General features: G+C 66.1%; 104 protein-coding genes and 1 riboswitch (2 of these 105 cut by a window edge). Of the genes, 62 read left to right on the top strand and 42 right to left on the bottom strand.

The window, feature by feature from the left end; translation table 11 throughout:
* A protein-coding gene (locus AC1DCF_RS03165) for an acyltransferase family protein (protein ID WP_477209832.1) crosses the window boundary here: on the top strand, window positions 1-395 show its 3' end. The gene continues 907 nt to the left of window position 1, outside the view; 395 of the gene's 1,302 nt are visible here — the last part of the coding sequence; its start codon lies beyond the left edge, outside the window; it ends in the stop codon at window positions 393-395.
* Here the strand turns inward: AC1DCF_RS03165 and AC1DCF_RS03160 are convergent.
* Both AC1DCF_RS03160 and AC1DCF_RS03155 read right to left on the bottom strand, forming a co-directional pair.
* On the bottom strand, window positions 328-1,716 hold the full coding sequence (locus AC1DCF_RS03160) for an aspartate aminotransferase family protein (RefSeq protein ID WP_477209741.1): 1,389 nt from the start codon (window positions 1,714-1,716) through the stop codon (window positions 328-330). The genes AC1DCF_RS03165 and AC1DCF_RS03160 overlap by 68 nt on opposite strands.
* A 13-nt stretch (window positions 1,717-1,729) precedes the next feature.
* Complete coding sequence (locus AC1DCF_RS03155; protein WP_477209740.1) at window positions 1,730-2,788, bottom strand: phosphotransferase; 1,059 nt, start codon at window positions 2,786-2,788, stop codon at window positions 1,730-1,732.
* Between the two features lie 440 nt (window positions 2,789-3,228).
* Between AC1DCF_RS03155 and AC1DCF_RS03150 the strand changes: the two genes are divergently transcribed.
* From AC1DCF_RS03150 to AC1DCF_RS03110, 9 genes are all read left to right on the top strand, one after another.
* Complete coding sequence (locus AC1DCF_RS03150; protein ID WP_477209739.1) at window positions 3,229-3,630, top strand: ArsR/SmtB family transcription factor; 402 nt, start codon at window positions 3,229-3,231, stop codon at window positions 3,628-3,630.
* Between the two features lie 39 nt (window positions 3,631-3,669).
* Window positions 3,670-4,155 carry an SRPBCC family protein gene (locus AC1DCF_RS03145; protein ID WP_477209738.1) on the top strand — a complete coding sequence of 162 codons (486 nt, stop codon included), beginning with the start codon at window positions 3,670-3,672 and terminating at the stop codon, window positions 4,153-4,155.
* 112 nt (window positions 4,156-4,267) lie between these two features.
* On the top strand, window positions 4,268-4,882 hold the full coding sequence (locus tag AC1DCF_RS03140) for a hypothetical protein (RefSeq protein WP_477209737.1): 615 nt from the start codon (window positions 4,268-4,270) through the stop codon (window positions 4,880-4,882).
* Window positions 4,883-5,016: 134 nt separating this feature from the next.
* On the top strand, window positions 5,017-5,286 hold the full coding sequence (gene rpsO / locus AC1DCF_RS03135) for a 30S ribosomal protein S15 (RefSeq protein WP_414804947.1): 270 nt from the start codon (window positions 5,017-5,019) through the stop codon (window positions 5,284-5,286).
* Between the two features lie 160 nt (window positions 5,287-5,446).
* Window positions 5,447-6,499, top strand: coding sequence for an LLM class flavin-dependent oxidoreductase (locus AC1DCF_RS03130; protein ID WP_477209736.1), 1,053 nt, complete (start codon window positions 5,447-5,449; stop codon window positions 6,497-6,499).
* 154 nt (window positions 6,500-6,653) lie between these two features.
* A complete protein-coding gene (locus AC1DCF_RS03125) occupies window positions 6,654-7,127 on the top strand; it encodes a VanZ family protein (RefSeq protein ID WP_477209735.1) in 474 nt (157 codons plus the stop codon).
* 117 nt (window positions 7,128-7,244) lie between these two features.
* Entirely contained in the window at window positions 7,245-8,741 is a 1,497-nt protein-coding gene (locus AC1DCF_RS03120; RefSeq protein WP_477209734.1) for an amino acid permease, read from the top strand.
* A gap of 86 nt (window positions 8,742-8,827) precedes the next feature.
* Window positions 8,828-9,985, top strand: coding sequence for an LLM class flavin-dependent oxidoreductase (locus AC1DCF_RS03115; RefSeq protein WP_477209733.1), 1,158 nt, complete (start codon window positions 8,828-8,830; stop codon window positions 9,983-9,985).
* 1 nt (window position 9,986) lies between these two features.
* A complete protein-coding gene (locus tag AC1DCF_RS03110) occupies window positions 9,987-10,613 on the top strand; it encodes an FMN reductase (protein ID WP_477209732.1) in 627 nt (208 codons plus the stop codon).
* Between the two features lie 101 nt (window positions 10,614-10,714).
* Here the strand turns inward: AC1DCF_RS03110 and AC1DCF_RS03105 are convergent, their stop codons facing one another.
* Window positions 10,715-10,984, bottom strand: a complete 270-nt coding sequence (locus tag AC1DCF_RS03105) for a YciI family protein (RefSeq protein WP_477209731.1) — start codon at window positions 10,982-10,984, stop codon at window positions 10,715-10,717.
* A 444-nt stretch (window positions 10,985-11,428) separates the two neighbouring features.
* Between AC1DCF_RS03105 and AC1DCF_RS03100 the strand changes: the two genes are divergently transcribed.
* Window positions 11,429-13,708 carry a polyribonucleotide nucleotidyltransferase gene (locus tag AC1DCF_RS03100; RefSeq protein ID WP_477209730.1) on the top strand — a complete coding sequence of 760 codons (2,280 nt, stop codon included), beginning with the start codon at window positions 11,429-11,431 and terminating at the stop codon, window positions 13,706-13,708.
* Between the two features lie 182 nt (window positions 13,709-13,890).
* Here AC1DCF_RS03100 and AC1DCF_RS03095 read toward each other — a convergent pair whose 3' ends face one another.
* Complete coding sequence (locus tag AC1DCF_RS03095; RefSeq protein ID WP_441791104.1) at window positions 13,891-14,370, bottom strand: Lrp/AsnC family transcriptional regulator; 480 nt, start codon at window positions 14,368-14,370, stop codon at window positions 13,891-13,893.
* A 180-nt stretch (window positions 14,371-14,550) separates the two neighbouring features.
* On the opposite strand from AC1DCF_RS03095, the gene pdhA reads away from it, so the two are divergent.
* From pdhA to AC1DCF_RS03070, 5 genes are all read left to right on the top strand, one after another.
* On the top strand, window positions 14,551-15,741 hold the full coding sequence (gene pdhA / locus AC1DCF_RS03090) for a pyruvate dehydrogenase (acetyl-transferring) E1 component subunit alpha (protein ID WP_477209729.1): 1,191 nt from the start codon (window positions 14,551-14,553) through the stop codon (window positions 15,739-15,741).
* Window positions 15,738-16,715 carry an alpha-ketoacid dehydrogenase subunit beta gene (locus AC1DCF_RS03085; RefSeq protein ID WP_441791102.1) on the top strand — a complete coding sequence of 326 codons (978 nt, stop codon included), beginning with the start codon at window positions 15,738-15,740 and terminating at the stop codon, window positions 16,713-16,715. The genes pdhA and AC1DCF_RS03085 overlap by 4 nt, the downstream gene beginning before the upstream one ends.
* Entirely contained in the window at window positions 16,712-18,070 is a 1,359-nt protein-coding gene (locus tag AC1DCF_RS03080; protein WP_477209728.1) for a dihydrolipoamide acetyltransferase family protein, read from the top strand. The genes AC1DCF_RS03085 and AC1DCF_RS03080 overlap by 4 nt, the downstream gene beginning before the upstream one ends.
* A 73-nt stretch (window positions 18,071-18,143) precedes the next feature.
* Window positions 18,144-18,803 carry a VOC family protein gene (locus AC1DCF_RS03075; protein ID WP_477209727.1) on the top strand — a complete coding sequence of 220 codons (660 nt, stop codon included), beginning with the start codon at window positions 18,144-18,146 and terminating at the stop codon, window positions 18,801-18,803.
* Window positions 18,804-18,809: 6 nt separating this feature from the next.
* Window positions 18,810-19,637 (top strand): MBL fold metallo-hydrolase, encoded by an 828-nt coding sequence (locus AC1DCF_RS03070; RefSeq protein WP_477209726.1) that lies wholly within the window; start codon window positions 18,810-18,812, stop codon window positions 19,635-19,637.
* On the opposite strand, the gene AC1DCF_RS03065 is transcribed toward AC1DCF_RS03070, so the two are convergent.
* Complete coding sequence (locus AC1DCF_RS03065; protein ID WP_477209725.1) at window positions 19,634-20,266, bottom strand: TetR/AcrR family transcriptional regulator; 633 nt, start codon at window positions 20,264-20,266, stop codon at window positions 19,634-19,636. The two genes, AC1DCF_RS03070 and AC1DCF_RS03065, sit on opposite strands and share 4 nt — an antisense overlap.
* A gap of 139 nt (window positions 20,267-20,405) precedes the next feature.
* Between AC1DCF_RS03065 and AC1DCF_RS03060 the strand changes: the two genes are divergently transcribed.
* Genes AC1DCF_RS03060 through AC1DCF_RS03030 form a run of 7 tightly spaced genes read left to right on the top strand, consistent with a single transcriptional unit; the run spans window position 20,406 to window position 28,222 of the window.
* The gene (locus AC1DCF_RS03060) at window positions 20,406-22,013 is read left to right on the top strand and encodes a carboxyl transferase domain-containing protein (RefSeq protein WP_477209724.1); all 1,608 of its coding nucleotides are present in this window, start codon (window positions 20,406-20,408) and stop codon (window positions 22,011-22,013) included.
* 8 nt (window positions 22,014-22,021) lie between these two features.
* Window positions 22,022-24,139 (top strand): acetyl/propionyl/methylcrotonyl-CoA carboxylase subunit alpha, encoded by a 2,118-nt coding sequence (locus tag AC1DCF_RS03055; protein WP_477209723.1) that lies wholly within the window; start codon window positions 22,022-22,024, stop codon window positions 24,137-24,139.
* Complete coding sequence (locus tag AC1DCF_RS03050) at window positions 24,136-25,356, top strand: acyl-CoA dehydrogenase family protein (RefSeq protein WP_477209722.1); 1,221 nt, start codon at window positions 24,136-24,138, stop codon at window positions 25,354-25,356. Before AC1DCF_RS03055 ends, AC1DCF_RS03050 begins: the two co-directional genes overlap by 4 nt.
* A 43-nt stretch (window positions 25,357-25,399) precedes the next feature.
* Window positions 25,400-26,164 carry a CoA transferase subunit A gene (locus tag AC1DCF_RS03045; RefSeq protein WP_477209721.1) on the top strand — a complete coding sequence of 255 codons (765 nt, stop codon included), beginning with the start codon at window positions 25,400-25,402 and terminating at the stop codon, window positions 26,162-26,164.
* Window positions 26,161-26,826, top strand: a complete 666-nt coding sequence (locus AC1DCF_RS03040; protein ID WP_477209720.1) for a CoA transferase subunit B — start codon at window positions 26,161-26,163, stop codon at window positions 26,824-26,826. The genes AC1DCF_RS03045 and AC1DCF_RS03040 overlap by 4 nt, the downstream gene beginning before the upstream one ends.
* Window positions 26,823-27,341, top strand: a complete 519-nt coding sequence (locus tag AC1DCF_RS03035; protein WP_477209719.1) for a MaoC family dehydratase — start codon at window positions 26,823-26,825, stop codon at window positions 27,339-27,341. Before AC1DCF_RS03040 ends, AC1DCF_RS03035 begins: the two co-directional genes overlap by 4 nt.
* A gap of 53 nt (window positions 27,342-27,394) precedes the next feature.
* On the top strand, window positions 27,395-28,222 hold the full coding sequence (locus tag AC1DCF_RS03030) for an HpcH/HpaI aldolase/citrate lyase family protein (RefSeq protein ID WP_477209718.1): 828 nt from the start codon (window positions 27,395-27,397) through the stop codon (window positions 28,220-28,222).
* A gap of 55 nt (window positions 28,223-28,277) precedes the next feature.
* Here AC1DCF_RS03030 and AC1DCF_RS03025 read toward each other — a convergent pair whose 3' ends face one another.
* A complete protein-coding gene (locus AC1DCF_RS03025) occupies window positions 28,278-28,784 on the bottom strand; it encodes a glutathione peroxidase (protein ID WP_477209717.1) in 507 nt (168 codons plus the stop codon).
* Window positions 28,785-28,942: 158 nt separating this feature from the next.
* Between AC1DCF_RS03025 and AC1DCF_RS03020 the strand changes: the two genes are divergently transcribed.
* On the top strand, window positions 28,943-30,109 hold the full coding sequence (locus tag AC1DCF_RS03020) for an aldo/keto reductase (RefSeq protein ID WP_477209716.1): 1,167 nt from the start codon (window positions 28,943-28,945) through the stop codon (window positions 30,107-30,109).
* A 39-nt stretch (window positions 30,110-30,148) separates the two neighbouring features.
* Here AC1DCF_RS03020 and AC1DCF_RS03015 read toward each other — a convergent pair whose 3' ends face one another.
* On the bottom strand, window positions 30,149-30,757 hold the full coding sequence (locus AC1DCF_RS03015) for a TetR/AcrR family transcriptional regulator (protein ID WP_477209715.1): 609 nt from the start codon (window positions 30,755-30,757) through the stop codon (window positions 30,149-30,151).
* Window positions 30,758-31,019: 262 nt separating this feature from the next.
* Here AC1DCF_RS03015 and AC1DCF_RS03010 point away from each other — a divergent pair, with 262 nt between their 5' ends.
* The 4 genes from AC1DCF_RS03010 (at window position 31,020) to AC1DCF_RS02995 (ending at window position 34,364) form a co-directional block, all read left to right on the top strand.
* Window positions 31,020-32,375 carry a M16 family metallopeptidase gene (locus AC1DCF_RS03010; RefSeq protein ID WP_477209714.1) on the top strand — a complete coding sequence of 452 codons (1,356 nt, stop codon included), beginning with the start codon at window positions 31,020-31,022 and terminating at the stop codon, window positions 32,373-32,375.
* Window positions 32,376-32,485: 110 nt separating this feature from the next.
* A complete protein-coding gene (locus AC1DCF_RS03005) occupies window positions 32,486-33,088 on the top strand; it encodes a histidine phosphatase family protein (protein ID WP_477209713.1) in 603 nt (200 codons plus the stop codon).
* A gap of 20 nt (window positions 33,089-33,108) precedes the next feature.
* On the top strand, window positions 33,109-33,915 hold the full coding sequence (gene dapB / locus AC1DCF_RS03000) for a 4-hydroxy-tetrahydrodipicolinate reductase (RefSeq protein WP_477209712.1): 807 nt from the start codon (window positions 33,109-33,111) through the stop codon (window positions 33,913-33,915).
* On the top strand, window positions 33,912-34,364 hold the full coding sequence (locus AC1DCF_RS02995; RefSeq protein WP_477209711.1) for a hypothetical protein: 453 nt from the start codon (window positions 33,912-33,914) through the stop codon (window positions 34,362-34,364). Before dapB ends, AC1DCF_RS02995 begins: the two co-directional genes overlap by 4 nt.
* A 19-nt stretch (window positions 34,365-34,383) precedes the next feature.
* Here the strand turns inward: AC1DCF_RS02995 and AC1DCF_RS02990 are convergent, their stop codons facing one another.
* Together AC1DCF_RS02990 and AC1DCF_RS02985 are read right to left on the bottom strand one after the other, a co-directional pair.
* The gene (locus tag AC1DCF_RS02990) at window positions 34,384-35,274 is read right to left on the bottom strand and encodes a TIGR01777 family oxidoreductase (RefSeq protein ID WP_477209710.1); all 891 of its coding nucleotides are present in this window, start codon (window positions 35,272-35,274) and stop codon (window positions 34,384-34,386) included.
* Between the two features lie 24 nt (window positions 35,275-35,298).
* Window positions 35,299-35,724 carry an OsmC family protein gene (locus AC1DCF_RS02985; protein WP_441791083.1) on the bottom strand — a complete coding sequence of 142 codons (426 nt, stop codon included), beginning with the start codon at window positions 35,722-35,724 and terminating at the stop codon, window positions 35,299-35,301.
* 176 nt (window positions 35,725-35,900) lie between these two features.
* Between AC1DCF_RS02985 and AC1DCF_RS02980 the strand changes: the two genes are divergently transcribed.
* Together AC1DCF_RS02980 and AC1DCF_RS02975 are read left to right on the top strand one after the other, a co-directional pair.
* Entirely contained in the window at window positions 35,901-36,215 is a 315-nt protein-coding gene (locus AC1DCF_RS02980) for a rhodanese-like domain-containing protein (protein WP_477209709.1), read from the top strand.
* Between the two features lie 7 nt (window positions 36,216-36,222).
* Window positions 36,223-36,702 (top strand): nucleoside deaminase, encoded by a 480-nt coding sequence (locus AC1DCF_RS02975; protein ID WP_477209708.1) that lies wholly within the window; start codon window positions 36,223-36,225, stop codon window positions 36,700-36,702.
* Between the two features lie 24 nt (window positions 36,703-36,726).
* On the opposite strand, the gene AC1DCF_RS02970 is transcribed toward AC1DCF_RS02975, so the two are convergent.
* Both AC1DCF_RS02970 and AC1DCF_RS02965 read right to left on the bottom strand, forming a co-directional pair.
* Window positions 36,727-37,545 (bottom strand): hypothetical protein, encoded by an 819-nt coding sequence (locus AC1DCF_RS02970; RefSeq protein ID WP_477209707.1) that lies wholly within the window; start codon window positions 37,543-37,545, stop codon window positions 36,727-36,729.
* A gap of 2 nt (window positions 37,546-37,547) precedes the next feature.
* Window positions 37,548-37,907 (bottom strand): hypothetical protein, encoded by a 360-nt coding sequence (locus AC1DCF_RS02965; protein WP_441791077.1) that lies wholly within the window; start codon window positions 37,905-37,907, stop codon window positions 37,548-37,550.
* Between the two features lie 281 nt (window positions 37,908-38,188).
* On the opposite strand from AC1DCF_RS02965, the gene AC1DCF_RS02960 reads away from it, so the two are divergent.
* Window positions 38,189-38,755, top strand: a complete 567-nt coding sequence (locus AC1DCF_RS02960; RefSeq protein WP_477209706.1) for a dihydrofolate reductase family protein — start codon at window positions 38,189-38,191, stop codon at window positions 38,753-38,755.
* 16 nt (window positions 38,756-38,771) lie between these two features.
* On the opposite strand, the gene AC1DCF_RS02955 is transcribed toward AC1DCF_RS02960, so the two are convergent.
* Together AC1DCF_RS02955 and AC1DCF_RS02950 are read right to left on the bottom strand one after the other, a co-directional pair.
* Window positions 38,772-39,401, bottom strand: a complete 630-nt coding sequence (locus tag AC1DCF_RS02955; protein ID WP_477209705.1) for a hypothetical protein — start codon at window positions 39,399-39,401, stop codon at window positions 38,772-38,774.
* A 120-nt stretch (window positions 39,402-39,521) separates the two neighbouring features.
* Window positions 39,522-40,337: a DUF2510 domain-containing protein gene (locus tag AC1DCF_RS02950; RefSeq protein ID WP_477209704.1), complete on the bottom strand. Its 816-nt coding sequence runs from the start codon at window positions 40,335-40,337 to the stop codon at window positions 39,522-39,524.
* Between the two features lie 132 nt (window positions 40,338-40,469).
* On the opposite strand from AC1DCF_RS02950, the gene AC1DCF_RS02945 reads away from it, so the two are divergent.
* From AC1DCF_RS02945 to AC1DCF_RS02925, 5 genes are all read left to right on the top strand, one after another.
* Window positions 40,470-41,300 carry an SDR family oxidoreductase gene (locus AC1DCF_RS02945; protein WP_441791073.1) on the top strand — a complete coding sequence of 277 codons (831 nt, stop codon included), beginning with the start codon at window positions 40,470-40,472 and terminating at the stop codon, window positions 41,298-41,300.
* Window positions 41,301-41,349: 49 nt separating this feature from the next.
* Entirely contained in the window at window positions 41,350-41,742 is a 393-nt protein-coding gene (locus AC1DCF_RS02940) for a PPOX class F420-dependent oxidoreductase (RefSeq protein ID WP_477209703.1), read from the top strand.
* Window positions 41,743-41,815: 73 nt separating this feature from the next.
* Window positions 41,816-42,973 carry an exonuclease SbcCD subunit D gene (locus AC1DCF_RS02935; RefSeq protein WP_477209702.1) on the top strand — a complete coding sequence of 386 codons (1,158 nt, stop codon included), beginning with the start codon at window positions 41,816-41,818 and terminating at the stop codon, window positions 42,971-42,973.
* The gene (locus tag AC1DCF_RS02930) at window positions 42,970-46,038 is read left to right on the top strand and encodes an AAA family ATPase (RefSeq protein WP_477209701.1); all 3,069 of its coding nucleotides are present in this window, start codon (window positions 42,970-42,972) and stop codon (window positions 46,036-46,038) included. Before AC1DCF_RS02935 ends, AC1DCF_RS02930 begins: the two co-directional genes overlap by 4 nt.
* Before the next feature lie 26 nt (window positions 46,039-46,064).
* The gene (locus tag AC1DCF_RS02925) at window positions 46,065-47,699 is read left to right on the top strand and encodes an APC family permease (RefSeq protein ID WP_477209700.1); all 1,635 of its coding nucleotides are present in this window, start codon (window positions 46,065-46,067) and stop codon (window positions 47,697-47,699) included.
* On the opposite strand, the gene AC1DCF_RS02920 is transcribed toward AC1DCF_RS02925, so the two are convergent.
* Window positions 47,677-49,875, bottom strand: a complete 2,199-nt coding sequence (locus tag AC1DCF_RS02920; RefSeq protein WP_477209699.1) for a DEAD/DEAH box helicase — start codon at window positions 49,873-49,875, stop codon at window positions 47,677-47,679. The two genes, AC1DCF_RS02925 and AC1DCF_RS02920, sit on opposite strands and share 23 nt — an antisense overlap.
* A 34-nt stretch (window positions 49,876-49,909) precedes the next feature.
* Entirely contained in the window at window positions 49,910-50,320 is a 411-nt protein-coding gene (locus AC1DCF_RS02915) for a VOC family protein (protein ID WP_441791067.1), read from the bottom strand.
* A 90-nt stretch (window positions 50,321-50,410) separates the two neighbouring features.
* Between AC1DCF_RS02915 and AC1DCF_RS02910 the strand changes: the two genes are divergently transcribed.
* Both AC1DCF_RS02910 and AC1DCF_RS02905 read left to right on the top strand, forming a co-directional pair.
* Window positions 50,411-51,481, top strand: a complete 1,071-nt coding sequence (locus tag AC1DCF_RS02910; protein ID WP_477209698.1) for a M15 family metallopeptidase — start codon at window positions 50,411-50,413, stop codon at window positions 51,479-51,481.
* Window positions 51,482-51,562: 81 nt separating this feature from the next.
* Window positions 51,563-52,930, top strand: a complete 1,368-nt coding sequence (locus tag AC1DCF_RS02905) for a M18 family aminopeptidase (protein ID WP_477209697.1) — start codon at window positions 51,563-51,565, stop codon at window positions 52,928-52,930.
* A 36-nt stretch (window positions 52,931-52,966) separates the two neighbouring features.
* Here AC1DCF_RS02905 and AC1DCF_RS02900 read toward each other — a convergent pair whose 3' ends face one another.
* Entirely contained in the window at window positions 52,967-54,454 is a 1,488-nt protein-coding gene (locus tag AC1DCF_RS02900) for a SulP family inorganic anion transporter (protein WP_477209696.1), read from the bottom strand.
* A 56-nt stretch (window positions 54,455-54,510) separates the two neighbouring features.
* Window positions 54,511-55,137: a type II toxin-antitoxin system Phd/YefM family antitoxin gene (locus tag AC1DCF_RS02895; protein ID WP_477209695.1), complete on the bottom strand. Its 627-nt coding sequence runs from the start codon at window positions 55,135-55,137 to the stop codon at window positions 54,511-54,513.
* Between the two features lie 232 nt (window positions 55,138-55,369).
* Here AC1DCF_RS02895 and AC1DCF_RS02890 point away from each other — a divergent pair, with 232 nt between their 5' ends.
* From AC1DCF_RS02890 to AC1DCF_RS02845, 10 genes are all read left to right on the top strand, one after another.
* Window positions 55,370-56,431: a LacI family DNA-binding transcriptional regulator gene (locus AC1DCF_RS02890; protein WP_477209694.1), complete on the top strand. Its 1,062-nt coding sequence runs from the start codon at window positions 55,370-55,372 to the stop codon at window positions 56,429-56,431.
* Window positions 56,428-57,399, top strand: coding sequence for a carbohydrate ABC transporter permease (locus tag AC1DCF_RS02885; RefSeq protein ID WP_477209693.1), 972 nt, complete (start codon window positions 56,428-56,430; stop codon window positions 57,397-57,399). Before AC1DCF_RS02890 ends, AC1DCF_RS02885 begins: the two co-directional genes overlap by 4 nt.
* 29 nt (window positions 57,400-57,428) lie before the next feature.
* Window positions 57,429-58,274, top strand: a complete 846-nt coding sequence (locus tag AC1DCF_RS02880) for a carbohydrate ABC transporter permease (protein WP_441791060.1) — start codon at window positions 57,429-57,431, stop codon at window positions 58,272-58,274.
* A gap of 75 nt (window positions 58,275-58,349) precedes the next feature.
* Window positions 58,350-59,645 carry an ABC transporter substrate-binding protein gene (locus AC1DCF_RS02875; protein WP_477209692.1) on the top strand — a complete coding sequence of 432 codons (1,296 nt, stop codon included), beginning with the start codon at window positions 58,350-58,352 and terminating at the stop codon, window positions 59,643-59,645.
* Between the two features lie 165 nt (window positions 59,646-59,810).
* The gene (locus tag AC1DCF_RS02870) at window positions 59,811-60,992 is read left to right on the top strand and encodes an ADP-ribosylglycohydrolase family protein (RefSeq protein ID WP_477209691.1); all 1,182 of its coding nucleotides are present in this window, start codon (window positions 59,811-59,813) and stop codon (window positions 60,990-60,992) included.
* A complete protein-coding gene (locus AC1DCF_RS02865; RefSeq protein WP_477209690.1) occupies window positions 60,992-62,359 on the top strand; it encodes an ADP-ribosylglycohydrolase family protein in 1,368 nt (455 codons plus the stop codon). The genes AC1DCF_RS02870 and AC1DCF_RS02865 overlap by 1 nt, the downstream gene beginning before the upstream one ends.
* Window positions 62,356-64,416 carry an SUMF1/EgtB/PvdO family nonheme iron enzyme gene (locus AC1DCF_RS02860; protein WP_477209689.1) on the top strand — a complete coding sequence of 687 codons (2,061 nt, stop codon included), beginning with the start codon at window positions 62,356-62,358 and terminating at the stop codon, window positions 64,414-64,416. The genes AC1DCF_RS02865 and AC1DCF_RS02860 overlap by 4 nt, the downstream gene beginning before the upstream one ends.
* Window positions 64,409-65,617, top strand: coding sequence for a CaiB/BaiF CoA transferase family protein (locus AC1DCF_RS02855; protein WP_477209688.1), 1,209 nt, complete (start codon window positions 64,409-64,411; stop codon window positions 65,615-65,617). The genes AC1DCF_RS02860 and AC1DCF_RS02855 overlap by 8 nt, the downstream gene beginning before the upstream one ends.
* A complete protein-coding gene (locus AC1DCF_RS02850) occupies window positions 65,614-66,534 on the top strand; it encodes an HpcH/HpaI aldolase/citrate lyase family protein (RefSeq protein WP_477209687.1) in 921 nt (306 codons plus the stop codon). Before AC1DCF_RS02855 ends, AC1DCF_RS02850 begins: the two co-directional genes overlap by 4 nt.
* Window positions 66,535-66,584: 50 nt before the next feature.
* On the top strand, window positions 66,585-68,975 hold the full coding sequence (locus AC1DCF_RS02845; protein ID WP_477209686.1) for an alpha/beta hydrolase-fold protein: 2,391 nt from the start codon (window positions 66,585-66,587) through the stop codon (window positions 68,973-68,975).
* An 88-nt stretch (window positions 68,976-69,063) separates the two neighbouring features.
* On the opposite strand, the gene AC1DCF_RS02840 is transcribed toward AC1DCF_RS02845, so the two are convergent.
* Window positions 69,064-70,296: a low temperature requirement protein A gene (locus AC1DCF_RS02840; protein ID WP_477209685.1), complete on the bottom strand. Its 1,233-nt coding sequence runs from the start codon at window positions 70,294-70,296 to the stop codon at window positions 69,064-69,066.
* A gap of 118 nt (window positions 70,297-70,414) precedes the next feature.
* On the opposite strand from AC1DCF_RS02840, the gene AC1DCF_RS02835 reads away from it, so the two are divergent.
* The 3 genes from AC1DCF_RS02835 to AC1DCF_RS02825 all read left to right on the top strand — a co-directional run bounded on the left by AC1DCF_RS02835 (window position 70,415) and on the right by AC1DCF_RS02825 (window position 72,372).
* A complete protein-coding gene (locus AC1DCF_RS02835; protein WP_477209684.1) occupies window positions 70,415-70,777 on the top strand; it encodes a YidH family protein in 363 nt (120 codons plus the stop codon).
* Complete coding sequence (locus AC1DCF_RS02830; protein WP_477209683.1) at window positions 70,774-71,235, top strand: DUF202 domain-containing protein; 462 nt, start codon at window positions 70,774-70,776, stop codon at window positions 71,233-71,235. Before AC1DCF_RS02835 ends, AC1DCF_RS02830 begins: the two co-directional genes overlap by 4 nt.
* 66 nt (window positions 71,236-71,301) lie before the next feature.
* On the top strand, window positions 71,302-72,372 hold the full coding sequence (locus AC1DCF_RS02825) for a formylglycine-generating enzyme family protein (RefSeq protein WP_477209682.1): 1,071 nt from the start codon (window positions 71,302-71,304) through the stop codon (window positions 72,370-72,372).
* A gap of 2 nt (window positions 72,373-72,374) precedes the next feature.
* Here the strand turns inward: AC1DCF_RS02825 and AC1DCF_RS02820 are convergent, their stop codons facing one another.
* Entirely contained in the window at window positions 72,375-73,103 is a 729-nt protein-coding gene (locus tag AC1DCF_RS02820; protein WP_477209681.1) for an RNase H family protein, read from the bottom strand.
* Window positions 73,104-73,191: 88 nt separating this feature from the next.
* Window positions 73,192-74,376: a MarP family serine protease gene (locus AC1DCF_RS02815; protein WP_477209680.1), complete on the bottom strand. Its 1,185-nt coding sequence runs from the start codon at window positions 74,374-74,376 to the stop codon at window positions 73,192-73,194.
* A gap of 183 nt (window positions 74,377-74,559) precedes the next feature.
* Between AC1DCF_RS02815 and AC1DCF_RS02810 the strand changes: the two genes are divergently transcribed.
* Window positions 74,560-77,082, top strand: a complete 2,523-nt coding sequence (locus AC1DCF_RS02810) for a DEAD/DEAH box helicase (RefSeq protein ID WP_477209679.1) — start codon at window positions 74,560-74,562, stop codon at window positions 77,080-77,082.
* 35 nt (window positions 77,083-77,117) lie between these two features.
* On the opposite strand, the gene AC1DCF_RS02805 is transcribed toward AC1DCF_RS02810, so the two are convergent.
* Window positions 77,118-78,056 carry a DMT family transporter gene (locus AC1DCF_RS02805; protein WP_477209678.1) on the bottom strand — a complete coding sequence of 313 codons (939 nt, stop codon included), beginning with the start codon at window positions 78,054-78,056 and terminating at the stop codon, window positions 77,118-77,120.
* Window positions 78,057-78,101: 45 nt separating this feature from the next.
* Between AC1DCF_RS02805 and AC1DCF_RS02800 the strand changes: the two genes are divergently transcribed.
* Window positions 78,102-78,593 (top strand): MarR family winged helix-turn-helix transcriptional regulator, encoded by a 492-nt coding sequence (locus AC1DCF_RS02800; protein WP_477209677.1) that lies wholly within the window; start codon window positions 78,102-78,104, stop codon window positions 78,591-78,593.
* 19 nt (window positions 78,594-78,612) lie between these two features.
* On the opposite strand, the gene AC1DCF_RS02795 is transcribed toward AC1DCF_RS02800, so the two are convergent.
* Window positions 78,613-79,893: a HAMP domain-containing sensor histidine kinase gene (locus AC1DCF_RS02795; RefSeq protein WP_477209676.1), complete on the bottom strand. Its 1,281-nt coding sequence runs from the start codon at window positions 79,891-79,893 to the stop codon at window positions 78,613-78,615.
* Between the two features lie 152 nt (window positions 79,894-80,045).
* On the opposite strand from AC1DCF_RS02795, the gene AC1DCF_RS02790 reads away from it, so the two are divergent.
* Genes AC1DCF_RS02790 through AC1DCF_RS02775 form a run of 4 tightly spaced genes read left to right on the top strand, consistent with a single transcriptional unit; the run spans window position 80,046 to window position 84,731 of the window.
* On the top strand, window positions 80,046-80,663 hold the full coding sequence (locus AC1DCF_RS02790; protein WP_477209675.1) for a hypothetical protein: 618 nt from the start codon (window positions 80,046-80,048) through the stop codon (window positions 80,661-80,663).
* Entirely contained in the window at window positions 80,651-81,328 is a 678-nt protein-coding gene (locus AC1DCF_RS02785; protein ID WP_477209674.1) for an ABC transporter ATP-binding protein, read from the top strand. Before AC1DCF_RS02790 ends, AC1DCF_RS02785 begins: the two co-directional genes overlap by 13 nt.
* Entirely contained in the window at window positions 81,325-82,050 is a 726-nt protein-coding gene (locus tag AC1DCF_RS02780) for an ABC transporter ATP-binding protein (RefSeq protein WP_477209673.1), read from the top strand. The genes AC1DCF_RS02785 and AC1DCF_RS02780 overlap by 4 nt, the downstream gene beginning before the upstream one ends.
* 5 nt (window positions 82,051-82,055) lie before the next feature.
* Window positions 82,056-84,731 (top strand): FtsX-like permease family protein, encoded by a 2,676-nt coding sequence (locus AC1DCF_RS02775; RefSeq protein WP_477209831.1) that lies wholly within the window; start codon window positions 82,056-82,058, stop codon window positions 84,729-84,731.
* 26 nt (window positions 84,732-84,757) lie between these two features.
* Here AC1DCF_RS02775 and AC1DCF_RS02770 read toward each other — a convergent pair whose 3' ends face one another.
* The 6 genes from AC1DCF_RS02770 to AC1DCF_RS02745 form a co-directional block, all read right to left on the bottom strand.
* Window positions 84,758-85,504: a response regulator transcription factor gene (locus AC1DCF_RS02770; RefSeq protein WP_477209672.1), complete on the bottom strand. Its 747-nt coding sequence runs from the start codon at window positions 85,502-85,504 to the stop codon at window positions 84,758-84,760.
* Window positions 85,505-85,559: 55 nt separating this feature from the next.
* Complete coding sequence (locus AC1DCF_RS02765) at window positions 85,560-86,243, bottom strand: DedA family protein (protein WP_477209671.1); 684 nt, start codon at window positions 86,241-86,243, stop codon at window positions 85,560-85,562.
* Complete coding sequence (locus tag AC1DCF_RS02760) at window positions 86,240-87,043, bottom strand: COG4705 family protein (protein WP_477209670.1); 804 nt, start codon at window positions 87,041-87,043, stop codon at window positions 86,240-86,242. Before AC1DCF_RS02760 ends, AC1DCF_RS02765 begins: the two co-directional genes overlap by 4 nt.
* A 98-nt stretch (window positions 87,044-87,141) precedes the next feature.
* Window positions 87,142-88,179, bottom strand: a complete 1,038-nt coding sequence (locus AC1DCF_RS02755) for a sensor histidine kinase (RefSeq protein ID WP_477209669.1) — start codon at window positions 88,177-88,179, stop codon at window positions 87,142-87,144.
* A complete protein-coding gene (locus AC1DCF_RS02750; RefSeq protein ID WP_477209668.1) occupies window positions 88,176-88,841 on the bottom strand; it encodes a response regulator transcription factor in 666 nt (221 codons plus the stop codon). Before AC1DCF_RS02750 ends, AC1DCF_RS02755 begins: the two co-directional genes overlap by 4 nt.
* A gap of 105 nt (window positions 88,842-88,946) precedes the next feature.
* Window positions 88,947-89,678, bottom strand: coding sequence for a phosphatase PAP2 family protein (locus tag AC1DCF_RS02745; RefSeq protein ID WP_477209667.1), 732 nt, complete (start codon window positions 89,676-89,678; stop codon window positions 88,947-88,949).
* A 440-nt stretch (window positions 89,679-90,118) separates the two neighbouring features.
* Between AC1DCF_RS02745 and AC1DCF_RS02740 the strand changes: the two genes are divergently transcribed.
* Window positions 90,119-91,825 (top strand): HNH endonuclease signature motif containing protein, encoded by a 1,707-nt coding sequence (locus AC1DCF_RS02740; RefSeq protein ID WP_477209666.1) that lies wholly within the window; start codon window positions 90,119-90,121, stop codon window positions 91,823-91,825.
* A gap of 367 nt (window positions 91,826-92,192) precedes the next feature.
* On the opposite strand, the gene AC1DCF_RS02735 is transcribed toward AC1DCF_RS02740, so the two are convergent.
* The 3 genes from AC1DCF_RS02735 to AC1DCF_RS02725 all read right to left on the bottom strand — a co-directional run bounded on the left by AC1DCF_RS02735 (window position 92,193) and on the right by AC1DCF_RS02725 (window position 95,852).
* Window positions 92,193-93,650 (bottom strand): MFS transporter, encoded by a 1,458-nt coding sequence (locus AC1DCF_RS02735; protein WP_477209665.1) that lies wholly within the window; start codon window positions 93,648-93,650, stop codon window positions 92,193-92,195.
* 183 nt (window positions 93,651-93,833) lie between these two features.
* Window positions 93,834-94,211: a LysM peptidoglycan-binding domain-containing protein gene (locus tag AC1DCF_RS02730; RefSeq protein ID WP_477209664.1), complete on the bottom strand. Its 378-nt coding sequence runs from the start codon at window positions 94,209-94,211 to the stop codon at window positions 93,834-93,836.
* 261 nt (window positions 94,212-94,472) lie between these two features.
* Entirely contained in the window at window positions 94,473-95,852 is a 1,380-nt protein-coding gene (locus AC1DCF_RS02725; RefSeq protein WP_477209663.1) for an L-serine ammonia-lyase, read from the bottom strand.
* A 186-nt stretch (window positions 95,853-96,038) separates the two neighbouring features.
* On the opposite strand from AC1DCF_RS02725, the gene AC1DCF_RS02720 reads away from it, so the two are divergent.
* Both AC1DCF_RS02720 and AC1DCF_RS02715 read left to right on the top strand, forming a co-directional pair.
* A complete protein-coding gene (locus tag AC1DCF_RS02720) occupies window positions 96,039-97,070 on the top strand; it encodes an ATP-binding cassette domain-containing protein (protein WP_477209662.1) in 1,032 nt (343 codons plus the stop codon).
* Window positions 97,067-97,927: an ABC transporter permease gene (locus tag AC1DCF_RS02715; RefSeq protein ID WP_441791033.1), complete on the top strand. Its 861-nt coding sequence runs from the start codon at window positions 97,067-97,069 to the stop codon at window positions 97,925-97,927. Before AC1DCF_RS02720 ends, AC1DCF_RS02715 begins: the two co-directional genes overlap by 4 nt.
* A 98-nt stretch (window positions 97,928-98,025) precedes the next feature.
* On the opposite strand, the gene AC1DCF_RS02710 is transcribed toward AC1DCF_RS02715, so the two are convergent.
* The 3 genes from AC1DCF_RS02710 to AC1DCF_RS02700 all read right to left on the bottom strand — a co-directional run bounded on the left by AC1DCF_RS02710 (window position 98,026) and on the right by AC1DCF_RS02700 (window position 103,509).
* A complete protein-coding gene (locus AC1DCF_RS02710) occupies window positions 98,026-101,340 on the bottom strand; it encodes an AfsR/SARP family transcriptional regulator (protein WP_477209661.1) in 3,315 nt (1,104 codons plus the stop codon).
* 226 nt (window positions 101,341-101,566) lie between these two features.
* Window positions 101,567-102,097 carry a CoA-binding protein gene (locus AC1DCF_RS02705; RefSeq protein WP_477209830.1) on the bottom strand — a complete coding sequence of 177 codons (531 nt, stop codon included), beginning with the start codon at window positions 102,095-102,097 and terminating at the stop codon, window positions 101,567-101,569.
* Between the two features lie 116 nt (window positions 102,098-102,213).
* Entirely contained in the window at window positions 102,214-103,509 is a 1,296-nt protein-coding gene (locus AC1DCF_RS02700; protein WP_477209660.1) for an O-acetylhomoserine aminocarboxypropyltransferase/cysteine synthase family protein, read from the bottom strand.
* A gap of 124 nt (window positions 103,510-103,633) precedes the next feature.
* Between AC1DCF_RS02700 and AC1DCF_RS02695 the strand changes: the two genes are divergently transcribed.
* Together AC1DCF_RS02695 and AC1DCF_RS02690 are read left to right on the top strand one after the other, a co-directional pair.
* On the top strand, window positions 103,634-104,785 hold the full coding sequence (locus tag AC1DCF_RS02695; protein ID WP_477209659.1) for an FAD-dependent oxidoreductase: 1,152 nt from the start codon (window positions 103,634-103,636) through the stop codon (window positions 104,783-104,785).
* A 40-nt stretch (window positions 104,786-104,825) separates the two neighbouring features.
* Window positions 104,826-104,890, top strand: a riboswitch (guanidine-III (ykkC-III) riboswitch).
* Window positions 104,891-104,900: 10 nt separating this feature from the next.
* The gene (locus AC1DCF_RS02690) at window positions 104,901-105,224 is read left to right on the top strand and encodes a DMT family transporter (RefSeq protein ID WP_477209658.1); all 324 of its coding nucleotides are present in this window, start codon (window positions 104,901-104,903) and stop codon (window positions 105,222-105,224) included.
* Window position 105,225: 1 nt separating this feature from the next.
* Here the strand turns inward: AC1DCF_RS02690 and AC1DCF_RS02685 are convergent, their stop codons facing one another.
* The 8 genes in view from AC1DCF_RS02685 to AC1DCF_RS02650 are tightly spaced (at most 3 nt apart) and all read right to left on the bottom strand, a layout consistent with a single transcriptional unit that may run on beyond the window.
* Complete coding sequence (locus AC1DCF_RS02685) at window positions 105,226-106,212, bottom strand: NAD(P)/FAD-dependent oxidoreductase (RefSeq protein ID WP_477209657.1); 987 nt, start codon at window positions 106,210-106,212, stop codon at window positions 105,226-105,228.
* A complete protein-coding gene (fdxA, locus tag AC1DCF_RS02680) occupies window positions 106,205-106,534 on the bottom strand; it encodes a ferredoxin (RefSeq protein WP_477209656.1) in 330 nt (109 codons plus the stop codon). Before fdxA ends, AC1DCF_RS02685 begins: the two co-directional genes overlap by 8 nt.
* Window positions 106,531-107,952 (bottom strand): FAD-dependent oxidoreductase, encoded by a 1,422-nt coding sequence (locus tag AC1DCF_RS02675; protein WP_477209655.1) that lies wholly within the window; start codon window positions 107,950-107,952, stop codon window positions 106,531-106,533. The genes fdxA and AC1DCF_RS02675 overlap by 4 nt, the downstream gene beginning before the upstream one ends.
* Window positions 107,949-109,217 carry a uroporphyrinogen-III C-methyltransferase gene (cobA, locus tag AC1DCF_RS02670; protein ID WP_477209654.1) on the bottom strand — a complete coding sequence of 423 codons (1,269 nt, stop codon included), beginning with the start codon at window positions 109,215-109,217 and terminating at the stop codon, window positions 107,949-107,951. Before cobA ends, AC1DCF_RS02675 begins: the two co-directional genes overlap by 4 nt.
* Window positions 109,214-110,140, bottom strand: a complete 927-nt coding sequence (locus AC1DCF_RS02665) for an ABC transporter permease (RefSeq protein WP_477209653.1) — start codon at window positions 110,138-110,140, stop codon at window positions 109,214-109,216. The genes cobA and AC1DCF_RS02665 overlap by 4 nt, the downstream gene beginning before the upstream one ends.
* Window positions 110,130-110,888, bottom strand: coding sequence for an ABC transporter ATP-binding protein (locus tag AC1DCF_RS02660; protein ID WP_477209652.1), 759 nt, complete (start codon window positions 110,886-110,888; stop codon window positions 110,130-110,132). Before AC1DCF_RS02660 ends, AC1DCF_RS02665 begins: the two co-directional genes overlap by 11 nt.
* A gap of 3 nt (window positions 110,889-110,891) precedes the next feature.
* Window positions 110,892-111,974: an ABC transporter substrate-binding protein gene (locus AC1DCF_RS02655; RefSeq protein ID WP_477209651.1), complete on the bottom strand. Its 1,083-nt coding sequence runs from the start codon at window positions 111,972-111,974 to the stop codon at window positions 110,892-110,894.
* Window positions 111,971-112,467, bottom strand: partial view of a sulfate adenylyltransferase subunit 1 gene (locus AC1DCF_RS02650; RefSeq protein ID WP_477209650.1) — the 3' portion only. The gene runs 901 nt beyond the window's last position; 497 of the gene's 1,398 nt are visible here — the last part of the coding sequence; its start codon lies beyond the right edge, outside the window; it ends in the stop codon at window positions 111,971-111,973. The genes AC1DCF_RS02655 and AC1DCF_RS02650 overlap by 4 nt, the downstream gene beginning before the upstream one ends.

The following is a 112,467-nucleotide window of genomic DNA, read 5'->3' as shown; positions in this document are numbered from 1 at the left end:
CCCCGCTGCCGTCACCGGAGCCCGGCACCCCCGCCTGGTGGTTCACCCGGCCGGTGATTCTGCTGATCGCCATCCTTGTGCTGACCGGCATCGCCGTCGCGCTGCGTCGATTCGAACAACCCATTCCGCCGAACGCATTCAGCACGCGGGCGCGCGATTGGAGCGTCAGCCTCTCGGCTTCGCTCGTGATTCTTCCGCCGTTCACCGTCGTGGTGTTCGGTCTCAACTTCGCGATTGCCGTCGTCGGCACCATCCTGCTTGCGATCGCCGTGTTGCTTCAGCTTCCGCCTCGGTTGCCGCGGTCCCGGTCTCGGGCGACACCGACCGTCACCGGCGCAACGTCGTCAACGCCCCGTCGAGTTCGGCGAGAAACCGGTCTGCGTCAGCGAAGCTGAACGGGAGGGGCGGGCGGACCTTGAGGGTGCTGTTCGCGAGTCCGGATGCCCCGATCAGCACGTGCCGTCGCCGCAGCTCGTTGAGCAGTGCGATCGTCAACGCTTCGTCGGGATGCCCGTCGGCGTCGATGAGGTCGACACCGATGAAGAGTCCGGCCCCGCGGATGCCGCCGATCTCGCGGGCTGTGCTCGCCAGGCTGCTCAGCCCCGAGACCAGGTAGGTGCCGACCACTCTGGCGTTCTCGGGCAGGCGCTCATCGCGCACGACGTCGAGCGTGGCCTGTGCTGCGGCGATCGACACCGGATTGCCGCCGAAGGTATTGAAGTAGCGCATCTGGGCCCCGAAGGCTTCGACCAGGTCGCGGCGGGCCAGCATCGCGGCGATCGGCATTCCGTTTCCCATCGGTTTGCCGAGCGTGACGATGTCGGGAATGATCCCGTGCCGGGCGAAGCCCCACAGGCCAGATTCCGGGACCGTCAGGTCGAACGGGGAGCGCGCTCGCCCGCCCGCGCTGTCGGCGCTGTCGGCGCCCGGCCACGAACCGAGTCGACCGAATCCCGGCTGCACCTCGTCTGCGATGAAGAGCCCACCGGCGGCGCGAGTCGCCGCAACGACGGGGGCGAGAAACCCGGGGGAGCCCGGCTCGTTCAGGCCAGGAACGACGCCGTCGCTCGCGAAGACAGTGTCGACGATGACCGCGGCGAGCCCGTGCGCGGACTGCCGGAGGGCATCCGTCGCCGCGGCAACCTGCCGCACGAACTCGCTGCCGTCACCGGTCGGCGCATTGACGATGCGAACCCAGGGCGCGACAGTGCTCTCGCCGCCGAGCGAGGGGGAGATGGCAGCGATCTCGGTGGTGACCCCGTGATAGGCATTGCGGGTGACGATCACTCCCTGGTGCCCGGTGATGCCCTTCGCCAGGCGCAGCGCAAGATCGTTGGCTTCGGAACCGGTGCAGGTGAACATCACGTTGTCGATGCCGGCCGGCATCGTGGCCAGCAGATCGTCGGAGTAGTCGAGGATGCCACGGCCGAGATAGCGGGTGTGCGTATTGAGCGTGCCTGCTTGGCGACTGATCGCCTCGACAACGCGCGGGTGCGAATGGCCGGCAGAGGGCACGTTGTTGTAGACGTCGAGGTACTCGGCGCCCTCGGCGTCGTAGAGCTTGGTGCCCGCACCACGCACGATTTCGATCGGTCGGTCATAGAACAGACGGTAGGCCTTCCCGAGCAGGCGCTCGCGGCGGGCGACAAGGTCGCGCTCGGCACCGGACAGTTCGGTTATGTTCTCGGGGCGAAAATAGCTGCTCGGACCTGCCACTACGGGATTCCCTTCACTGGGTTGAAATGGCCATGCTCGTGAACTGATCAAGAGTGAGCCGAAGATTCTTGGTCGTGTAGTCGGCATTCGCCGGGTGGGTGGCGGCGAGCCAGCTGCCGAGCACGTAGCGCTGCACCAGGCGGCCGACGGCTAGCGGATGCAACAGCTCACATTCGAGCTCGGTCAGGGGAGTGATCTCCGAGTAGCCGTCGCGCAGCGCATCGGCCGCGGCCCAGGGACCGTGATTCTCGCCGCTCGCGCTCGGATAGCCGCCGGCATACGACATGGCGACGGCGAGATCGGCAACCAGGAAGCTGTCGACCGTGTCACCGAAGTCGAGGATGCCGGTGACGAAGGCGGGATCCGTCGGGTCGACGATCACATTTCCGCCATGAAAGTCGTTGTGGATCACTTGCCGTCGCGTCGTCCTCAGACGCGGCAGTGTCTCGCCAACGAGCGCGGTGAGCGCGGTCGCCATCTCTGCACGCACCGCGGGGTCAGCTACCGCTCCGAGTTTCGGCTCGAGTGTGCCGAGCTGCTGGAGATCCCAGGGCAGGGAGCGCCGGGCCGCCGGATGCGTGAAGTCGCGCAGGGCCGCCGCGAGTTTCGCCATCGAGCGTCCGGTCGCCCGCAACTGAGCCCGGCTGCAGGGGGTGTCGTTGAGCAGTGCCCCGGGAAGAAACGTGAGCACACGGACGATGCGCACGTCGCCGTTCTCCAGGGTGATGCGGGGGAGAAGGTCGCCCTCGAGCGAAGGGATGATCTGTTGCAGCGGCAGGCTCGGATCTCGCCGGCTCGAGTGAAGCAACGCGCTCGTCTGCAATTCGATGTCGGCCGGGTCCTCGGCCGGGTTGGCCAGTTTTAGGATGTAACCGGTCGGGTCAGGGCCACCGATTCGGGCGTCTGCCTCCGCACGGACGCCCACCCGGAACGTGTCGTCGTTCTCGGTGTCGAGGCGGCTGAGTGAGCGCGCCTGGATACCCCAGTGCCGGTCGAGAAGCCAAGCGGCGGTGCCGGCATCCGCCCGCGCGAAAGCCGAGCCGATCGTACTGTCCCGCTGTGTCTCGGTCACTCGGTCAGTCAAACATGCGCCCGGCGTGAACCGCCACTGTTTCGCACCGGTGAGCGTTCGGAAGTACGGGTGATGTGGATGTGCACTCTCGTGACGGGGCACAGCACATTCGCAGCCATCTTTATGGGTGCGCGAGTCTAATGAGAGGGGATGCCGACGTTCGGGTCGCCGACATCCCTCTGACTTGCATCATCGCCTGATTTGCATCATCGAGACGTGGTCGCCCTCCGCGCGAACTGCTCCGGCGACTCAGGCTGCTCCGGCGACTCCGGCCGAGTGACGATGTAACTGCGCTGAGAGCCACGCCGGCGCAGGCGACGGGCATCGTCATGCCATCTCGCGCCATTCAATCCACACCTCAATTGCCCCTTGACATCGCCGTAATCGGCTTCTACTCTCGGATTATCAACCAATTGGTTGATCAACAAGAAGGTTGATAAATGCTCCATAGTGACGGCCCGGATGGTCATGACTCGGTCGGTGACGGCCCAGTCAGTGACAGCTCAGCCGACCAGGATGCGCAGCTGGATCGTGCATTTCTGGCTTTGGCGGATCCGGTGCGACGAGCCCTGATCGCCCGGCTCTCGCGTGGGCCCGCAACGGTCAATGAGCTCGCCGAGCCATTCGCCATGACCAAGCAGGGAGTTTCGAAACATATTCAAGTGCTGGAAGCGGCAGGTCTGATCACCCGAACCCGAGAGGGGCAACGTCGGCCCTGTCACCTCGACGCGGCTGCGCTTGAAGCACTCACGGCATGGATCGACACCTACCGGCTCGTCGCCGAGCGGCAGTTCCGCCGCCTCGACGCCGTGCTCGAATCACTGCACAACAACGCAGAGTGAAACACATCGCAAGTTGACCACAAGAAAGCAGGAGAGAAAATGACTACACACAACCCCGTCACCGTCACCGCTTCGCCCGGCGTTCCCTACGTCGACGTCGTGCGGGAATTCGACGCTCCCGTCGCCGACGTCTATCGCGCCTACACCGAGCCGGCCCTCGTTGCAGAGTGGCTCGGACCGCGTGACCTCGCCATGGACGTGTTGGAGTACGACGTGCGCGCCGGAGGAAAGTGGGCATATACCCACACCGACCCTGCTGGCACGCCCTACGGATTCAGCGGCGTCTTTCACAGTGTCGCGCCCGATCGCATCGTACAGACCTTCGAATTCGACGGTTACCCCGGGCACATCAGTCTGGAGTCCGTCACTTTCATCGATCTGGGCGGGCGCACCCGGATTGAGGTGCACTCGGTCTACCAAACGCAGGAGGACCGCGACGGCATGGTGGCCAGCGGCATGGAGCGAGGCCTGACCGAAGGGTTCGAGCGTCTCGATGAGTTGCTGGAGTCGGCATCGGTTCGGTGATGATTCCTGCCATGCGAAGGGAGCCTCCCGGTAGCGGGAGGCTCCGCCGCGATAGGCTGGGAATCGATCGCTGCTGATCCAGTGGCGCCAGAACGAGGGGCTCAAACGAGAGATGTGGTTTCGTCGCAAGTACCGTCGGCCGGCGAAGCCATTCGATTTCTCGGCGCTTCCGGTTCCGGAGCCTGCCGCACTTGAGGACATGGTTTCCGAAGGTGTGATGCTCGCCGAGTTCGCCGCACGCATGGCGTTGAAAAACCAGATCGTCATCGGCGCGCTGGCCGAATCGGTGACCTATCACCCCGACTACTATGCCGAGGCAGCGCGAGCCGTGCTCAATGAGGTGATCCGGGAGTCGGAGGGCTCTGCCCAGTTGGCTGAGCAGAAGCGCGCGGTGGCCGCCGGTCGCGGCGGCGTCGGCCAGCATCAGCATGACTATCGCTCGAGTGACACCGAAAACCTGCGCCGCCGTGAAGACGTGAACCTGGCCGTCGCCGACCGGTTGGCCGCCCTGCGTGACGACGACGACTACGTGGCACGCCTCGTCGAGCGGGCCCGCGACGATGCCTGGGCCGACATCGGGCAGGCGATCACCGCCCGCCTCGATCGTGACTGGCCGACCTTCGCGGTCACCGAAGCCGATGCCGACTACTGGCAGGGCCATGAGAAACGGATGCGTCAACTGCGTCGCGAGGTCGCGCAACTGGCGCGGGAGAGCGGCAAGGCGTGAGTTCCCGACGCGGTGAGCTGGGCCATCCGTAACTCTGCTAAACTCTTCAGGTTGCCGTCTAATCGGCCGCGGATAAAGAGAGCCCAGGCATTCGGCCCCGGGCACCGCGCAGTGAGTGAAAGGGGATCCCCACTATGGCACTTGAAGCTAACGCCAAGAAGGCGATCATCGAAGAGTACGCTACCCACCCAGGTGACACCGGTTCCCCCGAGGTCCAGATTGCAATGCTCACGCAGCGCATCAAGGACCTGACGGAGCACCTCAAAGAGCACAAGCACGACCACCACTCGCGTCGTGGACTGCTGCTGCTGGTTGGTCAGCGTCGTCGTCTGCTCGGCTACCTGTCGGACGTCGACATCGCCCGCTACCGCTCGCTCATCGAGCGTCTCGGACTGCGTCGCTAGTTCTTCCGAACGAGTAGATCTTCGTAGATACCGCGAACTTCTTCGAAACGGGCCGTCACCTTCGGGTGTCGGCCCGTTTTGTGTTTCCGGCGGGGCAGATGCACATCTGTGCACGGTGCCTGCGGGAATACCCGAAGTGCAGCCACCGTTTGCCACAGAGATGACTACAACACTGCGCCTCTCCGTGCTCGACCTCATTCCCGTTCGCCAGAACCAGAGCACAAGCCAGGCGCTGACCGCCTCAATCGCTCTCGCCCAACGCGCCGACGCTCTCGGCTTTGAGCGCTACTGGGTGGCCGAGCACCACAACATGCCGTCGGTGGCATCGACGAACCCGCCGGTTTTGATTGGCATTCTTGCAGCCAACACGCAGCGCATCCGGGTCGGCTCGGGTGGCGTCATGTTGCCGAACCACTCTCCCCTCGTGGTCGCCGAGCAGTTCGGCCTGCTCGAGGCCGCCTTCCCCGGCCGCATCGACCTCGGCCTCGGTCGCGCACCCGGCAGCGACCCCGTCATTACCTCGCTCCTCCGTTCGAGCGGCGCTGTCAGCGACGTCGACGCGTTCCCGCGCAACATCGGCGACATCACCGCGCTGCTGCACCCCGACGGCGCGATGGTGACATTGACCACCGGAAACTACGAACTGCGCGCGACTCCCGCCGCAACCGGGATCCCGATGCTCTGGCTGCTCGGCTCGAGCGAATACTCAGCACACCTCGCCGCGGCACAGGGCCTGCCGTATGTCTTCGCCAACCACTTCTCCGGCGACAGCACCACCCACGCCCTCGACGTGTACCGCCGTGAGTTCACACCGTCAGAGAATCTCGCTGCCCCGCGCACCTTTCTCACCCTCAATGCGTCGGTCGCCGCCACGAAGGAGGAGGCCCGTGCACTCGCCCTCCCGCAGATGCAGCTGATGGCCAGGCTCCGCACCGGTCAACGGCTCGGCCCGGTCGCCACCGTCGAAGAGGCGTCGGCCGCGGTGATGACCCCGGCACAGACCGAGATGATCGAGCGGATGTCAGCCAACTGGATCGTGGACGAGCCCGTTGCCGCGGCCGCGCGCATCCGCGCTCTCGCCGCCGAGTTCGGTGTCGACGAAGTCATGCTTCAGCCGGTCGGATCCGCACGCGCTGACGCAGCCATCGACGCATCGCCCGCGCGACTGCGCACGCTGGAGTTGCTCGCCGAGCAGCTGCTGCCCACGAACTAGCTACGCGCCGCATGCGCGCCGCATGCGCACCCAGCTCACGCTCATGCTCGCTCACTCACTCACTCGGTTCGTGAGGGGTCGCGTATCGACCTTCCTTCGGGATACGAAGGTCGATACGCGACCCCTCACAGTCAGATCACGGCATGATTGAGCAATGCTGCGTTCGCGTTCACTTGTTGTGACTGCCACGGTTCTCTACCTGGCTTTCATTGGCGTGGTGACACTCGGCCCACAACCTGTCGACGGCTCTGATCAAGGCTGGGTTCATTCGCTGGTCACCTGGCTCGCCCAGTCGGATCTGACTGCGTGGATCACATACGAGCGGATCGAGTTCGCGGCAAACATCGGCTTGTTCGTGCCGCTCGGCGCGCTTCTGCTTCAGCTTGTCGGTCGACGTCGCTGGTGGCTGGTTCTGGCGGTCGGTTTCGCATTGAGCTGCGGAATCGAATTCGTACAGCTTTTTCTCCCCACGCGCGTCAGCGATGTGCGGGATATCCTCGCCAACACTCTCGGAACCGGGATCGGCGCCGCTCTCGCGTTCTTCGTTGCCGCGTCGAAAGCACGACGGAGGACGATTCGCCCGGATTTTCCAGAGGATTTTCGACCGGATCGTGCCGCCGCGTCTTAACATGAAGTACCTCGCGCAGAGCTGCGCGCGGCACACCTTAGGCAAACGGGCAAGCTGCACCGCGCGGTGGTGAACGCCACCGCACGGCGTCGACCCAGACCGACGGAAGGCGAAACGATGAGCCTCTGGCGCACCAAAAGCATCGAAGATTCACTGGCCGACTCGCACCTTGAGCACCGCAGCTTGAAACGCTCGCTCGGCACCTTCGACCTCATGATCATGGGGGTGGCCGTCGCGGTGGGCGCCGGAATCTTCTCGGTCGGCGCCAAAGCGGCCGGCAGTTATGCCGGCCCGTCGGTCACGCTCGCGTTCGTGCTGGCGGCCGTCACCTGCGCCCTGGCGATCATGTGTTACGCCGAGTTCGCCTCGACGATTCCGGTCGCCGGCTCGGCATACACCTATACCTACGCCACGCTCGGCGAGTTGCTGGCCTGGATCATCGGCTGGGATCTCATCCTCGAGATGCTCACCGCCGGCGCCGTCATCGCCAAATATTGGGGCATCTACCTCAGCAACGTCTTTGAACTGTGGAACTGGGACGTGCCGGCCACGATCAATGTTCTCGGCCTCACCGTGAGCTGGGGGCCGTTCTTGATCGTCGCGATCTTCACCACCCTGCTCGTGCTCGGCACGAAGCTCTCCAACCGGGTCGGCGCCGTGTTCACCATCATCAAGGTGGCCATCGTGCTCTTCGTGATCGTGGTGGGAGCGTTCTTCATCAACCCGGCCAATTACACCCCGTTCATCCCACCGTCCCAGCCTTCTGCCCCGGGTGAAGGCGACGCCTGGACCCAGTCACTGTTCTCATTCATGACCGGAGCCGCTCCCGCGCAATACGGAGTGTTCGGCCTGCTCGCCGGAGCATCCCTCGTCTTCTTCGCGTTCATCGGTTTCGATGTCGTCGCCACCTCGGCCGAAGAGGTCAAGAACCCGCAGCGCACCCTGCCACGCGGCATCTTCGGCGGCCTCGCCATCGTGAGCGTGCTCTACATCGGTGTGAGTCTGGTGCTCACCGGGATGGTTCCCTACACGGTGCTGGCGGACGCGGCGGAGCCAAGTCTCGCGACGGCCTTCATCGCCGTCGGGGCCGACTGGGCCGCCCAGGTGATCTCAATCGGAATTCTCGCCGGTCTCACCACGGTGATCATGGTGCTGCTGCTCGGCCTGGCCCGCGTGCTGTTCGCGATGAGCCGCGACGGCCTGCTCCCGAGCTGGATGAGCCGCACCTCCGACACGCGGCACACGCCGGCGCACGTGCAGATTCTGGTGGGCGTCGTCGTGGCGCTGCTGGCCGGACTGACGAACGTCGACGTTCTTGAGGAGATGATCAACATCGGCACCCTCTCGGCCTTCGTGTTGGTCAGCATCGGCGTGGTCGTGCTGCGCAAGAAGCGCCCGGACCTGCCGCGCGCATTCAGCGTGCCGTGGTCGCCCGTGCTGCCGATTCTCTCCGCAGCGCTCTGCGTCTGGCTGATGCTCAACCTCACGACGCTGACCTGGGTGCGGTTTCTGGTCTGGCTCGCCATCGGCATGATCGTCTACTTCGGCTATAGCCGGCGCCACTCGGTGCTCGGGCAGAAAGAGAAGGCCCTCGCAGCTGAGCAGGGAAAATAGCCAGGTTCACCTGGCCGGGAATAGGAACGCAGGGTGTACGGTTGGACCCAATATCCATGCAAACGCATTGAAATTGAGAGGGTGACATGCAGTTCGGAATCTTCACCGTCGGCGACTTGACCACCGACCCCACCACCGGCCAGACGCCGACCGAGAACGAGCGCATCAAAGCCATGCTCACGATCGCGCAGAAGGTCGAAGAAGTGGGGATGGATGTCTTTGCGACCGGCGAGCACCACAACCCGCCGTTCGTGCCCTCGAGCCCGACGACCATGCTCGGTTACATCGCCGCCAAGACCGAGAAGATCATCCTCTCGACCGCGACGACGCTGATCACGACCAACGACCCGGTCAAGATCGCTGAAGACTACGCGATGCTGCAGCACGTGGCAGACGGCCGCGTCGACCTGACATTGGGCCGCGGAAACACCGGCCCGGTCTACCCGTGGTTCGGCAAGGACATTCGCCAGGGCATCCCGCTGGCGCTCGAAAACTACGCATTGCTCCGCCGCCTCTGGCGTGAAGAATTCGTCGACTGGCAGGGCGAGTTCCGCACTCCGCTGCAGGGTTTCCAATCGACGCCGCGCCCGCTTGACGACGTGCCGCCCTTCGTCTGGCACGGCTCGATCCGCAGCCCAGAAATTGCCGAGCAGGCCGCCTACTACGGTGACGGCTTCTTCGCCAACAACATCTTCTGGCCCAAAGAGCACTATATGAAGCTCATCAGCTACTACCGTCAGCGCTTCGAGCACTACGGCCATGGCACGGCCGAGCAGGCGATCGTCGGCCTCGGCGGTCAGGTGTTCATGCGCAAGAACTCGCAGGACGCCATCAATGAGTTCCGCCCCTACTTCGACAACGCGCCGGTCTACGGGCACGGCCCGAGTCTCGAAGAGTTCTCGGCACAGACCCCGCTCGCGGTGGGTAGCCCGCAGGAGATCATCGACCGCTACGCCAAGATGCGGGACTACTACGGCGACTACCAGCGTCAGTTGTTCCTGATGGACCACGCCGGGTTGCCGCTGAAGGTCGTGCTGGAGCAGCTCGACATCCTCGGCGAAGAGGTGGTGCCTGTGCTTCGCAAGGAATTCGCCACCAACCGACCCGCGTCGGTGCCGGACGCGCCGACCCACGCCTCGCTGAAGGCCGCGGCAGAGAAGGCGTCCGCCGAAGAATTCGCCCAGGTGAAGTCCGCCCGCGGCGCCGCATTCGGTCTCGGCAGCACGACCACGGCAGGTGCCTAAGATGACGACACGCACACTCGCCGTCGTCTCGGCCGGCCTCAGCCAGCCGTCCTCGACACGGATGCTGGCCGACAAGCTGGCCGCCGCAACCGCAGCCCGGCTGGCCGAAGACGGCATCGAGGTGAAGATCGTCACCGTCGAACTCCGCGATGTGGCCACCGACGTGATGAACAATATGCTGACCGGGTTTCCGAGCCCGCGACTCGACGCCGTGATCGAATCGGTCACCGGTGCCGACGGCCTGATTGCCGTCACGCCCATCTTCACCACGAGCTACAGCGGACTGTTCAAGACTTTCTTCGACGTTCTGGACAACACCTCGCTCACCGACATGCCTGTGCTGATCGGGGCGACGGCCGGCACCGCGCGGCACTCGCTGGCGCTCGACTATGCGATTCGCCCGATGTTCACCTATCTGCACTCTGTCGTCGCGCCGACCTCGGTCTTCGCCGCGTCGGAAGACTGGGGGAGCGGCGCCGACACGGTGAAGACGCTGCCGAACCGCATCGACCGGGCGGCCGGCGAGCTGGCGGCGCTCATGCTGCTCTCCGACCGGTCGAGTCTGGTGCGCGACCCATTCGCACTCGACCCGTCGTTTAATCCGACCGGTGGTTTTCAGGCCAGCTAGGCAGCCGGCCGGTTACCCGCCGACAAGACGGATGCCCGCTTCCTCGACGAGGGAGCGGGCATCCGTGGTGTCTGCGTGTGATTGATTGGCCCGGAGGTGCGTCACATCCCCGGAACCGGCATCGTCTCGAGGACCTCGATCGTTCCCTGCCGCAGGTGCGGGTGGCCGTCGGTGAGTGCGACAGCAGCGTCGACGTTGTCGGCTTCGATGATCGAATAGCCGTTCACTTCGCTGGATGTCGCGGTGGCGCCGCTGCTTGTGACAGCTTTGCCATTGCCCAGGGGGACGCCGAAGTCAATCAGCGCCGGTCCGAGCCGGGCCGACCACGCCATCCAGGCATCCAGTTCGGCCTTCACATCTTCCTCTGACATCTGCATTTGCTCCTCGGCGCTTACCGGGGAGGTGTAAAGAAGAACGTATTTGGGCATTGCTTTTCCCTTCGATCTGTGAGGAATCTGGCTTCGCGGGTCAATCTACGCTTCGGAGCACGAGCACGAGCACGTGCGAAGCAGGGGCTACCAGTGTTTCGAAGGGCCGTGATGTTAGACTGCCCGAGGTCAGTCTGCGGATTGACCGAGCACGGTGTAACTCAACACTGTACGGAGCAGGCTGGCAGGAAGCTGGTCCTCGGTGGTGGTTTCCCAACACGCAGTCGATTCTCACACGATCGCCGGTTGGTGAATTTCTACTGGTGGCCAGCACGAATGCCGGGCGCGATCATGCGCTCGGCGGCTGAGTTTCTGCCTGTTCCTCGCTTCGTTGTTCCACTCGCGCGCCATACGGGCAAACGAGTCTAAACAAAGGAGATAGACCTCTTGGAAGGTCCAGAAATCACGTTCGCCGAAACCGTTATCGATAACGGCAAGTACGGCAAGCGCACCATCCGTTTCGAAACTGGGCGTCTCGCTCAGCAGGCGCAGGGTTCTGCCGCCGCTTACATCGACGAAGAGACCATGCTTCTCTCCGCCACCAGTGCGAGCAAGCAGCCGAAGGACAACTTCGACTTCTTCCCGCTGACCATCGACGTTGAAGAGCGTATGTACGCCGCGGGTCGCATCCCGGGCAGCTTCTTCCGTCGCGAGGGCCGTCCCTCGACCGAAGCCATCCTCACCTGCCGTTTGATCGACCGGCCGCTGCGCCCGTCGTTCGTCGACGGTCTCCGTAACGAGATCCAGGTTGTCGTCACCGTTCTGGCCATCGCGCCCGACGAGCTGTACGACGTGCTCGCGATCAACGCTGCATCCATGTCGACGCAGCTCGCCGGCCTGCCCTTCTCCGGCCCGATCGGTGGCGTTCGCGTCGCCCTCATGCCCGACGAGAACGGCTCCGGCCAGTGGGTTGCCTTCCCGAAGCACTCGCAGCTTGCCGACGCCGTGTTCAGCATGGTCGTTGCAGGTCGCCTGATCGACGACGGCAACGACGTCGCGATCATGATGATCGAAGCTGAAGCTACCGACAACGCGTGGAACCTGATTCAGGCCGGCGCTGTCAAGCCGAACGAAGAGGTCATCGCGCAGGGCATCGAAGCATCGAAGCCCTTCATCAAGCAGCTCATCGAGGCTCAGCAGAAGGTTGCGGCTACCGCAGCCAAGCCGACCGCCGAGTACAAGCTCTTCCCGCCCTACGAGCAGGAGACCTACGACGCTGTCGCAGCTCTTGCCGAGGCTGAGCTCGCCGGCATCTACCAGATCGCCGCCAAGGTCGAGCGTCAGGATGCTGACGACGCACTCAAGGCGCGCGTCAAGGACGCCATCGCTGCTCAGGTCGAGGCCGGAACGCTTCCCGCTTCCGCCCTGAACCAGGTTGGTGCCGCGTACAAGTCGGTCACCAAGAAGGTTGTGCGCACTCGCGTGCTCAACGAAGGCATTCGTATGGACGGACGCGGCCTGGCCGACATCCGCCCGCTCGACGCCGAGGTTGCGGTCATCCCGCGCGTTCACGGCTCCGCGATCTTCCAGCGCGGCGAGACCCAGATCCTGGGTGTCACCACGCTGAACATGCTCAAGCTTGAGCAGACGATCGACTCGCTGAACCCGGTCACCAAGAAGCGTTACATGCACAACTACAACTTCCCGCCCTACTCGACCGGTGAAACCGGCCGTGTGGGAACGCCGAAGCGTCGCGAGATCGGCCACGGAGCGCTCGCTGAGCGTGCCCTGGTTCCCGTGCTGCCGACGCGCGAGGAGTTCCCCTACGCGATCCGTCAGGTGTCTGAGGCCCTCAGCTCCAACGGCTCGACCTCGATGGGTTCCGTGTGCGCTTCGACCCTCGCCCTGCTGAACGCCGGTGTGCCGCTGAAGGCGCCCGTCGCCGGAATCGCCATGGGCCTCATCTCCGACACCGTTGACGGCAAGACCCGCTACGCGGCTCTGACCGACATCCTCGGTGCCGAAGACGCACTCGGCGACATGGACTTCAAGGTTGCCGGCACCAGCGAATTCGTCACCGCGATTCAGCTCGACACCAAGCTCGACGGCATCCCCGCCTCGGTCCTGGCCGGCGCGCTGAACCAGGCGAAGGATGCCCGCACGACGATCCTCGCCGTGCTGAACGCTGCAATCGACCAGCCCGACGAGATGGCACCGACCGCGCCCCGCGTGATCAGTGTGCAGATCCCCGTCGACAAGATTGGCGAGCTGATCGGCCCGAAGGGCAAGACGATCAACGCCATTCAGGACGAGACCGGCGCCGATATCTCGATCGAAGAAGACGGCACCGTGTACATCGGCGCCGTCGACGGACCGTCGGCTGAGGCTGCGCGTGCGCAGGTCAACGCCATCGCGAACCCGACCAACCCTGAGGTTGGCGAGCAGTTCCTCGGAACTGTCGTGAAGATCGCCGCTTTCGGCGCCTTCGTCTCGCTGCTCCCGGGCAAGGACGGCCTGCTGCACATCTCTGAGGTGCGTAAGCTCGCCGGTGGCAAGCGCGTTGAGAACGTCGAAGACGTGCTCGGCGTCGGCCAGAAGGTTCTCGTTGAGATCACCAAGATTGATGACCGTGGCAAGCTGTCGCTCGCCCCGGTGCTCGAAGAGGGCGGTGACACGGAAGGTCGTGGCGCCACCGCTGAGCACGCTGAGGCTCCGGCCGAAGGCTAGTCAGAAAGATCTCCCGGTTCGCCTCTCGCCAGGCTGCCGGTGAGACGGAGGGCCCGTTCTGCTTCGGCAGACGGGCCCTTTCGCTTTAACCTCGCCGAGCTTGTGCGTTCCGGTCGAGTTTGTCCGGCAGAACACGCACACTCGACCGCAAGACTCAAGGTCGGCGGGACCGGCCGGCAGGTTCACCGAGAAGTGGATTCGGTCACTCGCTCGAGGAGTGGCGTGACGCGGTACGGGATCAGCTCGCCCATCGCCAATGAGGTCGCGGTACGCTCCACGCCGTCGACGGCCAGAATTGTGCCGTCGATGCGAAACAGATCGTCGGCATCCGTGCAGACGACCCGCACCAGCAAGTCGGTCTGCCCGCTCATTCCATGCGCCTGCACGATTTCGGGAATCTGGGCGAGTTCGTCAACGATTTGAGCGAGACGCTTCTGCTGCACGTGCACTTCGATGAACGCGGTGAGCGGATATCCCAGGGCGACCGGGTTGATGCAGCGATCGAACGAGACGAACGCGTTGGATTCCTCAAGTCGGGTCATGCGGGCCTGTACCGTGTTGCGCGACAAGCCGAGTCGAGCGGCCAGGGCCACGAAGGTGCTGCGCGGGTCGTGGATGAGAGCCCGCAGCAGTTGCGAGTCGGTGGCGTCAACGGTGTACATGATGCCGAGAATAGCACCCTGATCTCACACAAAACAGAGCATATTGCTCACACAGATGGCGATCGATTGTGCTCTCTGTCGCATCGACGTACGCTCGCTTTAACTTCAGCAATCCACTATCTCGGCACATCTTTTATCTCGGCACACCTTTTATCTCGGCAATGACGCGGGGAGCGACCCATGATCGACACGAATCTCACGATTGACCCGGATTCAGTGAATGCCACGTATGTGGCGAACACCACGGCTCCAGCGGATGCCTCGGGATCGGGGCCCACGGACTCAGATTTCCGGCAGCTGCTCACACCAGAGGGAGTGCGCCGTCCCGACGCGGAACTCGACGCCTGGGTCGCCGACATCGGCACTCACGAGTTGGCCGCATTCTACGAAGACATGGTGGCGGTGCGTCGCATCGACACCGAGGCCACCGCCCTGCAGCGCCAGGGACAGTTGGGTCTCTGGGCTCCGCTCCTCGGCCAGGAAGCGGCCCAGATCGGATCCGCCCGCGCCTTGCGCAGCGACGATTTCGTCTTCTCGAGCTACCGCGAGAACGGGGTCGCGTACTGCCGCGGCGTAGGGCTGACCGACATTCTGCGGGTGTGGCGCGGAAACACTCAATCAGGCTGGAACCCGTTTGAGATTGGGATGGCCACTCCGGCGATCATCATCGGCGCCCAGACACTCCATGCAACGGGTTATGCCCTGGGCTGCACATTCGACGGCGTCGACTCAGTGACCGTTGCCTACTTCGGCGATGGGGCGACGAGTGAAGGCGACGTCAACGAGGCGATGGTCTTCGCGGCCAGTTTCAACGCTCCGGTCATCTTCTTCTGCCAGAACAACCACTGGGCGATCTCCGAACCGGTCGGCGTGCAGACGGTGAGGCACCTCGCCGACCGTGCGCCGGGGTTCGGGATCCCGAGCCTGCGCGTCGACGGCAACGACGTGCTGGCGGTCATGGCGGCGACCCGCATCGCGCTCGATCGGGCGCGCAAGGGCGGCGGTCCGACCTTCATTGAGGCCGTCACCTACCGGATGGGTCCGCACACCACCGCCGATGACCCGACGCGCTATCGCGACGCGGTCGAGCTGGCTGAGTGGGCGGAACGCGACCCGATCCTGCGACTGCGACGGATGCTCGAGGCGGCCGGTGCCTTCACCCCCGAGTTTGAGCAGCACGTGGCGGCCACCGCCGATCAGGTGGCCGCAGAGCTCCGCGCCGGATGCGTGGCGATGCCGGATCCGGAACCGCTCGCGCTGTTCGACAACGTCTATGCAACGCCACACGCCACGCTGCAACGTCAACGCGACGACTACGCGGCCTACCTCGACAGCTTTGATGTGGCATCCGAATCAGGAGAACGCTCATGACCACGATGACCTTGGCGAAAGCGATCAACTCTGGACTCCGTCAGGCGCTGCAGGATGACGACAAGGTCGTCTTGCTCGGCGAAGACATCGGCCTGCTCGGTGGCGTCTTTCGGGTGACCGACGGGTTGCTCGCCGAGTTCGGCCATCGACGGGTGATCGACACCCCGCTTGCGGAGTCCGGCATCATCGGCACCGCGGTCGGGTTGGCGTATCGCGGCTACCGGCCGGTCTGTGAGATTCAGTTCGACGGCTTCATCTATCCGAGTTTCGACCAGATCGTCGCCCAGGTCGCCAAGATGCATTACCGCACCAACGGCCAGGTGCGGATGCCCATCACGATTCGGGTGCCGTTCGGCGGTGGAATCGGCTCGGTCGAGCACCACTCCGAATCGCCGGAGGCCTACTTCGCGCACACGGCCGGGCTGCGGGTGATCGCGGTGTCGAACCCGCAAGATGCCTACGCCCTGCTGCGACAGGCCATCGCCTCTGACGACCCAGTGCTCTACTTCGAGCCCAAACGGCGCTATCACGTCAAGGGGGAGGTGGAGGAGGTGCTCGGCACGCCGATGGAAAGCGCGACGCTGGTCACCGAGGGCAGCGATGTCACCCTTGTCACCTACGGGGGGCTCGTGACGACGGCTCGGGATGCGGCTCTCGCCGCGGCCGATGACGGAGTCTCGGTGGAGGTGATTGACCTGCGTTCACTCGCCCCGGTCGACTACCCGACGATCGAGGCGTCCGTCAGGAAGACCGGGCGTCTGGTGATCACCCATGAGGCGATTCGTTCCGGCGGGTTGGGCGGCGAGATCGTCGCCACGATCACCGAACGCTGCTTCGAGTTTCTGGAGGCCGCGCCGGTGCGGGTGACCGGGTTCGACGTGCCCTATCCGGTGGCGAAACTTGAAAACCATCACCTGCCCGACCTCGACCGGATGCTCGACGGGATCGACCGCGCGATGGGACGCCGCTCATGATCACAGTGTTCGCGTTGCCCGACCTCGGTGAGGGGTTGACCGAGTCGGAGGTTGTGGCCTGGTACGTGGCCCCGGGGGATGTCGTCGCCCTGAATCAGCACATTGCCGACATCGAGACGGCGAAGGCCGTCGTTGAGCTTCCGTCGCCGTTCGCCGGCACCGTGACCGCGCTTCATCAGCAGGCGGGCGTGGTGATGCAGGTCGGGGATCCGTTGCTGTCGTTCGAGGTCGCAGATGAGGGGGGTGCCGGCGAGGGTGGGCCGACCGAGACCGCACCGGCCGCAGCTGAACCAGCGGCGACTGCCGGAGAAGAACGCACCGCGGTGCTCGTCGGCTACGGCGCCGTTGCCGACCGGGCCGGTCGCCCGGTGCGAAAACCGCGAAAGTTGTCGGCGGTCGAGCAGGCTCCGGTGGTCGTGTCTCTCCAGGCCCGACAACCGGCTCGTCCCACCGGTCGCCCGCGCTCCACTCCACCCGTGCGCGCCCTTGCCCGGGAACTCGGCGTAGACCTGCACGCCGTGAGCGGGACCGGCCCCGACGGCCTGATCACCCGCGATGACGTGCAGGCGCAGGCGGCGAGCGAGCGCGGCACAGCGGGAGGCGCTCTGCGGATTCTGCCCGACGCATCCGCGGAGTCGAACGAGGGAGCGCGAGAACGGGAGACCCGCACTCCCATTCGGAGCCTGCGCAAGCTCACGGCCGCGGCGATGGTGCAGAGCGCATTCACCGCGCCGCACGTCACCGAGTTTCTCACTGTCGACGTGACGCCGAGCATGGAACTTCTCGAGACCCTCAACAAACGGAGGACGGATTCGCAGCCTCGCCTCGGAATCCTCGCTGTTGTCGCCAAGGCTCTCTGTCTCGCGGTCAGTCGCCAGCCCGCGGTGAACACACGCTGGGAGGAGGCGGCAGGCGAGATCGTGCAGTTCCACTACGTGAATCTCGGCATCGCCGTTGCCACGCCGCGTGGTCTCGTCGTGCCCGTCATCTCCGACGCCGATCGACTCACCCTGCCGCAACTTGCCGACGAGCTCGCCGCACTTGCCGAGGCGGCACGAGCGGGGTCCACGGCCCCCGCCGACCTTCGCGGCGGAACCATCACCATCACCAACATCGGTGTCTTCGGCGTGGATGCGGGCACACCGATTCTGAATCCGGGGGAGGCGGCGATTCTCGCGATGGGCGCCATCCGTCGCCAGCCCTGGGAGTATCGCGGCGAGATCGCGCTGCGGCAGGTGATGACCCTTGCCCTGTCGTTCGACCATCGGCTCGTCGACGGCGAGCAGGGCGCCCGTTTTCTCAGTGACGTCGGTGCAATTCTCGCAAACCCCGGCATCGTGCTGACCATGGTCTGACGCCGGCCGAGAACGGGGTTCCGAGAGCGAACGCAGGGTTGACCGTGCCTGCGCGGCAGAGCAGAGTGAGGCTATGAACGCCCCCATCTATCTCAGTCAGACCGACACGGCGCCCCTTCTCAGAGGAACCGCGTTCATGCACCTCGATGGCGGGCTCCACGCCAACTATCGCACCAAGGATTTCGCATCGGCGCTGGCATTGGTCAACGCAGTCGGGGTGCTGGCCGAGGAATCGAATCATCATCCGGACGTGGTCTTCGGCTGGGGGGCCGTGACCTTCCACCTGAGCTCCCACGACGTCGGCGGGGTGACCGAGCGCGACGTGCGGCTGGCGCTGCGCATCCAGGAAATCGCGGATGCCACGGGGTCGACCGCCCGGAGACTCGACCCGACCCGGTACGACATTGCGATCGACTGCACCGACGTGGATTCCATCATCCAGTTCTGGAAGGTCGGCCTGGATTACCGTGAAGTCGTCGGCGAAGGCGGGACCGAACTCGTCGACCCGCGTGGCCAAGGACCGCGGGTATGGTTCCAGCACATGGAGATCGCGCGCACTCAACGCAATCGCATCCACCTCGATGTGTACGTGCCGACCGCACACGCCAGGGCGCGGGTGAATGCCGTGATCGAAGCCGGAGGAGTACTGCTCACCGACGAGCATGCCCCGGAGTGGTGGGTGCTGGCGGATGCCGAGGGCAACGAGATGTGCGTCTGCACGACTGACAATTAGGGCGGCATGCGCGTGGCACTCTGGATTTGCATGGCCTGCGGTCTCGAACATGCCGACACCGTCGCACCGCCGCCGGTCTGCGAGATCTGCACGGAAGAACGTCAATTCGTGCCGCTGACGGGGCAGGCCTGGGCGACGTCTGAGCGCCTCGAGTCGAGCGGCCGGGTGCTGCGGGAGCAACCGGTCGAGCCGGGCCTTCGACGGGTGACGGTCACGCCGCGGGTAGGAATCGGCCAGCACGCGCTGCTCGTGCAGACGAGTGAGGGAAACCTGCTCTGGGAGCCACCCGGATTCATCAGCGATGCCGGCGTGGGTCTGCTGCGCGGCCTGGGCGGGGTTGCCGCCGTCACCGGTAGCCACCCACACCTGATGGGCGCGATGGTCAGTTGGAGCCAGGCGTTCGGCGGCGCCCCGATTTACGTCGCGGCCGCCGACCGGGCGTGGACGCGGCGACCGGACCCGGCCATCGTGCACTGGAGCGGCGAAGCGAGCCCGTTGCCGGGCATCCGTCTGGTGCAATGCGGCGGCCACTTTGCGGGAAGCAGCGTGTTGCACTGGGCCGACGGGGCGGAAGGCCGGGGTGTGATCTTCACCGGCGACACCGTCTTCATCGGGCCCGATGGGCGCACGGTGAGCGCGATGCGGTCGTATCCCAACCTGCTGCCGTTGCCCGAAGGCGCAGTGAGCCAGATTCTCGATCGGCTGGAACCGTTGCCCTACGATCGCGCATACGGCTCGTTCGGGCAGGTCATCGAATCCGATGCCCACAACGTGGTGCGCCGTTCACTCGCGCGCTACATCGAGTGGCAGCGTGGCGAGGTCGACGACTTCTAGCGGTGCGGTGCGGGGGAGGGGTTCAGCGCCGCCCAAGCCATTTCTTCCAGGAGTGGCCGCACGAGCGCGACCGAGACGGTTGGCACGCTGTGCGGGGTGGAGTTGATCAGACCGAATGTCGCCTGAGCTCGCACCCGCACGAGCTGAGGCGAAACCTGGGGGTTGAGCCGAGCGAGCACGGCCACCCACAGCTCGACATAGCGGCGCTGCAGCGCGCGCACTCGGTGTCGGCCCGGCTCGGCCAGGGTGTCGAGATCGCGATCTTGCACCCGGATGACGTCGGGGTGGGTGAGTGCAAAATCCACATGAAAGTGCACCAAGGCTCGCAGCGCCGCCTCATCGTCGTCTGCGGCGTCGACGACAGCCTGGCCACCTGACGCCAGACCCTCGCTGACTCCGACGAGCAATGCGGAGAGCACATCTTGTTTGCCGCTGAAGTGCCGGTAGACCGCCGGCCCGCTCACGCCGACCGCCGAGCCCAAGTCTTCCATGGCGACACCGTTGAAGCCCGACCGGGCGAACAACGTGGCCGCAGCGTCGAGCAGGGCAGCACGCCGATCGGCCTTCGCCTGGCTGCGGAGGGTCGGCGTTCCAGCGATCGCCGGAGCGACGGACAGGGGATCTGACACAGGACCGGACACGGTGTCGACCTTTCGAGAATGGACCTCTAGACATCCAGGGCAAGGATGGCTACGCTGAAATTCAGTTAGTCATCATTAACTGAATACTCTCACAGTACGTGATTCCCCGACCAACCGGAAGCCGTCAATGCAGACACTGACTTCACAGCTCGACACCACCGGGCCGGCATTCGCCGAGAACGACGCGGCCCAGCGCGCTCTCGTCACGACGTTGCGCAGTCGGCTGGCCGTCGCCGCCCTCGGCGGGCCCGAAGCGTCACGCCAGCGGCACCAGGCTCGCGGCAAATTGCTTCCCCGCGAACGCATTGACGAACTGCTCGACCCGGGCAGCCCGTTTCTCGAAATCGCGCCGCTCGCCGCGTTCGGGCTCTACAACGACGACAGCCCCGGTGCCGGACTGATCGCCGGTATCGGCCTCGTGCACGGTCGCCCGGTGCTCGTGATCTCGAACGACGCGACGGTCAAGGGCGGCACCTACTACCCGATGACCGTCAAGAAGCATCTGCGTGCGCAAGAGATCGCGCTCGAAAACCGGCTGCCATGCATCTACTTGGTCGACTCGGGCGGCGCCTTTCTTCCGATGCAGGACGAGGTCTTTCCTGACCGCGACCACTTCGGGCGCATCTTCTTCAACCAGGCACGGATGTCCGCTGCAAAGATCGCGCAGATCGCCTCGGTGATGGGATCTTGCACTGCCGGCGGGGCCTATGTGCCGGCGATGAGCGATGAGACGGTCATCGTGCGCGGCCAAGGCACGATCTTTCTCGGTGGCCCGCCCCTCGTGAAGGCGGCGATCGGCGAGATCGTCTCGGCTGAAGAGTTGGGAGGAGGCGAACTGCACTCCCGCACCTCGGGAGTCACCGATCACCTCGCCGAGAACGACAGCCACGCGTTGCAGATTGTCCGCGACATCGTCGCCACCCTGCCGGCCCAGGCCGCCCGGGTCTGGGAGGTGCGCGACAGCGTCGACCCGGCGGTCGCCGAGAGTGAGCTCTACGGGGCGGTGCCGACTGATGTGCACGGCCACTACGACGTACACGAGGTGATCGCCCGCCTCGTCGACGGGAGTGAGTTCCACGAATTCAAGCGTGAGTACGGCACCACGCTGGTCACCGGGTTCGCTCATCTGCACGGGCATCCAGTCGGCATCATCGCCAACAACGGCGTGCTGTTCTCCGAGTCGGCCGAGAAAGGCGCGCACTTCATCGAGCTCTGCGACCAGCGCGGAGTGCCGCTGCTCTTCTTGCAGAACATCTCAGGGTTCATGGTCGGTCGCGACGCCGAAGCCGGCGGCATCGCCAAGAACGGCGCGAAAATGGTCACCGCCGTCGCCACCGCCCGCGTGCCGAAACTCACCGTCGTGATCGGCGGCTCGTTCGGCGCCGGAAACTACTCCATGTGCGGCAGGGCCTATTCGCCCCGCTTTCTCTGGATGTGGCCGGCCAGTCGCATCTCGGTGATGGGCGGAACGCAGGCGTCGTCGGTGCTCGCCACGGTGAAACGCGACCAGATCGAAGGCCGCGGCGACCAGTGGTCGGCCGCCGACGAGGCCGAGTTCACGGCGCCGATCACCGAGCAGTATGAGCGGCAGGGGAGCCCCTACTACTCCACAGCGCGCCTCTGGGACGACGGCATCATCGACCCAGCCGACACCCGCACGGTGCTCGGACTCGCTCTTGACGTCTGTTCACGAACACCTCTTCCCGAGACCGCCTTCGGTCTCTTCCGGATGTGATGCCGCTCATGATCCAGCAGACCGCCGACACCGCGTTGTTCACCACCGTGCTCGTCGCCAACCGCGGCGAGATCGCCTGTCGCGTCATCACGACGCTCCGCCGTCTCGGCATCCGCTCGGTCGCCGTGTTCAGCGATGCCGACCGGAATGCGCGGCATGTCGCTCTCGCCGATATCGCCGTGCGAATCGGCCCGGCCGAGCCGAGGGCGAGCTACCTCAACATCGCAGCGATCCTGAGGGCTGCCGCCGAAACCGGCGCTCAGGCGATTCATCCGGGCTACGGCTTTCTGAGCGAGAACGAAGAGTTCGCGCTGGCGACAGCCGACGCCGGCCTCACCTTCATCGGCCCGAGCGTTCACGCCCTGCGGGTGATGGGTGACAAGATCCGCGCGAAAAATCACGTCGCCGAAAGTGGAGTGCCGACAACTCCGGGCATCGCGGAGCCTGGACTCGACAACGCGCAACTCACCGCTGCCGCGGCTCGCGTCGGATATCCGTTGCTGATCAAGCCGTCGGCCGGCGGTGGCGGCAAGGGCATGTATGTCGTCGACTCGGCCGACGAATTGGCTGCAGCCCTCGATGCCGCACGCCGTGTCGCCGCACGCGCCTTCGGCGACGACACGCTCTTTCTCGAACGACTGATCCCAAGCCCACGCCACATCGAAGTGCAGGTGCTCGCCGACAACCATGGCAACGTCATTCACCTCGGTGAACGCGAATGCTCGCTGCAACGACGCCACCAGAAGGTGATCGAAGAAGCGCCATCGCCGCTGCTCGACGAGCCGACGCGGCAACGCATCGGCGCCGCCGCCTGCGCCGCCGCGCGCAGCGTCGACTACCGAGGGGCGGGCACCGTCGAATTTCTCGTCTCCGATGCCGAACCCGACGCGTTCTATTTCATGGAGATGAACACCCGGCTGCAGGTGGAGCATCCGGTCACCGAACTGATCACCGGACTCGACCTCGTCGAATGGCAGGTGCGCATTGCGGCCGGGGAGCAGCTCACCCTCAGCCAGGATGACGTTCATCTCACCGGGCACGCGATCGAGGCGCGCGTCTACGCCGAGAGCCCGGCCGCCGGTTTTCTGCCGGCCACAGGCAGCGTGCTGGCCCTGGTCGAGGCCCGCGGCGACGGCATTCGAGTCGACAGCTCGCTGGCCCCCGGCCTCGTGCTCGGCGCCGACTATGACCCGATGCTCGCCAAGGTGATCGCCTGGGGAGCAGACAGGGAGCAGGCGCGCAGCCGGCTCGACGTGGCACTTGCCGAGACCGTGCTGCTCGGTGTGCCGACGAACATCGAATACCTCCGGCTGCTGCTGGAGACCCCCGAAGTGCGGGACGGCCGACTCGACACCGAACTCATCGAGCGCACGCTTCCGCGCCTCGCCTTTCGAACCGTCGACGACCACGTGATGGTCGCCGCCGCACTCTATCTGCGGGACCACGACGGGGGAGTGCGGCCCGCGAACCCGGGCCTCTCGAACGCACCCACAACGGCCAACCCGCTGTGGGCAGCGCCCACAGGCTGGCGCGTGGGGCCGCACCGGCCGACCCCGTACACGCTGCAGGCTGGCACGGCGGAACCGGTGACCATTCAGGTTCTAGGCACTCCGGATGCGTCCCTCGTCACGATCGGTGACCGCACGACGCTCGCGGCCCGCATCGCGCCGGTGCCGGGACGAACGCACTCGTACAGCGTCGAGCTCGACGGACAGATCGAGACGTTTGACATCGTGAGAAACGGCACCGACGTGTGGCTCGGTTCGGCCGGCGCTACTTTTCGACTTGTCGAACTGAGCCGGCAAGATCAGCTCGCCGCCCGGCTCGCGGCGGCGGCGCCGTCGGCCGGGATCGTCGACCCGGCGGTGCGCTCGCCCATGCCGGGGACCGTGATTTCGGTGAACGTCGCCGACGGATCATCCGTTGCGACGGGGGACACACTGCTCGTGGTTGAGGCGATGAAAATGGAGCACCGTCTCACCGCAGCGCTCGACGGTCTCGCCACGGTGGCGGTCTCCGTCGGAGATCTTGTCAGTCTTGGCCAGATCGTGGCCACAATCAGGCGGCCAGACCCGGCCGCGCACGAGGGCTCACCCGGCCCGGCAGATTCGGAAGGTAAAGCATGAACGCGCACCAGAGCAGCACCCTGAACCAGACCACCACCTCGAACTACGGGGACTCGGAGCTGAGCGACGCCGAACGCCGGCTGAGCAACGAGGTGAAGGAGTTCGCCGACACCGTCGTAGCGCCCGCCGCCTACGAGTACGACACCAAGCGCGAACTTCCCTACGACATCATCAAGACGATGGGGGAGATGGGCCTGTTCGGGCTGCCATTCCCGGTCGAATACGGCGGACAGGGCAAGGACTACTTCTCGCTCTGCTTGGCCGTCGAACAACTCGGCCGCGTCGACCAGAGCATCGGCGTCACCCTGGAAGCCGGCGTCGGACTCGGTGCGATGCCGATCTTTCGAAGCGGCACCGACGCCCAGAAGCAGGAGTGGCTGCCGATGCTGGCGCGCGGGCAGGCACTGGCCGGATTCGGCCTGACCGAGGCTGACGCCGGCTCGGACGCCGCCGGCACGAAAACGACCGCAGAACTCGTGAACGGCGAGTGGGTGATCAACGGCACCAAACAATTCATCACCAACTCGGGGACCGAGATCACCAAACTCGTGACGATCACCGCGGTCACCGGCGAATCGACGCGGGCAGACGGCTCGATCAAGAAAGAGCTCACCGCGATTCTGGTGCCGAGCCGCACCCCGGGCTTCGTGGTCGAACCGAGCTACGACAAGGTCGGCTGGCACACCTCCGACACGCATCCGCTCACCCTCACCGACGTGCGGGTGCCAGAGGCGAATCTACTGGGCGAGCGCGGACGGGGCTTCGCCAACTTCATTCAGACGCTCGACGAGGGCCGTGTCGCCTTCGCCGCGCTCTGCACGGGGGCCGCACAGGGCTGCCTCGAGGAGTCAATCAGGTACGCCAATAGCCGCAATGTCTTCGGGCGCAACATCGGATCGAACCAGCACATCGCATTCAAGATTGCGCGGATGCAGGCTCGCGTGCATGCCGCCCGGCTCGCCTACTACGACGCAGCGCGCAAACTCGTCGCCGGTCGCCCTTTCAAGATGGAGGCAAGTCTTGCCAAACTGATCGGGAGCGAAGCCGCCATGGACAACGCTCGTGACGCAACGCAGATTTTCGGCGGCTATGGATTCATGAATGAGAACCCGGTCGCCCGGCACTACCGCGACTCAAAGATTCTCGAGATCGGCGAGGGGACGACTGAAGTGCAGCTGATGATCATCTCGCGCGAACTCGGCTTCGACACATTGTGAGGTTGCGGGTTCCGACAGGTTCGACCAGCGAAGGGAACAGATCATGATCGACAAAGTGGTCGGCAGCGCGGCACTGGCCGTCGCCGATATTCCGGATGGCGCGTCGCTCGCGGTCGGCGGGTTCGGGCTCTGCGGGATTCCCACGGCACTGATCCAAGCGCTGCACGACCGTGGCACACGCGAACTTGAGACGATCAGCAACAATTGCGGTGTCGACGACTGGGGACTCGGCATCCTGCTTGCCGACCACCGGATTCGGCGCACGGTCAGCTCCTACGTCGGCGAGAACAAAGAGTTCGCGCGGCAGTTTCTAGCCGGTGAACTCGAAGTCGAACTGACTCCGCAGGGCACCTTGGCCGAGAAACTGCGCGCCGGAGGGGCAGGGATCCCCGCCTTCTACACGCCGGCCGGAGTCGGAACGCAGGTGAGCGAGGGGGGACTGCCGCAACGCTACAACGCCGACGGCAGCGTCGCTATGGCCTCCGAGGCCAAGGAGGTGCGCCGGTTCGATGGTCGCGACTACGTGCTCGAACGCTCGGTCACCCCCGATTTCGCCCTGGTGCACGCTCAGAAAGGTGACCGCTACGGCAACCTGGTCTTTCACGCGGCGGCCGCCAACTTCAACCCGCTCGCCGCGATGGCCGGGCGCATCACCATCGCCCAGGTCGAAGAGCTGGTCGAGCCGGGGGATCTCGACCCCGAACAGATTCACACGCCGGGAATCTACGTGCAACGCGTCGTCGTGGTCGGGCCGGTCGAGAAGCGGATCGAACGACGGACCCTCACCGAACCGGAGGCACGGGCATGAGTCTCACCCGCACCGAACTCGCCGCCCGAGTGGCCGCGGAGCTCGAAAACGGCCAATATGTCAATCTCGGCATCGGAATGCCGACACTCATTCCGAACTACATTTCCGCCGACATCGAGGTGGTTCTGCATTCCGAGAACGGCATATTGGGGGTCGGACCCTACCCGACCGAGGCCCAACTCGATCCTGACCTGATCAATGCCGGCAAGGAAACCGTGACGGTGAACCAGGGTGCGGCGTTCTTCGACTCGGCGACATCCTTCGGCATGGTGCGCGGCGGCCACGTTGACGTGGCCGTGCTCGGGGCGATGGAGGTGGCCGAGAACGGCGACCTGGCCAATTGGATGATTCCAGGCAAGATGGTCAAGGGGATGGGCGGCGCCATGGATCTCGTGTTCGGGGCGCGCCGACTCATCGTGATGATGGAACACACCGACCGCGCCGGGAACCCGAAGCTGGTGAAGCGGTGCTCCCTTCCTTTGACTGGGCGCGGTTGCGTCGACCGGATCATCACCGATCTGGCGGTGATCGATGTCACGCCCGACGGGTTCGTGCTTCGGGAACTGGCTCCGGGCGTCAGTCTCGACGAGGTGATTGCAGCCACCGGCGCCGCACTGCACATCGATGACGCCGTGCAGGCAACGAACGGAGCCGGCACATGAATGACTACGACCGGATGGGTGATGCACGAACCGACCTGGTGCAGCGCGGGCTCTATTTTGAGGAATTCGACCTGTCGGTGCGCTACCTGCACCGCCCGGGCCGCACCGTGACCGAGGCGGACAACGTTCTCTTCACGACCCTGACCATGAACACCCAGTCGTTGCACCTCGACGCGGCGTGGGCAGCGACCCAGCCGTTCGGCGAGCGCCTGGTGAACTCGATGTTCACCCTGTCGACCCTGGTCGGCAGCTCGGTCGCGCAGCTGACCCAAGGCACGATCGTCGCGAACCTCGGTTTCTCCGAGGTGACCTTCCCTCATCCGCTGTATCACGGGGACACGCTCTACTCGGAGTCGATCGTGACCGACAAGCGCTTGTCGGCCTCACGTCCCGGCCAGGGAATCGTCACCCTGGAACACACCGCACGCAACCAGCACGGCGAGGTCGTTGCCACGGCTCGGCGTACGACGTTGGTCTGGTGTCTGGATGCCGCCGAGCGGCCGGTGTCGGAGTGATCGGCTCGCCGTCGAACGGCCGGGAGTCGAGCGGCTCGCCGTCAAACGGCTCGGTGCCCACACCGTTCGCGCTGGGCCCGGCATTGTTGTTCTGTCCGGCCGACCGGCCAGACCGCTACGGGCGCGCGGTGGAACGGGCCGATGCGGTCATCATCGACCTTGAAGACGCGGTCGCTCCGGCGAACCGCGCGGCCGCGCGGGAGGCGTTGATCGCGCATCCGCAGGATCCGGCGCGCACGATTGTGCGGGTGAACGCACTCGGAACGCCTGATCATGGGCTCGATCTGGCGGCGCTGCAATCGACCGACTACCGAACGATCATGGTGCCGAAGGCCGAGAGCGCAGCCGCCCTTGCCGCGCAGCGCGGCTTTCAGATCATTGCCCTGTGCGAGAGCGCGGCCGGTGTGATTGCCGCCGCTGAGATCGCCGCCGTCGACACCGTTGTGGCGCTGATGTGGGGCGCCGAAGACCTCATCGCCTCGCTCGGCGGAACCTCAAGCCGTCGACCCGATGGTTCCTACCGCGATGTGGCGTGGCACGCCAGATCCCAGGTTCTGCTGGCCGCGGGGGCGCACTGCAAAGTGGCAATCGATACGGTGCACCTCGACATCGCCGATCTCGCCGGCGTCGCTCGCGAGGCGGAGGATGCCGCAGCGAGCGGGTTTGGCGCCACGGCCTGCATCCACCCGAGTCAGGTTGAGCCGATCCGGGGCGGCTACCGGCCCACCGAGGCGCAGATCACCGCGGCCACCGACATCCTCCGCGCAGCGCAATCCCAACCAGGAGTCTTTCAACACCATGCGCAGATGGTCGATGCACCGCTTCTGCGGCACGCTGAAGCGGTGTTGCAGCGGGCAGGGATTCCGCTTCCGGGCGACTGAGCTAGGAGGCGGCGTGAGGAGCGAGGCCGCGTAAGTCGCGAAGCGGCGTGAGTCGTTAGGCGGCGCGTTCGGCCGCGAGTGCCGACTCGACCGCGCTGACGATCGCGTCGGATTCCGGTTCGACGGCCGAACTGAAACGGTCGATCACTTCGCCCTGGGAGTTGATCAGAAACTTCTCGAAGTTCCATTTGATCAGGCCGGGGAGCACGCCGTGCTTGAACTGCGTCAGCTCGGCATAGAGCGGATGCTGGTGCTTGCCTCGCACATCGACCTTCGCGGTCAACGGAAACGTCACCCCATAGTTGAGGTCGCAGAACTCGGCGATGTCTTCTTCAGTTCCGGGCTCTTGACCCATGAACTGGTTGCAGGGGAGCCCGAGAATCACGAGGCCGTCGTCGGCGAACTTCGTGTACAGCGATTCCAAGCCCGCATACTGCGGAGTGAATCCGCACTTCGACGCCACGTTGACCACGAGAACCGTCTTTCCGGCGAATTGGCCGAACGTGGTTTCCGTACCGTCGATGAGGGTGAGGGGGATGTCGTACAGCGCGGATTCAGACATTGCACCAGATTAACTCTCTGGTGCAGTTTTTGTCTGCACGTTGACCGAAGATTTGCCGAGGAGTTAGCTGGCGATGAATATTCGGTAACGGTTTACGCGTCATTCACAGCAACGTCGGAGGCCGGGTCTACTGTCAGGTTTGAGAGGGAGGGGAGCGGATGGGCCGCTTGGTTGACACCATCACCGCCGGCATCAGAACCCAGCGTTCTGAATCCGCTGTTTCCTCTCACACTCCGGCCGCAACCTCGGTACCCACAACGACTCCGCCCAGCCCGACCCCCGCATCACACGTCGGCCCCGTCGATGTGAAGCTTCAGACACGCTCGGAGCCGATCGAGGTTCAGCACACCGGACCGATCGTGACAACCGAATCCGGAGCAACCTCCGTTCCGGCGTTCCGGCGGCGGTTGCCCGACACGGAACTCTCCGTGTACCCGTTCGCCTTGGGCTGCAGCGTGTTCGGCTGGACCGCCGATGGTGACACCAGTATGCGCATCCTCGACCGTCACCGTGACCTCGGGGGCAACTTTCTCGACACCGCTGACAGCTATGCGTCAGGGCGCAGCGAGGTGTTGCTCGGCGCTTGGATGCGGAGCAGGCGTGCCAGGGACACGACAGTCGTCGCCACGAAGATCGGGCGCAATCGTGACTTTCCCGGTCTCAGCCCCGACAACATCATCGGCGCGGTGCATGCCTCACTGGAACGGCTCGGCACCGACTCCATCGACCTGCTCTACCTGCACCTGGACGACAAGAAAGTGCCCCTCGAAGAGAGTCTCGGCGCGATTGACGCACTCATGCGCGCCGGGTTGGTGAAGAACCTCGCAGCGTCCAACTACAGCGCGGAACGACTGATGGAGGCTCGGGTGCTCGCGGCAAACGGACTGCCCCGGTTCGTCGCCCTGCAGACCCACTACAACCTGGTGCACCGGGTCGATTTCGAGTCAAACCTGTCGGTGGTCACCCGCGCGCAAGGTCTCGCGGTGATGCCCTATTTCGCTCTGGCCCACGGCTTTCTCACCGGTAAATATCATGCCAAGGCAGATGTCTCTGGCGACGTACGCGGACACCTGATCGCGCCGTACCTCAACCGGTCTTCGCTGCGGGCGCTTGCTGCGCTGCGCCGGGTCGCCGAAGCACGCGGGGTCGCTTCGACCACGATCGCCCTGGCCTGGTTGTCGGCCAAGGGGATGTTCGCGCCGGTTGCCAGCGTCAGCCGGCCGGAACAGCTCGATGCGATCATGGCCGCGGCGGAGATCCGGTTGTTCCGCAGTGAGATGCACGAGCTCGATCGAGCTTCGGAGAAACTGAGCGACCTGCCCTGAACTGTAGAGCTGACCGACCCCGGGACTGCAGTCAGGGGCCTAGCCGGCCTGAGCCGCCTCGGCGGCCGCTTCCTCGATCACTCGCTGAACGGCGCGCATCAGGGCGGCCTGCGCCGCGATCGGGTCGCCGAGGTTGGCGCCGGAGAATGCACCGTCCCTGGCGAGAAAGAAGTCGTCGGCCGCATCGCCGGGACGCGGGTGTCCCATTCCCCGAAACAGGTCCTCGATGCTCGAGATGTACCACTCACGGTGAATGCTCACCGCTTGTCGCACCGGGTGCATCGGATCGGCGAACTGCGCCGCAGCGTTGATGAACGGGCAGCCGTGAAAACTATCGGTGCGCACCTCGGCGGCCAGCGTGTACGCGATGTCGTGAAGGCGGCGAGCCGGTGATTCATGACGTTCGGCGACTGCGTTCAGCTGCTCGCGGGCACGCTTGTCGCGGCCCTCGATGTAGGAGACGATCAGGCCGTCTTTCGAACGGAAGTACTTGTAGAAGGTCGCCTTCGTCACGCGGGACTCACCGATGATGCGGTCGACACCGACCGTGTGTATGCCCTCGCTGTAGAACAGCTCGTCGGCGGTGGCGAGGATGCGCACCTTGGCGTGAGTCGTCGGTCGGACGGCCAAATCGGTCAACTCGGCCATCCGGTCCGACTCCTTTGTGGGAATTGCTTCCCAGCGGTGTTCTGCGAGTGCTAGGGCACCCGGATTCGTAGAAACCGTCGACTGCGACGGTCGAGCCTCGCTGTGCAGGAGACCAGTGAAACCCACGCGAAAACCGACGTTTTGGGGTGGTCGTCGGCGTTCAACATCCAGACAGTAGCACAGTTGGAGACAGACCAGTCTAGGGGGGCATTACCGGTGTGGCGGCCCGCATATCGGAGTGGTGTCGTAAGGTTGTGGGGACATGAACGGTGCAGTTGAATTTCCCCTAGACCTGCCCGAACTCTCTTTTCAGGCGGCGGGTGATTCGCGCGTTCGACGGAGTGTCTTGCCGAGCGGCGTTCGTATCTTGAGCGAGCAGGTTCCGGGCAGCCGCAGCCTGACGATCGGCCTCTGGGTTGCCGTCGGCTCACGCGATGAGACGCCGGGCCACTTCGGCTCGACTCACTTTCTTGAGCACCTTCTCTTCAAGGGAACACGCGAGCGTTCAGCGCTCGACATCGCAGTGGCCTTCGACTCGGTCGGCGGCGAGCACAATGCGATGACCGCCAAGGAATACACCTGCTACTACGCCAAGGTGCAAGACCGCGACCTCAGCATGGCGGTCGAGGTGCTCACCGACATGCTCACCTCTTCGCTGCTCGACCCTGTCGAGTTCGAGAACGAACGCGGGGTCATCCTCGAAGAGCTGGCCATGGCCGACGACGACCCGGCGGATGTCGCCAACGAGCGCTTCTTCGAAGCCGTGCTGGGCAAGCACCCGCTCGGTCGCCCGATCGGCGGTAGCCCCGAAACTATTCTCGCGGCCACCCGCGACGCCGTTCACGAGCACTATCTCGCGAACTATCGGCCGCAAGACCTCGTCGTCACCGTCGCCGGTGCCGTCGACCACGATCTGCTGGTCACCCTTGTCACCGCCGGGCTCCTGCGTGCCGGCTGGGACCTCGACGTCGCGGCGACACCGGTCGGTCGACGCACCGATCATGCGGCCGTCATCAGCCAGGGCGACCCCGTCACCATCGTCCGGCGTCCGCTGGAACAGGCGAACATGCTGATCGGCATGCCCGGCCTGGTCGCCTCCGACAACCGTCGCGTGACGATGAGCGTGCTCAACTCGATCTTCGGCGGCGGCATGTCGTCGCGATTGTTCCAGGAAGTGCGCGAGAAGCGCGGTCTGGCCTACTCGGTGTATTCCTTCGCCCCCGGTTATTCCGACGCCGGACTGTTCGGCATGTATGCGGGCTGCACTCCGGCCAAGGCCGGCCAGGTCGCCGACATCCTGATGAGCGAGCTTCACCGTCTCGCCGAACACGGTGTCACCGCCAACGAGATGAAGCGCGCAGCAGGTCAGCTGGCCGGCGCATCCGCCCTGGCGCTCGAAGATTCCGACACTCGGATGTCGCGTCTCGGCCGCTCAGAGATCACCCTCGGCGAGTTCGCCGACCTTGATGAGGCGTTGCGTCGCCTCGACCGGGTGACCGCGGATGACGTGCAGAGCCTCGCCGCCGAGCTCGTGTCCGGCCCGATTTCGGTCGCCGCCGTCGGTGCGCTCGACGACAACACGTTCGACTCGATCATTCCCGCGGGCGTTCGACCTTAGCCGCCGGCCGGCGCCCCGCCTTGGGTGACTCCGGCGCTTCTTCCTCCTCGGCAGTGCACGCTCGTGCACCGCCTGCCAGCAAGACAAGCGGTACAACGAAATGGACAACGATGACCCACTACATCTACTTGGTGCGCCACGGCGAGCAACAGGATGCAGAGCACGGTCTTCCTGATGGCCCACTCTCGGCGCGGGGGCGTCGTCAAGCACATTTGATCGCTGAGCGTCTCGGCGGGGTTCCGTTCACCGGAGCCTGGCATTCACCGCTGCAGCGAGCTGCCGCAACGGCTGAGATCATCGCCGAACGGTTGCCGTCGCTGGTCTCTGAGCCGTCCCCGCTGCTGTTCGACTGCATCCCCTCCGGTAAAGCGCCGGAAATGCCGTCGGTCTACGCGCCGTTCTTCGGAGCGGTCACCGAGGCGGAGATCGAGGCAGGCCGGGCTCAGATGGAGGATGCGACTGCCGAATTCTTGCAGGCACGACCCGGCGAGCGTCACGACCTGCTGATCACCCACAATTTTGTGATCGCCTGGTTTGTGCGGGAGGTTCTGGGGGCGCCCGATTGGCGCTGGATCAGCATCAATCAAGCCAATTGTGGTCTCACGGTGTTGCAGCAGAAGCCCGGTCGCCCGTGGACGCTGGTCACCCACAACGACCTCGGCCACCTGCCGGTGGAGTTGCGCACGGGGTTGCCTGACCCGCTGATGTTCTAGGCGAACGGTAGATTAGACCCATGACTACACGGGTTGCCGTCATCGGCGCGACAGGAAAAATGGGCCGCCTGGTCTGCCAACTCGTTGAGGATGCCGAGGGCTACGAACTTGTCGCCCAGTTGAACTCCCGCAGCCCGCTCTCCGACATGCTCGGTGCGGATGTGGCGGTCGACATGACGGTTCCGGGCGTCAGCCAGGATGTCGTCGACTTTGCCACCGCCAACGGCTTGCGGGTCTTGGTCGGGACATCCGGTTGGTCGGAAGACCGCATCACTGCGCTCGCCAGCCGCATCGACGGCAACGACGAGACCGGCGTCATCATCATTCCCAACTTCTCAATCGGCTCCGTGCTTGCCAGCGGATTCGCCGCTCAGGCGGCCCGGTTCTTCGACTCCATCGAGATCGTCGAAGCCCATCACGCCGGCAAGGTCGATTCGCCTTCTGGCACCGCGGTGCGCACCGCCGAGCTGATCGGGCGCGCACGAGCGGCGCTTGGGCCGGTCTCGGCGCCGCACACCGATCAGCGCGCGCGCGGCCAGCAGATCGCCAGCGTTCCGGTGCACAGCATCCGGATGGATGGGCTGCTCGCCCGCCAGGAAGTCTTGCTCGGCGGAACCGGTGAAACGCTCACGATCAGCCACAACACGCTCTCGGCCGCGTCGTATGAGCGCGGGATCCTGATCGCCCTGGCGGCGACCCGGTCGGTGCGCGGGGTGACCGTCGGGCTCGATGCGCTGCTCGACCTCGGGCTGGGCCGGGCGGACGAGACAGGTCCCGTGCCGGCGACCGGCGTGCCGGCTCCGGAGTCTTCGGAGATCTCCGCGTGAAGGGTCGGATCGCCGCCCTCGTGATGGCGGCACTTCTCGTTTTCTACATCGTGGTCATCGGCTGGCGAGCGGTGCTGTTTCTGGGCAGCGGTGACAGCGTCGGCATTGTGATCGGCATCGCACTTCTCGTGCTTCCGTTGATCGGGATCTGGGCGCTGGTGCGTGAAATTCAGTTCGGCACGCGGTCGGAACGCCTCGTGAAACTGCTCGAGGAGCAGGGCGCACTTCCGATGGAGCAGCTGCCGGTGCGGGCGAGCGGGCGTCCGGTGCGCGACGCGGCGGATGCCGAGTTCCCGCGCTACCAGGCCGAGGTCGATGCGGCACCGGAAAGCTGGCAGGCCTGGTTCCGGCTGGGACTCGCCTATGACGCGTCGGGGGACCGCCGTCGGGCACGACGGGCGATTCGCATGGCAATCACGCTCGAACGTGCGGAGCACACGACCGCCTGATCGCTTTCGCAACGCTCGACTAGCTCTGTCGCAGCATCCAGTCGATCGCCGCTGTCGGCGTGCGGTGGGTGAACTGAAAACCATCGTCCTGCAGTTTCTGGCTGCTGACCCGTTGATCGGCCAGGAGCAGCTGCCGCGCTGCATCCTGGAGTGCGAGGGTGAGCACTTTCTCGGGCACGGGCAGGAGGAACGGCCGGTGCAGCGCGTGCGCCAGGGCGCGCATCACGTCGTTGGCGCTGGCGGGGTGTGGAGCGACGAGATTGACCGGTCCGGACAGTTCGGAATCGAGCAGGTGAACCAGGGCCGCTGCCTCGTCGAGGAGACTGATCCACGGCCACACCTGGGTGCCGCGACCGAGCGGGCCGGCAAGCCCGAGGTGGGTCACCGGGATCAGCGGCGCCAGTGCGCCATGCCGGGCGAGTACGAGACCGGTGCGAAAGGTCACCACCCGCGTCGACTCAGGGGCGCGGTGCGCTTCGGCTTCCCAGGTGGCGACGACGCCGGCCAGAAAGTTGTCGGCCGGCTCGGCATCCTCGGTCAGAACCTCACCGGGGCGATCGCCGTAGATGCCGGTGGCCGAGGCGTTCAGCAGCAGGCGAGGAGGCCGCGCGGCCCGGTGCATCGCGTCGGTCAGGGTGCGCGTGGCTTGAACGCGGGAGCGCAGAACCTCGGTGCGGTACCTGGGTGTCCAGGGCAGGCGGGCTAATGACGCCCCCGCGAAGTTCACGACGGCGTCGAAGCCGTCGAGCACAGTCGGCTCGATGAAGAGATCCGGGGGATTCCAAGAAATCTCATTGCGTGCGCCGGGCGGCCGACGAACGAGCCGGAACACGGTGTGTCCGGCTGCTGTGGCCGCCCGGGAGAACGCGGTGCCGATCAGGCCGGAGGAACCGCTGACGAGAATTCGCATGTCGGTCTCCGCTGGGCGAGTCGGTTAGGCGAGTTCTGCTTCGAGGGTGATCGGGATGCCGGTCAGAGCCTTCGAAATCGGGCAGTTGACCTTGGCGTCTTCGGCGATGACCTCGAACTCCTCGGCGGTCAGGCCGGGAACACGGGCGTTCACCAGCAGGTGACTGCCGACGACGCCGACGCCGGGCTGGAAGGTGACCGCAGCGGTGGTCTGGATGGATTCGGGCGTGTGGCCCGCCTCAGCGAGAGCGAGGGAGAGCGCCATCGAGAAGCAGGCGGAGTGTGCCGCGCCGAGAAGTTCCTCGGGGTTGGTGGTGTTCGGGGCGCCTTCAGAGCGCGCCTTCCAATTGACGGGGAATTCGGCGGCGTGCGACGAATCGAGTGTGACGTTTCCGGAACCTGTCGCAAGCGGTCCGTTCCAGACCGTCGTTGCTTCGCTGGTGAGTGCCATGATGTTTCCTCCAAGAGTGAGTCTTCAGCCTATCCGTCGGGCTCGCCTGAGTCATCGCGGAACTACAAGCCCACTCGAAGCCCGGGCAGCTAGCATCAGTCGTGGGGACCGGTTCGCTGTCGTTGTCGCGCAGTGACGACCGGCATCCCTCAGCAGCTTCGAGAAAGGGCACGACCATGCAGGAAATCACAGCTTCGGAACTTGCGGCACTCGGGAGCACCGCAGTGGTGCTCGATGTGCGCGAAGACGGCGAGTATGCCGAGGCGCACCTGGCCGGCTCGACACACATTCCGATGAGTGAGTTTGTCAGCCGCTTGGCCGAGGTGCCGCGCGAAGACACGCTGTACGTGCTCTGCCACGCCGGGGGTCGCAGCGCCCAGGTCACGGCCTACCTCGAGCAGCAGGGCTTCGATGCGATCAACGTCGCCGGCGGAATCTCGGCCTGGCAGGCCGAGGGACACCCGGTCGAGACCGGCGCAGCGCTTGTCTGATCCCTCAGTGCAGCCGACTGAACGCGACCTGGCGCGGTTGCGAGACGCGATCGACCTTGCCCGCAGCGCGGTCGCTCACGGCAACCATCCGTTCGGGTCGGTGCTGACGGATGCCGACGGCACCGTCGTGCTGCAGGCCGAGAACTCGGTCACCACCGACGCCGATTGCACGGCGCATGCGGAGACGGCGCTCATTCGATTGGCGTCGCACCGCTACACACCCACCGAACTGCGCGACTTCACGCTCTATACGAGCTGTGAACCCTGCGCGATGTGCTCCGGCGCGATCTACTGGGCCGGCGTCGGCCGCGTCGTCTACGCGCTGGGCGAGCGCGACCTGCTGGCGATCACCGGCTCGAACCCTGAGAACCCGACGATGAGCCTGCCCTGCCGCACGGTCTTCGCCGCAGGACAGAGGGCCACCGTTGTGGTCGGCCCGGCGCTGCGCGAGGAGGCGGCAGCGGTGCACGACGGCTTCTGGGGCTGAGCGCCGCCTGCCGGGCGGGGGACTCTAGGGCATGAAGGCACTGAGGACAGCCGCAATCCAGTAGACGGCTGCCGTCGCTGCAAGAAGTGCCGCGAGACCGATTCCAACCTTCTGCCAGAACGTTGTGCGACGACGGAGGCGGCGTCCGCGCAACCCAACCCGGAAGTGCGTGTCGGCACCGCCGAGGGCGGTGATCTGGGCACGGCGAAATGGGTCGCTGACCGATGCATTGTCGCGTCGGTCGTCCTGGTAGCGGTGTGTCTGTCGGCGCAGTTTGCTCTCAAGGAAACGCACTAACTCTGGCACGACCGAGAGAGCGGCTTTCGTCGCGAACGCGGCGGGTGGTGCGTAGATGAGGACTCGATTGTCGACGAACTCGATGTCGCATCCAGCGGCAGAATCCACCAGGCGAGCCATCAGGTCGGGTGTGAAGATGTAGAGCGCGTCGGTCTCGTATTCGCGAGGGCAATACAGCGTAAACGTTGTATCGAAGTCGCCCTCCAGGGCAAGGCGCTGGCCCTCGTCCAGCGCGACCCCGGCCTTGCTCAGCACGGCTTCACCCGTGCTGAGCAACACCATGTTCGGCACCGGCCTCGGCAACACGATCATCACGAGCTTCGCGTCCCGTACTCGTCCGCCCCTGGCCGAAAGCGTCCCGAACACAAACGGGGTCGCGGTGGCAGTGGCGTCGACGACGTCGCTCATGACGACGTGATTGGTGTTGGCGAACAGGAGGCCAGACACCGGCGGGTTGACCACCTGCGGACGGTAGTCGTAACCGCCCTCGTCAGCAATCGCCTTCGCCACAGAGGCGCGATGGTGAGCGTGGCGACGACTGCGCATGCCTAGGCTTTGCCGACCTGGCCGCCGAGTCGGCGAACGACCTCGAAGAGCGCCTCGTTGTCTTTTTCCTGAATCTCTTTCGCACGGTCGGCTCCGAGGGTGGCGTCGTTTGCCGTGTAGGAGAGGTTCACCTTGTACTTCGTGCCGTTCAATGCGATCTGGATGCTGGGCATCATGGAATAGAGCATCGCCTTCTTGATCTGAACATCCGAGATCGGTGCACTGTCGATGAGGTCTCCGTTGTCGCGCAGGAGACCGAGGTGTCCTTCCTCGATCACGACCTGCCCCTGCTTGGCGAACCACTTCATGCCAGATGTGATGGTGGCACCGAAGCCGCTGGTGAATTCAGGTGTAGTGGTCATGCTTGGATACTCCTCGTTGGTGAGTGCCTGGCTAACTCAGCCTCGAACGACACGGATGACGGGGTGGATTTTGGCCCATTGAATGACGCGATCTGCCCCCCTCGCTGGCCACTCGGGAAAGAATTGATCCCGCGGGCCTGGCAGACGCCGAGCGATAACATATCAGTCGATGAGCCCGGGCAGGTTGCAGTCGTCAACAATCGATTCGATTGACGTGTTGCTCATTCGCGCAGACGGCATCGGCTGTGATGGTGTCTGCGGGCCCCGGTAGCGTGAGAGTCATGACAGCGAACTTTGTGGCAGCCGTTTTCATCGCAACGAGTCTGGACGGCTTCATCGCCGGCGAGAACGGCGAACTTGACTGGCTGACCGACGAGAACGACACACTCGGTGAGACCGGGTACGACGAGTTTTTCGCCTCGGTCGATGCGCTCGTGATCGGACGCAAGACATTCGACACGGTGCTCGGCTTCGGCGAGTGGCCGTATGCCGGAAAACGCGTGCTGGTGCTCAGCCGCACGCTCGGCGCCGATGGCGCTCCGGTCGCACCGGGTACTCCCGCCGCTCCCGACACGACCGTGCACACGGATCTCGATGACGTCGTGGCGACGCTCGAGCGCGAGGGAATGAAACGGGTCTATGTGGATGGTGGGCAGACGATTCAGGCGTTCCTGCGCAGAGGGTTGATCAGCGAGATGACGCTGACGCAGGCGCCCGTCTTGCTCGGGTCCGGAGCGTCATTGTTCGGGCCACTCGACGAGCGGGTCCATCTGAGGCTCACCGCGACGCGCGAACTGGGTGCCGGCTTCACACAGGCCAGCTACGAGGTGCTTTCGGCCGACCTCTAGGTCGAGGGTTGTGCGGCTAGAAGCCGAAGTCGCCGCCGCCACCGAAGTCGCCGCCACCGAAGTCGCCGCCACCGAAGTCGCCGCCGCCGAAGCCGCCATCGTCGAAACCGCCGCCGCCGAAGTCGCCCCCGGAATCGCCACCGCCATCGGCGTTGCCGTCGCCGGACGAATCGCCGTCGGCACCTGCGGCGTCGACTGAGCCACCGGCATCCGGAAGAAAAGCCGATGCGATTGCGGAGCCGATGACGAATCCGGTCACGGTTCCCATGAGCGAGCTTGCGAAAGTGCCGCCGAAGCCCAGGCTGCCGCCCCGCTGGCCTGCAGCGCCGAGCGTGTGCTCCATCGACCCGGGATTACGCAGCTCGGAGCGCGTCGCCGCCTGCGCCAGGCTGGCCGGGTCGTTCGTCGTCGGGCGTTCGCCGGCCGCGGCGTCGGCTTGAAGCTGCTCAAAGAGGAGGTCGCGCTGAGCCGGGGTCAGCTTTGAAAACGCCTCCTGGTGCACCGCTTCGATCGTCTCCGGCGGCGCTGTGCGCAGCAGGTAGCGGTAGCGCTCGATGGCGATGTCATCGTCGGAGCGCGCCGGGCGGTTCGCCGTCGGACGGGAGGGTGTTTCCTCGCGGCCGAAGATTCGATCGAGCCAGCCCATAATTTCGCTCCTTCAGTCGGTGAATTCACCAGCAATGCGCGGCTCAATTTCGTTGCTTGAGCCGGTGGGCTCAAAGATACCGGTACGGCCGGTGCCCAGCCTGGGAGCGGAGGATGACGGTCAGACGACGCGTGCGAGCCCGATCGCCGCCGGCAGACTGCTCAGCTGGGTGCCGTCGAACCCGGAGCCAGAGAGCGACGCGAGAACCGCCGCGAAAACAACGACGATGAACACACCCAGCCCGACCACCAGCAGAAAGTTGGCGATCCACACCCACAGCGGGGCAGAGCCGAGACCGGCAGTGCGTCGAAGCACGACGGTGCGCGCGATGAGGTAGGCGGGAGCGCCGAGAAGCGCCCAGGCCCAGGGGGCGACCGTTCGATGGCCCCAACTGCTGAGCCGCTTCACGTCCCGCTGAGCAGCTGCCAGGGTGATCAGCCAGGGCAGCGAGACGGCGGCGTACTGCAGCCAGAGTTGCGCACCGATTCCCTCCAGCAGAAGCATGACGAAGAACGCGACGACCGACATCCAGGGGGCGAACGCAATCACCCAGACCGACACAGAGCCCCAGCGGCTTGGAATCGCAGTGAACTCCAGGCTGTGTCCGACCGGAAGGGTCCAACGCGGGGCGATCTCAGTCTTGCTTTCCTCGCGCGCCCAGCCGTACGCCGACACCGGAGCGAGCCGGGAGATCGGCGGAGGGGGGAGCGGAACGTTCTCGTCGGCGGCCCCGGCGTGTGCTGACTCGAGGTCCATTGCAGGCACGGGGGACGTGGTGGGGGCGGCCGTTCGGTAGTCGTCGGGGGTCGTCGAGACCTCGGGAATCGGGGCGACGTGCTCCGTCCAGGCGAGGCCGCTCCACCAGCGCAGATGAATCGAAGTCGTCGGATCGACGTACCAGCCGGCTGGCGCGACGAATCCGGGTTGTTCTGTCATGATGTGTTCCCCCGTCGTGCCGTGTCTACTTCGAGCGTGCCCGACTCATTGCGGGGACGCCAACCCCATTGCGGGGGCGGAGAGCACCATCAACTGAGATCGACACGAGCGCGAGATGAAGGAGACGGCAGCATGACACGAATCGCAGTGACCGGAGCGACGGGGCATATCGGGGGACGAGTTGCTTCCGAACTTGCGCACCGGGGGCATTCGCTACGGCTGATCGTGCGGGATGCGGCCCGTGCGCCGCAGCTTCCGGGTGCCGAAATCGCCGTTGCCACGTACGGTGACGGAGACGCAGTGGAGAAGGCACTCGCCGGGGTGGACGTGGCGTTCATGGTGTCTGCCCACGAATCCGCCGAGCGAGTCAGCGAACACCTGAGCTTCGTCGCGGCGGCGACTCGCGCGGGGGTGCGCCACATCGTCTACACCTCGTTCGTCGGCGCCGGTCACGCGGCCGGCTTCACGCTCGCGCGCGATCATGGTGCCACCGAAGACGCCATTCGGGACTCCGGCCTGGGCTACACCTTTCTGCGCGACAACTTCTACCTCGATCTGCTTCCGCACTTCGCCGATGAGAACGGGGTGATCCGGGGTCCGTCCGGAAACGGTGTGACTGCGGCCGTCGCTCGCGCCGATGTCGCGGATGCCGCCGTGGCGGTGCTCGAACACCCCGAGCAGCACCACGACACGATCTATGAGTTGACCGGAGGCGAAGCATTGACCCTCGGCGACATCGCGCGCCGGGCATCCGTGACCACCGGTCGCCGGTTCACGTTCATCAACGAAACACTCGACGAAGCGTATGCGTCGCGAGCTCACTATGGCGCGCCGGACTGGCAGGTGGAGGCCTGGGTGAGCACCTACACGGCAATCGCCGACGGCGAGCTCGCCCACATCACCGACGATGTGCGCCGGCTGACTGGGCACGAACCGCGCACCTTGGAAGACGTGCTCAATTAGTTCGAGAGTCGCGCGGAAGAAATAGCCGAGCGGCTGGTTGTATCTGAGCATGACGACCAAGATCCCCGCTGACCTGCTTGACCTGCTCACCGAGCCGCATTTCGCCAGTCTGGGCACAATCCGGCCGGATGGCGCCGTGCAGGTCAACCCGATGTGGTTCGAGTTCGACGGTGAGACGATCAGATTCACCCACACGTCGAAGCGTGCAAAGTTTCGCAACCTGCAGCTGAACCCGGCGATGACGGTCATGGTCCTGGATCCGGCCAACCCGTTCCGCTACCTGGAGGTGCGTGGCCGTCTGGTTGACGTGATTGCCGACCCGGAGGGGGCCTTTTATGTGCACCTCGGGCAGCGCTACGGCGACGCGCAGTCACCGGCGCCGGCCGACAAAGCCGATCGCGTCATCTTGGTGATGAGTGTGGAGAAGACCACCCGCAAGTAGCGCACCCGCGCAAACGCTGATGGTGGGTCTGTCGGCGACAGTTCTGTCAGAGGTCGACGCTAGCGTGAGAAGCATGAAGATCCTTCACACGTCTGATTGGCACATCGGTCGTACCTTTCACACGCACTCGACCGTCGGTCACCTGCGAATGGTGCTCGATGGGCTTGTTGACGTGGTGCGCACCCGGCAGATCGACGTTGTTGCGGTGGCCGGCGATGTGTTCGATTCCGCGGTGCCGTCGGCCGAGAGCTATACGGTGCTGTCCGGTGCGCTGCGTGCGCTGCGTGACGCCGGTGCGAGTGTCGTGATGACCAGCGGCAACCATGACTCGGCCGCTCGCCTCGGCTTTCAGTCTGAGTGGGCGGGCCTGGCCGGCATCCACGTGGTCACCAGGCACGATCAATATCGCGAGCCGATCATCGTGACGGATGCGCACGGCCCTGTTCGGTTTTACGGCATCCCCTACCTCGAGCCCGCGCTGATTCGGCACCACCATCCCGATGTCGAGCTGCGCACCCACGAGCAGGTTCTCGACTTCGCCATGCAGCAGATCCGGGCCGACATCTCTGCGCATGGGGACCGTTCAGTCGTGCTCTCGCATTGTTTCGCCGCAGGCGTCAGCGCCAGCGATGTGGAACGGGACATCAGCGCGGGCGGCCTCGACCTGGTGCCCGCGAGTGTGTTCGACGGCCCCGATTACGTGGCACTGGGGCACATTCACGGTCGCTCCACGTTGAGCGAACGGGTGCGCTACTCGGGTGCGCCGCTTCACTACTCATTCTCCGAGGCAGGCAAACCCCGCGGCGGCTGGTTGGTCGAGCTCGATGCCGACGGCCTCGCGAGCGTTGACTGGATCGACTTGCCGATCCCGCGCTCCCTGTCGGTGCTCACCGGCGAGCTTGACCAGATTCTCACCGACGAGGCCCATGCCGCTGTCGAACAGAACTGGGTGTCGGCGATTCTGACCGATCAGGTGCGCCCGCTTGACGCCATGCGCAAGCTCCAGACGCGCTTTCCCTACTGCGTCGCCCTCGATCACCGCCCGGCAATCGTCGTCGACGACCGCTCGACGAGCTATTCCGAGCGCATCAAATCTCAGACTGACCCCGACATCGTCGCAAGTTTTCTCGAGCTGGTGCGCAACGGAGTCGGACCGACCGAGTTCGAACGCACTCTTGTCGCCGAGGTTCTCGCCTCCGTGCAGGTGCCGAGCTCAGAGGGTGTCGAATGAAAATCAAGAAACTGCGCATCGCCGGGTTCGGGCCGTACAAAGACGAGCAACTCATCGACTTCGAGCGTTTCGACGACGACGGCATTTTCTTGATCACCGGTAAGACCGGTGCAGGCAAGAGCAGCATCCTCGACGCCGTCTGTTTTGCGCTCTATGCGAGTGTTCCCCGCTACGACGGCACCGAGTCTCAGTTGCGCAGCGACCATTGCGAACCCGATGACCCGACCTTCGTCGAGCTTGAGTTCGCAATGGGCGACACCGACTACCGCATCTACCGCACCCCACGCTTCGATCGGCCGAAGAAGCGAGGCGGCGGAACGACGACCTCGCAGCCCGACGCTCGACTCGACGTACGAGAAGACACCGACCCCGCGTCGAGCAGCGACGCTCTGACGACCGACGCGCCGAGCGGCGACGGATGGCGCGGCGTCGCCGCACGCCCTGTCGATGTCGGCCTCGAACTCAGCCGCATCCTGCCGCTGAAACAAGACCAGTTCTTGCAGGTGATTCTGCTCGCTCAGAACCGGTTCCAAAAGTTTCTACTGGCTAAGACCGACGATCGCCGGGCCGTGCTCCGCACACTGTTCGGTACCGCGCGGTTCGAACGTTTCGAGTCGGAGCTGCTCGCCCGGCGCAAGGTATTGGGCGAGCAGCTCGGCGTTCTCCAGCAGCAGATCGGCGGATTCGCCGCCACGATCGCGCACCAGCTTGAACTGGATGCCCCGCCTGCGTCACCGTCGCGCGAATGGTTCGAGACGGCGCAGGCCGAGCTTGCCGCCGAGTGCGCCGTGGCTGCAGCCACTGCGGCGGCGGCGGATGGCGCCGTGTCGGCGGCGACGGAGGAACTTCAGCGCCAGAGCGCGCTGAGGGGGCGGCAGGAGCGCCGGGACGCCGCGCGGATCACTCGCGATGCCCTCGAAGGTCGCCGGGACGAGATCGATGCCCTGCGCAGAACGGTGGCCGCGGCCGAGCGCGCGGCCCGAGTCGTGCCGCAGATTCGCGCGCTGGCCGACGCCGAGGGCGCCCGCGCTCTGGCTCTCGCCGACGAGGCGGCCGCGCGGGAGTTGTGGTCTGAGCTCGGAGAATCGGCCCTCCGTGTCGAGGCCACGACGCTCCAAGCCACGATCGATGAGATTCTTGGGATCCAAGGCTCGCTGCACGAGATTGTCACGTCCGAACAGCTGGTGCCGGGCCTCGACCGTGACCTCGATGTCGCGGAGACGAGTCTGGCCGAGTCTTCCGAAGCACTGTCCCGAGTGCAGGCCCTCATCTCAGTGCTCCCCGGGCGCATTGACGCTGCAGCGGAACAGCGCGCTGACGCCGCGCTCCGGGCAGCGAGGGAGGTCGAGGCTCGGGCGGAACTTTCGCGACTGGAGCGGGAGGCGGAGGCAATCGATGCGGTGCAGCGCCTCGAACCTGAACTCATCAGAGCGGAACAGCTCGAGAAAACAGCCGCTGCGGCGAACCGTGCCGCGGCGACGTCCTACGATGACCTTCTGGAGCGGCGCCTGGCCGGTCACGCCGCAGAATTGGCCGCAGAATTGGTCGACGGTCAGCCCTGTGCCGTGTGCGGTTCGGCGGAGCACCCGGCTCCGGCGACCCGCACGGCCGTGCCTGTGAACGAGAATGACGTCGAGCTGGCCCGCAGCGCCCAGGCCGCGGCCTACCGGGGCCTCGAAGCCGCCCAGCAGAAGGTTCAATCCGCGGCGTTGGCAGTGGCCGAAGCGCGCACGCGAGCCAACGACAAAAAGCCGGACCAGCTCGAGGCCGAACGGGCCGTCGCTCACTCCACACTCGACCGTGCGCTGGCGGCCCGTGACGACGTCAGTCGGCTGGAGCAGCAGCTGGTCGCGCTGCGTGACGAACTGGCTCTGGCTCACGCCGAGCAGACTGATGCGCAAGCGGCCCGTGACACGGCATCCACTCTCACCACAGAATTGCGCAGCAGGCGCTCGTCGATTTTCGCGCGTGCCGCCGAACACCGCGGCGAGTTCGCCACCGTCACGGATCGAGCGGCACGGCTGCAGAGCGAACTCGAGGCGGCGCGACGCATCGGTGACGCCGCGGCGATCAGCACGCAGCGTCAGGTCTCGCTCGCTCTTGCTGTTGCGGAGGTGCAGACGCAACTACTCGCCGAGGGCTTTGCCGATCAGCAGGCCGCGCTCGCGGCCCGGATCGCCGATGCTGTCATCGCCGCGCACCATGAGGCACTGCGACGCTACGACGACGAATTCGCTGTCGTGCAAGCGCTTTTCGACGAACCGGGAATGGCCGATCTTCCCGCCGAACTCATTGATCTGCACGCGGCGCACGAGGTGACCGACAGGGCTGTCGCAGAGCGCGACCTTGCCCGTTCCATCGAGAGCACCCTCGTCGAACGGGCGCGTCAGATCGGGGCCTTGGTGGCCGACGCGATCCTGCAGTTCGAGGAGTCAGACAGTCTGTTCGTCACCCAAACCCAGGTGCGCGAACTCGCGGCCGTTGTGCATGGCGACGAGCCCAACACCAAACGGATGCGACTTGAAACGTATGTGCTTGCGGCTCAGCTTGAAGAGATCATCGCGGCCGCCAACCAGCGACTCCGCACGATGACCGGCGGACGCTACCTGCTCGAGCATGACGACTCGCTGCAATTTCGAGGTGCCCAGTCGGGGCTCGGCCTGGCCATCCGTGATGCGCATACCGGGCGGGCCAGACCCACGCACTCGTTGTCGGGCGGCGAGACGTTTCTCGCATCGCTGGCGCTCGCGCTCGGACTTGCCGAGGTGGTGTCGGAGCAGGCCGGGGGCATCGCTCTCGATACTCTCTTCGTCGATGAAGGGTTCGGCTCGCTCGATGCAGAAACGTTGGAGACGGCGATGAGCACCCTCGACAGTCTCCGCACGTCTGTGTGTGTGTGTGTGTGTGTGTGTGTGTGTGTGTGTGTGTGTGTGTGTGTGTGTGTGTGTGTGTGTGTGTGTGTGTGTGTGTGTGTGCAGGTGCGCAACACGTCGAACAGGGGTAAACCGGTCACTAGCCAGATCGCTCACCCGAACGACCGTTTTGGCCTCGGTTCCCCGGCCTGAAGAAGCCGCGGCGTTGGGAGATCCCGATGACAACCACTCTTCCCCCTCAGCCTGAGCAAGTCGACAGCAAAGGCCTGAAAGGGGGCGCACTCAGCCTTCTCTCCAGTGTCGTCATCGGCGTGGCCTCCACGGCGCCGGCATACAGCCTGGCCGCAAGCCTCGGATTCATCGTCGCCAGTGGTGGCGCATTACTCGCGGGTGTCAAAGCGCCGGGCATCGTCATTCTCGCCTTCATTCCGATGTATCTGATCGCCGTCGCCTACCAGGAGTTAAACAAGGCCGAACCCGACTGCGGAACCACGTTCACCTGGAGCGCGCGGGCATTCGGCCCGATCACCGGCTGGCTGGGCGGTTGGGGAATCGTCGCCGCGGATGTGATTGTGATGGCGAACCTGGCCCAGGTGGCCGGCTCCTACTCGTTCATTTTCGCCGGTGATCTGGGTCTCAGCGGGGTCGCCGATCTCGCCAACGATCCGTTCTGGTCCACGGTCGCCGGCGTGATCTGGATCGCCGTGATGACCTACATCTGTTACCGCGGCATCGAGTTGTCGGCGCGCATCCAGTATGTGCTGCTCAGCATCGAGATACTCGTGCTGGTGCTTTTCTCGATCTTCGCCCTCGTGCGCGTCTACACCGGCACCGCCGAATCCTATTCACTCATCCCGAGCCTCGACTGGTTCAACCCCTTCACGCTTGATTTCAGCACGGTGATCGCACCGGCCATACTGACGGCCATCTTCATCTACTGGGGCTGGGACACCGCCGTCTCGATCAACGAGGAGACCGAGAACCCCACGAAGACACCGGGGCGTGCCGCAATCATCAGCACATTGTTGCTGCTCGGCACGTACGCCCTCGTCACCGTCGCGGCGGTCGCGTTCGCCGGTGTCGGCACCAGCGGAATCGGACTCGGCAACGAGACCAACGCCGCCGATGTCTTCTCAGCAATTGGGCCGGCGTTGTTCGGGAGCAGCGTGCTCGGCCATGCTGCGGCGCTGCTGCTCGCGGTGTCGATTCTCACCTCGGCTGCGGCATCGACCCAGACCACGATCCTTCCGACGGCGCGGACGACCCTGTCGATGGCCGTCTTCAGAGCGCTCCCCGAGAAGTTCGCACGCATCCACCCGCGCTTTCTCACCCCGACCTGGTCGACCATTGCGATGGGCGCTGTCTCCATCGGCTTCTACGTGCTTTTCACCCTGATCAGCATTCAACTGCTGGGCGCGCTGATCGGGTCGATCGGATTGATGATCGCCTTCTATTACGGTCTGACCGGCTTCGCCTGCGTCTGGTACTACCGCAAAACAATGTGGTCCTCATTTCGCAACGTGATCATGCGCGGTCTCTTCCCGTTGCTCGGCGGGCTGAGCCTCACCGCCGTGTTCATCTACGGGTTGCAGCAATATGCACTCGCCGACTGGCTGGTCGACGAGAACGGTGACAACGTCACGATCTTCGGAATCGGCGCCGTCGCGGTGGTCGGCATCGGGGCATTGCTTCTCGGCGTCGTCATCATGGTCATCTGGTGGGTGGTCAAATCCGACTACTTCCGCGGCCGAACCCTCCCGCGGCACACCGACGGCGATCCGGCACCGGTCGCTCAGATCGCGCCCGCTCAGAACACGCGCGACGACGGGCCTACGAGCGCACTGCCAGAGTGAAAGGCAGCACAGCGGATGCGCCGCTTCGACGAAGCGCTCGCCCGGTGACGGTCAGCGTCCAGCGGCTGTCGGCGATGTCATCGACGAGAAGAATCGGACGACCGGCAGAGGCTTCAAGCGCCGCGGCCAGCTCGGGACCGACAACAAAACGGTCCCAGACGTTGGCGAGCCGGTAGGCGCTATTTCCGCCCGACGCACCGGTCGGCCCGCCGCCTGCGTGGTCGAGCGAACCCAGCCACGGCAACCGCCCGGCGTCGGAGAACGTGCGGGCAACTGACTCGATCAGTTGCGGATGCCTCCGGCTGGGCACCGTGACAATCGCAGCGGGGCGCTCGTCCCAGTTCCAGTCGGCGAGAACGCGGATGCACGCAGCAAGCATCGCCGGACTCGCCGGGGCATCGGCAGGGCTTGGCCCGGCCGTGCCGCCGGCGGTGCCCTGAACGTCGCCGGTCGCCGGCGGGCTGAAGAGACTGCGCAGCGCGCCGCCCCACCCCAGGTCGGTCAGCCGGGCCAGCGCGCGCCCCGGTGCCAGCCGTTCGCCGGGTGGGATGTTGCCGCGCACGTTGACGCCGAGGTTCGCCACTCCGGTCGGCCATTGGGCTCGCGGTTCAATCTGCACGCCGACCCGGTCGAGCGATTGTGCTGCCGCAGCGGCAGCCTCGGCGCTGAGCCCTGCCGGATACCAGGGGGCTTGACAGTTGTCGCAGCGTCCACACGCGACGGCGGTTTCGTCGTCAAGAGCGCGCTGCAAGAACTCCATCCGGCATCCCGAGGTCTGCTCGTAGTCGATCATCGACCGCTGTTCGGCCACCCGGGCCGCGCTGATGCGCTCGTATCGATCGCGGTCGTAGACCCAGGGTGTGCCGGTGGCGACCCAGCCTCCGGTCACGCGTCGCACCGCACCGTCGACGTCGAGCACCTTGAGCAGCAATTCGAGTGGCGTGCGGCGCAGGTCGACCCGCGCCTCGAGTGCGGGCGTCGACAGGGGAGTGTCGCCGTTGGCCAGCAACGCATCGATCACCGCCTCGGCCTTCACCTGGTTCGGCATCGACGCGGTGGCGAAGTACTGCCAGATCGCCTCGTCTTCCGGGCCGGGCAACAACAGCACATCTGCGTTGTCGGTGGCGCGACCGGCGCGTCCCACCTGCTGGTAGTAGGCGACAGGGGAGGAGGGGGCGCCGAGGTGCAGCACGAAGCCGAGGTCCGGCTTGTCGAAACCCATTCCGAGGGCACTCGTGGCGACGAGGGCCTTCACCTCGTTGTTCTTCAACATGCGCTCGGACTCTTCGCGCTCGGCCGTGTCGGTCTGTCCGGTGTACGCACGCACGGCGTGACCGGCGTCACGCAGCAGGCGGGCGGTGTCTTCGGCCGCTGAGACGGTGAGGGTGTAGATGATTCCGCTGCCAGGAAGCTCGTCGAGATGCGTGAGCAGCCAGGCGAGTCGAGCCTTCGCGTCGGGAAGGCGCAGCACGCCCAGGCGCAGCGAAGCCCGGGCGAGCGGACCGCGAATCGTGACAACCTCGGTGCCCGGCTGCTCCGTGTCGCGCGTTGCGCTGCCGTGGGCGGCGCTGTTGAGCTGTTCGGCGACATCCTGCACCACTCGGCTGTTCGCGGTCGCCGTCGTGGCCAACACCGGAACCCCTGCCGGCATCTCGGCGATGAGGTCGCGCAGGCGGCGGTAGTCCGGCCGAAAGTCGTGGCCCCAATCGGAGATGCAATGGGCTTCATCGACGACCAGCAGCCCGACCCGGCTGATCAACGCCGGGAGTTGGTTGTCGCGAAAACTCGGGTTGTTGAGCCGTTCGGGGGAGACCAGCAGCACGTCGACCTCGTCGTTGGCCAGGGCCTGCAGCACCTCGCCCCATTCGTGCGCGTTCGAGGAGTTGATCGACACGGCACGCACGCCGGCGCGGGCGGCGGCCGCGACCTGATCGCGCATCAGGGCGAGCAGCGGCGACACGAGAATCGTGGGCCCGGCGCCGCGCTGACGCAAAAGCAGTGTGGCGACGAAGTAGACCGCCGACTTTCCCCAGCCGGTGCGCTGCACGACGAGGGCCCGGCGGCGCTCATCGACGAGGGTCTCGATGGCCTCGAACTGACCCTCGTGAAAATCGGCATCAGGGCGACCGACCAACGTGCGCAAGACGGCGAGGGCGGATGCGCGTGTGTCGGTCATCCTCTTAGCTTGGCAGGTGCCGGTGACAGTGCGTTCAGCCGGCAGGTGCCGCGCTCAGGTCCATCCACGTCACATCCCAGTGGTGGCCGTCGGGGTCGAGAAAACTGCGGCCGTACATGTAACCGAAGTCCTGCGCGTCGCCAGCCGGGCTCCCGCCGTTCGCCAGCGCGGCATCCGCCATCTCGTCGACTGCGTCGCGACTCTCGGCGCTCAGCGCGATCATCGATTCAATCGATGTTGACGTGTCGACAATCTGACGGTCGGTGAACGTCTGGAAGAACTCGGGGACGAGCAGCATCGCGTAGATGTGATCCTCGTCGATGACGAGGCAGGTCGCATTCTCATCGGTGAACTGGGGGTTGAACGAGAACCCCAGGGCCTTCCAGAAATCGGTCGACCGCTTAAGGCTCTGAACCGGAAGGTTGACGAAGATCATCGTTGGCATGGCTTCATCGTAGGGTCGAATAGCGCGACACCCAAGTGGGTGACCGCCTCAAAGCCGGAATCGGCCCCGCGCGTCGGTAGGCTCGAACCGATGACTTCGCCGACTCGCCCCGAGATTCCTCGCATGGAGATTTCTCGCTTTGAGAACGGCGAGAACTCTGAGCCTGAGACCCTCGAATCTCCGGCGACTGACGCTGTTCGTGCTGAGGGGGAGTCGTCGGAATCTGCGACCGCTGACTCCGAATTCGCTGACTCCACGGTCGCTGATGCTGACTTCGCAGACTCCGAGTTCTCCCGGGCCGAGGCTCTGTTCTCGGAGGCTGAGAAGCCTGACCCAGCGATTCCGGTCCCCGAGGCCGTCATTCGAGCTGAGCCGACACTCTCGGCACGGGTGCGACGCAATCGCATCATCGTCGGGGCGTCGCTCGCTCTGATTGTTGTCGTAGTGCTGGGCGTCGTCATCGGCAATCTCCTCGTCGCCGGCGACGGCTCGACGCCCGCCCCTGGCGCCGGCGCGATTGTCGAACCCACGGCCACGGCGCATCCGGTGAATGGGTTCGACCGCGCCGCCCACTCACTCGACGACCCGGAAAGCCCGTGGATCGTGGTCAACAAGCAGCGCCCCATCGTTCCGGTCGACTTCACTCCGCCTGATCTCGTCGCCGTGAAAGTGCCGCACACCTGGGCGCCCCTGCTGCGGGCCGACGCCGCAACCGCGGTCGAGGCGATGTTCGCTGCGGCGACCAGCGAAGCGGGGCTCAGCCTGGAGTCGAACAGTGCATTCCGGTCGTACGCCTCCCAGGTCGAGGTGTACACCAGCGAGGTCAAATCGGCGGGAGTCGCAGCCGCAGATCTCAGCACGGCACGACCGGGGACGAGCGAACACCAGACCGGCTTGACGATCGACATCGGTGCGGAGAGCGGCGCCTGCCGTTTCAACGTCTGCTTCGCCGACACCGCTGAGGGGCAGTGGTTGGCCGCCAACGCCTGGCGCTTCGGGTATCTGCTGCGTTACCCGGCCGACAAGGTGGCCGTGACGGGGTATGAATTCGAACCGTGGCACTTTCGCTACGTCGGTACCGACCTGAGCACCGAGCTTCACTCCACCGGAGTGTCGACCCTCGAGGAATTCTTCGAACTGCCTTCCGCGCCCACCTACTGAGCACACCGACCGGGTGCACTTACTGGCGGGCGTGAACCCGCGTGCGCACCGCCCTCCGCGCCGAGTGGTTGGATTGAGGGCATGGATGCCTCGACTGACTGCGCTGCCGATCTCACCGACCACTCTGCCGCCACCACAGCTGCGGCGGCCGCTGACCGGGTCGATCAATACATCGACGACCTCGCCGCATTCATCACGGCATCGCCGTCGTCGTATCACGCAGCGGAGGAGGTGGCGCGGCGACTCGATGACGCCGGCTTCACCCGTCTCGATGAATCAGCGGCCTGGCAAGCCGGCGCCGGTCGCCGCTACGTCGTGCGCGACGGCGCAATCATCGCCTGGATTCAGCCGAACGGAAGCACAGCGACGACACCGTTTCGAATCCTGGGTGCACACACCGACTCGCCCGGCTTCAAACTCAAGCCGAAGCCGACGATCGAAAGCCACGGTTGGCTGCAGGCCGGCGTCGAGGTGTACGGCGGGCCCCTGCTGAACTCGTGGCTCGACCGCGAACTCGAGCTCGCCGGGCGTCTCGTCACCCGCGACGGAGAATCGCACCTGGTGCGCACCGGGCCGTATCTGCGCATCCCGCAGTTGGCCATCCACCTGGACCGGGAAGTCAATGACGGTCTGAAACTCGACCGGCAGCGGCACCTGACGCCGGTGTTCGGGGTGGGCGGAGGCACCGCCGCCGATCTCGTCGGACATCTGGCGGCGCTCGCCGGGGTGGCCGCGGAGGATGTCACGGGGTACGACATCCTGACCGCCGACACCGCACGGCCGACACGGTTCGGCCGGGACAACGCGTTGTTCGCCGCCGGGCGTATGGACAATCTGACGAGCGTGCACGCCGGGATGGTGGCGCTGCTGGCCGAGGCCGCGCGCGAGGAAGGCGCCCCCAACGCGCCGGCGGGCGGGCAGATCAGCGTGCTCGCCGCGTTCGACCATGAGGAACTCGGCTCTGAGTCGCGCTCCGGAGCCAGCGGACCGCTGCTGGCCGACATCCTCACCCGCATCAGCGGCGCTCTCGGCGCAACCCCGTCGGAACAGCTGCAGGCGTATGCCTCATCGTGGTGTCTCTCGGCCGATGCCGGGCACTCTGTGCACCCGAACTATTCCGAGCGCCATGACCCGGCCAACCAGCCGGTTGCCGGGGGAGGGCCGCTGCTGAAGATCAACGCGAATCAGCGCTATGCGACGGATGCCGTCGGCTCGGCCCTGTGGACCCGCGCCTGCGAGCAGGCCGGCGTGGCGTCGCAGGAGTTTGTGTCGAACAACACGGTGCCGTGCGGGAGCACGATCGGTCCGCTGACGGCAACCCGTCTCGGTATCCGCACACTGGACGTCGGGGTGCCGCTGCTCTCGATGCACTCGGCACGGGAACTCTGCCACGTCAACGACCCTGTTGCGCTCTCGGCGGCGATCGAAGCCTTCTTCGCCGGGGCGTAGGCGGGCCGCTCGCCGGGCCGTCGCGCCGCGCGCGGCCTAGAGTTTTCCGGTCAACTTGCGGTGAAACGCCGTGCTGCGCTCGTCGAGACCCGTGAACGTGACGGTGGCGCCACGCCCGCGGTAGGTGGTTTCGACCGAGTCCATCACGGCGACGGTCGACGCATCCCAGATCTGTGCCCGGCTCAGATCGACGACGACGGATGCCGGGTCGTCGGCGTAGTCGAACTGCTCGACGAGGTCGTTGCTGCTGCCGAAGAAGAGCGGCCCGGTGACGACGTACGCCACCGAACGCTCGTCGGCGGCAAGGGTGCGCTCCACCGTCACCACATGCGACACGCGTCGGGCGAAGAGCACCATTGCGAGCACCGCGCCCGCCGCCACGCCCAGGGCAAGGTTGTGGCTGGCAACGACCACGGCGACGGTCGTGAGCATGACGATCGTCTCTGACAGCGGCATCCGTTTCAGAGTTGATGGGGCGATGCTGTGCCAGTTGATGGTGGTGAGCGCGACGATCATCATGACCGCGGCCAGGGCTACCATCGGGATCTTTCCCATCACCTCGCTGAGCGCGGTGACCAGCAGCAGGAGGAAGGCTCCGGCGACGAATGTCGACACGCGGGTGCGGGCCCGGCCGAGTTTCACGTTGACGAGTGTTTGGCCGATCATGGCACAGCCGGCGATTCCGCCATACATCCCGGCGAGAATGTTCGCGATACCGAGCGCCCAGGACTCCCGGCTCTTCGGCGAGGTGGTGTTGGTCAGCCCGTCGACGAGTTTTGCGGTGAGCAGGGTTTCGATCAGGCCGACGAAGGCGACGCTCAGGGCTGTCGGCCAGATGATGCCGAGCGTCTCCAAGTTCAGCGGAACCAGCAGCGGCGTGATGCCGGGCAAGCCACCGGAGACATCTCCCTGATCGCTGACTGTCGGCACCGACAGGTGGGCGACCATCGTGATCGCCGTGACGACGACGATGGCGACGAGCGGAGCGGGCACCGCCGTAGTCAGGCGCGGCAGAAAGAGCACGATCACGACGGTCACGACGAAGAGCGGATAGACCAACCAGGGCACGCCGAGCAGATGCGGCACCTGAGCGACGAAGATCAGAATGCCGAGAGCATTGACGAAGCCGATCATCACCGACCGGGGGATGAATCGCATCAGCCGCGCGAGGCCGGTCACCCCGAACAGAATCTGCACCAGACCCGCCAGCACCACGGCGGGCAGGAGGTACTCGACGCCCTGCTCCTTCACCAGCGGCGCGACGACCAGGGCGACCGCACCGGCCGCCGCGGTGATCATGGCGGGCCGGCCGCCGAGAATCGACATTGAGATCGCCAAGACAACGGATGCGATCAGGCTGACCTTGGGGTCGACGCCGGCGATCACCGAGAACGAGATCACCTCGGGAATCAGCGCCAGCGTGGTGACAACTCCGGCGAGAACTTCGACGCTGAGCAGTTTCGGGTTGCGCAGCGTGGCACGAACGGTGGGGGAGGCATGCGATTTGCCGGGGTGTTGGGGCACTGTGCAACTGTAGGTGCTCCACGCGCCCGGGGGCGGTGCTCGCGACGGGTGTGAGGTCAGCCGGTGCTGCTCGGAGTTGATCTCTTCGATGGCCGACGGGGAGGACGCCGCAAGGTTTCACTCGCTTCAGTTTCACGGTCGACACCGTGCCGGCCGTCACGCGGCCCGGGGTCGGGCAGGGCAGGCAGTTGATCGAGATCGTCGAGAACGAGGGCGCGCAATGTGCCGTTGGCATCGACGACGATCTCGCCGACCACGACGGCGCCTTCGGCGATGGCGAGGCTCTCGACGCGGGTGACCGAGGCGATTCTCGGTGCGGAGGCAGGCTTCGACGGGGACGCGCCCGGTTGCAGCAGCGTGTTCCGCCAGGCGAGGTCTTCGGCCAGCGGTGTCGCCGGCCGGCGCGTACGAGAGCCGCGGCGCCGAGGTGGCACCATCCGGGCGATCGCGATCCCGTGCCGCGTCACAACGACCTCCTGGCCTGATTCGGCGCGTGCGATCAGTACCGAGACATGTCGCTTCGCTTCGTCGATCGGAATCACCAACGCAGTGGCTGCGCCGTGCAATCCCGAGTTCACCGGAAAGGGGTCGTACTCGTCGTCGCGATCGACCCCATGTCGCCCGTCGCGCGGGCCGGGGTCCGGAAGTGCCGGAAGTTGGTCTGGATCGTCGAGGTATTGCATGTCGGAACCCCTCTCCATTGACGGATGCCCGTGGCGATGCTTTCTTCGACGCTACGCCTCCACTGCAACGCGCGCTAGATCGGCGCGTTCTCGAGTGACGTTCCGTGGCGAGTTGCACTACGAGTTGCGCTGCGAGTTGCACCGACGCACGTGCGCACCCTATAGTCGCTGTAAACGTTCTCGTAAACGTTTACAGACATGACACCCCCCTTCACCGTTGCATGGGAGCCAGATGGCCGAGACAAGGAAGTCCACGCTCGTACTCGTGGCCGAGCGTGCGGGGGTGTCGATCGCCTCTGTCTCTCGAGTTCTGAACGGGCTGCCTGCATCCGCCGCCGTCACTGACCGTGTGCGGCAGGCTGCCGATGAGCTGGGCTACGTGCCGGATGCGACGGCGCGCTCGCTCAAGGTCGGCAAGACCGAGCAGATCGCGTTGGCTGTCGCTGACGTCGGAAACCCGGTCTATGTGGCGATGATGCACGAAGTCTCCCGGGTGGTCGCCGACGCCGGCTACCGACTCGTCGTGTCATCGACCGGCAGCGATCCCGACGACCAAATCACGCTGCTGACGAGTCTGAACCGCGGGTTCGCTGACGGTCTCATTCTCAGCCCGCTCCGTGTCACCGACGCGCTGATCAGCCACCTGCGTTCGAGCCGCCTGCCCATCGTCGTGATCGGTTCGCTTCCCGACGGCGTCGAACTCGACAGTGTGCGCGCCGACTCGGCAGCCGGCATGGGCCTGGCGATCAAGCATCTGGCCAAGCAGGGTCGCCAGCGCATCGCCTTCATCAACGGCCCCGTCGACACGGTGCCGGGAGCCGCACGACTCAGCGGCTACACCATCGCGATGACGAAGCGGGGCGTCGCGATGCACGGAGACCTCCAGGTCAATGCCGATGACTTCACCTTCAAGGCCGGCCTCGTCGCCACCGAAACACTTCTCGACCAGGCGACCCCCGACGCAATTGTCTGCGCAAATGACCTGCTCGCCGTGGCGGCACTCAAGGTGCTGACGCGTCGGGGATTCTCTGTTCCCGATGACGTGGCGCTTGTCGGCATGGATGACACCGACATCGCGGAACTCACCACCCCATCGATCACGAGTGTCAACCTGGGCTCGGTCAAGCGTGCGCGCACAGCGGCCAAGTTGCTGATCCGACGCCTCACCGAGCCCGACGCCCCGATCAAACAAATCGTCATCGAACCCAAGCTCACCATCCGCGAGTCCTCCGTCGTGGCTTCCGGTACCGCATCACCGACCGGCCCCGGCAGAGAGGGAGGTGTTGACGCATGACGTCGACATTGACTTCGCCGCCGAGACCGGTGGATTCCCGGCCAATCGACCTCACCGAGAAGCCGAAGCGTAAGCGTAAGCGCGCGAGCGGCGCACCGGGCCAGGGTGGTCGTGAAGCGTGGCTGCTCGTGCTTCCCGCAATGATCCCGGTCGTCTTGTTCAGCGTGTACCCGCTGGTGCAGGGCATCCTTCTCGGGTTCACCGATGCCAAAGCCGGCCTCGGCGTCGTCACCTCGTTCAACGGGGTCGACAACTACGTGCGTTTGGCCGGCAACGAACTGTTCTGGAACTCGTTCCGGATCGGGCTGATCTGGGCATTTGGCGTCACCATCTTGCAGTTCCTCGCCTCACTCGGACTCGCGCTGCTGCTCAACCTCGACCTGAAGCTGCGCTGGCTGGCCCGCACCCTGGCGTTGGTTCCGTGGGCGATGCCCCCGGTTGTCATTGCGATCATGTGGCGGCTCATGCTCAACCCGAACTCGGGTCCCATCAACGAAACACTCCGTGCGCTCGGGCTTCCGGGCGACACCAACTGGCTGGGCGACTTCTCGACCGCCCTTCCCGCCGTCATCATCGTCGGTGTCTGGGCCGGAATGCCGCAGACGACGATCACTCTGCTGGCCGGACTGCAAAACGTGCCGGCCGAACTGCATGAAGCAGCGTCGATCGACGGGGCCGGTGTCTGGCAGCGCTTCTGGCATGTCACCCTTCCCGCGCTCCGGCCCATCATCGTGGCGATCACCACGCTCGACCTGATTTGGAACTTCAACTCGTTCGCACTCGTCTTCGTGTTGACCGCGGGCGGTCCCGGTGGGCAAACCATGCTGCCGATGCTGTTCGCCTACAACGAGGCGTTCCGCTACGGCAACTTCGGCTACGCGGCGGCAATGGGCAACGTCATGGTCATCGTGATCGCTGTCTTCCTCTTCGTCTATCTCCGCAGCCAGGCAAGGAGTCGTCTGTCATGACCCAGGCCGTGTCTACGAAACCAACCAGAATGCCCTCCAGCGCGGCAGGCCGTCGCATCGGCCGCCCGCTGCAATACGTGGCCCTCGTCGCCTACATCATCTTCTTGGGCTTCCCGCTGCTCTTCCTGCTTTCGACGGCGTTCAAAACGCCGCAGGAATTGCAGTCCCCGAACCCGACGTTCTTGCCGAACAGTCTCAATTTCGACAACTTCTTCGCGGCCATCGAGAAGGCGAACCTGGTGCAGGCGGCCGGCAACAGTCTCATCGTTGCCGTGACGACCACGATCATCGTCACCATCATCTCGCTGCCGGCGGCCTACGCCCTGGCGCGGTTCCGCACCAAGATGCGGGGGATCGCCACCGGCTGGATTCTGCTCAGTCAGGTCTTCCCCTTCATCCTGATCATCATCCCGTTGTTCCTGGTGCTCAAGCAGATCGGCCTGGTCAACAACCTGCTCGGGCTGATCCTGGTCTACACGGTCTGGTCGTTGCCGTTCGCGCTCTGGATGCTGCAGGGCTATGTGGCCGGAATCCCGGTCGAACTCGAAGAGGCCGGGGCCATGGACGGCGGCTCCCGGCTGCTGATCCTCCGCACGATCGTGCTGCCGCTGCTGGCGCCGGGACTCGTTGCCACCAGCCTGTTCACCTTCATCTCGAGCTGGAACGAATTCTTCTTCGCCCTCGTGCTGATCCAAGACCCGGAGTTGCAGACCTTGCCGCTCACGCTCGCCCGATTCGTCGGGGCAGAGGGGCAGGTTCAGCTCGGCCAGTTGGCGGCAGCAGCATTGCTGGCCACCATCCCCAGTCTTGTCTTCTTCGCCCTCATTCAACGCCGGCTCACCTCCGGCCTGATGAGCGGGGCAGTCAAGGGTTAGCGCACGACACCCTCAAAGCAGTCACACGCAGTGAATACACACAACGCAGTGCATAGACACAAAGGAGTACAGACAATGAAAAGACGGGCTGCACTAGCCACCGGCGCCATCGTGGTCGCCGGAGTCTTGACCGGTTGCGCATTCGGAAGCGGTGGAGGAAGCTCCGCCGGAGGCTCCTCCGAAGGACCGGTGACGATCACCTTCCAGAGCCTGGCCTACCAGGATTCAACCGTTGCCGCGACGAAGGACATCGTCGACGCCTGGAACGCTGACAACCCCGACATCCAGGTCAAACTGACCCAGGGCAGCTGGGACAACGTTCACGACCAGCTGGTCACCCAGTTCCAGGGCGGCACCGCACCCGACGTCATTCATGACGAGTCTTCGGACATCCTCGGGTTCGCCAACCAGGGGTATCTCGCCGACCTGAGCCCGTACCTGAGCGATGACGTCAAGAAGAGTGTCTCTGACGACGTCTGGTCGACCGTGACCACCGACGACGACAAGATCATTGCGGCTCCGACGCTGTTGCAGACCTATGTGGTTTTCGCGAACACCGATGCTTTTGCTGCAGCGGGCGTCGAGGTTCCGACCGGCGACGAACTGACCTGGGACAACCTGGCCGCCGCCGCCAAGGGCCTCACCGCCGACGGCAAGTACGGCGTCGGCTGGGGGCTCAAGCAGCCCACCGCCGCCGTGATGAACACCGCACTCGGCTTCGACGGCACCTTCTTCACCGGCACCGGCGACACCGCGAAGATCACGGTCGGCGCCACTGAGCTCGAGGTGCCCAACCGCATTCACGCGATGGCATACGACGACGGTTCGATGGACCCGGTCACCCTGACGCAGAGCGGGTCGGATGTTCTTCCCGGCTTCCTGGGCGGAAAGTACGCCATGTACATCGGCGGCAACTACCTCGCGCAGCAGATCACCGAATCGGCACCGGACGGCTTCGACTGGACGGTGCTTCCCGCGCTGGCCGGCAGCGCCGGAACCGTGCAGGCCGCCAACCCGCAGACCATGTCGGTCGCCGCGGAGAGCAAGCACGTCGAGCAGTCCGCGAAGTTCATCAACTACTTCATGGGCGCCTCGAACCAGGCCAAGCTCGGCGAAGGTGACTGGTTGATTCCGTCGTCGAGTGAGGCACGTGCCGAGCTCGAAGCCGCCACCGCCGGTCAGACCGGATGGAAAGAGATGCTGGCCACGGGTGAGAACCTCGCCGGCGCTCCCTTCCAGAAGACCACGAACTACCCGCAGTGGAAGGACCAGTACGCGACCCCCGGGCTGCAGCAGTACTTCGCGAACTCCATTTCAAGCGAGGACCTGGCCAAGCAGCTCACCGACGGCTGGACCTCGATCGGCGGATAGCCGGATCAGAACCAGCGAAGCAGGATGTCGAATCGGGCGAGACGAGAGTGTCGCCCGGTTCGGACTCCAGCTTCGAGTGTCACCGCACCATCGCGTGACTGCATCACCGCATCACCGCAACACACTCATCACCACCCGATCATCACAGCATCAAGGAGAAATCTGATGGACCTGCTCGAGGACAAGGCAACCGGAGCACTCGCCGGTGCGGCCATTGGCGATGCGCTCGGAGGTGCGGCGGAAGGCAACACTCCGGAGGCGATCCAGGAACGCTACGACGGATTCATCACGGGAATCGTGCCGCCGTTCCTCTCGGATTGGAAGAATGCTCGCCCGATCTCGCCGTACCACAAGGGCGATGGGCACATCACCGATGACACCCTGATGACCAACGTTCTCGTCGAGGTCTACGACACCGTGCGCGATCACCTCGACGCCTTCGACATCGCCGAACACCTGGTTCCCCTGCTCTCGAGCGAGAAGCGCTGGATCCCGGAGCTCGAGACCGAATCGCTACTGTTGCACCGCATCTTCCTGGCCGAGAAATGGCTGGTCACCCGGCTTCAGTACGGCCACATCGATCCCCGCGAGGCCGGCGTCGGAAACATCGTCAACTGCGGCGCGACGATGTACGTCGCCCCGATCGGAATCGTCAATGCCGGATCGCCGGATGGCGCGTACGCCGAAGCGATCGACGTCGCCGGCGCACATCAATCGAGCTACGGACGCGAAGCGGCCGGGGTTTACGCCGCGGCAGTGGCCGAAGCCCTGCGCGTCGACTCGTCGGTAGACCAGGTCATCGCTGTCGCCCTGCGCCTCGCCAAAGACGGCACACGCGACGCAATCGAAGCAGTCGTCGAGGCCGCCGTGTCCGTCACCGACTGGCGAAGTGGCCTGGCCACCCTGCGCAAGGCCGTCGAACCGTTCGACACGGTCGGCCCCAACTACCGGGCTCCCGCCCGTGACGCGCGGATTCCGAGCCGCACCAAGTCGATCGAAGAACTTCCGATCGCGCTCGGCATGCTCGTCGCCGCTCGCGGAGACTATGCGGAAGCAGTTCTCGGCTCGATCAACTACGGGCGTGACTCCGATTCCATCGCCGTGATGGCGGGTTCGATCGCCGGTGCACTCGGCGGCACGGCCAGCCTTCCGCGCGAATGGGTCGACGGCGTCAACGAGGGAAGCCGGATGGACATCTTCGCGACAGGCCCGACCATGGCCGCCGTGGCCCGCGATGTCTGGGCGGCCGATCAGCGACGATTCGACAGCCGCGCCGGCGCGATGGGCGCGCTGGCCGCATCCGCCGCCGTACCGGCTGGCATCGCAGTCGCAGCGGGCGCCAAGTAGTGCTGCGCCTCAGCTGGACCCAACCCGAAGACCTGCTGCCACACGCGCTCGTCGCCGCCGACCTCGACGGGGTCGAGGTCGGCGAGATCCGCCGGCGCTGGGTCAGCGCCGGAGGAACCGACGTCGCCGCGGTCAACGGCGCGACACCGGTCCCGGCCACCCCGCCGCTCCGGTCCCTGGCCCGCACACTGCTGCGCGAGATTGACGAGCTCGCGGTTCCCCGGGCGTTGAGCGTTCGCGAACCAGAGCAGTTGGCCGAGATTCTGGCCCTGGCGCCGGTGTCGCCCACTTTTCCGGCGGTCTCGGCCGACGAACTGTCCGACCGCGTGCTCGGCGCCTGGCTGGGCCGCGCTTCGGGCTGTCTGCTCGGCAAACCCGTGGAGAAGATCTCGCGAGAGGGCATCCGGGCCATCGCCGAATCGACCGGCAACTGGCCGGTCGCCTCGTATTTCACTGAGATCGGTCTCGACCCGGACGTCGCAGCGGCCTACCCGTGGAATCGTCGCAGCCGCCCGACCAGCCTGGTCGAGAACATCGACGGCATGCCCGAAGATGACGACCTCAACTTTCCACTGATCGCGCTCGATCTGCTCGAACGGCTCGGCACCGAGTTCACCACCGACGATGTCGCCCAATCCTGGCTCGCCAATCTTCCCGGCGGACGCGTCTTCACTGCCGAACGGATCGTCTACCGCAACCTGCTCGACGGCTACGAGCCGGCCGATGCCGGGGCCGTGCAGAACCCGTTCCGGGACTGGATCGGCGCCCAGATTCGCACGGATGTCTACGGCTGGGTCTCGCCGGGCGCCGCCCGGCGCGCCGCGGCGATGGCCTTCACCGACGCCAGACTCAGCCACGCACGGAGCGGCCTCTACGGCGCACTGTTCGCAGCCGCCGCCTGCTCTGCCGCCCTCGTCGCCGGCAGCGTCGGCGAGGTCATCGAAGCGGGATTGAGCGTCGTACCGGCCGAGAGCCGCTATGCCGCAGCCATCCATTTCGGCGTCACCGTCGCCGAGTCGACGCTCGACACCGAGGCCGCGCTCGATGCGATCTACGCCGAATACGGTCGGCTGCACTGGGTGCACGTGCTGAACAACTCGGCACTGCTCGCCTTCGCACTCACCCGCAGCGGTGGCGATTTTGCCACAGCCATCACGCTCGCCGTAACGGGAGGGTGGGACACCGACTCGACCGGTGCAACAGTCGGCTCGATCTGTGGGGCGTTGGCCGGGGCATCCGCTCTGCCGCCGACCTGGATTGACCCCTTGCGCAACACGCTCACCTCGAGCATTCCGGGATTCAACGAGTCACCCTTCGACGAGCTGGCCGAGCGCACCGTCGTCCTCGCCCTGGGGGAGACCCGATGAGCACGCTGCTGCACCACAACGACCCCGACGAGACGAACACCAACGAGATCAACCCGTTGGTGCCCCGGTCGATCGACCTGCCCACCGTTTTGCCGGCCGATGGGCTTCTCGATCCGGCCGTCGGTGACATCGCCAAGATCTTTGCCGCCCCCGCCAACCCGGCCGCCTGGCCCGCCTGGCGTGCAGCGATGCAGGCCTGGCGCGACTCGGCGCGGGAACGCCTCGACTACAGCGGGGCGATCTACGAACTCGATCACTCCCGGTGGACCAGGGCCTGCTACAGCGTCGCACTGACCTGGCTGTTCGACGAGCGTCTTTTCGATCACGCCCGTCAACGATTCACCGTTGACGCCTACCTGGAGTCGACCGGCGATCACGGCGGATTCGACGGCATCGTGCTCTGGCACGCCTACCCGATCATCGGCATCGACGACCGCAACCAGTTCGATTTCTATCGCGATGTGCCCGGCCTCGCCGACCTGATCGCCGAGTTTCAGAACCGCGGCCTCAAAGTCTTCATCGACTACAACCCGTGGGACACCGGCACCCGCCGAGCGGCGCATGACGACCCGGCGGAATTGGCCCTGATCGTGGGTGAACTCGGCGTCGACGGTGTCTTTCTCGACACCATGAAAGAGGGGGACGCGGGTCTCATCGCTGCCCTCATGAACGCCGAGCCCCCGCAGGTGCTTGAGGGAGAGTCGCGGGTTCCCAATCAGCGCATCGAAGACCATCAGCTGAGCTGGGCCCAGTGGTTTGCCGACAGCGACGCACCCGGCGTCATGCGCGCACATTGGTATGAGCGCCGGCACATGATGCACTCCACCCGCCGGTGGAACCACGACCACAGCGCCGAGCTGCAGTCGGCCTGGATGAACGGCACGGGGATGTTGGTCTGGGACGCCGTCTTCGGCGTCTGGGTCGGCTGGAACGCGCGTGACAAGGGCACGTTGCGACGGATGCTGCGCGTGCAGCGGGCGTTGAACCCGGTCTTGGTCGAGGGCGAGTGGACCCCGCTCACCGACGCCAGGCCCGAAGCCCTGGCCGCCGGCGTCTACGCGTCGCGGTTCGAGCTCGGCGACCTGACACTCTGGACGATCGTCAATCGCGAAACAACCGACTACGTCGGGGCGGTGCTGCAGCAGAACGCCATTCATGGCCTCCTCGTCGACGTGACGACGGGGCAGCCGCTGCCCGATGGGGCCACCACGGTTCCCGCCCGAGGCGTCACCGGAATCCTGGCGGTTCGGGGCGAGCGGCCCGACTGGCTGGCCGACCTGCTCGCGGTCGCCGCGGCCGACCTGGCCGACCCTGCCCTGGCCGGCGCCGCGCAGGCGGATACGACGTTCCCCGCCCGGTTTGCACACCGGGTCGACGCCGTGCCGAGCGAGAGCGCGACCCCGCCCGCCGATGCCGTCGGCGTCGCCGCGGGCACCCGCGTGTTGCCCGTCGCCCATCGCCGGCGCGAATCCGGCATGTACCAGGGGGCTCCCTATCAGGAGGAGTGGAAGCCGCTTCCGCCCCGCCTGCACGATGCGCGCCTCGACACGGTCGAGGCCACCCTCGGCGACGTCGCCGTGGCCAGCCACGAAGTGACCGTTGGTCAGTTCATCGCGTTCCTGGTCGACAGCGGCTACACCCCGGTTAGTGCGAACCGGTTCTTCACGGCGGATGCCGCGTCGTCGGTCGACGCGCCGGCGACCCGTGTCAACCTGGCCGATGCCCGCGCCTACGCCGCCTGGGCCGGCGCCCGCCTGCCCACCGAGTTCGAATGGCAGGTCGCTGCGGCCGACCCCGGATTCCACCGTTCGAGTCCGGTCGTGTGGAACCTGACCGAGAGCGAACACAGCGACGGAGTGACCCGGTTCGTCATGCTCAAGGGCGGGAGCGACCACCAGTCGCTCGGCTCCGATTGGTATGTCGATGGCGGGCCGAAATCCGCGGACTTCAGCCTCAAGCTGCTGGTCGCCGGTCTCGGCATCGAACGATCCTCCAACATCGGTTTCCGGCTGGCGTGGGATCTGGCGCCGGCGGGAGCGGAGGCGACCGATGACTGAACCAGTGGCATCGGGCGGCCCGCTGACCGGCATCCGTGTTCTTGACGTTTCGACGCTCTTCGCCGGCCCGTTGGCGGCGACGTTCCTCGGCGATTTCGGTGCCGATGTCATCAAGGTCGAGCACCCGGCCAAACCCGACGCGGCCCGGGGGCACGGCCCCACCAAAGACGGCGTGAACCTGTGGTGGAAGACGTTGGGGCGCAACAAGCGCACCGTCACGATCAACCTCGGTGCGCCGGACGGTGCAGCACTGCTGCTCAAGCTTGTCGCGGATGCCGATGTACTCGTCGAGAACTTTCGGCCCGGCACGCTGGAGCGTTGGGGACTCAGCCCGGCCGCGTTGCACGCGGTGAACCCGCGTCTGGTGATCGCCAGGGTGACCGCGTTCGGTCAGTTCGGCCCGTACTCCGCCCGCCCGGGATTCGGGAGTCTCGCTGAGGCTATGAGCGGATTTGCGGCGCTGACCGGTGAGCCAGACGGCCCGCCCACTCTGCCGCCGTTCGGTCTCGCCGACGGGATCGCGGCGTTGGCCACGAGCTATGCGATCATGGTCGCGCTGCGCGGCGTCGAACAGGGAACGGGCATTGGCCAGGTCGTCGACATGGCCATCATCGAACCCATTCTGATGCTGCTCGGTGGCCAGATCACGGCCTTCGATCAGCTCGGGACGGTGCAGCAACGAACCGGGAACCGGTCGGTTAACAACGCACCGCGCAACGTCTACCTCACCGCCGACGACGAGTGGGTTGCCGTGTCGACCAGCTCCCAGTCGATCGCCGAACGTGTCATGCATCTGGTGGGGCGCCCCGAACTCGTGACCGAACCCTGGTTCGCGTCGGGGCATGAGCGCGCGCTGCACTCCGACATTCTCGACGACGCCGTCTCCTCATGGATTCGGAAGCGCCCGACGACGGAGGTGCTTGAGGCTTTTGAGCAAGCCCAGGCCGCCGTTGCGCCCGTGTACGACGTGCGCGGAATCCTGACCGACCCGCAGTATGCCGCCCTCGGCACTGTGCAGAGTGTGGAGGATGACGAGTTGGGACCGCTGAAAATGCAGAACGTGCTGTTCCGCCTCTCCGGCACGCCGGGAGGTATCCGCTGGGCGGGCCGTCGGCACGGCCAAGACACCGCTGCCGTGCTCGACGAGATCGGCGTGAGTCAGGCCCAGCTTGAGGCGCTCCGTGAACGGGGGATCGTATGACCGAGCAGGGATTCACTGCGGCCGCGACGACCGAACCGAGCGGGCCAGACTGTTCGACGCTCGTGACCGGGCTGTATGTGCCAGGGGACCGGCCCGACCGCTTCGACAAGGCCGTCGCGACGGGCGCCGATCTCGTGATTCTCGATCTTGAGGATGCCGTCGCCCCCGATCAGAAGGCGACCGCCCGTGTCGCCGTGGTGCGGTGGCTGAGTGCGCGCGGCCAGAGTACGACCGGACCGGTGATTCAGGTGCGGATCAACGCACACAACGGCGACGATCACGGTGCCGATTTTCGAGCCGACCTGACCGCGCTTGCCCCGGTGCGGGCTTCGTTCGAACTGCGCGTTTCCAAGGTCGAGACCGCCGAAGACCTCGATGCTGTCGTCGCGCTCGCTCCCGGCCGCCCCCTTGCCGCACTGATCGAGACCGCGCGCGGCGTCGAGAACGCCCAGCTCATCGCGCAGCACAAGGCCGTCGTTCGGTTGGCGCTCGGGGAATCCGATCTGGCGAGTGATCTCGGAACGGCGGACCCTGCGGCCATGGACTACGCCCGGGTTCGGGTCCTGTTTGCGGCGCGGGCCGCAGGGTTGCCCGCCCCGATGCTCTCGGCGTTCACCGACATCCGCAATGTTGAGGCGCTGCGCGCCGACACCGAGCGCGGGCGTGCGCTCGGCTGGGTCGGTCGAACCGCCGTGCACCCGACCCAATTGGCGGTGATCGCCGACGTCTTTCGTCCGGGCAGTGACGCCGTGGCCTGGGCGACGGCGGTCGTGGCTTCGATTCAGGACGGCGGAGTCTCGACCTTGGCCAGCGGGGAGATGGTCGACCCGGCCATGCTCGGCCGGGCCCGCTCGATCCTCGGGCTCGCGACACGGTTCGACGCCTCGCCGAGCCCGAGTTCGCCCACCCTCAACTGACCACCCCACAACCAGCTCGACCTGACGAAACCCCGAGAAAGGGAACCACAATGATGTGGAAAAAGACCATCGGAGTGACACTGTCGCTCGGACTTTTCGCGACCTCAACCGTCATCGGTGCGGCTCCCGCCTACGCTGCTGCCGGCAGTCAGCTGGTTGCCGGCAGCGCGCCGAGCGGTGCCGTCGGCGGCGCCGTCGACTTCACCGTGTATCTCCCTGCCGGCTATGACGCGAACGCGGCGACAACGTATCCGTCGCTCTACCTCCTTCACGGCCGCGGCGACACGCAGGCTGCCTGGCAGCAGGAGGCCGGCGCGCTCGACGAGCTCATCGCATCCGGTGCCATCCCGCCGATGATCGTGGTGATGCCCGACGCCCCGTGGAGCAACGGCGGCAGCTACTACGTTGACTCGGAGTACACGGGCACCGGCTCGGGAACGACGCCGGGGGTGAAAGTCGAGACGGCATTCACCACCGACCTTGTCGGCTACATCGATGCGAACTATCGCACACTCGCCGACCGGGCGGCTCGGGCCGTCGGCGGCTATTCGATGGGTGGCGCAGGGGCGCTCCGCTACGCGACGGTGCATCAGGATCTCTTCTCGGCCGGACTCGTGTTGAGCCCCGCCGTCTACGCCCCATCGACTCCGGTTGACTCGTCGACGCGCGAGTTCGGCGCCTACGGTGTCGGCAGCGCACTCTACGACGAAGCCCGGTATCAGGCGCTCAACTACCCGGCTTCATTCGCTGCGCTGGACCCGGCACTTCCTGTGCACCTGTTCATTGGTGTCGGTGACGACGAATACGCAAACCCGAAGCCGGAAGACGCAATTCACGACCTCGACTACGAAGCGGCAACCCTGTACAACCAGGCCAAGCGGGTGCCCGGGGTGAGCGCCGAGTTGCGCGTCTACGACGGAGGCCACGAGTGGGGAGTCTGGGACGCGGGGTTTCGGGAGGGCATTGTCGACCTCGCCGGATATCTGCAGAGCGAGCCTGCCGCTCCGTTCGCCGGCGCACAGTTCGGTTCGGTCGGCGACGACAGGGCGGGTGGAGTGCTCGGTCTGGCCGACGGCAGCGTCATCCACGCGGTGAACGCCGCTGACTCGCTGCTCGGACAGAACGCCCTGGGCGGCTTCGATGTTGTGGCGCAGAAGCTCGATTCGACAGGGAAACAAGTTTGGGTCACCCCCATCGCGACCGCCCTGAACGAACGCTCCTACGGGGTCGTCGACGGCGGAAACGGGTCGGCAATCATCGCGGGGTTCATGAGACAGAACCACAACGGCGGATCAAATGACGACGCGTTGACCGTCAAGCTCGATGCTGACGGAACTGAACTCTGGCGCACAACGTTCGGTTCTGAATCGGCGGCCGACCGCGTCTACGGTGTCGCCTCCGACACGAAGGGCGGAGCCTTTCTCACCGGATACACATCGGGCACACTCCCGGGCGGCACGAGCGCCGGCGACAAGGATGCGATCGTCGCCCACGTCGATGCGGCGGGGACTGTGCTTTTCGCGAATCAGTTCGGAAGCACCGGTGAAGACAAGGGATTCGCGGTTGCTGCGAGTGCCGACGGCGGCGTGTACGTGGGCGGGGTGGGTGGCGGCGCGATGCCCGGCACGACTGCGGCTGGGGGATCCGACGGTTGGATCGCGAAGTTCACCGCCGATGGCACGCGCGAATGGCTGACCCCGGTCGGCACGGCAGCCAGCGACCAGGTCTCTGCGCTTGTCGCAACGGCATCCGGCGTGGTGGCTACTGGATTCACCGGTGGCACGCTCGGCGCGGCCGCAGCCGGAGAAAATGACGCGTTCATCATCGCGTTGGGCGCCGACGGTTCAACGCAGTGGACGACGCAGACGGGTTCAGCTGGTGATGATCGCGGGGCTGCGATTGCCACGGATGCGGCGGGCCGGATCCTGGTCGGCGGCCACACCAACGGGCGCATCAGCGCCGGTGCCGGTGGCGTCGACGTCTTCACACTGACCATCGACCAGGCGGGAACCGTTACTGATCGTTCGCAGTTCGGCTCTGTCGAGCGTGACGGCGCCGACGAGTACGACGAGGCGAACCTCTACCTCTCAGGCGGAAACGGATCAACCTGGATTCAAGGCCTGACGGCAGGACAGGTCGCAGGCGCCAAGAATTCGGGGGCCGGGGACGTGTTTCTGACCAGCGTCGACTTTGCTGCAGTCAGCGTCGGGGTGCCCGCGGTCGTTCCCCCCGTTGTCACGCCGGGCGTTGACCCTGACGGGTCGGGAACCGGCGGACTTCCGGGAAGCGGGTCGGAGCCGGGGTCGCCCGCGTTGTTCGGATCGGCGCTGACGCTGACCGGCGTCGACGCCGCTCGACTCGCCGCTCTGGCCGCGCTCCTGCTGATGGCGGGCGCGGGCGTTGCCGCCGTGCGTCGCTCAGGCAGGGGTACGGCACACTGACGCTGGGATGCTGCGTGCACGCGATGCGCGCAGCATCCGCTCTGCGCAGCATCCACTCTGAGAAGCATCGCGGTCGAGACTCACCCGATTAGAGCAGCGGCGATGCCGAGCCCCTCCGTCGGGGGTCGCGACCATCGCGAGCCACGAGGCGACGCCACACCCATTCGTCGGCGATCACGACCAGCAGCAAGACCAGGTTGACCAGCCAGGCCAGGGCAAGCGACGGAAGCAGCGGGTAGAGCGCGAAAAGGCCGGCGAGAACGATCGCGCCGACGAGATGCCCGACCAGCCAAGGCCCGCCGACAGCGCGACGGAAGAAGGCATTTCCGAGCAGGTACAGTGCTGCAGCCCCACAGAGCAGGCCGGCGGCCCAGGGATCGGTCGGCTCGTCCGGCTCACGCAGAACCAGGCCGTCGCCGACGGCGGTGAGCACGATGCCGAGCACCATGAGCAGCGGAATGTAGGTATAGGCCACCTGGGCGATCAGCCCGCGTTCCTTCTCCTGGGCGTGGCTGATGAATTCGCTGCCGCCCTGCTGCCCATGATTGAAGTACAGCAACCAGAGCAGCACCGTGCCGACGAACGCTGAGAGGAATGCGAGCAGGTACGGCCCCTCGAGCGGAGCGGCGGCGAAGGTCGACCCGGTGACGATGATTGATTCGCCCAGCACGATAATGAAGAACAGGCTCACCCGTTCCGCCATATGCTCTCCGGTGATGTTCCAGGTGTCGAGGCCAGAGCCGCCGAGTCCCGGCACCCAGAAGCGGGCGCGCGGACCGGCGACATCGATGAGCAAGGCGATGAGCCAGATCCAGAGGCGCGCCTCCTCGGGTGCCAGCGCCCCGCCGATCCAGAGCACGGCAGTCGCTGCCTCCCAAATGCCGATGCGCACGAAGTTCATGGCGTGGGCGGGTCGGGATCGGGCGAAGGCGAGAGCCGTGAACACACTGCGTCCCAGCTGCATCGTGACGAGCGCGATGGCGAAGAGGAGGGCCTTGTCGGTGAACGCCTCCGGGATGGCGCTCGCCATCAGCATCCCGACCAGCATGAGAGTGATCAGCATCCCGCGCACCCAACCGCGCTCGGGATTCAGCCAGTTCGTCGTCCACGTTGTGTTGATCCAGACAAACCAGACCACGGCGGCCATGATGACCGTCTGCACGAGATCGATGGCGCTCTGATGGGTGAGCAAGACATGCGACACCTGGGTGACGGCGAACACGAAAACCAGGTCGAAGAACAGCTCAATGAAGGTGACCCGGTGCGCATCGTTGCCGCGCTGCGGCCGCAGCAGATCAGAAGCGAAACCGAGGGGAGCCATGGCACGAGCGTAGTGGTCGGCGGGCTGCTACCGACCGCAGGCCACCCGACCGCGTAATCTGGGTTCGCGGGCACATACATCCGCGGGCACAGGCGTCCGCGGGCTCGGAGAGGACGAGATGACCCTTCGGCGCTTTCCCCAGGCTGTCTACCGGCACGGAGAGGAACCCGACCCCCGGTTCAGTCTCGCCAATGAGCGCACCTTTCTCGCCTGGATTCGCACCTCACTGGCCCTGATCGCCGCCGGTGTCGCGCTGGAGGCGCTGCAGCTCCCGATCCGGGAGGACTTTCGTCTCTACTCGGCCGGGATCTTCATCCTTCTCGGCCTGGCCGCACCCATCCACGCCTGGTTCAGCTGGATGCGCACCGAACGCGCCATGCGTGAGAGCCGGCCGTTGCCCGCCCCGGCTCTGTCTGGCATCTTGGCCGTCGGCATTGTGGTCGCCGCCCTGCTGATCGCGGTGGGAATGCTTCTCGGATGAGTCCGCCAAGCACAGAGAAAGTGTTCGATCAGGGGCTTCAACCTGAACGCACATTTCTCGCTTGGCAGCGCACCGTGCTCGCTCTCGGTGTCTCCTGCGCGGTAGCCGTTCGGTTCACCGCTCCGCATTTCGGCGCGGTGGCGATCGTCGCCGGCATCGGCGGCATGGGGCTCGCGCTCGCCGCGTACATCGGCGCGCGCTTTCGGTACCGGCGTACGCACCTGGCGCTGACTCAGGCCGCGCCTGCTCCGACGGTCCAGACGCCGCCAGCCCAGACGCCGACAGCCCAGACGCCGACAGCCCAGGAATCGACGACCCAGACGCCGATGGCCCAGAAGCCGACGCCGGCGGATGCGTTGCATTCGGTCAGTGCGTGGCCGATTGCCGCGATGGCAGCTTCGACCCTGTTGCTTGGCGTGATGGCGACGCTCTTTTTGTGGGGCGGCATCCGGCTGTGATCGCACGCACGATCTAGATTGAGATCTAGATCGAATGTGAGCACCTGACGACGGGACCTGGAATCGATGACTGACTCAACCGCCGAAGCACAAGCCACCGTCCCGGCGGGGATGGTCGCGTTACCCGGTGGGCGCTATCAGCGCGGGTCCACCGAGTTCTATCCCGAAGAAGGGCCGGTGATGCAGGTCGAGGTCGGTCCGTTCGAACTGGATCGCGCCCCGGTCACCAATCGTCAGTTCTCCCAATTCGTCACCGACACCGGCTACGTCACTGTCGCCGAACGGATGCCTGACCCCGCCGACTATCCCGGCGCGAACCCGGCCGACCTCGTGCCCGGCGCGCTGGTGTTCGCGGGAACGCCCGGCCCGGTGAACCTGGGGGATTGGCGTCAGTGGTGGGACTGGGTGCCGGGCGCGACCTGGCGGCATCCGTATGGAGGCGCTAGTTCGATCACGGACAAAGACGATCACCCGGTCGTGCAGATCGCCTACGAGGATGCGACGACGTACGCCGCGTGGGCCGGCAAGCGCCTGCCGACCGAGACGGAGTGGGAGTATGCCGCGCGCGGCGGCCTGGAGGGCCGCACCTACAGCTGGGGCGATGAGCCGCAGGACCCGCTGAATCTCCGGGCCAACTCCTGGCAAGGAGACTTTCCGTTCCGCAACATCGGCGCCCGTGGCTGGGTGGGGACCTCGCCGGTCGGAACCTTCGAGCCCAACGGCTTCGGCCTGGTCGATATGTGCGGCAACACCTGGGAATGGACGAGTGACTTCTACACGCCGAGTCACCGGCCGGTGGCACCGGCTGTCACTACTGGCCTGACGGCGCCGGTTGGACTGAATCTGTTGGCCGATTCTTCGGCCAAGCCGGCAACTGAGTCCGAGGGCTCCGGCGACCCGGCCAACGCCGGCGGATGCGGACCCAGCTGCGCCTGCGGGCCATCCGATTCCAGCTCGCGGGCAGCCGCGGAGGCCAGTGCCGAGCCGGGGTCGACCATTCCGCGCCGGGTGTTGAAGGGCGGCTCTCACCTCTGCGCGCCCGAATATTGCCTGCGCTACCGGCCGGCTGCGCGGTCACCGCAGGCCGAAGACACCTCGACCACGCACATCGGCTTTCGCTGCGCGCGCACTGTGTAGACCTAGATCAGGCTACGCAGAAAGTCTTCGCTGGTCAGGCCACGCGCGGCAGCCTTTCGAGTCAATGCGGTGAACTCGTCGGTGTTGAGTTTCAGCGTGAGAGTGTGCTCCGGTGCCTGTGAGTCAGCGGCACCCAGGTCGTCGAAGTCGAACAAGCCGGGATGCGACGCAGCGAGCTGCGACGCGGTGGCCGCCGGCTTCGTCGCCGCCTTCACGGCTGGCCGAGCAGCAGAACCCGACGCGGCGGGGCGTTTCGCCGGCGTTCCGCCCTTGGTCCAACCCGGCCCTTCCGGAATCGGGGCGTTGCGCTGGAACGCCTCCGACACGGCGCGCGCGCGGGAGTCGGCTGCCTCATTGAGCGGGTGGTTCGCGTGCCCCTTGACCCACTCGAAACGGTATTTGCGCCCGACCAAGGCCTCATCGATCTCCTGCAGGAGTTCGAGATTCATGACCGGTTTTCCGTCGGCCTTGCGCCAGCCCTTCTTCTTCCACCCGGGCATCCACTTGGTCACCGAGTTGATCACGTACTGGCTGTCGCAGAGCACCAGGAGGTCGTCGTCGAGGTGGGCGGTTGCGCGAAACAGCTCGAGCACAGCCTTGAGCTCGCCCTGATTGTTCGTGGCGTGCTTCCAGCCGCCCGCAGCCCAGCAGGAATCATCGACGTACCAAGCCCACCCGGCCGGGCCAGGGTTGCCAAGAGCCGAACCGTCGGCGGCAGCGGTGATTGTCATGCGAACCTCTCACTTGTGACCCCGGTGCAGGGTCACCTCAAGTCTGGCAGGTGTCTGCTCCGGCAGTCGTCTGCTTCAGCGGATGCGATCAGCCGCGCACGCAGGCGCCGGTCGACACCGGGGCGCTCAGCCCGGGAGCCCGGTCGACAACCGAGGAGACCTCCTGCATCCCGAGGGCGTAGCCGACGTTGGCGGTGTGCGCCGATTTCGCGAAGACGACCCCGACCACGTGTCCGGTGTCGGAGAGCAGGGGGCCACCCGACTCGCCCTGCTGGATGTCCGAAGCCAGTGTGTAGACCTCACGCGTGCTCAGCGACTGTGCCGTCGTCTCCTGCAACATCAGCGGGCCGCGTGCGATCACGGTGGCCGGGTCGGCGACGAACGGCCCGCCGAAGGGATAGCCGGCGGCCACACCGACCCCGCCCGGCTTCAGGTTGTCGCCCAGCTGCAGCGCGGGGGTGTCGAGGCCAGGCACCGAGATGACGGCCAAGTCGACGGTGGGGTCGAAGTAGACGACGGTTCCCTGCACGACGTCACCGCTCGGCGACTCGACGACCGGCTCGGTGACTCCCGACACGACATGCGCGTTGGTGACGACTCGTCCGGGCGAGGCGACAAATCCGCTGCCCGACTGGTTCTGGCCGCAGTCGAAGGCGTTGCCGGTGATGCGCACCACCGACTGCACAGCCGTTTCGATGGCCGGGTTGTCGATCGCCTGGTCGGGCAGCACGGGCGCCGGGCCGTCGAAGACATCCGTGATCAAAGGCAGGCCCTCGGCCACCGCCACCGACCGCAACTGGGCGAGCCAGGTCTGAACCGGGTCGGGAGTGATCGCGTTGATCGCGCGCACGACGCCGGAGGAGGCGAGTGTTGTCGAGAGGCCGGGGATGCCGAGGGTTCCGAGGCTGAACGCCAGCATCGAGATCGCGAGTGCCGTCGCCACTACGGTGAACGCCGCGCCGAGCAAGCGATCGAGCCAGCCGAGCGCGGTGCGTCGGGCGCGCCCGCCGATGCGGCGGCCGATCGAGAGCCCGAGTGACAAGCCGCCGAACACGAGCAGGATGGCGGCGGCGAGCGTGGCCGCAGCACGCCATTCGACGGCGGGCACCCACAAGCCCACCCAGGGCACGACGAGATAGGCGGCGAAGGCGCCGAGCACGAGGCCGATGAGTCCGCTGATGCTGCGGAGCAGGCCGTTGCGGTAGCCGCTGAAGAACGCTGCGATGAGCACAAGAATCAGCAGGATGTCGATGACGAGGAATCCGTAAATCATCAGGTTCCTCTCGGTAGTTCTGACGTGAGTCCGGCGAGCTGTGAGCCGAGTCGACGCCGAGGTGACTAGGTGCCGGCCAGATTCTGACCGATGCGACGCAGCATACGCGTCGCCTCTGTCAATCGTAACCGACCGGTTTTCGGGGGTCGGCGGGAGAAGCGCAGCCAAATAGGGCAGGATCGAATGATCATGGCAACTCTCGAAGCGCTCCCGCACGTCACCGATCCCGACGTGCTTTTCGAAGCATTCGAGCTGTGGGCCGGTGCCCAAGGCCTGTCGCTCTATCCGGCGCAGGAAGAAGCGCTCATCGAGATCGTGTCCGGCGCCAACCTCATCCTGTCGACGCCGACCGGTACCGGAAAGTCGCTCGTCGCGATCGGTGCTCACTTCGCGGCGCTCTCCGCGGGCAAGCGCAGCTTCTACACGGCGCCGATCAAGGCGCTCGTCAGCGAGAAGTTCTTCGCACTGGTCGAGATCTTCGGCGCCGAGAACGTCGGAATGATGACCGGCGACTCCTCGGTGAACGCCGACGCGCCCATCATCTGCTGCACCGCCGAAATTCTGGCGAACCTCGCCCTCCGCAACGGCGAGGACACCCAGGTCGACCAGGTCGTGATGGACGAGTTCCATTTCTACGCCGACCCCGACCGCGGCTGGGCCTGGCAGGTGCCGCTGCTCACCCTGCCGCGCGTGCAGTTCGTGCTGATGTCGGCGACGCTGGGCGACGTCACCGACCTGGCGGCCGACGTCAGCCGCCGCACAAACCGGCCGACCGCGCTGGTCACCGGTGTCGAGCGCCCGGTTCCGCTTCACTACTTTTACCAAATGACGCCCATCCACGAGACCGTCGAAGAGCTGCTCGGCACCGGCCAGGCTCCCGTCTACGTGGTGCATTTCTCGCAGGCCGCCGCGCTCGAACGCGCACAGGCGCTGGCCAGCGCCAAAGTGGCGAACCGCGAGCAACGGGATGCGATCGCCGAGTTGATCGGAGAGTTTCGGTTCACGACGAGCTTCGGTAAGACCCTGTCGCGCCTGATTCGAATGGGCATCGGCGTGCACCACGCCGGAATGCTGCCGAAGTATCGCCGTCTGGTTGAGCAGCTTGCCCAGCGCGGACTGCTGCGCGTGATCTGCGGCACCGACACGCTCGGCGTCGGCATCAACGTGCCGATCCGCACCGTACTCTTCACCGCGCTGACGAAGTACGACGGCGTCAAGATGCGCCAGCTCAACGCACGCGAGTTCCATCAGATCGCCGGTCGGGCCGGCCGCGCGGGTTACGACACGGCCGGAACCGTCGTCGCGCAGGCTCCGGACCACGAGACCGAGAACCTCAGGGCCATCGAGAAGGCCGGCGACGACCCGAAGAAGAAGCGCAAGCTCATTCGCAAGAAGGCTCCGGAAGGGTTCGTCTCCTGGGGCGAGCCGTCGTTCCGCCGCCTGATTGAGGCCGAGCCCGAGACCCTGACCTCGAGCATGCAGATGACCAGCGCCATGCTGATCAACGTGATCGCCCGCGGCGGCGACGCCTTCGCAAACGTGTACGCGCTGGTCTTCGACAACCACGAGCCATGGAAGCGTCAACTCGAGCTGGCCCGTCGGGCTCTCGGCATCTACAAGACGCTGCGTGCCGCGGGAATCGTCGAGCAGTCGGCGACCGGCGACATCCGTCTGACCGTTGATCTGCAGGCGAACTTTGCGCTCAACCAGCCGCTGTCGCCGTTCGCCCTCGCCGCGTTCGAGCTGCTCGACCCCGACCCGGCCGTGGAAACCGGGACCGGTCACTATGCGCTCGACATGATCTCGATCCTGGAGTCGACCCTCGACGACCCGCGCCCGGTGCTCTCCGGCCAGCAGTTCGTGGCCCGCGGCGAGGCGGTCGCGGCGATGAAGCGCGAAGGCATCGAATATGACGAGCGGATGGCGTTGCTTGAGGAGGTCACGCACCCGAAGCCCCTCGATGAACTGCTGACCTACGCCTTCGACACCTACAAGCTGTCACAACCGTGGATCGCCGACTTCGAACTGCGGCCCAAATCGGTCGTGCGCGACATGTATGAGCGGGCGATGTCGTTCGGCGAGTTCATCGCGTTCTACAAACTCGCCCGCAGCGAGGGCGTCGTGCTGCGCTACCTCTCCGACGCCTACCGGGCGGCGCGGCAGACGATTCCCGACGAGGCGAAGACCGAAGACCTGCTCGACCTGATCGAATGGCTCGGCGAACTCGTGCGCCAGGTCGACTCGAGCCTGCTCGACGAATGGGAAGAGCTGATTCACCCCGACGCCGAGGCCCACGCCGCCGGTGCGCACGTGGTGCTGCCGCCGGCCCCGAAGCGGCTCACCATGAACGTGCGCGCGTTCCGCATTCTGGTGCGCAATGAGTTGTTCCGTCGGGTGCAGCTGGCCGCGCGTGAGCAGTATGACGCGCTCGGTGAGTTGGATGCGGCATCCGGTTTCGACGCGGACGCCTGGGCCAACGCGCTCGACGGTTACTACGACGAGCACGACGAGATTCTGACCGGCGCCAACGCCCGCAGCTCCGCGCTGTTGATCATCGAGGAGGGCGCCACCTCGTGGAAGGTGCGCCAGATTCTCGACGACCCCGCGGGCGATCACGACTGGGGCTTCACCGCCGAGGTCGATCTGGAGGCGTCGGATGAGGCGGGCGAGGCCGTCGTTCGACTGACGGAAATCAACCGGCTGTAGAACCTCGGTGGTCGAGCCCGTCGAGGCCCCGCGATCTATTCCTCAGACGAAGCCACGAGGCGTTGCGCGGGCTGGGCGCCGCCGCGCTGGTCGGGGCTGACGCGCGCCGCGGCGCCCGACCCGCGAGCGGGCCGCACCGCCACCGAGACCGCCCCGAGCACGATCGCGATTCCGGCCAGCTGCGGGGGAGTGAGCGTCTCTCCGGCAATCAGCCAACCGGCCAGAATGGCGACGACTGGGCTGAGCAACCCTAAGAATGCGGGGATGCTCGTGGGGAGTCGCGCGATTCCGCGGAACCAGAGCAGGTAGGCGAGGGCGGTTCCGACCACCGACAGGTAGGCATAGCCGATCAGGTTGGTCGGCGTCAGCGGTTGCGCCGGAAGACCTTCGAAGACCAGAAGCAGCGCGAGAAGTGTGAGCCCGCCCGCGATCAGCTGCCACGCCGTGGTGGCGAGTGGCGGCGCCGGTTGGCCCCATTTCTTCGAGAGCACGATGCCGGTGGCCATGGAGAGCGTTCCTCCGACTGCGGCAAGCACACCGATCGCATCCAATCGGCTCTGCGCCTGCAGCACGATCAGACTCACGCCGAGCACGCCGGCCGCTCCCGCGACGATCACGCGTGTGGTCAGTTTCTCGTGCAACACCCGGCTCGCCAGCACGGCGACGACGAGTGGTGAGATTCCTCCGACGACAGCGGCGACCCCGCCGGGGAGTCGGTAGGCCGCGATGAAGAGCAGTGCGAAGAAGGCGCCGATGTTGAGTACCCCGAGAACCCAGGCCTTCCACCACCACGCGCCCTGCGGCATCCGTCGCGCGAGCGCCAGAAGAAGGAGCCCGGCGGGGAGGGCGCGAAGGGTCGCGGCGAGGAGCGGGCGATCCGGTGGAAGGAGCGTCGTGGTCGTGAGGTAGGTCGTTCCCCAGAGCGCGGGGGCAACGGCGGTGGTGACGATGAGCAGGGTTCGATTGCTAAGCACTTAGCCATAATAGCTAAGTGCTTAGCGAATTGCTAGAGTGGATGCATGGCAGATCAGGTGGATCGGATTCTCGAGCAGTGGCACGCGGAGAAGCCCGGCCTCGACGTGTCGCCGATGGCCGTGATCGGACGCCTGAGCCGTTCCGCGCTCGCGATCGACGCGCGCCTGGCCGAGACTTTTGCGCGGCACGGACTGGATTCCGGTTCGTTCGACGTGCTTGCAACACTGCTGCGGAGTGGTGAGCCGTACCGGATCGCGCCGGCGATGCTCGCCCGGTATGCGATGATCACGTCGAGTGCGGTGGCGCAGCGCCTCAACAAACTCGAGGCTCGCGGGCTGATCGCGCGGGAGGCCAATCCCGATGACGGGCGCGGCACCCTTGTCGCGTTGACCGAAGCCGGGACGACGCTCATCGAGCAGGTGCTGCCGGATCACGTTGAGACCGAGCGAGCGATCACGGATGTGCTGAGCGGCGGCGAACAGGCAATCCTCATCGGGCTGCTCCAGCGTCTCGAATCGGCGGCGCGGCCGCGCTGATCTCTGTGCTCGGTCTGCGTCAGACAGGCGCAGCCGGCAGTATCAGCGTGAACTGGGTGTGCGGCACTCGGGCGGAGAGCAAGAGCCTTCCTCCCTGGTCTTCGGCAAGTCGACGGGCGAGCGCCAAACCGAGACCGCTGCCGCCCGCCGGCGAGACCCCGTATCCGAAGATGTCCTCCGACAGCGCGATCGTGTTTCCCTCGTCCTCAACGTCGACGGCGACGGCGCCATGAGCCCCCCGCACACGCAGGATGACTTCCCCGGAGCCGTGCCGCAGAGCGTTCTCGATCAGCACATCGACGATCTGCTGAAATGCGGATTCAACGACAACGGGGTGTGGAAGCTCATCGGTGACGGCGACCCGCAAGGGGCGTCCGGCCGCAGCGAGCACCGGATGCCAGCGACGCTCGGCAGCGTCCACCAGAGCGTGCGCGTCGGTCGGAGCCGCATCCTGACCGCCGCGAGTGAGAGTAATCAGATCGTCGATGGTGCCGTCGAGTTGATCGGCCTGTTTGATCGCCTGGCTCAGGATGCCGCGCAGGTCGGCATCCGGATCCGACAGCCCCCCCTCCAAGACGAGTCGCAGCCCGGTCAGCGGGGTGCGCAGCTGGTGCGACGCATCGGCGGCCAGCTGTCGCTCGCGTTGAACCAGGTCGCCGAGCCGAGCCGCCGTCGAATTGAGGGCTTCACCGGCCTTGTCGATCTCTGGAAGTCCCGACGGAGTCGTGCGCACGTCAAAATCGCCGTCGCCGAGTGCCTGCGACGCAATCGTCAGTCTCTCCATCGGGCGCGTGATCCGCCGCGCCAACGACCGCGCGGCGACGATGCCGACCGTCACGGCGACAGCCGCAGCAAGAAGCAGGAGCAACCACACCGCGACGGTGCGCAGCCACACCGTGCGGAGCGGGGCCGCCGCGCGCACGGCCCCCGTCACTGTCTCGGCTGAACTGATCGGCACGACCGAGACAATCCAGCCTGCATCGGTCGTGTGGGCTGAGCCCCCCGATAGGGCCCGCCGCGTTGCTGCATCGGCGGTCTGCGGCCCGGTTCCGGCGATCAAGTGTGCGTGGGCGTCGTAGAGTCCCAGCTGGTTTCCGGACGACGGGGCCGGCAGCTCGGCACGATCGGTTCCCGAGAACGCCGAGTCGACGACGACCGCCGCGTGCAATGCATCGCGCTCGAGCGTCGCCTGGGCATCGGCGAGAAAAAGGTTGAATACGGCAATCGCGAGAGGAATCAGAAACAAGACGAGCGCGATGACAGAACTGAGCAGGGCGACACCCAGGATCCTCCGCGTCATGTTCTCACCGTCTCTGTCGGTTCTCTCTCAGTTTCGGCTGTTGTTCGAAAGCCGTGTGTCGGATTTTGCCGTCCGTTTGCTTGTTCAGGCAGTTCCTCTGGCCAGTGGGTGTTTAGCGTGACAAGTAAGCACGCGTTACGCAGGAGGGTTCCATGTTGAGCAATCGTACAACCGGCCGGATTCGATCAGTGGGGGCCACCACCGCCATCGCACTCGGACTGATCGTCGGCCTCGCCGGCTGCGGAGCACCCACCCAATCAGGCCTCTCGTCCCAGCCGGCACCACAGGTGACCGAGATCAACCCCGCGGGTGACATCCCCGACAATCAGGCCTATGTCACGTTCACCTCTGACAACGCCGCGTACAGCGTGAAAGTTCCGGAAGGGTGGGCGCGCACCAAATCGGGGTCGGCCACGACCTTTACCGACAAACTCAATTCGATCACCGTCGACGAGACATCCGTTTCGACAGCCCCGACAGTGGATTCGGTGAAGAGCACCGTTGTCAGCGCTCTCCAAGGGTCGGCGCAGAAGTTTCAACTCGGCGAGGTGAAAACGTTCACTCGTCCGGGCGGCGATGGAATCGTCGTGACCTACCAAGACGATTCAGCCCCCAATGCCGTCACCGGAAAGGTGGCGCGCGAAGACGTGCAGCTCTTCCTGTTCTGGAAGAACAGCAAGCAGGTGGCGCTCACTCTGTCGGCGCCTCAGGGTGCCGACAATGTCGACCCGTGGAACATCGTCACGAAGTCGTTCTCATGGCTGGGCTAGCGAGTGTTCGACCCGCACTTGAAGCGAATGATCTCTACCGCTTTTTCCGGGCCGGCGACGAAGAAACCCTCGCACTGCGCGGGGTGTCGCTCAGCGTGCAGGCCGGCGAGATCCTCGCCGTGACAGGTCCGTCGGGATCGGGTAAGTCCACATTGCTGGCTTGTCTGGCCGGCCTCGACGAGCCGGCCGGTGGCACGGTATTCATCGCCGGAGCGCGAATGAGCCACCGCCCTGAGTCCGAGCGAGCCGCGCTTCGCGCCCGGAAGGTTGGCGTCCTGTTTCAATCGGCGAATCTGCTCGGACATCTCACCGTCACCGACAATGTTGCGCTCGCCCAACGCATCGCACGATCGAATGCAGCATCTCCGCAGTTGATCTTGGAGCGTGTCGGGCTCGCCCGGCGCGGCGGGGCGTTGCCCTCTCAGCTGTCGGGAGGCGAGGCGGCCCGGGCCGGCCTGGCCGTCGCACTCGCGAACGAACCCGCAGTGCTTCTCGCCGATGAGCCGACCGGTGAGCTCGACGGGAGCACAGCGGAGCGGCTGCTTGAGCTGCTGCGCAGCCACGCCGACCGCGGATGCGCCGTGCTGGTCGTCACGCACAGCGCGGCGGTCGTCACCCACGCCGACCGGGTCATTGCTCTGCGAGACGGGCGGGTGGTGGCATGAACCCGGCAGAGATCATCCGTTCTGAGAACGCGGGGCACACCTATGGCTCCGGGCAGCGCGCGGTCGTCGCTGTGCACGGCGCGACCTGTGTGGTGCGCGCTGGAGCGCGGATCGCCCTGACCGGGCCGTCGGGATCAGGGAAGTCAACCCTGCTGCACATGATGGCCGGCCTCGAACGCGTCACCTCCGGTGAGATGACCTGGCCGAACTTCGCCGGGCATCCGAGCGGGAACCCCCAATCGATCGGCGTCATTTTTCAAGGCCCGAGCCTCATTCCCTCGCTCAATGCGGTCGAGAATGTTGCCTTGCCGTTGCTCCTCAACGGAACGCGGCCATCCGATGCGAGCCGACGTGCCCTCGTCGCCCTCGCCGAGCTTGAGCTCGACGGCCTGGCCGAGAAACTCCCCGACGAGTTGTCGGGCGGCCAAGCGCAGCGCGTGGCCATCGCCCGCGTGCTCGCCACCCGGCCCACGGTGATCCTGGCCGATGAACCAACCGGCCTGCTGGACGGCGCGGCTGCCCGCCATGTCGTTGACGTGCTGATTCATGCCGCCGACGAACTGGGGGCCGCGTTGGTCGTGAGCACCCACGACCTCGACATCGCGACGAGGCTCGCAACGCGCTGGGAGATGCACGACGGAAGGCTTCTCACCGCGCTGGCAACGACGCAGCGCACGACCCAACTCCAGACGCCGCACCCCGCGTCGAATCTGAACGGGTGATCATCATGATTCGGCTGTGGCTTCGCGGGCTCATCACCCGGCGCGCCGGCGCACTCGCCGCCACCGTCGCCGGCATCGCGGTTGCCGTTGCCCTGCTCGCCAGCCTCGGCTCGTTCGTCGGAGCCGCTCAGGCCAGTATGACGACGCGCGCAGCGGCAGGGGTCGCCGTCGATTGGCAGGTGGCGCTGGCCTCGGGCGCCGATCCGGCGGCCGCCATCGGTCAGGTGACTGCAGCGCCGGGTGTCACAGCTGCACTCTCGGTCGGGTTCGCACATTCCACGGGCCTCAGCTCGACGACAGGCGGCTCCACCACGAGCGGCTCCTCCCAAACGACCGGCCCGGCAATCGTGCTCGGGCTTCCGGCCGGCTACACGGATGCCTTCCCTGGCGAGATCCGGTATCTCTCTGGCTCGCGCGGCGGCGCCCTGATCGCCCAGCAGACCGCTGCAAACCTCAAGGTCGTTCCCGGTGACACCGTGACCGTCGGCCTCGACGGGGCGGCGCCGGTCTCGGTCGTGATCGGCGGAGTCGTCGACCTCCCGCAGGCGAATTCCCTGTTTCAGACCGTCGGTGCACCAGCTGGCGCTCAGCCCACCGCACCGCCTGACAATGTGCTGCTGCTTCCCGCCGCCGACTTTCAGGCCGTCAGCACCGCACTTACTGCCAGCCGCCCCGATCTTCTGAACACCCAGATTCACGTTGCCCGTTCGCACAATCTGCCGTCCGATCCCGCGGTCTCATTCGTGACTGAGACTGCCGCCGCGCACAATCTCGAGGCCGCATTGGCCGGTGCCGGTCTGGTGGGCGACAACCTCGGTGCGGCGCTCGGCGCGGCGCGCGGTGACTCGAGTTACGCCACAGTTCTCTTTTTGTTCTTGGGGTTGCCGGGGGCCGTGCTGTGCGGCATCCTGACCGTTGCCGTCGCCAATGCGGGTGCCGATCGTCGTCGACGCGATCAGGCGTTGCTACGCACCCGGGGCGCCAGCGCCCGGCAGATCCGCCGGCTCGTCACGAGTGAGGCGCTGCTCGCCGGAGTGCTCGGTGGGATCATCGGCCTCGGCGTCGCCGCCCTCGTGGGACTCGTCGCGTTCGGTTCAGTGGGCTTCGGAGGGTCTGCGACCTCCGCGGTGCTCTGGCCCGTCGCAGCATTCCTCACCGGACTCCTGATCGCCGTCGTCGCCGTGCTCGTGCCGGCGATGCGTGATTTCCGCGGGCTGATTGTCAGCGAGGCCCGGGCTCAGGTCGCCCTCGCTCACACACCCTGGTGGATGAGAGCCTGGCTCGACGTGCTCCTGCTCGTCGCATCCGCCGTCATCGTGTTCATCACCACTCAGGAGGGCTATTCCCTGGTGCTGGCTCCCGAGGGAGTCGCCTCAATCCAGGTCAACTATTGGGCGTTCTTCGGACCCGGCCTGTTCTGGATTGGGGCGGGCCTGCTCACCTGGCGGCTCGCCGACTTCGTTCTCGGACGTGGTCGCCCGGCAGTTGCAGCGCTCGCGCGTCCGCTTACCGGCAACCTGTCGGGGATCGCTGCCGCATCCATGTCGAGGCAACGCCGTCTCCTGGCCCGCTCGATCGTGGTGCTGGCCCTGGCCTTTGCGTTCGCCGCCTCCACCGCGGTCTTCAACGCCACTTATCGGCAGCAGGCTGAGGTCGACGCCCAGCTGACGAACGGGGCGGATGTTGTCGTGACCGAACCGCCCGGATCTTCGGTTCAGGCGACTGCGGCCGCAACGCTCGCCCAGACCCCCCAAGTGTCGGCGGTCGAGCCACTGCAACATCGGTTCGCCTATGTTGGAAGCGATCTGCAGGATCTCTTCGGCGTGCAGGCCGCGACCATTGGGCGCGCGACGACGCTGCAAGACGCGTATTTTCAGGGCGGAACCGCCGCCGAGCTGATGGGCAAGCTGGCCGCTCAACCAGATGCGGTTCTGGTCAGCGCCGAGACGGTCAAAGATTTTCAGCTCAAACAGGGTGACCTGATCAACCTGCGGCTCCGGAGCAGTATGAGCCAGCAGCTCACAACCGTGCCGTTTCACTATGTCGGTGTCGCTGCCGAGTTTCCGACTGCGCCGAAAGACAGCTTCTTCGTGGCGAATGCCGACTATGTCGCCCAGGCAACGGGGGACAGCTCCGTCAGTACCTTCTTGGTGAACACGAATGGGGTGAACCAGGAGTCTGTGGCAGCGGCTCTCCGCACCAGTCTCGGCAGCAGCGCGAGCGTGACAGCCATCGGCGCGGCACGCTCGTCGATCGGATCGAGCCTGACATCGGTCGACCTCGCCGGGCTCACCGGCGTGGAACTCGTCTTCGCCCTCGTGATCGCGGCGGCTGCCGGCGGCCTGGTATTCGCCCTCGGCTTGGCCGAACGGCGGCGTTCGTTCGCCATCGCGACGGCACTCGGAGCGACCCGACGCCAGCTGCGCGGCCTCGTGCTGGTCGAGGCCGCGACCGTTGCCATTGGCGGCGTCCTGGCGGGGACCGTTATCGGTGGCGCGCTCTCGCAGATGTTGGTATCTGTCTTGACCGGGGTCTTCGACCCGCCGCCGGCCGGCCTCGCCGTGCCTGGGCCGTACCTGGCTGCCAGCGCGGCCGTGGCCCTCGCTGCGATCACCGCGGCAGCGCTGCTCGCCACGCGGCCGGGGAAACGGCCCACCGTTGAGTATCTTCGAGAGCTGTGACCGGGACGCCTCGTGAAAGGGAGCGGTCAGGCGGGCGATGGTATGGGATCGAGGCGATAGCCGTATCCGCGCAACGTGACGATTTCCGGCAATGCAGCGACAGCATCCGGCCCGGCCCGCACAGCGACCTCGGCGAGTTGCCGACGCAACGAGGCAACATGCACGTCAAGCGTCTTGGTGGAGCCGAACCAGTTGGCGTCCCAGACATCCGTCATCAAGTCTTCACGTCGGATCGCTCCGCCGGGTTCGCGCATGAATCGCGCAAGCAGGTCGAACTCGCGAGCGCGAAGTGGTACCTCAAGCCCGCCAATGAGGACGCGACGGGATGCCACATCACAGGTCAGGGACCCGACCACGGCGAGTGCTACGGCAGATGAGCCAATGGGGGCGGAGTCCGTGGAACGTGCACCGTCGGCGCGCCGCAAATGAGCCCTCACCCGGGCGAGCAGCTCGACGACGCTGAACGGTTTGGTCAGGTAGTCGTCAGCACCTGACTCCAGACCTGACACGATATCGAGTTGCTCGCGTCGCGCGGTGAGGAGCACGATCACGCTGGACGGAAGGAGAGTGCGCAGCTCGCGGCAAACCGTCAAACCGTCGAGGTCGGGGAGACCGAGATCCAGTAGAACCAGGTCTGGCGTAAAGCCCGATGCTGCGCCGAGGCCCGACGTGCCGGTGAGACGTCGTTCCACGGTATGGCCGTTGGCCCGGAGTGCTGACTCCAGCGCCTGACCGATCACCTCATCGTCTTCGACGATCAACACGCGTGGCATAGCGGCAGCCTAGCCTGGGCCTTCCTCCCGGCGTTGCCAGTCGGCGCCGGCCTCATCACCGCGCATCCGCTGCGCGTGCGCGGCTACGACGGTGCAACACGAGCGTGCGCACGAGCACGGGAACCGTTGATATCAGCACGACCGCGATCAAGATCAGGTCGAGGTACTTCGAGGTGAACTCGGCCACGGCCGGAAAGTGACCGAGGCCGTAGCCGAGCAGAATGACTGTGCTCGCCCAGGCCGCTGCGCCGATCATGTTGAAGGCGAGAAACGTTCGGTGGCGCATCGAACCGACGCCGGCGGTGACCGGAGCGAAGGTGCGAACCATCGGAACGAACCGGGCGATCGTGACGGTGGCCGGGCCGAAGCGGGTGAAAAATGCCTCGGTTTTCACCACGCTCGCTCGGCTGAAAATGCCCGACTCTTTGCGGTTGAAGATCGCCGGACCGGCGCGTCGTCCGATCAGGAAACCGACCTGGTCGCCGAGGATCGCTGCGACACTGACCGCCGTGATCACCAGCCAGAGTGGGGCCTGAATCACACCGGTCAGCGTGAGCACCCCGGTGAAGAAGAGCAGCGTGTCACCGGGCAGAAAGAATCCGACGAGCAGTGCCGTCTCGACGAAGGCGATGAGGCACACGACAGCGAGCCCCCACGCCCCGGCGCCGTTGATCAGCGCCTGGGGGTCGAGGACGCCGCTGCTCATGGTGCTCATGCTGCCGATCAGAATGCCGCTCATGCGAGGTCAGCCTGCCAGGAGGCGAGTTCCTTCCGCTGACGGACGGTCAACGAGATGATGAGCGCAAGGATCGCGGTGAGGAAGATGGCGCTGGTTCCGACGGTGCCCAGCCCCAGTCCGCCGTCAGCCACGGGCTGCGAGAGGAAGTCGCCGAGCGAGGCGCCGAGCGGGCGGGTCAGGATGTAGGCCACCCAGAAGGCGAGGATCGCGTTCAGATTGGCGAAGCGGTAGGCCAAACCGACCAGCGCGATCGCGGCGGCGAAGAGCAATACCGAGACGAAGTAGCCCAGGTTCAGGCCTTCGGCGATCAGGTCACCGGCGGCCGTTCCGAGCGCGAAGGTGAAGAGAATGGCGAGCCAATAGAATCCTTCGCGACGCCGGGTCGTGATCGAGTGAATCGACAGGGTGCGTTCGCTGGCATACCAAGCGGCGAAGACAATGGCAAGTGCGATAGCGAAGACGATGGTCGTTGTCCCCAGCGGGATGCCGAAGTTGTCGGTGAGATTGTCGGTGATCAGGGTTCCGACAATGCTGATCAGCACAACGGCCAGCCAGTAGATTCCCGGCACGTAACGAATCGACCGGAACTGGAAGACCAGCACGATCGCCAGCAGCGCACCCATCACGATGGTGGTGTTGGTGAGGCCGAGGTTCAAGTTGGTTGCCAGAAAATCGGCAAACGTCTCTCCGACAGTGGTGGCGAGAATCTTGATGATCCAGAAGATGGCGGTGGGGTCGGGAACCTTGTTGAGGCCGGTGGAAACGCGTCGGTCGGCACGTGTTGCCGTGAGATCTGACATTGGGCATCCGTTTCGCAGAGGGGGCGCGGTGTGCGCCCGTGTCTCACCAGTTGAGCGGATGCGTTCCCAGAAACGTCCAAGAAGTGGTGCGGGGCGGCTCAGTGCGCCGTCGGCAACGTCAACACGAACGTCGTTCCGGCCGGCGAGGTCTCACGCAGCTCGACTTTTCCGCCGTTCCGCACGGCGATGTCGCGCACGAGGGCAAGCCCGATTCCAAAGCCGCTGCGCTGCGTCGACGACGAATAGTCCGGCGCGGTCGAATGCGCGAACCGGTCAAAAACATGCGACGGGTCAATGCCCTGAATACCGGCACCCTGATCGGCGACAACGAGATCGAACGTTGACTTCGACGTATGAAGTGACACCGACACTCGCGACCCGTTCGGCGAGTGAGCGATGGCGTTGTCGAGCAGGGCGACGACACAGCGCTGGATACTTGCCGCCGGAATCCTCGCCGGGACCTCGCCGCCATCATGATGGGCGTGCGCTCGATCGTGCACGAACTCGTGCATGAAATCGATCCGGACGCCCCGCTGATCGCCGAGCACACGCATCGACTCCACGGCCTGTGCGACTACGGGAACAACGTCGATCACGGGCGTCGCTGCCTCCGGCGTTTCACTCGCCGCAACGAGGAGCAGGTCGTTCACGACTGCGACGAGCGCGAGCGTGTCCCGACGGATGTCCGCCACGGCCGGCGAGATCGGGTTTTCGGGGGCGAGCCCGCGTTGCAGCACCTGAATGCGTGCGTCGAGCACGGTGAGCGGGGTGCGGAGTTCGTGACTCGCATCCGCGACGAAACTCCGTTGCATCCGCAGCGCCTCACCGAGCGGACGCACCGCGCGCCGGGCGACCACCCAGCTGAGCACGCCCGCGATCGCGATGGCGACGATGCCGACCACGATCAGAGCGACGAGCACGGCCGTCGAATCGATGTAGATGCGACTCTCGCCGGGCTGCGGTTTCTCGAGCAGTTCACTCGGTTGCGATTGATTGACCACAAAAATGAAGGAGGCCACCACCAGGAACAGCACAATCGCCGTCGCCCCCGCGGTGATCTGCCAGCCGATGATTCGCGACGCGCGCCCGACCGCGACGGCATCACTGTCGGGAGCCGGGCGGCGCGACCGGTTCATAGCTGGCCCAACCGGTAGCCGCGACCGCGCACGGTCAGCACGATGTCCTTGTCGGTTTTGCGGCGCAGATAGTGCACGTAGGTGTCGACGGTGCCGGGCTGCTCGCCGACCTGAAAGACAGCGCTCAAGACTTGCTCCCGGCTGAAGGTGCGATCGGGCTGGGTCGCGAAGAGTCGCAGCAGGTCCGATTCGCGCGGCGTCAGCAGGATGCGGCCGATGTGCGGAGAGTGGATGCTGTGGTCATCGGGGTAGAAGGTCCACTCGCCGATGTCGACGGCCGGCCCCTCAGCGGTGAACTCGCGGGTGAGCGCGCGGAGGCGGGCAAGAAGCTCGTCGAAATCGAACGGTTTGACCAGGTAATCGTTGGCGCCGGCATCCAACCCGTCGACCTTGTCGGCAATGGTGCCGAGCGCCGTGAGCAACAGGATCGGCGTGGTCACACGGTGCGAGCGCAAGGCCTGCACGATGCTCAGACCGTCGAGACTCGGAAGCCGGCGGTCGATCACGAGCACGTCGAACTCGTCACGGATGCCGAGATCGAGACCGGTCTGTCCGTCGGCGACCAACTCGACGTCGTAGGATTCCGCGAGCACACCCGTGATCAGCGGGCCGAGCTCTGCGTCGTCTTCGATGAGAAGCAGCCGGGGCTTCGTCGTTGTCATCGGGTGCCCCTCCTTTCGCTTCGCCTCGTGAACATTATCCAACTGCACGGGCCGCGGGCCGGGACAGACGCGACTCCGGTCAGCGCCGTTGGTCAGCGCAGCCGGTCAGGATCGCAGCGGCGACCGGTCCCTGAGCACGGCCGGAAAGTGCGGTAGTACGAACTGCAGCCAGATGACGAGGGCGAGTGCAGACGCCGCGGTCGAGTAGACGATGGAGGCCAGGACATCCGTGGGGTAGTGCACTCCGAGGTAGACGCGGGACACGGCGACCAGCACCGTTGCGAGGGCCGCCACAGTGATGACGAGCGGGCGCGACGGGTGATCCCGCGCCACAAAGATCAGAGCCAGGCCGAGGGCTGCGACGAAGCAGGTGTGCCCGCTCGGGTAGCCGAATGAGTGCTCGGCGAGCAACGGATGCGCCAACAGGGAGGCGTCCGGTCGCGGTCGCTGCACGATCCACTTGATCAGCTCGCTGCCGCCCCAGGCGACGGCGATCATGCCGAGGAACGTGAGGACGCGGGCGGGATTGCGGGTGACCAGCCCGATCAGAATTGCCGAGACCAGCGTGATGGCCAACGCCATCGCCGGATCGAACAGCCAAGCGATCGTGAGCGCCACGCTGTCGAGAACGGGCGTGTGGTGCAGGCTCAGCCACTGATCGATGCCGAGTTCGGAGGCCGACCACCCGGGCGTGCGGGCGACGAGCAGACCGAATCCGATCACTGCGCAGAGGGCGAGAACGCTCACCATCGTGATCGCCCACGGGTGGGCGAGCGGTCGCAACGGGAGCATCCGCTGCTGTGTCGACACATCGGGCCCGGAGGTTGTCACCGTCACTTCACTCATTTCTGCTGGCGCGCGGATGTCGCGTGGCCAACTGATTGAGTCTGTGACAGCGGGTCTCAGATTCCTCTAAGAACTGCCTCCGCACCTTGAATGCCTCGGGCGCTCGAGTGTGCGACCCGCCCGTGGTCGAGTGTGCGACCCGCCCGTGGTCGAGTGTGCGACCCGCCCGGTGGTCGAGTGCGCGACCCGCCCGTGGTCGAGTGTGCGACCCGCCCGTGGTCGAGTGCGCGACCCGCCCGGTGGTCGAGCTTGTCGAGACCCGGTGGGCCGGTCTCGAGACCTGGGTGCGTCCCCTCGACCGGCTCGACCACCGCCTGCCGGTCGATCGGTGCGGTGCCGGAACACTCCTCCACAGGTGGGTGGGTCGGGAAGTTGCTCACGGATCTGCGGTACCCGAGTTTCGACTCTCTCCCTTTTTCTAGTCTGGGAGTATGCAAAATCTCACCGATCAGCCTCTGCCTGATCAACTCCGGGACGCCGCCTCGGCGGTCGCCCGGATCGGTGACGGCGCGGCCGCGTATGCGGCACTTTCTGATGCGGACCTGCTCGAGTCGCAGACGCAGCTCGGCCTGATCCGGCGGTCGTTTGAGACGCATGCGGCGTGGGCGGCCGGGGAGATCGCCCGCCGCTCGTCCCGGGAGCTCGGGTTTTCGGGGTTGGCGCAACGGAACGGGTTCCTCTCGCCGGTGGAGTTGATCCAGTCGGCGACGGGCGGCACCCGGGCCGAGGCGGTGAAACTGGTCGCGGTCGGCACCCTGCTCACCCAGACGGAGGCCGACGAAGAGTTGCAGCACGAGCTGCGGCAGGCCGACCCGGACTCCCTGACCGACGAGCAGCGGGCCGCACTGGCCGGTCTGGCCGCCCCGTGGTTGGCCGTGGTCGCCGGGGCGGTGCGGGCCGGGACCCTGTCGGTGGATGCGGCGGAGGCGATTCGGAAGGGCCTCGGCGACATCGACCCGGGCGTGCCCGCCGACAAGCTTGCCGCCGCCGCCGAGTTCCTGCTCGGCGAGGCCGGGACGCTGAACGCCGACCAGTTGCTCCGCCGGGCCCGGCGGCTCCGCGACCAATTGGATGCGGAGGGGATCGCCCGGCGGGAGAAGACCCAGCGGGATGCCCGCAGCTTTCGGATCTGGCGCCAACCCGACGGCATGTATCGGGTGTCGGCGCTGTTGCCGCCGGAGGACGGCCGCCTCGTCGAGCTGATCGTCGACGGCGCGACGTCGCCGCGCCGCGGCGGACCCCGCTTCGTCGACCCGCGCACCCAGGCCCGCGCCGACGCCCTCCGCGACGACGAACGCAGCATCGAGCAGATCGCCGCGGACACGATCCTGGCGCTGTTGCAGATCGCGGCCGAGGCCGACCCGAACACCGTGTTCTTCGGCCGCCGGCCGACCGTGCGGGTGCTCGTCACCGAACGAGACCTCGCCCACACGATCCCGGGCCCGGCTTTCCGGAACCGGGTCGGTCACGCGGCCGACGGTCAGCCGCCGACCGGATCCTCGGCGGGCCATTCTTCAACCGGGTCTGCACCGACCGGAGCAGCCGCGGTCGGATCGGGCATGACCGGTTCACCGACCGGATCCTCATCGACCGGATCCTCAGCCGGGCCGACCCCCACCTGCGCCGACCCTCCCGGCAGTGACCTCGTTCGAATCGGGCACGGGCAGATCGAGGGGCACCCCGATCCGGTCTCGATGGAAACCGTGAACCGCCTACTCTGCTCCGGACTCACCGGCGTCGAGTTCGACGACGACGGTCAATGCATCAACGTCGGCCGCGACCAACGCCTCTTCACCGCACGGCAACGCACTGGGCTGGCCGCCCGCGACGGCGGCTGCCGCTGGCCCGGCTGCGACAGACCCGCCTCCTGGACCGAAGCACACCACATCGACCACTGGAAAGCCGAACACGGCAAAACCGATCTCGCCGACGGCATCCTGCTCTGCAAAGCCCACCACCTGCTGCTCCACAACAACGGCTGGCACGTCCGGCGCACCGGAGCCGACTACTGGCTCATCCCACCGGCCACCCTCGATGCCGACCAGACACCGATCCCGATGCCGAGCAAGAGCCCGCTCATGCTGGAACTGTTCCCGCCGAAACCAGCCGGGCCTTCGCCCGCCCGACGGGCCGGTTGACCAGTGGTCGAGCCTGCCGAGCGATGTACTGAGCTTGTCGAAGTGACCTCCGCCGGACGCCCCATACAACGCACCCACCGCCCACGGCTCGGCGCACCCGGTCTCGACAAGCTCGACCACCGGAACGGGTCTGGCCGCGGCGGACGTCACCCTCTCTCTGGTCGAGGAGGCCACCCGCGGCCGTCTCGAGCGATGTACTGAACTTGTCGAAGTGGCCTCCGCCGGACCGCCCTCAGACGCGCCCCACGTTCAGAGGTCGGCTCGCTTGGTTTCGAGACGCGGCCTCCTCCGTCGGCTGCTCCTCAATCACCGAAACGGTCATATTCCTCACAGACGGGCCGACCGAGGCCGCGCAGCAGAACCCCTCCTACGTCTGAACGGGCAGGCTCGCCGTGTCGTACTGCGGCTGACGGCGGGGGAGCAGCAGCGTCAGCACCAGCCCGATCAGCGCGGCTCCGGCACAGAGGGCAAAGGTTAGCTGGAACGCGAACGTGCTGGGAGTTGTCACCCCATTCACCGTGACGATGTTCACCGAGAGGATGACGCCGATCACCGCGCTTGCAGTCGTCGAGCCGAGGGTACGCATCACCGAGTTCAGACCGTTCGATGCCGCGGTCTCCGAGGCCGGCACCGCCGCCATGATCAGCGTCGGCATCGCGGCATAGGCGAAGCCCACACCGAAACCGACCAGGGTTGCGATGAGCACCGTGTGCCACACCTCGGTCATCAAGCCGATCGCGAGGGCATAGCCGAGGGTGATCACGGCGATACCGATCAGCAAACTGGTGCGGGCGCCGCGCCGGTCGGTGAGCCGGGCCGCCGTGCCCGACATCGCCCACATCACCAGGCCGCTCGGCATCAGACAGAGGCTCGCGATCAACATGCTCTGCCCGAAACCAACACCGGTATCGGTGGGCGACTCGAGCAGCAACGGCAGCGCGACGGCCGTAGCGAAGAATGCGAAGCCGACGGTCACCGAGGCGAGGTTGGTGAGCAGAACCGATCGCCGCATCGCCACCCGGATGTCGATCAGCGGGCTTGCAGTGCGCAGCTCGAAGAGGATCCACAGCCCGAGCACCGCAACGCCGCCGAGCCCGATCCCGAGGGTGAGCGGACTGGTCCATCCCCACATCGCCCCTTTCGAGACGCTGAGCAGGATGCCGACCAAGCCGACCGCGAATCCGATCGCTCCGACGTAGTCGAACGTGCCATCGCTTCGCAGTGTGCTCACCGGAACAAGCGTGAAAACGAGGATGAAACCGATCACCCCGAGCGTTCCCGACGCCCAGAACAACATGTGCCAGTCGAGAAACTGGGAGATGAGAGCGGAGACCGGCAAACCGACCGCACCGCCGATGCCGAGGGTCGCGCTGACGAGCGCAATGGCCTTGCCAAGGCGATCGCGGTGCAGCACGTCACGCAGGATGCTGATGCCGAGTGCGATCACACCGAGCCCGGCGCCCTGCAGCGCACGGCCGATCACGAGCGGGATGAGGGTGGAGGAGAACGCGGCGATCAATGACCCGAGGATCAGGCTGCCGAGCAGCACCAGCATCATCCGTCGCTTGCCGTAGAGATCGCCGAGCCGGCCGCCGATCGGTGTTGCGACAGCGGCGGCGAGAAGCGTGGCGGTGACGACCCACATGGCGTCGGCCTGTGAGACGCCGAGCAGATGGGGCAGTTCCGGCAGCAGGGGGGTGACCAAGGTCATCATGAAGGATGCGACGAGGCCGGTGAAGGCGAGTGCCGCGACGATCGCGCTGTCGTTCTGTTTTTTGCTCAGTCGGCGCCGTTCAGCATCGCTCAGCCAAGAATCATCGCTCACGGAGCCTCCCAGCCTGCGTTCTCATCCAATGCTGCAACGCACCAGGGTCTCAACTGTATTCCGCGCTCGGCTGGCGGGCGTGTCGGTGATCGAGCCGTCGAGATCAGTCGGGCCGATTTCTGAACGTCATCGGGTCTGCGGATCGACAGTCCGAGGTCTCGACAAGCTCGACCAACGAGGAAGTTAGCGCTTCGTCGTCCAGTCGAGGTTGATGACCTGCTTGAGATAGATGTCTTCGCCGAGACCGGGCACCGATGGGTTCATGTGCAAGAACTGCTGAACGGGCACATCGAAACGCTGCGCGATGTCGAAGAAGGTGTCGCCCTCGACGACCGTGTAGGTGCTCAGGCTGCCGTCGCCGTTGCTGGTCGTCGAGCCGCGGGCACCCGGGGCTTCGCCGAGATCGACGGCCGGTCCGGGCTCCACGATCGGGGCCGGCGCGTTGGGGATCGGCTGGCCGACCGCCGGGTTCGGCACGAGTTCAGGCTCTTCGACCGGGGCCGGTTCCACGGTCGGTGCCGGTGTCGCGGACGGAACCGCCGTGGGAGTGCTTGTTTTCACAGGCTTCGGGGCGACAGTGACTGTCACAACCGGTGCTGGAGTGCCGGCGCAAGCCGACAACGTGAAGAGTGCCGCGACAGCGGCAATGACGAATGCGTTTCGGCGCGACGGTGCGTAACGAATGATGTCCCCCAGAGATGTTCCGTCAGCCTACGGCATCTGCTGCGGTGTCGACAGTCCTCTGATCAGGGGGTCTGTCAGGGGTGAGTGCGAGGTGCCGAGCGTTTCAGACATCCCATCGTCCTCAGCGCGCGGTGCGCCTCAGCACTCGATGACGTTGACCGCCAGCCCGCCTTCGCTCGTCTCTTTGTACTTGGTCATCATGTCGAGGCCGGTCTGGCGCATGGTCTCGATCACGGTGTCGAGCGAGACGAGGTGCGTGCCGTCGCCGTGCAAGGCGAGCCGGGCCGCCGACACCGCGGTCGACGAGGCGATGGCGTTGCGTTCGATGCAGGGCACCTGAACGAGTCCGCCGACCGGGTCGCAGGTCAGGCCGAGGTGGTGTTCCATCGCGATCTCTGCCGCGTTCTCAACCTGACGCGGGGTGCCGCCGAGAACGGCGCAGAGTGCACCGGATGCCATGGCGCACGCCGAGCCGACCTCGGCCTGACAGCCACCTTCTGCACCGGAGATCGACGCATTTGCTTTGACCAGCGAGCCGATCGCCACGGCCGTCAGCAAGTAGCGACGCAGACCCGCGGCATCCGCACCCGGAACGAAACGCAGATAGTAGTGACCGACGGCCGGGATGATGCCGGCCGCACCGTTGGTCGGCGCCGTCACGACGCGACCGCCCGACGCGTTCTCCTCGTTCACGGCGAGGGCGAAGGCGTGCAGCCACTCGGTCGAGGTGTCGCGTTCGCGCTGCGGGAGGCTGTCATATTCCTCAAGCTGCATACGAATCGCCTCAGCCCGGCGCTTCACTTTGAGGCCGCCCGGGAGCGTGCCGCTCGTCTTCAACCCGGATTCCACACAGACGTGCATGGCATCCCAGATGGCGTCGAGGCCCGCGTCGAGTTTCTCCTGGCCGTGAATCGACTCCTCGTTGATGCGCGCGACTCCGGCAATGTCGAGGTCGTGCTTGTCGCAGAGCGCGAGCAGCTCGACACTCGACGAATACGGCATCGGTTGCGTGACAATCGGGGTGGCCTGGCCGAGCGTGTCGCCGTCGCGGCGGATGAACCCACCGCCGATCGAGTAGTAGGTCTCCTCGAAAATGGGCAGCGCATCCGTCTCGCTCCAGGCCAAGAGCGTCAGCGCGTTCGGGTGCCCGGGCAGACGGGTGCGCGGTTCAAAGCTCACGTCGTCTTTGCTGATCGGGATGCTGCGGCGGCCAAGCACCGACAGCGTCGCTCCCTCTTCCAGGCCGGTCCAGGCTGCGCGCACATCATCGGGATCGCAGGATTCGGGTCGGAACCCAGCGAGACCGGCGATCACGGCGTCGGGGGTGCCGTGTCCGAGCCCGGTCGCGCCGAGCGAGCCGTACAGGGTGCAGCTGATGCGCGAGACCTCGTCGAGACGCCCGGTCTCGGTGAGATGTTCGGCGAAGGTGAGGGCGGCCCGCATGGGGCCGACGGTGTGGGAGCTGGATGGGCCGATTCCGATGGAGAACAGGTCGAGAGCCGAGACGTATGCAGTCACGGTTCTATCGTAGGTCGGCACCCCCGAAGATGTGCTGAGCATGTGCAAGATCGGTCGTGCTCGTTCGAGCAACTGCGGCCGCCAAGGCGGTGAGCTACCGAGCCGGGAGTAGCAGGCCGGCGCGATGTCAGCGCCATGAAAGCGTCATGCAAGCGCCACGTGAGCGCCCGGCTCCAGCATGGAGCCATGACAACAACCAACACCAGCGACTGGGCCGTCGAGGCCCACGGACTCGTCAAAGCGTTCGGCGGAAACCGCGCAGTCGACGGGATCGACCTCTCGGTTCGCACCGGCACCGTGTACGGCGTGCTCGGCCCGAACGGTGCAGGCAAGACGACCACGATTCGAATGCTCGCCACTCTGCTGCGGCCCGACGCCGGCTCCGCGACCATTTTCGGCCACGATGTTCAGCGCGAAGCTCAGATCGTGAGGCAGCTCATCGGCGTCACGGGCCAGTACGCGTCGGTCGACGAAACTCTGTCCGCCACTGAGAACCTCGTGCTGTTCTCCCGGCTCCACGGGCTCAGCCGTGCGGCATCCAAGCGCAAGTCGGCCGAGCTCCTCGAGGAGTTCGGGCTGACCGAGGCGGCATCCCGCCCGCTCAAGAACTTCTCCGGCGGGATGCGCCGTCGACTCGACCTCGCGGCGAGCCTGATCTCCCAGCCGCCCCTGATTTTTCTCGACGAGCCGACCACGGGCCTCGACCCGCGCACCCGGGCGCAGATGTGGGACACCATCCGTCGCCTCGTCGCGACCGGTTCTACCGTCGTGCTGACCACCCAATACCTCGACGAGGCCGATCAGCTCGCCGACCGGATCGCGGTGATCGACCGCGGAATCGTCGTCGCCGAGGGCACCGCCAACGAGCTCAAGGCCTCGGTCGGCGAGTCGTCGTTGCAGTTGCGCCTCACCGACGCGGCCGACCTCGAGGACGCCCGCCTGGCCATCCACTCGCTGCTCGGTGTGCAATCCGTGATCTCCCCGCACGACGCGACCCTCACTGCGCCGATGAGCGATCCGGATCGCGTGACCGACCTGCTCGTCGTGCTGCGTGAGGCCGGCATCCGGCTGAGCGAGGTCTCGGTGCAGAAGCCGTCGCTCGACGAGGTGTTTCTCGCGCTCACCGGCCATGGCGTTGCCGATGACGAGAACAGCGACGCCGACGGCGTCACCGACACGGATGCGCATGCATCAGACCCCGAAAGGATCAGCGCATGAGCGCCACAACAGCAACTTCTGCACGGTTGGATCCCACTTCACCAGCCCCCGGCCGGATTGCACCCGGTGCCGGCCGCACCCTCGGCAATCGCGTCAGCCTCGAGCAGTCGCTGCGCAACTCATTCACGATGGCCTGGCGCGGCCTGCTTAAGATCAAGCGCACGCCGGAGCAACTCTTCGACGTCACCCTGCAACCGATCATCTTCACGCTCATGTTCACCTACATCTTCGGTGGCGCGATCTCGGGTGACGTGCAGAGCTACCTGCCCGTGATCATCCCCGGAATTCTGGTGCAGACGGTCATCACCACGTCGATCGTGACGGGTGTGCAGCTGCGCGAGGACATGGACAAGGGAGTCTTCGACCGGTTCAAATCGCTCCCGATCGCCCGCATCTCGCCGCTCGCCGGCGCGCTGCTCGCCGACACGGTGCGCTACGCGATCGCCACCACGCTCACCTTCGTGATGGGCTACATCATGGGCTTCCGGCCCGAAGCCGGACTCGGCGGCGTGCTGATGGGCGCGGTGATGGTGATTCTCTGCGCGTGGGCGATCAGCTGGGTCTTCGCCTTCTTCGGCGTGATCGCACGCACCGCGAGCAGCGTGCAGGGGATCTCGATGCTGATCCTGTTCCCGTTGACCTTCCTCTCCAACGCGTTCGTGCCGGTGGACACCATGCCGGAGTGGCTGCAGGGATTCGTGAACATGAACCCGGTCTCGCACCTGGTCACCGCGGTGCGTGAGGTCACCACCTCGGGAACACTCGGTCCGGATGCGGCGTTCGCGCTGATCGGTGCCGCGGTGATCGTGGCGATCTTCGCGCCGCTGACGGTGAGGGCCTACATGCTCAAGGCCTAGCGGTCGGCAGATTCCGGTTCGTCGAAAACCCCGGTTCGTCACGCATGCGTGGCGGCCGGGGTTTTTCCCGTCGCGGCAACTGCGTACGTCGACTGCGTTTATGGTTGCGGCTGCGCGTCGAGCCGCCGCGCGAAGAGCTCGTGCGCACGATTCGCTCGTTCGCCGAGTGACAAGACGGCGACAGGCTCTCGTGCAGCAGCGAGCGCCTCTGCCCCCACGGTCTTCTCGGCGGCCGCGAGATGGATGTCGAGATGCAGCACCGGCAGATCCTGACGGGAGTGCAATCCCTCAGCCACGGCGAGGAGTTCGAGCCCGAGGTCGCGGTGCGCGCTCTGGCTGAGTGCCCACAGTGCGTAGCCGAGGGCCGCGGTGCCGAGCACCGGCTTGTCGACGAATTCTGGCCGTGCACGTTTCTGTGCCAGAACGCGGGAGCGCAGGATCCCGGCGTGCCGGGCGATTTCTGCAGGTTTGCCGGTTTCGTCGGTGATCCAGGCCGCGATGAGTCCGGCCGTGGCCATCAGAAACCAGGGTGATCCGCGATCCCGGGCACCCTCGAATGTGCACACCGTCTCGAGGTACAGCCGGGCCCMATCCTCATAGCGTGCTTCGGCGCGTGCCAGTTCGGCCTGCCCGGCTAACCCGATCGACCGCAGGTCGACGTTGCGGGAGTTCACGACGGATGCGTTCAGGTAGCGGTCGAAGACGACGCGGGCCTCGTCGAGTCGGCCCAGGCTGATCAGATTGGCGCCGAGCATCCACTCGAGCTGATGCAGGTCCTCCTCTGCGTTCAACGCACGCAGGCCCACCTCGGCCCTGGCCGACCAGAGCAACGATTCGGTGGGGTGATTCTGCTGGCTTGCGAGTTGGGCGACCATCGAGGCCGCCATCGACGCGGCCCACACGTCGCCGCGGGCCGACGCGATGCTCCAGGCTGTGCGGCCCGCCTCATCCGCTCGTTCGAAGTCGCCGTCGTTCTCGGCGAGCTGCGACACCACGAGAGAACCGACGAGCGCGACCGAGTCATCGGCGGAGTGCCGCATCGACTCGAGGTGTCCGATCGCGCCGGTCGGTCCGCCCGGAGCGAGCAGAAAACCGGCGATGGCGCCCAGACGCGGGCGGAGCGGCGCGCCGGATCTCAGGATTTTTCGGAGGCCGCTGAGCGCCGGCGCGGCGGCACGGTCGTTGGTGACCGAGAAGATCGTCGCGAGCGAAATCAGGCTGGCCGCCGCGACGTCGGTGTGGGCGGCATCCGGACTGTAGCGGGCGGTGACCGCGAGAATCATCTCGCCGAACGTGGCGACCTCGCTGTGATTGCCGCGCATCGTCCAGAACTGGGCGAGCACCGCGAACACGCTCACGACGGTGTCGGGGTGCTCAGCCGCGACGGCGAGCCGCAGGATAGCCAGCAGATTGTCGTGCTCGAGTTCGATGAGACGGTAGCTCTCGAGCTGGGCCGGCCCATCAAGCTGCGGGTAGTTTTCGAGGCAGAACGCCTCGGCCCAGCGGAACATCGACTGCTGCACGGCAGCGCTCTCACCGGCATCCGCCAGCTTAATGGCCCCGAATTCGCGCACGGTTTCGAGCATGCGATACCGCGACTGACCGGTGGGAGGGCTCTCACTCACGCTGAGCAGCGACTGCCGGACCAGTGCGTCGAGCAGGTCGACAATCTCGGGCCCCGGAGCGACGAATTCTGCAGCGTCGGAACCGAAACCGTCGGCGAATCGGGACAGTCGGCGCAGCGCGGTCTGCTCGCCGGGCGACAGAAAGTTCCAGCTCCAGTCGATGACGGCCTGCAATGTGCGGTGCCGCTCTGGCGCGGACCGATCGCCGGTCGTCAACAGGGCGAAGCGGTTCTGCAGCCGGCGCTCAATCTCCTCGACCGACATCGAACGGATGCGCGCCGCGGCAAGTTCGATCGCGAGCGGCATCCCGTCGAGCTTGGTGCACAGCCGGGCAATTACGTCACGGGGGAGTACAGCGCCCGGACGCGCGGCGGTGGCCCGGTCGATGAAGAGCTGCACGGCCGGGCCGTTGTGCTGCTCGTCGGGATGGTGTTCGTCGTGGTCGGCGTCGCTGTCGGTGTCGGTGTCGGTGTCGCTGTCGGTGTCGCTGTCGCTGTTGGTGTCGCTGGAAAGGGAACCCAGCGGATAGACCCGCTCGGCACCGATGGCCAGCGGGCTGCGGCTCGTCGCCACAACGCGCACGCTCGCCGTGCTTGCCAGAATGTCTGCGACCCAACCGGCCGCGCCGTCAATGACATGCTCGCAGTTGTCGACAACGAGCAGGGTCTCCTGCTCGGCCAATTGGGCCACGATGCGAGAGCGCAGGTCGCCGGCCGGACCCTCGCTCAGGCGCTGCCCGGCCGAGCGCTCCCGGATGCCCAGTGTCGTCGCGAGTGCGAGTGTCACGTCGTCGTCGCTGCCGACACTGGCCAGCTCAACCACGACGACCGACGCGGCGTTCGAACGGTGTGCCAATTCCTGCGCCAGTCGGGTCTTGCCGAGGCCGCCGGGGCCGAGGACGGTGATGAGACGGGCGCGGTGGAGCAGATCTTCGAYGGCAGCGAGGTCATCGCCCCGGCCGATCAGCGGGTTGGGCGCAAGGCGGAGGCCGATGCGACGGCGCGGCGTCGCAGCCGCGCGAGCGGCCGGCGCGTCACGCGTGCGGTCGGCGCCGTCGTCAGCGGCGTCGTCGGCCCGCAGAAGCGCCGCATTGAAGTCGACGAGGGCACGGGACGGGGAAGTTCCGAGTTGCTCGCTCAGCAGTGCGCGGTAGACGGCAAAGTGCCGGAGCGAGTCAGTGGTGCGGCCGATGGCGGCGAGGCTGCTCATCCGCGCGAGGGTCAGCTGTTCATCGAGCGGATCAATCGCGAGGATCGCGTCGATGTCGGCCAGCGCTGCCGCGTTCTCGCCGAGTGCGATCAGGATTTCAATCCGGGTGCGCGTGAGCGAGGAGTTCAGCTGACTCAGCGCGGGAGACCCGTCGTCGGCTCCGCCGCGCCAGAGTGAGAGTGCTTCGTCGACGAGCGCGAGCGCTGTTGCCGGATCGGTGGTGGCCGATGCTGAAGCCTGGGTGTGCAGGGCGCGGGCCAGACCGGCGTCGGTCTCGTCGGCATCCAACGCGAGGGCGTAACCCGTGGGTGTCGAGAGAAGGAGGTCGTCGGCGATCACTCCGCGCAGGCGGGAAACCAGGGTGTGAAGGGCCGCCTTCGCGTTGCCCGGCGGTTCGTCGCCCCAGAGGTCGTCGATGAGGGCATCGGTGCTCAGCGCGTGGTTGCGGGCCAGCGCCAGCGATCGAATCAGGCTCTGTCCGAGCGCGCCCGACGGCGGGACGAGAACGCCGTTGCGTCCCGCCACCAGCACGGGGCCGAGGATCGCGACACGAATGCGCGGATCAGGGGTGAAAACCACTCTGCCGATCCTACCGATCACGGACCCAGCCTGTTTCGTAGTTGGAGCGCGTGACGCTCACTCCGCTTGTCGATGTGTGGCTAACTCCGGTAATCCGCGAGTCGCGCCGTCGGCAACCGCGGACGAGTGCAGCGGCGAACGGATGCTGCTGGGGATTACCGGAGTTAGCCACCGAAATCAGAACGCAACAGTGTGACGCGGAGGACAGCGGAGAGGAGAGTGCAGGCTAGCGGATGGTCTTGCGCGCCGTGATCTGCCCGGTGTCGAAGCCGAGCAGGTGCAGTCCGCCGTTGAAACGGGCGTGCTCGATCTTGAGGCAGCGGTCCATCACCACGGTGAGGCCCTTCGATTCGCCGTACTCGGCGGCCTCCTGGTTCCAGATTCCGAGCTGCACCCAGATGGTCGGCGCACCGATGGCGAGCACCTCGTCGATGACCGCCGGGATGTCGCTGGCCTTGCGGAACACATCGACGATGTCGGGCACTTCGGGCAGCGACGCGAGGTCGGGATAGGCCTTCTCGCCGAGAATGGTTTCGGCGTTCGGGTTGACGAAATAGACCCGATAGTCGCTCGACTGCTGCAGGTAGGTGCCCACGAAGTAGCTCGAGCGGGCCGGATTCGGCGAGGCGCCGACGATGGCGATCGACTTCGCTGCGCGCAGCAGCTTCAGGCGTGCCTTCGCGTCCGGTCCCTCCCAGGTGCGCTGCGAACGCAGCAGTTTGGCCAGTGGTGAGTTCGTGGGAACCGAGCAGCTCAGCCCGTTCGCCAGCTGAACCGTGGTCTCGCCGGAGTCAGCGGTGGCGTCGTGAGTGGCGACGGTGGACGTCGCGCCCGTCGTCACGTCACTAGCTGCTTCGCTGATCGCGTCCGAGCTCATTTCGATCCTCCCGTCGCCTGGGTCAATGCCTGATCGAGGTCGTAGATGATGTCCTCGACGTCTTCGATGCCGACGCTGAGCCTTACGAGCCCGGGCAGCACGCCCGCATCCTGCAATTGTTGCTCGGTCAGCTGGGCGTGAGTGGTGGATGCGGGGTGAATCACGAGCGTCTTCGCGTCGCCGATGTTGGCGAGGTGACTGGCCAGGTCGACCGATTCGATGAAGGTGCGTCCGGCGTCGCGCCCACCCTTCACGCCGAAACTGAACACGCTGCCCGGTCCCTTCGGCAGGTATTTGAGGCCGCGTTCATAGTGCGGGTGGCTCGGCAGTCCGGCCCAGTTGACGTAGTCGACGCGCGGGTCGGCATCCAGCCATTCGGCCACGATGCGGGCGTTGTTCACATGCGCCTGCATCCGGTACGGCAAGGTTTCGACGCCCTGCGCGAGCAGGAACGCGGAATGCGGCGCCAGGGTTGGCCCGATGTCACGCAGCTGCTCCGCGCGCAGACGGGTGAGAAAGGCGTATTCGCCGAAGTTTCCCGACCATTCCAGGCCGCCATAGCTCGACACCGGTTCGCTGAACAGCGGAAAGCGCTCACTGTGCCAGTTGAACCGGCCGCTTTCGACGACGACCCCGCCGAGGGTGGTGCCGTGCCCGCCGAGAAACTTGGTGGCCGAGTGGATCACGATGTCGGCGCCCCATTCGATGGGGCGGCAGAGGTAGGGGGTCGCGATCGTCGAGTCGATGATCAGCGGGATGCCGGCGGCGTGTGCGACGGCGGCCAGTCCCTCGATGTCGGCGACCTCGCCCGACGGGTTGGCCACCGTCTCGGCGAAGATCAGCTTGGTCTTGTCGGTGATCGCGGCGGCATAGTCGGCCGGGTCGGCGCTCTGCACGAACGTCGTCTCGACGCCGAAGCGGCGCAGGGTCACGTCGAGCTGGGTAATCGAGCCGCCGTAGAGATTGGCGGAGGAGACGATGTGGTCACCGGATCCGGCCAGGCTGGCGAAGGTGATGTACTGCGCGGCCAGGCCGCTCGCGGTGGCGACGGCGCCGAGGCCGCCTTCCAGGCTGGCAATGCGTTCCTCGAACGCTGCGGTGGTCGGGTTCGACAGACGCGAGTAGATGTTGCCGTACTTCTGCAGGGCGAACCGGGCCGCGGCATCCGCCGTGTCATCGAATACGAACGCACTCGTCTGGTAAATCGGCAGTGCGCGGGCCCCCGTCACCTGGTCGGGGATGTTACCCGCGTGAATTGCGCGCGTCGAAAAACCGTATTCGCGATCAGCCATGGCACCACGCTAGTGCCAGCGTCGTGGCGCGGAAAGAATGTGACGTAACCCGGGGAACATCGGTGCCGGCCGGGTCGGGCTGCCTGCGCGAAACGGATGTAGTGAGTGCGGCAGGATGGATCGCATGACGCAGATGCTCGAGACAGTTGTGATCGGCGGCGGGGCGATGGGGTCGGCGACGGCCTGGCAGCTGGCGCGCCGCGGCCGCCCGGTGACGCTACTCGAGCGGTTCGCTCCCGGACACACGAACGGCGCCTCGCATGGGGCGTCCCGCAACTTCAACACGGCCTACGCCGATCCCACTTACCTGGCCATGCTCGCCGAGGCGCTGCCGCTCTGGCGCGAACTCGAGGCAGAGTCCGGCAGTCGAGTGCTCGACCAGGTCGGCATCGTCAACCACGGACCGCACCGCGGTTTCGATGAGATCGCCGCCGGTCTCGCGACGGTGGGCCTGAGCGCTGAGTTTCTCACTCCGGAGGCGGCGGACGAGCGCTGGCCGGGCATCCGTTTTGAGGGGCGCGTGCTGCACGCCCCCGACGCAGGTCGGCTGAACGCGGATGCCGCGGTGGTAGCCCTGCAACGCGCGGCCGCGGCGGCCGGAGCTGACGTGCGGCACAACACGCGGGTGCTGCGCCTCGACGTGCTCGGCGACGACCACGTGCGTGTGACCACCGAGACCGGTGTGATCGACGCCCGGCGGGTGGTGGTCACCGTCGGGGGTTGGACCACCACGCTGCTGGAAGACGCGCTGCCGATCGCCGCCCTCCCGCGCTTGGTCGTCACGCAAGAGCAGCCGGCCCACTTTGCCCTGCGCGATCAGTCAACGGATGCCGATGCCCGCGCCTCCACTGACTGGCCCGGGTTCAATCACAACGTCGATCGCTCACGGCCGGGCTCAGCCTGGTGGTATTCGCCGGTCTACGGCATGTACACGCCGGGTCAGGGCGTGAAGGCCGGCTGGCACGGAGTCGGTCCGGTCGTCGATCCCGATCGGCGCAGTTTCCTGCCCGAACCCCTGCAACTCGCCGCCCTGCAACGGTATGTGCGCGAGTGGCTGCCGGGCGCCGACGCCGACGCGCTCGAACCGGTCAGCTGCACCTACACGACCACGGCCGACGAGAACTTCGTGCTCGATCGGGCCGGCCCGGTCATCGTCGGCGCCGGCTTCAGCGGACACGGCTTCAAGTTCACGCCGAGCGTCGGCCGCATCCTGGCCGACCTGGCGACAGATGCGGCATCCGCCCCCGGCCTCTTCGCGTTCGCGCGCCGGCGCTGACCGCTGCCCAGCGCTTGATCAGCCCGGTTTGCTAGTCTGGCTGCAGGCCGCCCACCCGGCCCCGGACGAGGGATCAGTACCCGGAACGCGACAAGACTGGCCAAGGAAGTGTGCCATGTCGTGGATCATTCTCATTGCGTCCGGAGTACTCGAAGCCGTCTGGGCGACAGCACTCGGAAAATCCGAGGGCTTCACCAAGCTCTGGCCGTCGATCATCTTCGGCGTGACCATCCTGCTGAGCATGGGCGGGCTCGCCTACGCCATGCGTGACATCTCGATCGGCACCGCCTACGCGGTCTGGGTCGGCATCGGCGCGGCCCTCACCGTGCTCTACGCGATGATCTTCGGTGGCGAACCAGCCTCGCTGATCAAGGTGCTGCTCATTCTCGGCCTCGTCGGCTGTGTCGTCGGGCTCAAGCTCGTCGACGGCAGCCACTAGTTCAGTGCGAGGTCGTCACCCCGAGCAGATCGTGGGTGATGATCGCCGCGACCCGCGCACCAGCGCCCGCAGCAACGATGAGCTGTTGCGGGCCTGGCGCGGCGACGTCACCTGCCGCGTAGATTCCCGGCACGGCGGTTCGCCCGTCGCGATCGGTGGCCAGATGCCCGTCGTCGTCGGTGTCGAGCGCCAACCCCTCGAGAAAATCGACGACCGGATGCCACAACGGGCGCACAAAACCGCCGGTCACCGACACCCGTTCGCCATCGAATAAACGCACGGCCGAGAGCGCGCCCCGCTCACCTTCCAGGTCGTCGATGACCCGTCGATCGAGACGGATGCCATGGGCCGCGAGCACCGCCTCGTCGGCGACGCTGAGACGTGCGACTCCATTGGTGAAGACGGTCAACGCGCTGGTCCATTGGGCCACCAGCAGGGCACGTTCGAGTAAGTCGTCGGTCTCGCCGATGAGCGCGAGCGGGAGATCGAGCTGTTCGTATCCGTCGCAGGCGACGCAGCTGAACAGGCTCATCCCGTAGTACGCGCGGATCGACGGCAGCGCCGGCAGCGTTTCGCGCAATCCGGTGGCGACCACGATCGACCGGCTCTGCACGACTCGTCCGGCAGCCGGGGTGACGCCGGTGATCTCCACTTCGAAACGAGGAGTTCGCTCCACGCCGGCAACACCGGCGAGCGGGATGTCGTCGTCCGCTCCCAAAGCCCGCACCGCACGCACCGACGCGCGTTGCAACACTTCGACCCCCGGATACTGCGCGAGCTCCTCCCGGGCGAGGCGGCGCAACTCATGCGGAGGCACCCCGTCACGCGTGAGAAAACCGTGCGAGATCATCGTCGCAGCATTGCGCGGCCGGTTGCTGTCCACGACGAGCACCCGTTTGCGGGCACGCGCCAAGTTGAGCGCGGCAGACAGCCCGGCCGGCCCGCCGCCGATGACGACACAATCGTAGGAGTCGGGAAGGCTATTCATGAGCGCCGCCCTGCGCGGGCAGCGCCGCAATGATCGGGTGGTCGAAGCTGTAGGTGCCCACCTTCGCGGCACCGCCCGGTGACCCGATCTCATCGAAGAACGCCACGTTCGCCGTGTAGTAGTCGCTCCACTGTTCGGGCAGGTCATCTTCGTAATAGATGGCCTCGACCGGGCAGACCGGTTCGCAGGCGCCGCAGTCGACGCACTCATCCGGATGAATGTAGAGCGACCGCTCGCCCTCATAGATGCAGTCGACCGGGCATTCGTCGATACAGGCCCGGTCTTTGACATCGACACAGGGCAGCGCGATGACGTAGGTCATGAGGTGATCAGGGTGCCGGCGCGGGACACGTCGACCTGCTCATCGCGCGACACCACTTTGACGCGCTCCCGCTCCACGGGCGACTCATCACTGGTGCCGAGCATTCGTTCGTGCGCATCGAGAGCGAGCCACCCCGGCCAGGTGGTGAAACGGATGCCGCGGCTCGCGAGCACCTCGAGGATCGCCTCGGCATCCCCGGCCGCAGACTCGGAAAACTCGGAAAGCCCGGCGAGCGAGTCGAGGTCGGCGATGATCGTGCCGACCGTTTCGAGTGCGTCGCCCTTGGTGTGGCCGATCAGACCCACCGGGCCGCGCTTGATCCAGCCGGTCGTGTAGAGACCGGGAATCGGCGCACCCGAGGCGTCTAACACGCGACCGCCGTCGTTCGGGATGACGCCGCGTTCGTCGTCAAACGGCAGCCCGGGTAGCGCGCTGCCGCGGTAACCCACCGCACGGTAGACCGCCTGCAGCGGAAAGTCGCGAATCTCGCCCGTTGTGCGCACCCCGCCGTCGCCGGTCGGCTCGGTGCGCGTAAAGCGCATCCCCTCGACCCGGCCGTCGCCGTACACCTCGGCGGGAGCGTGCCAGAAATGCAGGTGCAACCGCCGCGAGGCGCCCGTCTGCTCGGTGTCGAGCCAGCTCCGCAACGTGCGCGTCATGACCTTGAGCTGGTTATTGGTGGCGACACTCTGCTCGCCGTGTTCGTCGGGCGCGAAGTCCTCCTCGTAGACGATCACGTCCACGTCGGGTACTTCGGCGAGTTCACGCAGTTCGATCGGCGTGAACTTCACCTGGGCGGGTCCGCGTCGGCCGAAGACGTGCACGTCGGTGACGGGCGACCCGGCGAGCCCGGCGTAGACATTGCCGGGGATGTCGGTCGACAGCAGGTCGTCGGCATGCTTGGCGAGCATCCGGGCCACATCGAGGGCGACGTTGCCGTTGCCGATCACGGCCACGTCGGTCGCGTCGAGCGGCCACTCGCGCGGGGCGTCCGGATGCCCGTCGAACCAGGAGACGAAGTCGGCGGCGCCGAACGAGCCGGGCAGGTCGACGCCGGGCACGTCGAGGTCGGCATCGCGGATGGCGCCCGTGGCGAAGATGACCGCGTGGTAGTGCGTGCGCAGGTCGTCGAGGGTGAGGTCGACGCCGTAGGTCACGTTGCCGATGAAACGAATGATCCCCGAATCGAGCATCTCGTGCAGCGAGTTCACGATGCCCTTGATGCGCGGGTGGTCGGGAGCGACGCCGTACCTGATCAGCCCATAGGGGGCGGGCAGAGCGTCGAACAGGTCGATGCTCGCCTCGGCACCGGCCTCGCGCACGGCAGCGGCCAGGATGTTGCCGGCGTAGATGCCGGCAGGGCCGGCGCCGATGATCGCAACGCGGACGGGGGAGGACGCAGGATGCGACCGGGTCATGGGTGGGCCTTTCGGGGTGTGCTGTCGGCGAATGAGGTGTCTGAATGCTGAGGGGAGTGTGCAGGGGAGGGCGAATACGGGCTCAGCGAGACGACGGCGCCGACGACGATGACAGCCGGCGACCGCACTTCTCTGGCCACAGCCTGCGCGGCAATCGTGTCGAGCGTGCCGATCGTGACGCGCTGGTTCGGGCCGTAGCCGTCTTCGATGATCGCGACCGGGCATTCGCCGCCGCGCACCCCCTGCGCCAGCACGGCGGCCGAGCCGGCCAGAGCCCCGACGCCCATGAGCAGCACGACGGTGTGGTCGCGGCCGCCGGGCAGCGAGGCGAGTTGCTCGTGCCCGGTCACGACGGTGAAACCGGTGGCCACGCCGCGGTGAGTGACAGGGATGCCGGCCGCAGCCGGCACCGAGATGGCGCTCGTCACGCCTGGCACCACTTCGACGGTCACGCCGTGGCGGCGGCAGAATTCTGCCTCTTCGCCGCCGCGCCCGAGCACGTAGGGGTCGCCGCCTTTCAGGCGCACGACGCGCCGGCCCGCACGGGCATGTTCGACGAGGAGCGCATTGATCTCATCTTGCGGAACCGGATGATGCCCCGGAAGCTTGCCGACATCGATCACGAGCACCTCGGCGTCCAATTCGCCGAGCAGGGAGCGCGGGCCGAGGCGATCACTGATCACGACGTCGGCTTCGGCGAGCAGGCGGCGCCCGCGCACCGTGATCAGGGAGGGGTCGCCCGGCCCGCCTCCCACGAGGTGAACCGTGCCCGGTCCTGCCTTGCGGCGGTGGTGACGAAGCGGCAGCGAGCCGGCGTCGAGGGCGTGGCCGATCGCATCGCGCAGGGCCATCGCCCGGCGCGGATCCCCGCCCGCCGACACGGCGACGGTCACGTCATCACGGCGGGTGACGGCGGGAACCCAGGCGGCCGAGCTGCGATGGTCGGTGGCATTCACGCACCACACCCGGGCGGCCTCGGCGTCGGCCGCGACCTGCGTGTCGACATCCGCCGCACCCGTAGCGGTGTGCACGAGCCACGCGCCGTCGAGGTCGCCGGTGCGGTAGCCGCGTTCCAGCCAGGTGACCGCCCCAGTGAGCAGGAGCGCGCGCAGATCAGTGCCCGCTTCGGGCGCGATGACCGTGACAATCGCCTCGGCCGCGACGAGCCCGGCGGCCCGACGCGCGGCGACGGCTCCGCCCCCGACGACGACCGCGGTGCGACCGGCCAGGTGCAGGCCGAGCGGGTACAGGATGCTGTCGGTCATCGGGTTCCCCTTTGTAGAAGGCCCCGGCTGCGCAACAGCGTGCGCTCGATCGGGGCGAAGACGACGAGTTCCACCAGGATGCCGATGAAAAGAATGACCAGGATCGTGGCGAGCACGCCCGACAGGTCGGCAAGCTCGCGGCTCTGCTGCAGCATCGAGCCGAGGCCGAAACCGATCGTGCCGCCCATGGTGATGATCTCGGCGGCCATCAGCGAACGCCAGGAGAAGGCCCAGCCCTGCTTGAGGCCGGCGAAGTAGCCGGGCATCGCCGCGGGGAGCACGACGAGGGTGGCGAGTTGACCGCGGTTGGCGCCGAGGACCGTTCCGACGCGACGCAGCTGCGGCGGAACTTGGTCGATCCCCGACACCAAGCCGTTCGCAATCGACGGGATCGCTCCCATCAGAATGACGAAGTAGACGGTGGCGTCGGAGAGCCCGAACCACAAGATTGCGGCCGGTACCCAGGCGACCGAGGGGAGCACCTGCAGGCCGGAGAGAAGCGGACCGAGCGCGCGGCGAAGCAGACGCCACTCCGCGAGCAGCAAGCCGAGCGGTGTGCCGATGGCGATCGCGATCAGAAAGCCGATCCCTCCGCGTTCGAGGCTCGTGAGCACGGCGAGTTGCAGCCGGCCGTCTGCCCAGAGGTCGCCGATCGATGCGGCGACGTCGAGCGGTCCGGGCGCGAGATCGGGGCGCGGGCGAGCGACCACAACGTAGAGCTGCCAGGCGACAATCAGGAGGATCAGCAAGAGCACGGGCGGCAGCACGCCGTCGATGAATCGTCGCCACGGACCTTTTTCGGTGATCGCGACGCTTTGCAGGGCATCGAGCCCGGATTCGAGCGTGCGCAGGTCCGCATTGGTTCGAACCTCGAGAGGGGACTCGTCGAGGACGGTCAGTGAGTGGGAGGTTTCAGGCAGCATTGCGGCGGATCTCCTGTCGGAGGTGCTCGGTGATCTTGTCGGCGAGAAGTGAGGCCTCCGAGGAGTCGAGGCGTCGCTGTTCGCGACCGTTGAGTTGCCACTCGTTGGCGATCCGGCCTGGCCGGCTCGACATCAGCAGCACCCGCTGGCCGAGCCTGACCGCTTCGCGCACATTGTGCGTGACGAAGACGATCGTGCGGCCGGTTTCTCGCCAGACGCGTTCCAGTTCTTCGTGCAGCAGGTCGCGGGTGATGGCGTCGAGCGCGGCGAACGGTTCGTCCATCAGCAGCACCTCACGGTCCTGCGCGAGCGAGCGGGCGAGGGCGACCCGCTGGCGCATCCCACCGGAGAGTTCGTGCGGTCGTTTGTGGGACGCATCCGCAAGGTTGACCACGTCGAGCAGTTCGAGCGCCTGGCTGCGACGCCGGGCGCGTGGCACTCCGCGCAGTCGGAGCGCAAGCTCCACATTGCGGCCGGCCGTCAGCCAGGGGAGGAGCGACGCGTCCTGGAACATCACCGCGGCGTTGCCGCTGGCCACCGTGAGGGTGCCGGAGCTCGGGTGCTCCAGGCCGGCGATGATGTTGAGCAACGTCGATTTGCCGCAGCCGGATGCGCCGAGCAGGCAGACGAACTCGCCCGGCTCGATTGAAACAGTCACGTTGTCGAGCACGAGTGGCCCCGTGGGGCTGAATCGCTTGCTCACGGCGTCGATCTGGATTGCGCTGTCACGGGGGCTGCGGTCGGTCATCGGCTACTCAGTTCCGAGTTTTCCGGCCGAAACGGGCTTCTGCCCCGCGGCCACGAGCGCCTTGTTCAGCACGGACAGGTCGAACAATCCGTGCACATCGCCCTGCTTGGCGGTGCCGGCCGCAATGCCCGCCTTGAGGAGCACGGGGAACGTCGAAGCCAGCGGGTCCGTTGTGAAGGTGACGTGTTCGAGGGCACGGGTGATCACGGGGTCGGACAGCGCCTTGCCGGTGTCGGCGGCGAGCTTGGCGTTGATCACCGTCGCGGCCTCAGCCGAATTGTCGTTCAGCCAGGCGACGGACTGCTCGTGCCCGGCCAGGAGGCTCTGCACGGCGTCGGGGTGTTCCTTCAGGTAGTCGGCGCGCACGACGAGAACCGTGGTCGGGAAGGCGCCGTCTTTCCAGAGGGAGGCCTCGTCGACGAGCACGTGTGCGCCGGCTTCGAGCACGAGTCGTGACACCCACGGCTCGGGAAGCCAGGCTCCGTCGAGTTGACCGTTCTGGAACAGCGTGAGGGTCTGGGCATTCTCGGTCGGCGTGACGTTCACGTCGCCGCCACCGGTGGTGCTGGTGGTGTAGCCCTGCTTGGCCAGCCAGCCGCGCAGGGCGACGTCCTGGGTATTGCCGAGCTGCGGGGTGGCGAGGGTGGTTCCGGCCAGGTCGGCGGCGCTTTCGATGCCCGGGCGCACGACGAGTGCAGCGCCCCCGCTGGTCGCGCCGGCCACAATACGCAGCGACGCACCATCGCTGGCCACGAAACTGTTCACGGCCGGGTTCGGCCCGATGTAGGCGGCGTCGATCGCCCCGGCGCTGAGTGCTTCGATGGTGGCCGGTCCGGCGCTGAAGATCTGGGTCGAGAGCGCGGTGGTACCAAGCTTCTCCTGGAAGAAGCCCTTCTCGAGGCCCACGAGTGCGGGAGCATGGGTGACGTTGTCGAAATAGCCGAGACGAAGCTCGGTGGCCGGGGCCGCAGTTGCCGTATCGCCGGCCGCCGCATCGCCTGCCGTCGCCGCGCATCCGCTCATCATTGTCACGATCAGTCCGAGGGAAACGGTGCCGAGGGTGGCGCGTAGGCCGATGCGATTCATGCTGCACTCTCCGTGATGTCGGTGTTGATGGGGATGGTGATTTCGAGGTCGGTGGTGGTGTCTGATTCAGTGGGGTCGGCGAGCACAATGCCGGCGGCGAGTGTTGCGCCGTCTTGCGGGTGGATCACCAGAAAGGCGCCGGCGCGGCGGTTCGCCGCATAGTCCTGGGCGGGAAGCGCGGAGGCCAAGCGGATGTTGGCGTGACCGATGTCGTTGATCTCGAGCGTTTCTGCGGTTTCGAGGGCCAGGGTGTCGAGGTTTCGGCGGCCGAGGAGTGTCGCGAGACTGGCCTGCACCGTGGAGGTGCCGAACTTCGCCAGCACCCGGGCACCCGGCCGGAGCGGCCGAGGATCGAGCCAGAACAATGCGACGGTGAGATCTTTCTTCAACTCGGGCACACGATCGGAGGCGACGATGACTGCACCACGCGCGATGTCGAGGTCGTCACGCAGGCGGAGTGCCACCGATTGCGGGGCGATGGCCGTCTCCAGGT

It is taken from the genome of Leifsonia sp. 10L418 (assembly GCF_056395445.1).
The sequence above is the reverse complement of the archived record's forward strand: the minus strand, read 5'-3'. Positions and strand labels throughout refer to the sequence as shown.

What these genes read in the sequence shown, in the direction of transcription:
- AC1DCF_RS03150 (WP_477209739.1), top strand. Translation starts at nt 3,229, where the DNA reads ATGCTCCATAGTGACGGCCCGGATGGTCATGACTCGGTCGGTGACGGC.
- AC1DCF_RS03145 (WP_477209738.1), top strand. Translation starts at nt 3,670, where the DNA reads ATGACTACACACAACCCCGTCACCGTCACCGCTTCGCCCGGCGTTCCC.
- AC1DCF_RS03140 (WP_477209737.1), top strand. Translation starts at nt 4,268, where the DNA reads ATGTGGTTTCGTCGCAAGTACCGTCGGCCGGCGAAGCCATTCGATTTC.
- rpsO (WP_414804947.1), top strand. Translation starts at nt 5,017, where the DNA reads ATGGCACTTGAAGCTAACGCCAAGAAGGCGATCATCGAAGAGTACGCT.
- AC1DCF_RS03130 (WP_477209736.1), top strand. Translation starts at nt 5,447, where the DNA reads ATGACTACAACACTGCGCCTCTCCGTGCTCGACCTCATTCCCGTTCGC.
- AC1DCF_RS03125 (WP_477209735.1), top strand. Translation starts at nt 6,654, where the DNA reads ATGCTGCGTTCGCGTTCACTTGTTGTGACTGCCACGGTTCTCTACCTG.
- AC1DCF_RS03120 (WP_477209734.1), top strand. Translation starts at nt 7,245, where the DNA reads ATGAGCCTCTGGCGCACCAAAAGCATCGAAGATTCACTGGCCGACTCG.
- AC1DCF_RS03115 (WP_477209733.1), top strand. Translation starts at nt 8,828, where the DNA reads ATGCAGTTCGGAATCTTCACCGTCGGCGACTTGACCACCGACCCCACC.
- AC1DCF_RS03110 (WP_477209732.1), top strand. Translation starts at nt 9,987, where the DNA reads ATGACGACACGCACACTCGCCGTCGTCTCGGCCGGCCTCAGCCAGCCG.
- AC1DCF_RS03105 (WP_477209731.1), bottom strand. Translation starts at nt 10,984, where the DNA reads ATGTCAGAGGAAGATGTGAAGGCCGAACTGGATGCCTGGATGGCGTGG.
- AC1DCF_RS03095 (WP_441791104.1), bottom strand. Translation starts at nt 14,370, where the DNA reads ATGTACACCGTTGACGCCACCGACTCGCAACTGCTGCGGGCTCTCATC.
- pdhA (WP_477209729.1), top strand. Translation starts at nt 14,551, where the DNA reads ATGATCGACACGAATCTCACGATTGACCCGGATTCAGTGAATGCCACG.
- AC1DCF_RS03085 (WP_441791102.1), top strand. Translation starts at nt 15,738, where the DNA reads ATGACCACGATGACCTTGGCGAAAGCGATCAACTCTGGACTCCGTCAG.
- AC1DCF_RS03080 (WP_477209728.1), top strand. Translation starts at nt 16,712, where the DNA reads ATGATCACAGTGTTCGCGTTGCCCGACCTCGGTGAGGGGTTGACCGAG.
- AC1DCF_RS03075 (WP_477209727.1), top strand. Translation starts at nt 18,144, where the DNA reads ATGAACGCCCCCATCTATCTCAGTCAGACCGACACGGCGCCCCTTCTC.
- AC1DCF_RS03070 (WP_477209726.1), top strand. Translation starts at nt 18,810, where the DNA reads ATGCGCGTGGCACTCTGGATTTGCATGGCCTGCGGTCTCGAACATGCC.
- AC1DCF_RS03060 (WP_477209724.1), top strand. Translation starts at nt 20,406, where the DNA reads ATGCAGACACTGACTTCACAGCTCGACACCACCGGGCCGGCATTCGCC.
- AC1DCF_RS03055 (WP_477209723.1), top strand. Translation starts at nt 22,022, where the DNA reads ATGATCCAGCAGACCGCCGACACCGCGTTGTTCACCACCGTGCTCGTC.
- AC1DCF_RS03050 (WP_477209722.1), top strand. Translation starts at nt 24,136, where the DNA reads ATGAACGCGCACCAGAGCAGCACCCTGAACCAGACCACCACCTCGAAC.
- AC1DCF_RS03045 (WP_477209721.1), top strand. Translation starts at nt 25,400, where the DNA reads ATGATCGACAAAGTGGTCGGCAGCGCGGCACTGGCCGTCGCCGATATT.
- AC1DCF_RS03040 (WP_477209720.1), top strand. Translation starts at nt 26,161, where the DNA reads ATGAGTCTCACCCGCACCGAACTCGCCGCCCGAGTGGCCGCGGAGCTC.
- AC1DCF_RS03035 (WP_477209719.1), top strand. Translation starts at nt 26,823, where the DNA reads ATGAATGACTACGACCGGATGGGTGATGCACGAACCGACCTGGTGCAG.
- AC1DCF_RS03025 (WP_477209717.1), bottom strand. Translation starts at nt 28,784, where the DNA reads ATGTCTGAATCCGCGCTGTACGACATCCCCCTCACCCTCATCGACGGT.
- AC1DCF_RS03020 (WP_477209716.1), top strand. Translation starts at nt 28,943, where the DNA reads ATGGGCCGCTTGGTTGACACCATCACCGCCGGCATCAGAACCCAGCGT.
- AC1DCF_RS03015 (WP_477209715.1), bottom strand. Translation starts at nt 30,757, where the DNA reads ATGGCCGAGTTGACCGATTTGGCCGTCCGACCGACGACTCACGCCAAG.
- AC1DCF_RS03010 (WP_477209714.1), top strand. Translation starts at nt 31,020, where the DNA reads ATGAACGGTGCAGTTGAATTTCCCCTAGACCTGCCCGAACTCTCTTTT.
- AC1DCF_RS03005 (WP_477209713.1), top strand. Translation starts at nt 32,486, where the DNA reads ATGACCCACTACATCTACTTGGTGCGCCACGGCGAGCAACAGGATGCA.
- dapB (WP_477209712.1), top strand. Translation starts at nt 33,109, where the DNA reads ATGACTACACGGGTTGCCGTCATCGGCGCGACAGGAAAAATGGGCCGC.
- AC1DCF_RS02990 (WP_477209710.1), bottom strand. Translation starts at nt 35,274, where the DNA reads ATGCGAATTCTCGTCAGCGGTTCCTCCGGCCTGATCGGCACCGCGTTC.
- AC1DCF_RS02985 (WP_441791083.1), bottom strand. Translation starts at nt 35,724, where the DNA reads ATGGCACTCACCAGCGAAGCAACGACGGTCTGGAACGGACCGCTTGCG.
- AC1DCF_RS02980 (WP_477209709.1), top strand. Translation starts at nt 35,901, where the DNA reads ATGCAGGAAATCACAGCTTCGGAACTTGCGGCACTCGGGAGCACCGCA.
- AC1DCF_RS02970 (WP_477209707.1), bottom strand. Translation starts at nt 37,545, where the DNA reads ATGCGCAGTCGTCGCCACGCTCACCATCGCGCCTCTGTGGCGAAGGCG.
- AC1DCF_RS02965 (WP_441791077.1), bottom strand. Translation starts at nt 37,907, where the DNA reads ATGACCACTACACCTGAATTCACCAGCGGCTTCGGTGCCACCATCACA.
- AC1DCF_RS02960 (WP_477209706.1), top strand. Translation starts at nt 38,189, where the DNA reads ATGACAGCGAACTTTGTGGCAGCCGTTTTCATCGCAACGAGTCTGGAC.
- AC1DCF_RS02955 (WP_477209705.1), bottom strand. Translation starts at nt 39,401, where the DNA reads ATGGGCTGGCTCGATCGAATCTTCGGCCGCGAGGAAACACCCTCCCGT.
- AC1DCF_RS02950 (WP_477209704.1), bottom strand. Translation starts at nt 40,337, where the DNA reads ATGACAGAACAACCCGGATTCGTCGCGCCAGCCGGCTGGTACGTCGAT.
- AC1DCF_RS02945 (WP_441791073.1), top strand. Translation starts at nt 40,470, where the DNA reads ATGACACGAATCGCAGTGACCGGAGCGACGGGGCATATCGGGGGACGA.
- AC1DCF_RS02940 (WP_477209703.1), top strand. Translation starts at nt 41,350, where the DNA reads ATGACGACCAAGATCCCCGCTGACCTGCTTGACCTGCTCACCGAGCCG.
- AC1DCF_RS02935 (WP_477209702.1), top strand. Translation starts at nt 41,816, where the DNA reads ATGAAGATCCTTCACACGTCTGATTGGCACATCGGTCGTACCTTTCAC.
- AC1DCF_RS02930 (WP_477209701.1), top strand. Translation starts at nt 42,970, where the DNA reads ATGAAAATCAAGAAACTGCGCATCGCCGGGTTCGGGCCGTACAAAGAC.
- AC1DCF_RS02925 (WP_477209700.1), top strand. Translation starts at nt 46,065, where the DNA reads ATGACAACCACTCTTCCCCCTCAGCCTGAGCAAGTCGACAGCAAAGGC.
- AC1DCF_RS02920 (WP_477209699.1), bottom strand. Translation starts at nt 49,875, where the DNA reads ATGACCGACACACGCGCATCCGCCCTCGCCGTCTTGCGCACGTTGGTC.
- AC1DCF_RS02915 (WP_441791067.1), bottom strand. Translation starts at nt 50,320, where the DNA reads ATGCCAACGATGATCTTCGTCAACCTTCCGGTTCAGAGCCTTAAGCGG.
- AC1DCF_RS02910 (WP_477209698.1), top strand. Translation starts at nt 50,411, where the DNA reads ATGACTTCGCCGACTCGCCCCGAGATTCCTCGCATGGAGATTTCTCGC.
- AC1DCF_RS02905 (WP_477209697.1), top strand. Translation starts at nt 51,563, where the DNA reads ATGGATGCCTCGACTGACTGCGCTGCCGATCTCACCGACCACTCTGCC.
- AC1DCF_RS02895 (WP_477209695.1), bottom strand. Translation starts at nt 55,137, where the DNA reads ATGCAATACCTCGACGATCCAGACCAACTTCCGGCACTTCCGGACCCC.
- AC1DCF_RS02890 (WP_477209694.1), top strand. Translation starts at nt 55,370, where the DNA reads ATGGCCGAGACAAGGAAGTCCACGCTCGTACTCGTGGCCGAGCGTGCG.
- AC1DCF_RS02885 (WP_477209693.1), top strand. Translation starts at nt 56,428, where the DNA reads ATGACGTCGACATTGACTTCGCCGCCGAGACCGGTGGATTCCCGGCCA.
- AC1DCF_RS02880 (WP_441791060.1), top strand. Translation starts at nt 57,429, where the DNA reads ATGCCCTCCAGCGCGGCAGGCCGTCGCATCGGCCGCCCGCTGCAATAC.
- AC1DCF_RS02875 (WP_477209692.1), top strand. Translation starts at nt 58,350, where the DNA reads ATGAAAAGACGGGCTGCACTAGCCACCGGCGCCATCGTGGTCGCCGGA.
- AC1DCF_RS02870 (WP_477209691.1), top strand. Translation starts at nt 59,811, where the DNA reads ATGGACCTGCTCGAGGACAAGGCAACCGGAGCACTCGCCGGTGCGGCC.
- AC1DCF_RS02860 (WP_477209689.1), top strand. Translation starts at nt 62,356, where the DNA reads ATGAGCACGCTGCTGCACCACAACGACCCCGACGAGACGAACACCAAC.
- AC1DCF_RS02855 (WP_477209688.1), top strand. Translation starts at nt 64,409, where the DNA reads ATGACTGAACCAGTGGCATCGGGCGGCCCGCTGACCGGCATCCGTGTT.
- AC1DCF_RS02850 (WP_477209687.1), top strand. Translation starts at nt 65,614, where the DNA reads ATGACCGAGCAGGGATTCACTGCGGCCGCGACGACCGAACCGAGCGGG.
- AC1DCF_RS02845 (WP_477209686.1), top strand. Translation starts at nt 66,585, where the DNA reads ATGATGTGGAAAAAGACCATCGGAGTGACACTGTCGCTCGGACTTTTC.
- AC1DCF_RS02840 (WP_477209685.1), bottom strand. Translation starts at nt 70,296, where the DNA reads ATGGCTCCCCTCGGTTTCGCTTCTGATCTGCTGCGGCCGCAGCGCGGC.
- AC1DCF_RS02835 (WP_477209684.1), top strand. Translation starts at nt 70,415, where the DNA reads ATGACCCTTCGGCGCTTTCCCCAGGCTGTCTACCGGCACGGAGAGGAA.
- AC1DCF_RS02830 (WP_477209683.1), top strand. Translation starts at nt 70,774, where the DNA reads ATGAGTCCGCCAAGCACAGAGAAAGTGTTCGATCAGGGGCTTCAACCT.
- AC1DCF_RS02825 (WP_477209682.1), top strand. Translation starts at nt 71,302, where the DNA reads ATGACTGACTCAACCGCCGAAGCACAAGCCACCGTCCCGGCGGGGATG.
- AC1DCF_RS02820 (WP_477209681.1), bottom strand. Translation starts at nt 73,103, where the DNA reads ATGACAATCACCGCTGCCGCCGACGGTTCGGCTCTTGGCAACCCTGGC.
- AC1DCF_RS02815 (WP_477209680.1), bottom strand. Translation starts at nt 74,376, where the DNA reads ATGATTTACGGATTCCTCGTCATCGACATCCTGCTGATTCTTGTGCTC.
- AC1DCF_RS02810 (WP_477209679.1), top strand. Translation starts at nt 74,560, where the DNA reads ATGATCATGGCAACTCTCGAAGCGCTCCCGCACGTCACCGATCCCGAC.
- AC1DCF_RS02800 (WP_477209677.1), top strand. Translation starts at nt 78,102, where the DNA reads ATGGCAGATCAGGTGGATCGGATTCTCGAGCAGTGGCACGCGGAGAAG.
- AC1DCF_RS02795 (WP_477209676.1), bottom strand. Translation starts at nt 79,893, where the DNA reads ATGACGCGGAGGATCCTGGGTGTCGCCCTGCTCAGTTCTGTCATCGCG.
- AC1DCF_RS02790 (WP_477209675.1), top strand. Translation starts at nt 80,046, where the DNA reads ATGTTGAGCAATCGTACAACCGGCCGGATTCGATCAGTGGGGGCCACC.
- AC1DCF_RS02785 (WP_477209674.1), top strand. Translation starts at nt 80,651, where the DNA reads ATGGCTGGGCTAGCGAGTGTTCGACCCGCACTTGAAGCGAATGATCTC.
- AC1DCF_RS02780 (WP_477209673.1), top strand. Translation starts at nt 81,325, where the DNA reads ATGAACCCGGCAGAGATCATCCGTTCTGAGAACGCGGGGCACACCTAT.
- AC1DCF_RS02775 (WP_477209831.1), top strand. Translation starts at nt 82,056, where the DNA reads ATGATTCGGCTGTGGCTTCGCGGGCTCATCACCCGGCGCGCCGGCGCA.
- AC1DCF_RS02770 (WP_477209672.1), bottom strand. Translation starts at nt 85,504, where the DNA reads ATGCCACGCGTGTTGATCGTCGAAGACGATGAGGTGATCGGTCAGGCG.
- AC1DCF_RS02765 (WP_477209671.1), bottom strand. Translation starts at nt 86,243, where the DNA reads ATGAGCGGCATTCTGATCGGCAGCATGAGCACCATGAGCAGCGGCGTC.
- AC1DCF_RS02760 (WP_477209670.1), bottom strand. Translation starts at nt 87,043, where the DNA reads ATGTCAGATCTCACGGCAACACGTGCCGACCGACGCGTTTCCACCGGC.
- AC1DCF_RS02755 (WP_477209669.1), bottom strand. Translation starts at nt 88,179, where the DNA reads ATGAACCGGTCGCGCCGCCCGGCTCCCGACAGTGATGCCGTCGCGGTC.
- AC1DCF_RS02750 (WP_477209668.1), bottom strand. Translation starts at nt 88,841, where the DNA reads ATGACAACGACGAAGCCCCGGCTGCTTCTCATCGAAGACGACGCAGAG.
- AC1DCF_RS02740 (WP_477209666.1), top strand. Translation starts at nt 90,119, where the DNA reads ATGCAAAATCTCACCGATCAGCCTCTGCCTGATCAACTCCGGGACGCC.
- AC1DCF_RS02720 (WP_477209662.1), top strand. Translation starts at nt 96,039, where the DNA reads ATGACAACAACCAACACCAGCGACTGGGCCGTCGAGGCCCACGGACTC.
- AC1DCF_RS02715 (WP_441791033.1), top strand. Translation starts at nt 97,067, where the DNA reads ATGAGCGCCACAACAGCAACTTCTGCACGGTTGGATCCCACTTCACCA.
- AC1DCF_RS02700 (WP_477209660.1), bottom strand. Translation starts at nt 103,509, where the DNA reads ATGGCTGATCGCGAATACGGTTTTTCGACGCGCGCAATTCACGCGGGT.
- AC1DCF_RS02695 (WP_477209659.1), top strand. Translation starts at nt 103,634, where the DNA reads ATGACGCAGATGCTCGAGACAGTTGTGATCGGCGGCGGGGCGATGGGG.
- AC1DCF_RS02690 (WP_477209658.1), top strand. Translation starts at nt 104,901, where the DNA reads ATGTCGTGGATCATTCTCATTGCGTCCGGAGTACTCGAAGCCGTCTGG.
- AC1DCF_RS02685 (WP_477209657.1), bottom strand. Translation starts at nt 106,212, where the DNA reads ATGAATAGCCTTCCCGACTCCTACGATTGTGTCGTCATCGGCGGCGGG.
- fdxA (WP_477209656.1), bottom strand. Translation starts at nt 106,534, where the DNA reads ATGACCTACGTCATCGCGCTGCCCTGTGTCGATGTCAAAGACCGGGCC.
- AC1DCF_RS02675 (WP_477209655.1), bottom strand. Translation starts at nt 107,952, where the DNA reads ATGACCCGGTCGCATCCTGCGTCCTCCCCCGTCCGCGTTGCGATCATC.
- cobA (WP_477209654.1), bottom strand. Translation starts at nt 109,217, where the DNA reads ATGACCGACAGCATCCTGTACCCGCTCGGCCTGCACCTGGCCGGTCGC.
- AC1DCF_RS02665 (WP_477209653.1), bottom strand. Translation starts at nt 110,140, where the DNA reads ATGCTGCCTGAAACCTCCCACTCACTGACCGTCCTCGACGAGTCCCCT.
- AC1DCF_RS02660 (WP_477209652.1), bottom strand. Translation starts at nt 110,888, where the DNA reads ATGACCGACCGCAGCCCCCGTGACAGCGCAATCCAGATCGACGCCGTG.
- AC1DCF_RS02655 (WP_477209651.1), bottom strand. Translation starts at nt 111,974, where the DNA reads ATGAATCGCATCGGCCTACGCGCCACCCTCGGCACCGTTTCCCTCGGA.